This window comes from Streptomyces narbonensis, from assembly GCF_014649015.1.
In the GTDB taxonomy this organism is placed as follows: domain Bacteria; phylum Actinomycetota; class Actinomycetes; order Streptomycetales; family Streptomycetaceae; genus Streptomyces; species Streptomyces narbonensis.
The window spans coordinates 340852-456194 of record NZ_BMSF01000002.1; the positions used below are offsets into that span (position 1 = coordinate 340852).

101 protein-coding genes and 1 pseudogene (1 of these 102 running past the window's edge) are annotated in these 115343 nt (G+C 72.5%); 68 read left to right on the top strand and 34 right to left on the bottom strand.

The window, feature by feature from the left end:
* The first annotated feature begins 129 nt into the window (after positions 1–129).
* Positions 130–1479: a nucleobase:cation symporter-2 family protein gene (locus IE124_RS05120; protein ID WP_229832199.1), complete on the top strand. Its 1350-nt coding sequence runs from the start codon at positions 130–132 to the stop codon at positions 1477–1479.
* 62 nt (positions 1480–1541) lie between these two features.
* Entirely contained in the window at positions 1542–2264 is a 723-nt protein-coding gene (locus IE124_RS05125) for an aspartate/glutamate racemase family protein (RefSeq protein ID WP_229832154.1), read from the top strand.
* A 37-nt stretch (positions 2265–2301) separates the two neighbouring features.
* Here IE124_RS05125 and IE124_RS05130 read toward each other — a convergent pair whose 3' ends face one another.
* Entirely contained in the window at positions 2302–2880 is a 579-nt protein-coding gene (locus IE124_RS05130; RefSeq protein ID WP_189505214.1) for a hypothetical protein, read from the bottom strand.
* A 143-nt stretch (positions 2881–3023) separates the two neighbouring features.
* Between IE124_RS05130 and IE124_RS05135 the strand changes: the two genes are divergently transcribed.
* Complete coding sequence (locus IE124_RS05135) at positions 3024–3983, top strand: fibronectin type III domain-containing protein (protein WP_189505216.1); 960 nt, start codon at positions 3024–3026, stop codon at positions 3981–3983.
* Positions 3984–4035: 52 nt separating this feature from the next.
* On the top strand, positions 4036–5841 hold the full coding sequence (locus tag IE124_RS05140) for a hypothetical protein (RefSeq protein ID WP_189505218.1): 1806 nt from the start codon (positions 4036–4038) through the stop codon (positions 5839–5841).
* A 27-nt stretch (positions 5842–5868) separates the two neighbouring features.
* Here IE124_RS05140 and IE124_RS05145 read toward each other — a convergent pair whose 3' ends face one another.
* The 3 genes from IE124_RS05145 to IE124_RS05155 form a co-directional block, all read right to left on the bottom strand.
* Positions 5869–7014: a GDSL-type esterase/lipase family protein gene (locus tag IE124_RS05145; RefSeq protein ID WP_189505220.1), complete on the bottom strand. Its 1146-nt coding sequence runs from the start codon at positions 7012–7014 to the stop codon at positions 5869–5871.
* A gap of 301 nt (positions 7015–7315) precedes the next feature.
* Positions 7316–8938, bottom strand: a complete 1623-nt coding sequence (aceB, locus tag IE124_RS05150) for a malate synthase A (RefSeq protein WP_189505222.1) — start codon at positions 8936–8938, stop codon at positions 7316–7318.
* A 233-nt stretch (positions 8939–9171) separates the two neighbouring features.
* Positions 9172–9786, bottom strand: a complete 615-nt coding sequence (locus IE124_RS05155) for a nucleotidyltransferase family protein (RefSeq protein ID WP_189505224.1) — start codon at positions 9784–9786, stop codon at positions 9172–9174.
* A 205-nt stretch (positions 9787–9991) separates the two neighbouring features.
* On the opposite strand from IE124_RS05155, the gene IE124_RS05160 reads away from it, so the two are divergent.
* The 3 genes from IE124_RS05160 to IE124_RS05170 all read left to right on the top strand — a co-directional run bounded on the left by IE124_RS05160 (position 9992) and on the right by IE124_RS05170 (position 12641).
* Entirely contained in the window at positions 9992–10309 is a 318-nt protein-coding gene (locus tag IE124_RS05160; RefSeq protein ID WP_189505225.1) for a DUF5955 family protein, read from the top strand.
* Between the two features lie 198 nt (positions 10310–10507).
* Positions 10508–12328 (top strand): MFS transporter, encoded by a 1821-nt coding sequence (locus IE124_RS05165; protein ID WP_229832155.1) that lies wholly within the window; start codon positions 10508–10510, stop codon positions 12326–12328.
* 88 nt (positions 12329–12416) lie between these two features.
* A complete protein-coding gene (locus IE124_RS05170; protein WP_189505227.1) occupies positions 12417–12641 on the top strand; it encodes a hypothetical protein in 225 nt (74 codons plus the stop codon).
* On the opposite strand, the gene IE124_RS05175 is transcribed toward IE124_RS05170, so the two are convergent.
* Together IE124_RS05175 and IE124_RS05180 are read right to left on the bottom strand one after the other, a co-directional pair.
* Positions 12631–13260, bottom strand: coding sequence for a response regulator (locus IE124_RS05175; protein WP_189505229.1), 630 nt, complete (start codon positions 13258–13260; stop codon positions 12631–12633). The genes IE124_RS05170 and IE124_RS05175 overlap by 11 nt on opposite strands.
* The gene (locus tag IE124_RS05180; RefSeq protein WP_189505231.1) at positions 13257–14552 is read right to left on the bottom strand and encodes a sensor histidine kinase; all 1296 of its coding nucleotides are present in this window, start codon (positions 14550–14552) and stop codon (positions 13257–13259) included. The genes IE124_RS05175 and IE124_RS05180 overlap by 4 nt, the downstream gene beginning before the upstream one ends.
* A 124-nt stretch (positions 14553–14676) precedes the next feature.
* Between IE124_RS05180 and IE124_RS05185 the strand changes: the two genes are divergently transcribed.
* Positions 14677–15753, top strand: a complete 1077-nt coding sequence (locus IE124_RS05185; RefSeq protein WP_189505234.1) for an ABC transporter permease — start codon at positions 14677–14679, stop codon at positions 15751–15753.
* Positions 15750–16430: an ABC transporter ATP-binding protein gene (locus tag IE124_RS05190; protein WP_189505235.1), complete on the top strand. Its 681-nt coding sequence runs from the start codon at positions 15750–15752 to the stop codon at positions 16428–16430. The genes IE124_RS05185 and IE124_RS05190 overlap by 4 nt, the downstream gene beginning before the upstream one ends.
* Before the next feature lie 105 nt (positions 16431–16535).
* On the opposite strand, the gene IE124_RS05195 is transcribed toward IE124_RS05190, so the two are convergent.
* The gene (locus IE124_RS05195; RefSeq protein WP_189505237.1) at positions 16536–17345 is read right to left on the bottom strand and encodes an IclR family transcriptional regulator; all 810 of its coding nucleotides are present in this window, start codon (positions 17343–17345) and stop codon (positions 16536–16538) included.
* A 347-nt stretch (positions 17346–17692) separates the two neighbouring features.
* Here IE124_RS05195 and allB point away from each other — a divergent pair, with 347 nt between their 5' ends.
* Both allB and alc read left to right on the top strand, forming a co-directional pair.
* Positions 17693–19027 (top strand): allantoinase AllB, encoded by a 1335-nt coding sequence (allB, locus tag IE124_RS05200; RefSeq protein WP_189505568.1) that lies wholly within the window; start codon positions 17693–17695, stop codon positions 19025–19027.
* A 3-nt stretch (positions 19028–19030) separates the two neighbouring features.
* Positions 19031–20149: an allantoicase gene (gene alc / locus IE124_RS05205; protein ID WP_189505239.1), complete on the top strand. Its 1119-nt coding sequence runs from the start codon at positions 19031–19033 to the stop codon at positions 20147–20149.
* A gap of 382 nt (positions 20150–20531) precedes the next feature.
* Here the strand turns inward: alc and IE124_RS05210 are convergent, their stop codons facing one another.
* Complete coding sequence (locus IE124_RS05210; RefSeq protein ID WP_189505241.1) at positions 20532–21272, bottom strand: SDR family oxidoreductase; 741 nt, start codon at positions 21270–21272, stop codon at positions 20532–20534.
* A 119-nt stretch (positions 21273–21391) separates the two neighbouring features.
* Between IE124_RS05210 and IE124_RS05215 the strand changes: the two genes are divergently transcribed.
* Both IE124_RS05215 and IE124_RS05220 read left to right on the top strand, forming a co-directional pair.
* Complete coding sequence (locus IE124_RS05215) at positions 21392–21784, top strand: hypothetical protein (RefSeq protein WP_189505243.1); 393 nt, start codon at positions 21392–21394, stop codon at positions 21782–21784.
* Positions 21785–21935: 151 nt separating this feature from the next.
* On the top strand, positions 21936–22862 hold the full coding sequence (locus IE124_RS05220; protein ID WP_189505245.1) for a DMT family transporter: 927 nt from the start codon (positions 21936–21938) through the stop codon (positions 22860–22862).
* A 28-nt stretch (positions 22863–22890) separates the two neighbouring features.
* Here IE124_RS05220 and IE124_RS05225 read toward each other — a convergent pair whose 3' ends face one another.
* On the bottom strand, positions 22891–23112 hold the full coding sequence (locus IE124_RS05225; protein ID WP_056647430.1) for a hypothetical protein: 222 nt from the start codon (positions 23110–23112) through the stop codon (positions 22891–22893).
* A gap of 145 nt (positions 23113–23257) precedes the next feature.
* On the opposite strand from IE124_RS05225, the gene IE124_RS05230 reads away from it, so the two are divergent.
* Genes IE124_RS05230 through IE124_RS05240 form a run of 3 tightly spaced genes read left to right on the top strand, consistent with a single transcriptional unit; the run spans position 23258 to position 26362 of the window.
* Positions 23258–24478 carry a sensor histidine kinase gene (locus tag IE124_RS05230; protein WP_189505247.1) on the top strand — a complete coding sequence of 407 codons (1221 nt, stop codon included), beginning with the start codon at positions 23258–23260 and terminating at the stop codon, positions 24476–24478.
* Positions 24475–25158, top strand: a complete 684-nt coding sequence (locus tag IE124_RS05235) for a response regulator (protein ID WP_189505250.1) — start codon at positions 24475–24477, stop codon at positions 25156–25158. The genes IE124_RS05230 and IE124_RS05235 overlap by 4 nt, the downstream gene beginning before the upstream one ends.
* 25 nt (positions 25159–25183) lie before the next feature.
* A complete protein-coding gene (locus IE124_RS05240) occupies positions 25184–26362 on the top strand; it encodes a cytochrome P450 family protein (RefSeq protein ID WP_189505252.1) in 1179 nt (392 codons plus the stop codon).
* Positions 26363–26367: 5 nt separating this feature from the next.
* Here IE124_RS05240 and IE124_RS05245 read toward each other — a convergent pair whose 3' ends face one another.
* The gene (locus IE124_RS05245; protein WP_189505254.1) at positions 26368–27366 is read right to left on the bottom strand and encodes a Gfo/Idh/MocA family protein; all 999 of its coding nucleotides are present in this window, start codon (positions 27364–27366) and stop codon (positions 26368–26370) included.
* A gap of 165 nt (positions 27367–27531) precedes the next feature.
* Between IE124_RS05245 and IE124_RS05250 the strand changes: the two genes are divergently transcribed.
* The 7 genes from IE124_RS05250 (at position 27532) to IE124_RS05280 (ending at position 34546) form a co-directional block, all read left to right on the top strand.
* Positions 27532–28260: a GntR family transcriptional regulator gene (locus tag IE124_RS05250; protein ID WP_189505569.1), complete on the top strand. Its 729-nt coding sequence runs from the start codon at positions 27532–27534 to the stop codon at positions 28258–28260.
* A gap of 107 nt (positions 28261–28367) precedes the next feature.
* Positions 28368–29387, top strand: a complete 1020-nt coding sequence (locus IE124_RS05255) for a sugar ABC transporter substrate-binding protein (RefSeq protein ID WP_189505256.1) — start codon at positions 28368–28370, stop codon at positions 29385–29387.
* Positions 29384–30439 carry an ABC transporter permease gene (locus IE124_RS05260; RefSeq protein ID WP_189505257.1) on the top strand — a complete coding sequence of 352 codons (1056 nt, stop codon included), beginning with the start codon at positions 29384–29386 and terminating at the stop codon, positions 30437–30439. Before IE124_RS05255 ends, IE124_RS05260 begins: the two co-directional genes overlap by 4 nt.
* Entirely contained in the window at positions 30436–31242 is an 807-nt protein-coding gene (locus IE124_RS05265) for an ATP-binding cassette domain-containing protein (protein WP_189505258.1), read from the top strand. The genes IE124_RS05260 and IE124_RS05265 overlap by 4 nt, the downstream gene beginning before the upstream one ends.
* Before the next feature lie 37 nt (positions 31243–31279).
* Positions 31280–32455: an ROK family glucokinase gene (locus tag IE124_RS05270; RefSeq protein ID WP_189505259.1), complete on the top strand. Its 1176-nt coding sequence runs from the start codon at positions 31280–31282 to the stop codon at positions 32453–32455.
* Complete coding sequence (locus IE124_RS05275) at positions 32452–33021, top strand: hypothetical protein (protein ID WP_189505260.1); 570 nt, start codon at positions 32452–32454, stop codon at positions 33019–33021. The genes IE124_RS05270 and IE124_RS05275 overlap by 4 nt, the downstream gene beginning before the upstream one ends.
* A gap of 52 nt (positions 33022–33073) precedes the next feature.
* A complete protein-coding gene (locus tag IE124_RS05280) occupies positions 33074–34546 on the top strand; it encodes a PHP domain-containing protein (protein ID WP_189505261.1) in 1473 nt (490 codons plus the stop codon).
* A 27-nt stretch (positions 34547–34573) separates the two neighbouring features.
* Here IE124_RS05280 and IE124_RS05285 read toward each other — a convergent pair whose 3' ends face one another.
* The 6 genes from IE124_RS05285 to IE124_RS05310 form a co-directional block, all read right to left on the bottom strand.
* Positions 34574–35269, bottom strand: coding sequence for a formyltransferase family protein (locus tag IE124_RS05285; protein WP_189505262.1), 696 nt, complete (start codon positions 35267–35269; stop codon positions 34574–34576).
* A complete protein-coding gene (locus IE124_RS05290) occupies positions 35266–35454 on the bottom strand; it encodes an MbtH family NRPS accessory protein (protein ID WP_189505263.1) in 189 nt (62 codons plus the stop codon). The genes IE124_RS05285 and IE124_RS05290 overlap by 4 nt, the downstream gene beginning before the upstream one ends.
* Positions 35454–36692 (bottom strand): cytochrome P450, encoded by a 1239-nt coding sequence (locus IE124_RS05295; RefSeq protein WP_189505265.1) that lies wholly within the window; start codon positions 36690–36692, stop codon positions 35454–35456. Before IE124_RS05295 ends, IE124_RS05290 begins: the two co-directional genes overlap by 1 nt.
* Positions 36689–38482, bottom strand: a complete 1794-nt coding sequence (locus IE124_RS05300; RefSeq protein WP_189505266.1) for a beta-ketoacyl synthase N-terminal-like domain-containing protein — start codon at positions 38480–38482, stop codon at positions 36689–36691. The genes IE124_RS05295 and IE124_RS05300 overlap by 4 nt, the downstream gene beginning before the upstream one ends.
* 70 nt (positions 38483–38552) lie before the next feature.
* On the bottom strand, positions 38553–40394 hold the full coding sequence (locus tag IE124_RS05305; protein WP_189505268.1) for a non-ribosomal peptide synthetase: 1842 nt from the start codon (positions 40392–40394) through the stop codon (positions 38553–38555).
* Entirely contained in the window at positions 40391–46393 is a 6003-nt protein-coding gene (locus IE124_RS05310) for a type I polyketide synthase (RefSeq protein ID WP_229832158.1), read from the bottom strand. Before IE124_RS05310 ends, IE124_RS05305 begins: the two co-directional genes overlap by 4 nt.
* Before the next feature lie 621 nt (positions 46394–47014).
* Between IE124_RS05310 and IE124_RS05315 the strand changes: the two genes are divergently transcribed.
* The 10 genes from IE124_RS05315 to IE124_RS05360 all read left to right on the top strand — a co-directional run bounded on the left by IE124_RS05315 (position 47015) and on the right by IE124_RS05360 (position 57446).
* Positions 47015–48361 carry an MFS transporter gene (locus tag IE124_RS05315; protein WP_189505273.1) on the top strand — a complete coding sequence of 449 codons (1347 nt, stop codon included), beginning with the start codon at positions 47015–47017 and terminating at the stop codon, positions 48359–48361.
* Positions 48362–48988: 627 nt separating this feature from the next.
* Positions 48989–50248: a bifunctional 3-oxoadipate enol-lactonase/4-carboxymuconolactone decarboxylase PcaDC gene (gene pcaDC, locus IE124_RS05320; RefSeq protein ID WP_189505275.1), complete on the top strand. Its 1260-nt coding sequence runs from the start codon at positions 48989–48991 to the stop codon at positions 50246–50248.
* A 9-nt stretch (positions 50249–50257) separates the two neighbouring features.
* The gene (locus tag IE124_RS05325; RefSeq protein ID WP_189505277.1) at positions 50258–50893 is read left to right on the top strand and encodes an MBL fold metallo-hydrolase; all 636 of its coding nucleotides are present in this window, start codon (positions 50258–50260) and stop codon (positions 50891–50893) included.
* 95 nt (positions 50894–50988) lie between these two features.
* Positions 50989–51768, top strand: a complete 780-nt coding sequence (locus IE124_RS05330; RefSeq protein WP_189505280.1) for an exodeoxyribonuclease III — start codon at positions 50989–50991, stop codon at positions 51766–51768.
* Positions 51769–51900: 132 nt separating this feature from the next.
* Positions 51901–53364, top strand: coding sequence for a hypothetical protein (locus tag IE124_RS05335; protein ID WP_189505282.1), 1464 nt, complete (start codon positions 51901–51903; stop codon positions 53362–53364).
* Between the two features lie 267 nt (positions 53365–53631).
* The gene (locus IE124_RS05340) at positions 53632–54075 is read left to right on the top strand and encodes a DUF6278 family protein (protein WP_189505284.1); all 444 of its coding nucleotides are present in this window, start codon (positions 53632–53634) and stop codon (positions 54073–54075) included.
* Positions 54076–54237: 162 nt separating this feature from the next.
* On the top strand, positions 54238–54984 hold the full coding sequence (locus tag IE124_RS05345) for an amino acid ABC transporter ATP-binding protein (RefSeq protein WP_189505285.1): 747 nt from the start codon (positions 54238–54240) through the stop codon (positions 54982–54984).
* A gap of 14 nt (positions 54985–54998) precedes the next feature.
* Positions 54999–55916, top strand: a complete 918-nt coding sequence (locus IE124_RS05350) for a glutamate ABC transporter substrate-binding protein (RefSeq protein ID WP_189505287.1) — start codon at positions 54999–55001, stop codon at positions 55914–55916.
* Between the two features lie 31 nt (positions 55917–55947).
* A complete protein-coding gene (locus IE124_RS05355) occupies positions 55948–56592 on the top strand; it encodes an amino acid ABC transporter permease (RefSeq protein ID WP_189505289.1) in 645 nt (214 codons plus the stop codon).
* On the top strand, positions 56589–57446 hold the full coding sequence (locus IE124_RS05360; RefSeq protein WP_189505291.1) for an amino acid ABC transporter permease: 858 nt from the start codon (positions 56589–56591) through the stop codon (positions 57444–57446). Before IE124_RS05355 ends, IE124_RS05360 begins: the two co-directional genes overlap by 4 nt.
* Positions 57447–57484: 38 nt before the next feature.
* Here the strand turns inward: IE124_RS05360 and IE124_RS05365 are convergent, their stop codons facing one another.
* Positions 57485–59035 carry a CocE/NonD family hydrolase gene (locus IE124_RS05365; protein ID WP_189505293.1) on the bottom strand — a complete coding sequence of 517 codons (1551 nt, stop codon included), beginning with the start codon at positions 59033–59035 and terminating at the stop codon, positions 57485–57487.
* A gap of 114 nt (positions 59036–59149) precedes the next feature.
* Positions 59150–60424, bottom strand: a complete 1275-nt coding sequence (locus tag IE124_RS05370) for a hypothetical protein (RefSeq protein ID WP_189505295.1) — start codon at positions 60422–60424, stop codon at positions 59150–59152.
* A gap of 133 nt (positions 60425–60557) precedes the next feature.
* Here IE124_RS05370 and IE124_RS05375 point away from each other — a divergent pair, with 133 nt between their 5' ends.
* Positions 60558–61835, top strand: a complete 1278-nt coding sequence (locus IE124_RS05375) for a cytochrome P450 (protein ID WP_229832160.1) — start codon at positions 60558–60560, stop codon at positions 61833–61835.
* Here the strand turns inward: IE124_RS05375 and IE124_RS05380 are convergent.
* Positions 61777–62520, bottom strand: coding sequence for a hypothetical protein (locus tag IE124_RS05380; protein ID WP_189505299.1), 744 nt, complete (start codon positions 62518–62520; stop codon positions 61777–61779). The genes IE124_RS05375 and IE124_RS05380 overlap by 59 nt on opposite strands.
* A gap of 105 nt (positions 62521–62625) precedes the next feature.
* Here IE124_RS05380 and ggt point away from each other — a divergent pair, with 105 nt between their 5' ends.
* Entirely contained in the window at positions 62626–64440 is a 1815-nt protein-coding gene (ggt, locus tag IE124_RS05385; RefSeq protein WP_189505301.1) for a gamma-glutamyltransferase, read from the top strand.
* A gap of 131 nt (positions 64441–64571) precedes the next feature.
* On the opposite strand, the gene map is transcribed toward ggt, so the two are convergent.
* Complete coding sequence (gene map / locus IE124_RS05390; RefSeq protein ID WP_189505303.1) at positions 64572–65339, bottom strand: type I methionyl aminopeptidase; 768 nt, start codon at positions 65337–65339, stop codon at positions 64572–64574.
* Between the two features lie 32 nt (positions 65340–65371).
* Between map and IE124_RS05395 the strand changes: the two genes are divergently transcribed.
* Positions 65372–65683: a helix-turn-helix domain-containing protein gene (locus IE124_RS05395; RefSeq protein WP_189505305.1), complete on the top strand. Its 312-nt coding sequence runs from the start codon at positions 65372–65374 to the stop codon at positions 65681–65683.
* A gap of 42 nt (positions 65684–65725) precedes the next feature.
* Here the strand turns inward: IE124_RS05395 and IE124_RS05400 are convergent, their stop codons facing one another.
* Complete coding sequence (locus tag IE124_RS05400) at positions 65726–66418, bottom strand: NAD(P)-dependent oxidoreductase (RefSeq protein ID WP_189505307.1); 693 nt, start codon at positions 66416–66418, stop codon at positions 65726–65728.
* A 61-nt stretch (positions 66419–66479) separates the two neighbouring features.
* Between IE124_RS05400 and IE124_RS05405 the strand changes: the two genes are divergently transcribed.
* The 12 genes from IE124_RS05405 to IE124_RS05460 all read left to right on the top strand — a co-directional run bounded on the left by IE124_RS05405 (position 66480) and on the right by IE124_RS05460 (position 80729).
* Positions 66480–66884, top strand: a complete 405-nt coding sequence (locus IE124_RS05405; protein ID WP_189505310.1) for a winged helix-turn-helix transcriptional regulator — start codon at positions 66480–66482, stop codon at positions 66882–66884.
* 130 nt (positions 66885–67014) lie between these two features.
* Positions 67015–67416 (top strand): PPOX class F420-dependent oxidoreductase, encoded by a 402-nt coding sequence (locus IE124_RS05410; RefSeq protein WP_189505311.1) that lies wholly within the window; start codon positions 67015–67017, stop codon positions 67414–67416.
* A gap of 102 nt (positions 67417–67518) precedes the next feature.
* A complete protein-coding gene (locus IE124_RS05415; protein WP_189505313.1) occupies positions 67519–68991 on the top strand; it encodes a UL36 very large tegument protein in 1473 nt (490 codons plus the stop codon).
* Between the two features lie 215 nt (positions 68992–69206).
* Positions 69207–70049: a nitrilase-related carbon-nitrogen hydrolase gene (locus tag IE124_RS05420; protein WP_189505315.1), complete on the top strand. Its 843-nt coding sequence runs from the start codon at positions 69207–69209 to the stop codon at positions 70047–70049.
* Positions 70046–71326, top strand: a complete 1281-nt coding sequence (locus IE124_RS05425; RefSeq protein ID WP_189505317.1) for an aspartate aminotransferase family protein — start codon at positions 70046–70048, stop codon at positions 71324–71326. Before IE124_RS05420 ends, IE124_RS05425 begins: the two co-directional genes overlap by 4 nt.
* A gap of 27 nt (positions 71327–71353) precedes the next feature.
* The gene (hydA, locus tag IE124_RS05430) at positions 71354–72757 is read left to right on the top strand and encodes a dihydropyrimidinase (protein ID WP_189505319.1); all 1404 of its coding nucleotides are present in this window, start codon (positions 71354–71356) and stop codon (positions 72755–72757) included.
* A gap of 46 nt (positions 72758–72803) precedes the next feature.
* Complete coding sequence (locus IE124_RS05435) at positions 72804–73820, top strand: TIGR03842 family LLM class F420-dependent oxidoreductase (RefSeq protein WP_189505321.1); 1017 nt, start codon at positions 72804–72806, stop codon at positions 73818–73820.
* 460 nt (positions 73821–74280) lie between these two features.
* On the top strand, positions 74281–74883 hold the full coding sequence (locus tag IE124_RS05440) for a TetR/AcrR family transcriptional regulator (RefSeq protein ID WP_189505323.1): 603 nt from the start codon (positions 74281–74283) through the stop codon (positions 74881–74883).
* A 114-nt stretch (positions 74884–74997) separates the two neighbouring features.
* On the top strand, positions 74998–75921 hold the full coding sequence (locus IE124_RS05445; RefSeq protein ID WP_189505325.1) for a TauD/TfdA dioxygenase family protein: 924 nt from the start codon (positions 74998–75000) through the stop codon (positions 75919–75921).
* A gap of 51 nt (positions 75922–75972) precedes the next feature.
* The gene (locus tag IE124_RS05450; RefSeq protein ID WP_189505328.1) at positions 75973–77277 is read left to right on the top strand and encodes an MFS transporter; all 1305 of its coding nucleotides are present in this window, start codon (positions 75973–75975) and stop codon (positions 77275–77277) included.
* Between the two features lie 83 nt (positions 77278–77360).
* A complete protein-coding gene (locus tag IE124_RS05455) occupies positions 77361–79067 on the top strand; it encodes an aldehyde dehydrogenase family protein (protein WP_189505330.1) in 1707 nt (568 codons plus the stop codon).
* A gap of 72 nt (positions 79068–79139) precedes the next feature.
* Positions 79140–80729 carry a long-chain-fatty-acid--CoA ligase gene (locus IE124_RS05460; RefSeq protein WP_189505332.1) on the top strand — a complete coding sequence of 530 codons (1590 nt, stop codon included), beginning with the start codon at positions 79140–79142 and terminating at the stop codon, positions 80727–80729.
* 125 nt (positions 80730–80854) lie between these two features.
* Here the strand turns inward: IE124_RS05460 and IE124_RS05465 are convergent, their stop codons facing one another.
* From IE124_RS05465 to IE124_RS05475, 3 genes are all read right to left on the bottom strand, one after another.
* Complete coding sequence (locus IE124_RS05465) at positions 80855–82186, bottom strand: DUF1254 domain-containing protein (protein ID WP_189505334.1); 1332 nt, start codon at positions 82184–82186, stop codon at positions 80855–80857.
* A 242-nt stretch (positions 82187–82428) separates the two neighbouring features.
* Positions 82429–82656 (bottom strand): hypothetical protein, encoded by a 228-nt coding sequence (locus tag IE124_RS05470; RefSeq protein WP_189505336.1) that lies wholly within the window; start codon positions 82654–82656, stop codon positions 82429–82431.
* A 228-nt stretch (positions 82657–82884) separates the two neighbouring features.
* Positions 82885–83298: a DUF7144 family membrane protein gene (locus IE124_RS05475; RefSeq protein ID WP_189505338.1), complete on the bottom strand. Its 414-nt coding sequence runs from the start codon at positions 83296–83298 to the stop codon at positions 82885–82887.
* Between the two features lie 344 nt (positions 83299–83642).
* Here IE124_RS05475 and IE124_RS05480 point away from each other — a divergent pair, with 344 nt between their 5' ends.
* The 4 genes and pseudogenes from IE124_RS05480 to IE124_RS05495 form a co-directional block, all read left to right on the top strand.
* Positions 83643–87377 (top strand): S8 family serine peptidase, encoded by a 3735-nt coding sequence (locus IE124_RS05480; protein ID WP_189505340.1) that lies wholly within the window; start codon positions 83643–83645, stop codon positions 87375–87377.
* Between the two features lie 137 nt (positions 87378–87514).
* The gene (locus IE124_RS05485) at positions 87515–88513 is read left to right on the top strand and encodes a winged helix-turn-helix transcriptional regulator (RefSeq protein ID WP_189505342.1); all 999 of its coding nucleotides are present in this window, start codon (positions 87515–87517) and stop codon (positions 88511–88513) included.
* A gap of 208 nt (positions 88514–88721) precedes the next feature.
* Complete coding sequence (locus IE124_RS35995) at positions 88722–89090, top strand: hypothetical protein (protein ID WP_370468735.1); 369 nt, start codon at positions 88722–88724, stop codon at positions 89088–89090.
* Positions 88997–89383 (top strand): annotated as a pseudogene (locus IE124_RS05495) (dihydropyrimidinase); the annotation flags it as partial. The gene IE124_RS35995 and the pseudogene IE124_RS05495, both read left to right, overlap by 94 nt.
* A 65-nt stretch (positions 89384–89448) precedes the next feature.
* Here IE124_RS05495 and IE124_RS05500 read toward each other — a convergent pair.
* Positions 89449–90408, bottom strand: a complete 960-nt coding sequence (locus IE124_RS05500) for an SMP-30/gluconolactonase/LRE family protein (RefSeq protein WP_189505344.1) — start codon at positions 90406–90408, stop codon at positions 89449–89451.
* A 106-nt stretch (positions 90409–90514) separates the two neighbouring features.
* Between IE124_RS05500 and IE124_RS05505 the strand changes: the two genes are divergently transcribed.
* Both IE124_RS05505 and IE124_RS05510 read left to right on the top strand, forming a co-directional pair.
* Positions 90515–90967 (top strand): Lrp/AsnC family transcriptional regulator, encoded by a 453-nt coding sequence (locus tag IE124_RS05505; protein ID WP_189505346.1) that lies wholly within the window; start codon positions 90515–90517, stop codon positions 90965–90967.
* Positions 90968–91478: 511 nt separating this feature from the next.
* Positions 91479–93029: an NCS1 family nucleobase:cation symporter-1 gene (locus IE124_RS05510; RefSeq protein WP_189505348.1), complete on the top strand. Its 1551-nt coding sequence runs from the start codon at positions 91479–91481 to the stop codon at positions 93027–93029.
* On the opposite strand, the gene IE124_RS05515 is transcribed toward IE124_RS05510, so the two are convergent.
* The 3 genes from IE124_RS05515 to lplAB form a co-directional block, all read right to left on the bottom strand.
* Positions 92983–93771: a serine protease gene (locus IE124_RS05515; RefSeq protein ID WP_189505350.1), complete on the bottom strand. Its 789-nt coding sequence runs from the start codon at positions 93769–93771 to the stop codon at positions 92983–92985. The genes IE124_RS05510 and IE124_RS05515 overlap by 47 nt on opposite strands.
* A 146-nt stretch (positions 93772–93917) precedes the next feature.
* Positions 93918–94808 (bottom strand): hypothetical protein, encoded by an 891-nt coding sequence (locus IE124_RS05520; RefSeq protein WP_189505352.1) that lies wholly within the window; start codon positions 94806–94808, stop codon positions 93918–93920.
* A 33-nt stretch (positions 94809–94841) separates the two neighbouring features.
* Positions 94842–95909, bottom strand: coding sequence for a lipoate-protein ligase LplAB (gene lplAB / locus IE124_RS05525; RefSeq protein WP_229832163.1), 1068 nt, complete (start codon positions 95907–95909; stop codon positions 94842–94844).
* A 112-nt stretch (positions 95910–96021) separates the two neighbouring features.
* Here lplAB and IE124_RS05530 point away from each other — a divergent pair, with 112 nt between their 5' ends.
* The 6 genes from IE124_RS05530 to IE124_RS05555 all read left to right on the top strand — a co-directional run bounded on the left by IE124_RS05530 (position 96022) and on the right by IE124_RS05555 (position 101922).
* Positions 96022–96858, top strand: coding sequence for an inositol monophosphatase family protein (locus tag IE124_RS05530; protein WP_189505354.1), 837 nt, complete (start codon positions 96022–96024; stop codon positions 96856–96858).
* 81 nt (positions 96859–96939) lie between these two features.
* Positions 96940–98343, top strand: a complete 1404-nt coding sequence (locus IE124_RS05535) for a phytoene desaturase family protein (RefSeq protein ID WP_189505572.1) — start codon at positions 96940–96942, stop codon at positions 98341–98343.
* A gap of 9 nt (positions 98344–98352) precedes the next feature.
* The gene (locus IE124_RS05540) at positions 98353–98973 is read left to right on the top strand and encodes an L-threonylcarbamoyladenylate synthase (RefSeq protein WP_189505356.1); all 621 of its coding nucleotides are present in this window, start codon (positions 98353–98355) and stop codon (positions 98971–98973) included.
* A gap of 109 nt (positions 98974–99082) precedes the next feature.
* Positions 99083–99847 (top strand): metallophosphoesterase, encoded by a 765-nt coding sequence (locus IE124_RS05545; RefSeq protein WP_189505358.1) that lies wholly within the window; start codon positions 99083–99085, stop codon positions 99845–99847.
* An 84-nt stretch (positions 99848–99931) separates the two neighbouring features.
* Positions 99932–101410 carry an AlkA N-terminal domain-containing protein gene (locus IE124_RS05550; RefSeq protein ID WP_189505360.1) on the top strand — a complete coding sequence of 493 codons (1479 nt, stop codon included), beginning with the start codon at positions 99932–99934 and terminating at the stop codon, positions 101408–101410.
* A gap of 11 nt (positions 101411–101421) precedes the next feature.
* Complete coding sequence (locus IE124_RS05555) at positions 101422–101922, top strand: methylated-DNA--[protein]-cysteine S-methyltransferase (RefSeq protein ID WP_229832164.1); 501 nt, start codon at positions 101422–101424, stop codon at positions 101920–101922.
* Between the two features lie 9 nt (positions 101923–101931).
* On the opposite strand, the gene IE124_RS05560 is transcribed toward IE124_RS05555, so the two are convergent.
* Positions 101932–102651 carry an SIR2 family NAD-dependent protein deacylase gene (locus IE124_RS05560; RefSeq protein WP_189505362.1) on the bottom strand — a complete coding sequence of 240 codons (720 nt, stop codon included), beginning with the start codon at positions 102649–102651 and terminating at the stop codon, positions 101932–101934.
* A gap of 63 nt (positions 102652–102714) precedes the next feature.
* Here IE124_RS05560 and IE124_RS05565 point away from each other — a divergent pair, with 63 nt between their 5' ends.
* On the top strand, positions 102715–102918 hold the full coding sequence (locus IE124_RS05565) for a type II toxin-antitoxin system VapB family antitoxin (protein WP_189505364.1): 204 nt from the start codon (positions 102715–102717) through the stop codon (positions 102916–102918).
* 21 nt (positions 102919–102939) lie between these two features.
* Here IE124_RS05565 and IE124_RS05570 read toward each other — a convergent pair whose 3' ends face one another.
* Genes IE124_RS05570 through IE124_RS05580 form a run of 3 tightly spaced genes read right to left on the bottom strand, consistent with a single transcriptional unit; the run spans position 102940 to position 106191 of the window.
* A complete protein-coding gene (locus tag IE124_RS05570) occupies positions 102940–103434 on the bottom strand; it encodes an NUDIX domain-containing protein (protein ID WP_189505366.1) in 495 nt (164 codons plus the stop codon).
* Positions 103431–104498 carry an ADP-ribosylglycohydrolase family protein gene (locus IE124_RS05575; RefSeq protein WP_189505368.1) on the bottom strand — a complete coding sequence of 356 codons (1068 nt, stop codon included), beginning with the start codon at positions 104496–104498 and terminating at the stop codon, positions 103431–103433. The genes IE124_RS05570 and IE124_RS05575 overlap by 4 nt, the downstream gene beginning before the upstream one ends.
* 1 nt (position 104499) lies before the next feature.
* The gene (locus tag IE124_RS05580) at positions 104500–106191 is read right to left on the bottom strand and encodes a BCCT family transporter (RefSeq protein ID WP_189505370.1); all 1692 of its coding nucleotides are present in this window, start codon (positions 106189–106191) and stop codon (positions 104500–104502) included.
* 112 nt (positions 106192–106303) lie between these two features.
* Between IE124_RS05580 and IE124_RS05585 the strand changes: the two genes are divergently transcribed.
* On the top strand, positions 106304–107455 hold the full coding sequence (locus IE124_RS05585; RefSeq protein ID WP_189505372.1) for a glycerate kinase: 1152 nt from the start codon (positions 106304–106306) through the stop codon (positions 107453–107455).
* A gap of 79 nt (positions 107456–107534) precedes the next feature.
* On the opposite strand, the gene IE124_RS05590 is transcribed toward IE124_RS05585, so the two are convergent.
* The gene (locus tag IE124_RS05590) at positions 107535–108734 is read right to left on the bottom strand and encodes a PucR family transcriptional regulator (RefSeq protein ID WP_189505374.1); all 1200 of its coding nucleotides are present in this window, start codon (positions 108732–108734) and stop codon (positions 107535–107537) included.
* Between the two features lie 194 nt (positions 108735–108928).
* Here IE124_RS05590 and IE124_RS05595 point away from each other — a divergent pair, with 194 nt between their 5' ends.
* From IE124_RS05595 to IE124_RS05615, 5 genes are read left to right on the top strand one after another with little or no spacing between them, the layout of a single operon-like run.
* Positions 108929–109747 (top strand): ABC transporter ATP-binding protein, encoded by an 819-nt coding sequence (locus IE124_RS05595; protein ID WP_189505377.1) that lies wholly within the window; start codon positions 108929–108931, stop codon positions 109745–109747.
* Positions 109744–110652 (top strand): ABC transporter ATP-binding protein, encoded by a 909-nt coding sequence (locus IE124_RS05600; RefSeq protein ID WP_229832166.1) that lies wholly within the window; start codon positions 109744–109746, stop codon positions 110650–110652. Before IE124_RS05595 ends, IE124_RS05600 begins: the two co-directional genes overlap by 4 nt.
* The gene (locus IE124_RS05605) at positions 110649–111539 is read left to right on the top strand and encodes a branched-chain amino acid ABC transporter permease (protein ID WP_189505379.1); all 891 of its coding nucleotides are present in this window, start codon (positions 110649–110651) and stop codon (positions 111537–111539) included. Before IE124_RS05600 ends, IE124_RS05605 begins: the two co-directional genes overlap by 4 nt.
* Positions 111532–112650 carry a branched-chain amino acid ABC transporter permease gene (locus tag IE124_RS05610; protein ID WP_189505381.1) on the top strand — a complete coding sequence of 373 codons (1119 nt, stop codon included), beginning with the start codon at positions 111532–111534 and terminating at the stop codon, positions 112648–112650. The genes IE124_RS05605 and IE124_RS05610 overlap by 8 nt, the downstream gene beginning before the upstream one ends.
* A complete protein-coding gene (locus tag IE124_RS05615; RefSeq protein WP_189505383.1) occupies positions 112647–113912 on the top strand; it encodes an ABC transporter substrate-binding protein in 1266 nt (421 codons plus the stop codon). The genes IE124_RS05610 and IE124_RS05615 overlap by 4 nt, the downstream gene beginning before the upstream one ends.
* On the opposite strand, the gene IE124_RS05620 is transcribed toward IE124_RS05615, so the two are convergent.
* Positions 113900–114736: an NAD-dependent epimerase/dehydratase family protein gene (locus IE124_RS05620; RefSeq protein WP_189505385.1), complete on the bottom strand. Its 837-nt coding sequence runs from the start codon at positions 114734–114736 to the stop codon at positions 113900–113902. The genes IE124_RS05615 and IE124_RS05620 overlap by 13 nt on opposite strands.
* Positions 114737–114794: 58 nt before the next feature.
* Here IE124_RS05620 and IE124_RS35490 point away from each other — a divergent pair, with 58 nt between their 5' ends.
* Positions 114795–115343 carry the 5' portion of a GNAT family N-acetyltransferase gene (locus IE124_RS35490; protein WP_189505387.1) on the top strand. 471 nt of this gene lie beyond the right edge of the window, so the window shows 549 of its 1020 coding nt (coding positions 1–549); its start codon is at positions 114795–114797; its stop codon lies beyond the right edge, outside the window.

Sequence of the window (115343 nt, forward strand, 5' to 3'; positions counted from 1 at the left end):
GCCGACGTGTAACCGACCGGAGGAACCGCCGTGGCCGCCAAGCCCCAGGTTCGCAATGCACAAGACGCAGGCTCCGCCCCCGAAGACCGTGAGACGCATCCGGTCGACGAGACGCTGCCCCCACTGAAGATGCTCACCAGCGGCCTCCAGCACGTCGCCGCCATGTACGCGGGCGTCGTCGCCCCGCCCCTGATCGTCGGAGCGGCCGTCGGCCTCTCCGGTACCGAACTCACCTTCCTGACCGGCGCGAGCCTCTTCACCGCCGGTCTCGCGACCTTCCTCCAGACGCTCGGGGTCTGGAAGATCGGCGCCCGGCTCCCGTTCGTCAACGGTGTCACGTTCGCCGGTGTCGCCCCGATGCTCGCGATCGTCGACACCACCGACGACAAGTCCGACGCCCTGCCCGTCATCTTCGGCGCGATCATCGTCGCCGGACTGCTCGGCTTCCTCGCCGCCCCCTGGTTCTCCCGGCTCGTCCGGTTCTTCCCGCCGGTCGTCACCGGCACCGTCATCACCCTCATCGGTGTCTCCCTCCTCCCGGTCGCCTTCGGCTGGGCCCAGGGGCCCAACCCCAAGGCCGAGGACTACGGTTCGACGACCTTCCTCTCCCTCGCCGCCATCACGCTCGTCGTGGTGCTGCTGCTGCGCCGCTTCACCCGCGGCTTCCTCAAGCAGGTCGCCGTCCTGGTCGGCCTCGTCATCGGCACGCTCATCGCCATACCGTTCGGCGTCACCGACTTCTCCCCGGTGACCGAGGCGGACATCGTCGGCTTCCCGTCCCCCTTCCACTTCGGCGCACCGCAGTTCGCGCTCGCCGCGATCATCTCCATGTGCGTGGTCATGCTCGTCTCCATGACCGAGTCGACCGCCGACATGCTGGCGCTCGGCGAGATCGTGGACCGGCCCGCCGACGAGAAGACCATCGCGGCCGGCCTGCGCGCCGACACCCTCGGCTCCGCCATCAGCCCGCTCTTCAACGGCTTCATGTGCAGCGCCTTCGCCCAGAACATCGGCCTGGTCGCCATGACCAGGATCCGCAGCCGCTTCGTCGTGGCCTGCGGCGGTGGCTTCCTGGTCCTGATGGGCCTGTCCCCGGTGGCCGCCTCGCTGATCTCGGTCGTGCCCCGGCCGGTCCTCGGCGGCGCGGGCGTCGTCCTCTTCGGCTCGGTCGCCGCGAGCGGCATCCAGACCCTGGTCAAGGCCGGCCTGGAGAAGGACAACAACGTGCTGATCGTGGCGGTCTCGCTGGCCGTCGGCATCATCCCGATCACGGCGCCGGAGTTCTACCACGCCTTCCCGGAGACCGCGAAGATCATCCTGGACTCGGGCATCTCCACCGGCTGTGTCGCGGCCGTCCTGCTCAACGTGGTCTTCAACCACCTGGGCCGGGGCCAGGACGCCGACGAGGTCACCGCACCGATGGAGCCGGGCGAGGACATCTCCGGCAGCCACACGGCGAAGGCGGCGCACGTCCACTGAACCCGCTCGTCACCCCACCGTCAGCCCCGGTCCCCGCGCACGCCGCGGGGCCCGGGGCCGTCGTGCTGATCAACCCGAACACCTCCACGGCGACGACCGCGATGATGACCGTGATCGCCCGGAGGACCCTGGAGACGGACACCCGTGCGGTCCGTGGGGACGCCGGAGCCCCGGCGGTACGTGACGTCCGCCGGTCCCAGGGGCTCCGCGGGGTCCTGTCCGTCCGCGGAGTCACCGTCGCCCGGGGCCCGCTCATGCTGACCGACCCCGCCGCCCTGCGCGCCGCCGCACACCAGGTCCTCGCCGTCGGACTCCGGGCCGCCGCCGAGGGCGACTGCGCGGCACTCCTCGTCGGCGCCTTCGGCGACCCCGGCCTGGAGGCGCTGCGCGCGGCGACCGCCCTGCCCGTGGCGGGACTCGGCGAGGCGGCCATCCTGGAAGCCGCCGCCGACGGCGGGCCGTTCGGCGTCGCCACCACCACGCCGCTCCTGGCCGACGCCATCGCCGAACGGGTGGCGGCCCTCGGCCTCACCGCCCGGTACACGGGCGTCCGGCTCACCGCCGGCACCCCCGAACGGCTCTCCGCCGACCCCGCGCTGCTCCTCGACCGGCTGGAGCGTGCGGTCCGGGCCTGCGCCGAACGGGACGGGGCACGCGCCGTCGTCATCGGCGGCGGCCCGCTCGGCGAGGCCGCCGAGGCGCTGCGCGCCCGCTGCAAGGTCGAGGTCGTCGCCCCGATCCCGGCCGCCTGCCGCGCGCTCACCCGCCTCCTGGTGACGGACTGACCCCTGCTCAGCGCCGCGCTCCGCACGGCTCCCTCCCTCACCGCTCCATCGCGATCCGCCGCAGGCACTCCTGGGCCAGCGCCGGGTAGGCGGCGGCGATCGCCTCGTACAGCCGCCGCCGGAGCAATCGCTCGGCGTCCCCGCGGCCGGTCTCCCCGTACAACCCGTCGAGCAGCGACTCGTACCGCGCGAGGGCCTGCCGCAGATAGCTCACCTGCCATCGCACGAGCGCTCCCCGAGGGGCGCCGCCGGGGTCCCTCGCGCCCAGCAGGTGCCGGTGGCGGACGGCCCGCCGCTCCAGCTCGGGGCCGGGGAGCAGCGGCACCTCGATCGGCGCGGCCCGGATCGAGGTGAGCACGGCGGCGCGACGCCGCTCCGCGTACATCCCGCCGGCCGCGGAACGGGCCTTCGACAGCAGGGAGGCCGCGGCAAACTCGGCCGTCCGCTCCACCGTCTCCACCCGGACCAGGAGGTAGAGCCGCACGGGTGCCAGGGACCAGCGGCGCGGATCGCGGCCCTGTACGTCGGGCGAGCCGAGCAGGTCCCTGACCATCGAGTCGGTCCAGCCGCGGCGGCGCACACCGAAGAGCGTCACATAGGTCGTACGGTCCGTCATGATTCCCCCTGGTTCGACTACGGAGCGTGACAATTCCAGTGAAGCGGACGCCACTGACAAAGCCCTCCGATCCACCCCCTTGCCGGGGTCGGCCGGGCTGTGCGATATAGGTCTGGACCTTTTCGACGGACGGAGGGCTTCCCGTGCAACGCCCGCTCGCCGCAAGCCTGTTGGCCATCCTGGCGCTCACGCTCTCCGCCTGCTCGGCCGCCCCGGAACCCCCGCCGAAGGACACCGCCGCCCCCACCGCCCCGACCGGGGTCACCGCGACCGCGGGCAGCGCGAGCACCGTCCACGTCATGTGGAGCGCCGCCGGAGACGACCGGGCCGTCACCGGCTACGCCGTCTACCGCGAGGGCCGCAAGGTCAAGGACCTCCCCGCCACCACCCTGATGACCGACGTCGTCGGCCTCACGCCCGGCACCCGCCACACCTTCACCGTCCGCGCCCACGACGCCGCCGGCAACACCTCGCCCCCCAGCGCCATCGTCACCGCGACCACCCTCCCCGCGGACACCGAGGACCGCACGCCCCCCACCGCCCCGAAGGCGCTCCGCGCCACCGCCGACGGCAGCCGCGCCGCCACCCTCACCTGGACCCCGTCACGCGACGACACCCGCGTCACCGCGTACGACGTCTACCAGGCCGACACCCGCGTCCACACCGCCCCCGGCACCACCACCACCGCCCACGTCACGGGCCTGCGCCCCGGCACCGCCTACGCGTTCACGGTCCGCGCCCGCGACGCCGCCGAGAACTCCTCCCCGGACAGCCCCCGCGTCGAGCTCACCACCGCCTCCGCGCCCGGCGCACCTCCGAACACCGCACCCGAGCACCTCACCGCCACGGCCGCCGAGGGCGAGATCACCCTCACCTGGACCCCGCCGGACACCGGAGCCCCCGTCACCCACCACCAGCTCCACCTGGACGGTCGCTTCGCCACCACCATCGTCTGGGGCACCACCCCGCCCCCGTCCCGCGCCACCTACACCTTCCCCGTCCAGGACCCCCCGGGCACCCGCTACACCGTCACCCTCCGCGCGCAACTCCCCGACGGCGCGTGGGGCGACTTCTCCGCACCCCGCGTGGTGGTGGTGCGCTGACCCGGATGTCTCGCATGTCCGGAATCGGCTCCCCGGAATTACCCTGGGAAGCGTGGCCGAGACCGTTCTCACCAACACCGGGCTCGACAGCTTCCTCGACGGAACGCCCGAGCGCCGCGACCCCGTCTTCACACGTGCCGCCGAGGCGGTCCTGGGACTGCTCGCCCTGCGCGGGGCGGACCGGCGCAGCGGGGTGCCCGAGCCGACGCCCGGGCTCGTGCGGCACCTCCTCGTGGAGGACCTTCCGGCGTTCGTGTACGCGGCGCCCGGCGACCTCGGCGTCTTCCCCGCCGTGCTCGGGGCGCTCGCCGCGCGGTTCGACGGAGGGCGCGGCGAGCAGGTCGTCGCCGTCGTCGCGGAGGCCGGGCCCGACTTCGAGCGCGCCATGAACGACCCGGGGAACCTCACCTGGCACCGCTGGTACGCCTCCCTCCTGCGGGCCTGCGGCACCGATCTTGCCGACCCCGACGACGTACGCCGCCGGCTCGCCGCCCTCGACGGCGCGCCGCTCCCCGCCGGCGTACGACGGGCCCATCTCATGGGCCGCACGGCCCTCGCCGACGTCCTGCTCTCCGAGGCGCTCACCCGGGCGTACGTACGCGACGCGGAAACCGCCCCGACCGCGGGGCCGCTCCTCAGCGACCACGACGTCGCCACCGGCATCGGGCAGGTGGCCGCCGCGCTCCTCGACCGGTGGACCGCCGCCGGGCTCGCCGAACAGCTCTCCGGGCCGTACGCCCGCTACGCCCCCGGCCCCGACGCCTTCCCCCACCTCGTCCTCGCCGACGCCCTCCTCGGCGAGCACCTCGACTACTACGGCGAGACCACCGCCCCCGTGCCCCCGCCGCCCGCCGTCGACGAGCCGGCCGACCCGGGGGCCGTCGAGGCGGACGCCGACGCGCTCTCCGCCGCCGTCGAGGCCCTCGCCGAGGAGGGCGGCCCCTACAGCGGCGAGGCGCCGCACCTGCTGTACGTCGTCTACCAGCGCGGCTGCTCCGCCGAGTCCGTCGCCCGCAAGGCCGCCGAGTACGAGGACTGGACCGTCGACCCGGCCGTGGAGGACCTGCCGGTGCCGGTGCCGGACGAGGCGCCGTCCGCGTACACGACCCCATCGCCGGAGGAGCTCGTACGGCTCCTGGGAGCCCCCGAGCTGACCGGGGCGGACCGGGAGCGGCTCACCGGGCCCGCCGGCGACCTCGCCGGGGTCGTCGACCGGCTCGCCGCCACCGGCCTCCTCTTCCGCACCGGCGACGCCTTCGGCCTCACCCCGCGCGGCGCCGGAGTCCTGCGCTACCTCCTCGGCGTGCGCGGCATCGCCGCTCCCGCCGCGGCCGAGACGGCCGCCTGGCCCGCGTCGGCCCTGGTCGTCGCCGCCACCGGCTGGCCCGTGCCGTCCGCCGCCCGCGTCCTCGCCGACTGGCTCCACCTGCGCGCGAACACCGCCGAGGCCTGGTCCCAGCTGCTCGCCGCCCTCGGCACGGCCCACGCGGGCACCACCGACGCGGCCGCCGCCCGGGGCCTCCTCGCCGTCATCGACACGGCCTCCGCCCCGGCCGACGCCCTCCGCGGCGCCCTGCGCGACCCCGTGGTCGGCGAGTACGCCCACGAGGCCCTGCGCGCCAGGGGCGAGCGGGCGGACCACCTCCAGGTGCCCACCTCGGCGCGGGCACTCCACGTCCTCGACGGACTGCCCGGCAAGAAGGGGCCCCTGGAGTCCCGCCGCGCCGCCTTCGACGCGGCGGCGGCGGCCTGGCCCGGCGGCTCGGCCGCCCTGGTCCGGGCGATGACCGAGGCGGACCGCCACGAGACGGCCCGGGTCCTCGGCCCCCTCGGCATCGTCGGCGTCATTTCGCCGTGATCCGCGGGCCCGGCGGGAAGACCGGCGTCACCCCGCCGTGAGGTACATCCCCGAGGCTCCCGACCCCGCCGTGTTCCTGCAGCTGTGGTTCCCGGTGGGCCGGGCGTGGACGAGGGCGAGGCAGCGGCCCAGGGCCTGCTGGCCGTAGGCGTTCGGGTGCATCGACTCCTGGACCAGACCCTGCGTGCTCTGGCTGTCGATCCAGCGCGCCCACTCGCTCGTCGTCGCGGACGCCGGCACGGTCGACGTGACCTGCTTGCTCGCCTTCGCGCAGACCTCGCGACCCTGGAGGGCGTCCCGCAGGTCCAGGAACTGCACGCCCTTGGCCGCCGCGACGCCCTTCAGCCGGTTCGCGAGCTGCGGGACCAGGGAGTCCCGCGCCCAGTCGGCGTCCGCGTTCCAGAAGGGGCAGCCGCCGGTGTTCGTCCGGGTCCAGCCGCTCTCCGAGTAGCGGTTCTCGGAGGCGCGCGGGATGGGGGAGGGGTACGACTGGAGGACGATCCGGTAGTCCGACGCGGAGTAGCCCGCGCCCGTCATCACGGCCCGGATCTCGTCGACCGAGCGGCCGACGTCCGCCATCACGCCGTCGATCTTCGCGTCGACCTCGTCCTGCTGGTCGTCGTGGCAGTACGAGTACCAGACGATGTAGTCCTTCGCGCAGGTGGCGATGATGTCGGCGAAGCCCAGGTCGTTGCCGCCGATGGAGAGCGTGATGAGCTCGACGTCGTGCGAGGCGGCCACGGCCGCCAGCTGGTCGGCCTGCGGGGCCTCGCCCTTGTAGGCCTGGCCGCCCTGGGAGGCCCGGATGACGTTGTCCGTGGTCGCGCCGGAGCAGGCGAGGTTGACGAGGGAGGAGGCGATCGCGCCGGCGCTCTTCACCTCGGAGACGTCCGAGCGGTGGCAGCCGCCCGCGGTGGCGCCGTACACCCGGGACGGGTCGTAACCGCTGCCCGTCCAGGCCCGGTCGGTGCCGGTGCGGCTGCCGGAGTTGGTCAGGCTGTTGCCCAGCCAGCGGCCGGCCTCGCCGGAGATGTAGCTGTCGCCCATGGCGACGACGGCGGTGGGGCCGCTGCCGGGGGACGCGTGGGCGGACGGGACGGCGACGGAGGCGAGCCCGGCGGCGGTACACAGAGCCAGGAATCCGCGCAGCGCACGGTGGGGGGTCGAAGGCATGGCTGTGCTCCTGCGGTATGCGGTACGCAGTGACGTGGGGGACAGCCGCCGGCCGGTGGCATGGCGGAATCTCGCACGCCCTGGCTTGTTACCGCTAGGTAGCTGCATATCTCGGTTGCGTCACGTCACCTGTGAGGAGCCAGGTGACCGGCGACACACGACACGGGAAAGGGCCCGGCCCCGGTGTCCGTGTGGACACCGGGGCCGAGCCCTGTCTCGGTGCGTCGCGCGGGGAGCGCGGGAGCTGTTCGGCAGCTGTGCGGGCAGCCGGATCAGCAGGTTCTTCTACGGGGTCAGGAGGTCAGCCGACCAGCTGCTCGTAGGCGGGGAGCGTCAGGAAGTCCGCGTAGTCCGCGTCGAGGGAGACGTGCAGCAGCAGGTCGTGCGCCTGCTGCCACTTGCCGGCCGCGAAGGCCTCCTCGCCGATCTCCGCGCGGATCGCGGCGAGCACCTCGGTCGCGACCTCGCGGGCCAGCTCGGGCGTCGCCGTCTTCCCGTTCTCGAAGACGACGCCGGCGTTGATCCACTGCCAGATCTGCGAGCGCGAGATCTCGGCCGTGGCGGCGTCCTCCATCAGGTTGAAGATGGCGACGGCGCCGAGACCGCGCAGCCACGCCTCGATGTAGCGGATGCCGACCTGCACGGCGCTGACCAGGCCCTCGTACGTGGGCCGCGCGTCGAGCGAGTCGATCGCGATCAGCTCGCCGGGCGCCACGGAGACGTCCTCGCGGAGTCGGTCCTTCTGGTTCGGCTTGTCGCCGAGGACGGCGTCGAAGGAGGCCATCGCGATCGGGACCAGGTCGGGGTGGGCGACCCAGGAGCCGTCGAAGCCGTCGCCGGCCTCGCGGTCCTTGTCCGCCTTGACCTTCTCGAAGGCGACCTTGTTGACCTCGGCGTCCTTGCGGGACGGGATGAAGGCCGCCATGCCGCCGATCGCGTGCGCGCCGCGCTTGTGGCAGGTACGGACGAGGAGTTCGGTGTACGCGCGCATGAACGGGGCCGTCATCGTGACCGCGTTGCGGTCCGGCAGGACGAACTTGGCGCCGCCGTCACGGAAGTTCTTGACGATGGAGAAGAGGTAGTCCCAGCGGCCCGCGTTCAGGCCGGCGGCGTGGTCGCGGAGCTCGTAGAGGATCTCCTCCATCTCGTACGCGGCCGTGATGGTCTCGATGAGGACCGTGGCGCGGACGGTGCCCTGCGGGATGCCGACGTAGTCCTGGGCGAAGACGAAGATGTCGTTCCAGAGGCGGGCCTCCAGGTGCGACTCCGTCTTCGGGAGGTAGAAGTAGGGGCCCTTGCCGAGGTCGATCAGACGCTGGGCGTTGTGGAAGAAGTACAGGCCGAAGTCGACGAGCGCGCCGGGCACCGGGCGTCCGTCGAAGGTGAGGTGACGCTCCTCCAGGTGCCAGCCGCGCGGCCGCATGACGACCGTGGCCAGCTCGCCGGCGGGCTTGAGGGCGTACGACTTGCCCGACCGCGCGTCCGTGAAGTCGATGTTCCGGGTGTACGCGTCGATCAGGTTGACCTGACCGAGGACCACGTTCTCCCAGGTCGGCGCGGAGGCGTCCTCGAAGTCGGCGAGCCAGACGCGGGCGCCGGAGTTGAGCGCGTTGATCGTCATCTTGCGGTCGGTCGGGCCGGTGATCTCGACACGGCGGTCGTTCAGGGCCGCCGGGGCCGGTGCGACCTTCCAGGAGTCGTCGGCGCGGATCGCGGCGGTCTCCGGGAGGAAGTCCAGGGTGGACGTACGGGCGATCTCGGCGCGACGCTCCGCCCGGCGGGCGAGGAGCTCGTCCCGGCGCGGAGTGAACCGCCGGTGCAGTTCGGCGACGAAGGCCAGGGCGGCCTCGGTGAGCACTTCCTCCTGACGCGGCAGGGGCTCGGCATCGACGACGGCCAGGGGGGACGGCGCTGGTGCGGACATGAACTGTCACTTCCTTCAGCGAACTTCACGGGCGGTGCCAGGCGGCCGCCGGGCGTCGCGGGACGGCACGCAGTGCCGCAGGCGCCGAGATACGGCCGCGAGCGCCTCCGGAACTGGCAGGCGCTTCTGAACAGTGGATACTAGTTTCCTCATGGTGGAAGTTCAATGGTTTGTTGATGTCGAGATTCTCCGGATCGACACAACGTGGCGCTGCGTGCCACACCCCGTGCCGTTCACTCCAGGTGGGCCAGATCCGCCTCCGTGTCGATGTCATAGGGCTCGGCCACATCCGAACAGTCCACCGGGGTGATCGCATCCCGGTGCGCGGCCAGATAGTCCCGCGCGCCCCGGTCGCCCACCGCCGTCTCCTCGATACCCGCCCAGCGCCCGGCGCCGAACAGCACCGGATGGCCCCGCTGTCCGTCGTACGAGGCCGCCGCCAGCGAATCGCGCGAGCGGTACGCGGCCCGGACCCGGCTCACCGCCTCCACCCCGATCCCCGGTTGGTCGACCAGCAGGACGAGCGCCGCGTCCACCCCGCGCGCGTCGGCCGCCAGCGAGGCGAGCCCGGCCCGCAGTGAGGACCCCATGCCCTCCGCCCAGTCCGGGTTGTCCACCAGTACGCATCCGGGCAGCTCCGCCCGCTCCCGTACGGCATCGGCCGCCGCCCCGAGCACCACGTGCACCACCTCGCACCCGGCCCCGCGCAGCACGCCCACGGCATGCTCGACCAGCGGCCGCCCCCGGTGCGTGAGCAAGGCCTTGGGCCGCCCTCCGAGGCGCCTCCCGCCGCCGGCGGCGAGCAGCAGTCCGGCGACGACGGGGCTTCGATCTTCTGTAGCAGTCATGGGGACTGCATACCTCACGGGGCGGAATCACACGGTCGCCTGAATTCCGTCCACCAAGGGTGGCGCGCCGGGGTGGCGAAGGAGTTAACTGGCCCGCGACTCACGGCGCCCGGCTGCCGTACCGGGGGGTCGGCTCGGGGTGCTCGGAGAGTCCGGAGTGTTCCGAGCGGAGTTCTGCGCACAGTGTCGTGCGAGGGGGAGAACCATGTTGCGAAGCGTGGGGCAGAGGCGAGTGACCGGCGACGGTGTGGACCCCAGGGTGACCGAACTGCGGTTCGCCGTGTCCCGGCTCCGACGCGAACTGGCCGCACACCGGGTCGAGTTCGCCGACCGGGGCATCGCCGAGAACGAGCTCGCCGCGCTCGACGCCATGGCGCGGAGCGGCGACCCCGAGGTGCGGCGGCTGCGCCGCTCGCTGCTCATCGTCGCGGGCTCTGTCGGCTCCGTCAGCGCGCTGGCCGAGGGGCTCGCGGGCGTCCGCCGCGCCGTCGAGCTCTTCGGGCCTCCGTCGGCCGGGCAGTAGACCCGGGCGACCGGACGGTAGACCTCCGGGCAGGGGCCCGTCGGCGCGGCCGGCAGGCAGGCTCCGGCAGCCGGGGCCGACCGCAGTCCCGGCCCTTCCGGTGGCTCGGGCGCTTCCTTTCGGATGTGATGGCGGAGGGAGACTTCACCACTCCCGCCGCCGGTGGCCCCGGCGGCCAGGTCCGGCGAGGTGGCGACCATGGGACGTTGGCGTGCTCTGATCGTGCTGGGGGCGGCCCAGTTCCTGATGGTGCTGGACACCTCCGTCATGAACGTCTCCATCAGTCAGCTGGTGGAGGACTTCGACACCGAGGTGACCGCGATCCAGGCCGTCATCACCCTGTACGCCCTGGTCATGGCCGCCTTCATGATCATCGGAGGCAGGTTCGGGGACATCCTGGGCCGTCGCCGCGTCTTCCTGATCGGCATGGCGGTCTACGGCCTCGGGTCGGCGCTGACCGCCGTCGCGCCCACCCTGTGGGTCCTGACCCTGGGCTGGTCGATCATCGAGGGGCTCGGCGCCGCCCTCGTGCTCCCCTCCATGGCGGCCCTCGTCGCCGAGTCCTACCGGGGCCGCGACCGCTCCGTCGCGTACGGCGTCATCGGCGGCCTGGCCGGCGCCGGCATCGCGGTCGGCCCGCTGCTCGGCGGCTGGGTGACGACGTACCTCACCTGGCGCCTGGTCTTCGCGGGCGAGGTCGTGGTGGTGCTCGCCGTCCTGCTCATGCGGCGGGCGATCCCGGAACCGGCGCCGGTGACCCGGCGGCCCGGGCTCGACGTCGTCGGCGCCGTGCTGTCGGCGGCCGGCCTGGGCCTCGGCGTGCTCGGTGTGCTGCAGAGCAGCACGTGGGGCTGGGTGGAGCCGCGCAACCCGCCCTTCACCGTCCTCGGCTTCGCCCCCACGCTGTTCGTGATCGCGGCCGGAGCCGTGGTCCTCTTCCTCTTCCGTGCGTGGGAGGAACGGCGGGAGACGCGCGGGGCCGACCCCCTGGTCCACCTGGCCCTCTTCCGCAGGCCCACCCTGAGCGCGGGGCTGATGACCCTGCTGAGCCAGAACCTCATCCTGCTGGGGCTCTTCTTCACCATCCCGCTCTACCTGCAGGTGGTGCAGGGGCTCGACGCCTTCGAGACGGGCCTCCGGCTGGTGCCGGTCTCCGTCACCATGCTCGCGGCCTCCCTGGGCGCGGCGAAACTCGGACGCAAGCTGGGCCCGCGGCGGATCGTGCGGCTGGCCCTGGTGCTGCTCCTCGCCGCCATCGCCTGGCTCCTCGGCACCATCGACCCCGTCATCGACGACGCCCAGTTCTTCTGGGCCATGGCGCTCCTCGGACTGGGCATGGGGCTGCTCGCCTCGCAGCTCGGGAACGTCGTGCAGTCCAGCGTGGGGGAGGACGAGCGCAGCGAGGTCGGCGGCCTGCAGTTCACCGCGCAGAACCTGGGCTCCGCGCTCGGTACGGCCCTCATCGGATCCATGCTGATCGGAGCCCTGGCCCAAGCCTTCACCGCCCAGGTCGAGAACGACCCGAGACTCTCGGACGAGGCGCGCGCGCAGACCAGCGTCGCCCTGGAGGCCGGGATCAGCTTCGTCCCCACCGACCAGGTCCGCTCGGCGGCGGAGAGCGCGGGACTCCCGCCGAGCGAGGTGGACGCCGTCACCGACTCCTACGCCTCGGCCCAGCTGGACGGCCTCAAGGCGGCCGTCCTCGCGACCGGGGGCATCACCCTGGCGAGCTTCCTGGTGACCCGCGGACTGCCCGGGCCCGGCGGGAACGGCGGGGCGGGAGGCGCGGGAGGCGCGGGAGGCGCGAGCCGCGACCGGGGCGCCGCCGGCCCCAACCCGCCGGAGCCCGACCCCGACTCCCCGGAGCCGGGCCCCAACCCGCCGGAGCCCGACCCCGACTCCCCGGAGCCGGGCCCCGACCCCGACCCGCCGGAGCGTGGCCCCGGTCCGCCGGAGCGTGGCCCCAACCCGCCGGAGCCCGGTCCCGGCTCCCCGAAGCCCGGCCCCGCCGGCCCGTGACGCTTCACCCGATTGGCCGGGCCGCCGTGCCGGTGCCGCCTGGCACGAGTTGGCTGGGAAGCAGGACACCGGAAGAACGGAACCTGCCATGTACGAGATGCACATCGCTCCCGACGACTCCAGCGGCCTTCTGGTCTGGCACGTGATCGCCAAGGAGGCGGGCAACAGCCTCTGCGGTCAGAGCGTCGACCGCGACGCCGACGGGGTGCGTACCGACCGACACTGCCTGCCGTGCATGCAGTCCTTCCAGGACCTGATGGGCGCCCGGGCCGACTCGGCGGCCGCGGGCCGGACGGACGGCCTCACCGCCTGATCAGCCGCCGGGCCGTCGCCGCCGCCACGGCGGCCGTCCGTGAGTCCACGCCCAGCTTCGCGAAGACGTGGACCAGGTGCGACTTCACCGTCGCCTGGCTCAGGAACAGCGCCTTGCTGATCTGCTGGTTCGACAGGCCCTCGCCCACCAGCTGGAGCACCTCCAGCTCCCGCTTCGTCAGCGCCTCCGCCGGTGTGCGCATCCGGTCCATCAGCCGGTGGGCCACCGCCGGGGCGAGGGCCGACTGGCCGGCCGCCGCCGTCCGTACCGCCGCCGCCAGCTCCTCCGGCGGCGCGTCCTTCAGGAGGTAGCCGGAGGCGCCCGCCTCCACGGCCGCCAGGATGTCGGCGTCCGTGTCGTACGTCGTCAGGACCAGCACCTTCGGCCCGCCCGGCGCGGCCGTGATCGCCGCCGTCGCCTCCGAGCCGTGCATCCCGGCGCCGAACTGGAGGTCCATCAGGACCACGTCCACGCCCCCCGCGGCGGCCAGCTCCACGGCCCGCTCGGCCGTGGCGGCCTCGCCGACCACCGTGAAGTCCGGCTCCGTGTCCAGGACCGCACGCAGCCCCGCCCGTACCACCGGGTGGTCGTCGGCGAGGAGAAGCCTGATGGTCGTCATGCGGGGACTCCTGCGGGGAGGGGAAGGGAGACGGCAACCGCCGTGCCCTGGCCGGGTGCCGACTCGACGGTGAACGTCCCGCCCAGCGACTCGGCCCGCGAGCGCATCGCCGGAAGCCCGAAGCCGCCTTCCGAGGACTGCCGTACGGAGCCGGGGTCGAAGCCCTTGCCGTCGTCGACCACGTCCAGGGTCACCGAGGCGTCCATGAACGAGAGGGTGATCTCCGCCCGCGAGGCCGAGGCGTGCCGCACCGTGTTGGCGAGCGCCGACTGCGCGATGCGCAGCAACGCCACCTCGTACGGCGTCGGCAGCTCGGCCGGCGTCCCGCTCACCGAGAAACGCACCCGCGGCCCGGCCGCACCCGGCTCGTGGGAGCCGTACGCCTCGGTAGCCGCACCCGGCTCGTGGGAGCCGTACTCGGTGGGGCCGGGGTCCGCCTCGCGGGAGCCGTACGCCTCGGCTCCTGCCCCCGGCTCGCACAGCCGCTCCAGGGCCGCCGCCAGCGATCCGTGCTCCAGGTCCGGCGGCGACAGCGCGCGGACGAAGCGCCGTGCCTCCGCCAGGTTGTCCTGCGCCGCCTGCCGCGCCCGGTCGATGTGGCCGGCGGCCGGCGAGCCCGGCGGCAGTGCCCGCTCGGCGGCGCGCAGCAGCAACTGGATCGAGGACAGGCCCTGCGCGAGCGTGTCGTGGATCTCGCGCGCGAGCCGCTCGCGCTCGGCGAGCGTCCCCGCGTGCCGCTCCGCCGCCGCCAGCTCCGCTCGGGTCTCGATCAGTTCCTCGATGAGCCGGCGCCGCCGCTCGCTCTCCCGGTACAGGGCCTGGTAGCCGAGGACGGTCGCCACCGCGACCGCGCCGCCGAGCAGCGGTCCGATGAAGACCCCCGGGTTCAGCGTGGCGCCGTGGCCCACGTACGAGACGATCGCCGCGCCCGCCGTCAGGGCGACGGCCGGCAGTGACCAGCGCGTGGGCAGCAGGTGGAGCTGGAGGAAGTACAGCGGGAAGGCCACCCACAGCGCGTCGGGCGTCAGCCAGAGCAGCCCCAGCCAGGACGCGCCCAGGACGCCCAGCCAGACGGCGGCGGCCCGCTGGGAGCCGGCCACGGACGGCAGCAGCGAGCCGGCTGCGTAGACCGCGCCCACGACCACCGCCATCACCGTCCCGGCGGTGGAGTCGGACCGCATGGCCGCGAGGACGAGCAGGCCCGCCATCAGCAGGTGCAGACAGAGGCGGAGCGCGCGCAGGACGGGGGTGAGGGAACGCCGGGCGGGGTGGAGGGAAGCAGGGGAGTCCATGTCCTCTCCAGCCTAGACAGCGGTTCCGCGGGGAACGGACAATCCGGACTCAACCGAAAGTTTGATTGTGGAGCAATCCGTGGCGCGATGCCCGGGTGGCCCTCCGCGGACCACTCTGGTCAGCATGTTCGTGGCATGGAGAGACCTGAGATTCGCCAAGGGGCGGTTCGCCCTCATGGGCACCGTGATCGTCCTGATCACCCTGCTCGTGGGGCTGCTGTCCGGGCTGACCGCCGGGCTCGCGCGAGAGAACATCTCCGCGATCACCGGCCTGCCCGCCGACCGGCTGGCCTTCGCCGCGCCGCCGTCCGGACAGTCGGTCTCCTTCACCAACTCGACGGTGACGGAGGACCAGTGGGACGGCTGGGCCGAGCGGCCGGGCGTGACGCGGGCCGCGCCGCTCGGCATCCGCACCCTCAACGCAGCCGCGGGGGACCGGACGGCAGCCGTCTCCGCCTTCGGTACGGAGCCGGGGTCCGGGCTCGCCCCCGGAGGCGTCGGCGCCGGGAAGGCGGTCCTGTCGGAGTCCGCGGCGGAGGAGCTCGGCATCGGCGCCGGCGACGCGCTGCGCATCGGCCCTCTGGAGGCCACCGTCGCGGCCGTGTCCGGCGACGCCTCGTACAGCCACACCCCGGTGGTGTGGACCTCCCTCGGCGACTGGCAGAGGCTCGGGCACAGCGGCACCACCCCGCAGGAGCAGGCCACCGTCATCGCGCTCAGCGGCGACGGGGTCGACTGGGCGGCCGGTGACGAGGCCGCGAAGACCGAGGCGCGGACCGTCGAAGGGGCGCTCACCGCCATAGGGTCCTACCAGGCCGAGAACGGCTCGCTGCAGCTCATGCGGGGCTTCCTCTTCGCGATCTCCGCCCTCGTCATAGGGGCCTTCTTCACGGTCTGGACGATCCAGCGCAGCGGCGACGTCGCCGTCCTCAAGGCGCTCGGAGCCTCCACCCCGTACCTCCTCAAGGACGCACTGGGGCAGGCCGTCCTCATGCTCACCGCGGGCACCCTCCTCGGCACCGCCCTCGCGGTCGGCATCGGAGCCCTGGTCAGCGGCGGGAACGTGCCCTTCGTCCTGGAGCCGCTCACCGTGCTCGGGCCCGCCGCCGTGATCGTCGTGCTCGGGGTCCTCGGCGCCGCCCTGTCCATCCGGCGGATCACCGCCGTCGACCCCCTCACCGCCCTCGGGAGCGCCCGATGAGCCTCTTCCTCGACGCCGTCACCCTGACCTACCCCGACGGAGACGGCCGGCTCACCGCCCTCGACTCCGTCTCCCTGACCGTCCCCGCCGGCACCCTCACCGCCGTCGTCGGCCCTTCGGGCTCCGGCAAGTCCAGCCTGCTCGCCGTCGCCGCGACCCTGGTGACCCCGGACAGCGGACAGGTCGTCGTCGCCGGGACGGACACGGGGCGGCTCGGCCCGGCCGCCCGCGCCGAGCTGCGGCGCGAACACATCGGGATCGTCTTCCAGCAGCCCAACCTGCTGCCCTCGCTGAGTGCGGCGGAGCAGCTCCAGGTGATGGCGCATCTGTCGGGGCGCGCGCCGAAGTCGGTACGGGGCCGGGCGATGGACCTGCTCGACGCGGTGGGCCTCGCGGACCAGGCGCACCGCCGCCCGCACCAGCTGTCGGGCGGCCAGCGGCAGCGGGTGAACATCGCGCGGGCCCTGATGAACGAACCGTCGGTGCTGCTGGTCGACGAGCCGACGAGCGCCCTGGACCACGAGCGGGGTGCGGCGGTCATGGACCTGCTCGCGGGCCTGACGGTCGAGCGGGGTACGGCGACGGTGCTGGTGACCCACGACCGGACCCACCTGGCGCGCACGGACCGCACGGCGACGGTCCGGGACGGGCGGCTGACGGAGGCGGTGCGGGCCTGACGGCAGGGGGCGTGCCCCGGGACGCGGAAAGGGCGCCCGGAACCCTTCGGGGTTCCGGGCGCCCTTCCGTGTGCCTGGCGGTACGGGACGGGTGCGGGCCCGGGCTCAGCCCTGGCCGTTGCCCGTCGTGTTGGCGAGGGCCGCCGAGAGTTCGCGGGCGACCTGCTGGAGGATCGGGACGATCTTCTCCGTGGCCGCCTCGGTGACCCGGCCCGCCGGGCCCGAGATCGAGATCGCCGCGGCGGTGGGGGAGTCCGGGACCGGCACCGCGAGGCAGCGGACCCCTATCTCCTGCTCGTTGTCGTCGACCGCGTACCCGGTCGCGCGGACCGCTTCGAGGGCGTCGAGGAAGCCGTCGGGCGTGGTGATGGTCTTCTCGGTGGCGGCCGGCATGCCGGTACGGGCGAGCAGCGCGCGCACCTCCTCCGCCGGGGTGTGGGCGAGGAGCGCCTTGCCCACGCCGGTGGAGTGCGGCAGGACCCGCCGGCCGACCTCGGTGAACATGCGCATCGAGTGCTTGGACGGCACCTGTGCGACGTACACGATCTCGTCGCCGTCGAGCAGTGCCATGTTGGCGGTCTCGCCGGTCTCCTCGACGAGCCGCGCCAGGTAGGGGCGGGCCCAGGTGCCGAGAAGCCGGGCGGACGACTCGCCGAGCCGGATGAGGCGGGGGCCGAGCGCGTACCGCCGGTTGGGCTGCTGGCGCACGTAGCCGCAGGCGACGAGGGTGCGCATCAGCCGGTGGATGGTGGGGAGCGGCAGTCCGCTGCTGGCGGAGAGCTCGCTCAGCCCGACCTCGCCTCCGGCGTCGGCCATCCGCTCCAGGAGGTCGAAGGCACGCTCAAGGGACTGGACGCCTCCGCTCGCGGCGGCGGGCTTGGCGGCGTCGGTGGTGCTGGCGCTGGACGTCGGCACGTCAACGGTCCTTTCGAGGCAGGCGGGCAAGTCAGCAGCCTACCGGGCCACCGGCCGGGGCACCTGGCCCCGGTACCGGTGTACGCGCCGGTCAGGGGGTGTTTGTCCGGTGTCGGGGAGGGCTCGGCGGGGTCCGGGTCCGCCCCACCTGTGTGGAGCTACGTTCTACTGTACGGAATTTCCATTCCACTTTGTGGAAACATCCAAGTCGGGTTGGCCGGCGGTCCATGCTGGAAGTGTGCCCTTGACGACATGTCGTCTCTGAGTGAAGACTTCTTCAACAGTTCGTTGAATTTTTCGCAGTGCTTGAAGAAGAAGCAGTGCTTGAAGCAGAAGAAGGGGTACGGGTGGACGTCAACCTGGTCCTGCGCTCGACTCGCGTCATCACCCCCGAGGGGACGCGCCCGGCGTCGATCGCCGTCTCCGGAGGGACGATCGCGGCCGTACTGCCCTACGACGCCGAGGTACCGGCCGGCGCCCGCCTGGAGGACGTCGGCGACGACGTCGTCCTGCCCGGCCTCGTGGACACCCACGTGCACGTGAACGACCCCGGCCGGACCGAGTGGGAGGGCTTCTGGACCGCCACCCGCGCGGCCGCCGCCGGCGGCATCACCACGCTGCTCGACATGCCCCTGAACTCCATCCCGCCGACGACCACCGTCGAGAACCTGCGGGTGAAGCAGGACGTCGCCCGCACGAAGGCGCACATCGACGTCGGCTTCTGGGGCGGCGCCCTGCCCGACAACGTCAAGGACCTGCGCCCGCTGCACGACGCCGGGGTCTACGGCTTCAAGTGCTTCCTGTCGCCGTCCGGCGTGGACGAGTTCCCGTCGCTCGACCAGGAGCAGCTGGCGAACTCGCTCGCCGAGGTCGCGGGCTTCGACGGCCTGATGATCGTGCACGCCGAGGACCCCCACCACCTCGCCGCCGCGCCGCAGAAGTCCGGTCTCGCCTACGCCGACTTCCTGGCCTCCCGCCCCCGGGACGCCGAGAACACGGCGATCGAGAACCTGGTCAACCAGGCCCGCCGGCTGGGCGCCCGCGTCCACGTCCTGCACCTCTCCTCCTCCGACGCGCTGCCCCTGATCGCCGCCGCGAAGGCCGAGGGCGTCAAGATCACCGTCGAGTCGTGCCCCCACTTCCTCACGCTCACCGCGGAGGAGGTCCCGGACGGCGCGACCGAGTTCAAGTGCTGCCCGCCGATCCGCGAGGCCTCGAACCAGGACGCCCTCTGGCAGGGGCTCGCCGACGGCGTCATCGACTGCATCGTCTCGGACCACTCGCCGTCGACCGCGGACCTCAAGACCCCCGACTTCGCCTCCGCCTGGGGCGGCATCTCCTCCCTCCAGCTCGGCCTCCCCGCGATCTGGACCGAGGCCCGGCGCCGCGGCCACTCCCTGGAGGACGTCGTCCGCTGGATGTCCGAGGCCCCCGCCCGCCTCGCGGGCCTCACGCGGAAGGGCGCCATCGAGGCCGGCCGTGACGCCGACTTCGCCGTCATCGACCCCGACGCGACCTTCACCGTCGACCCGGACGAGCTCCAGCACCGCAACAGGATCACCGCCTACGCGGGCAAGACCCTCAGCGGCGTCGTCGCCTCCACCTGGCTGCGCGGAGAGCGCATCGTCGACCACGGCACCCTCGCCGAGCCCTCCGGCCGCCTCCTCGAAAGGAACAACTGACCCGTGAGCACCGGCATACCCTCCTTCACCGGCGACGCCAGCCCCTTCGGAGGCGGCGACCCGTACGCCGACTACCGCACCGCCGACTTCCCCTTCACCCAGTACGCGGACCTCGCCGACCGGCGACTCGGCGCGGGTGTCGTCGCGGCCAACGACGAGTTCTTCGCCGAGCGCGAGAACCTCCTCAAGCCCGAGCCCGCCGAGTTCGACCCCGAGCACTTCGGCCACAAGGGCAAGATCATGGACGGCTGGGAGACCCGCCGCCGCCGTGGCGTCTCGGCCCAGCAGCCGCACCCCACCCAGGACGACCACGACTGGGCGCTCGTCCGGCTCGGCGCCCCCGGCGTCGTCCGCGGCATCGTCGTCGACACCGCCCACTTCCGCGGCAACTACCCGCAGGCCGTCTCCGTCGAGGCCACCTCGGTCGCCGGCTCGCCCTCGCCCGAGGAGCTCCTCGCCGACGACGTGAAGTGGACGACGCTCGTCCCGCGCACGGCCGTCGGCGGTCACGCCGCCAACGGCTTCGCCGTCGACGTCGAACAGCGCTTCACGCACCTGCGCGTGAACCAGCACCCGGACGGTGGCATCGCCCGCCTCCGCGTGTACGGCGAGGTCGCCCCCGACCCGCGCTGGCTCGCCGTCCTCGGCACCTTCGACCTCGCGGCCCTGGAGAACGGCGGCCAGGTCGAGGACGCCTCCGACCGCTTCTACTCCCCGGCCACCAACACCATCCAGCCGGGCCGCTCCCGCAAGATGGACGACGGCTGGGAGACCCGGCGCCGCCGTGACAAGGGCAACGACTGGATCCGCTACCAGCTCGTCGCCGAGTCCGAGATCCGCGCCGTCGAGATCGACACCGCCTACCTCAAGGGCAACAGCGCGGGCTGGGCCGCCCTGTCGGTCGCGGCCGAGGGCTCCGAGGACTGGACCGAGATCCTGCCCCGGACCCGCCTCCAGCCCGACACCAACCACCGGTTCGTGCTCGACACCCCGGCGGTCGGCTCCCGGATCCGGATCGACATCTACCCGGACGGCGGCATCTCCCGCCTCCGCCTCTTCGGCTCCCTCACCGAGTCCGGCGCGGCCCGACTGACCGCCCGCCACCAGGAGCTGGGCGGCTGACGCCACCGGCTCCTCCATGAACTGGGCGGGCACGACACCCCGCCCGGTCCGCGAGGGCGCACCGACCCGACAGCACCGGTGCGCCCTCCTTCTTTTTTGGGCTCGGTTCGCCTCCGGGCGCCCAAAGCCGGGCTCACGGCCCCGACCGTGCTCGACCCCCTCGTTCCTCGGGGGCCTCCGCGCGCTCGGGGCCGTTCCCCCGGCGGCGCCCTTCGGCTCACTCGCCGGTCCTGGTGGGCACCGTGGCCAGGCGGCACGCCAGGCCACCCGCACCCCGGCTCGGGCCCGAGGACCCCGGGGGCAGGCGCGCCGCATGGGCGCGACCGCCCGGTCCACGGACCCCCGGCCCGCCCCCCGACCCCTGGCCCCGTGGGGCCCGAGGTCACGCCGCGTGCCCCCCGTCCACCGCGAACTCCGCCCCCGTCACCCACCGGCCCTCCGGGCCCGCCAGGAACGCGACCATCGACGCGACCTCCTCCGCCGTGCCGAAGCGGCCGAGCGCCGTCATCGCCGCCTGGCTCTCCGCGTACGGTCCGTCCGCCGGGTTCATGTCGGTGTCGACCGGGCCCGGGTGGACCAGGTTGGCCGTGATGCCGCGGCCCCCCAGCTCCCGGGCCAGCGCCTTCGTCAGGCCGATCAGCGCCGCCTTGCTCGTCGCGTACAGCGTGCCGCCCGGGCCCGGCACCCGCTGGGCCATGCAGCTGCCGACCGTGATGATCCGGCCGCCCTCCGCCATGCGCCCGGCCGCCGCCTGCGAGGCGAGGAAGGCCGCCCGGACGTTGACCGCGAGAACCCGGTCCACGTCCGCCAGGGTCAGCGACTCCAGCGGGCCGACGACCCCGACGCCCGCGTTGTTGACCAGGACGTCGAGCCGGCCGAGGACGTCCGCCGCCCGCTCCACCGCGCCCGCCGCGTCCCCGGCGTCGGCCGCGTCCGCGCGCAGCGCCAGCGCCTTGCCCCCGGCCGCCTCGATCCGCGCGACGACCTTCGCGGCCGCCGCCTCGCCTCGTACGTAGGTGAAGGCCACGTCGGCGCCCTCCCGGGCCAGGCGGACCGCCGTGGCCGCGCCGATCCCGCGGCTGCCGCCCGTCACCAGTACGGCCGTGCCGTTCATCGTGGACATCCCGAAACCTCCGTCAGAAGCCGTAAGTGGTTGCGGTTTCAAGGAAACTCGGACGCGCGTCGGGGTGCTGGCAGGAATCGGACGCCGACTCCGCCCCGATCGCCTGCTTGAATGCGAGTGTGATCGAACTACTGTTTCTCGCCGCGGTCGCCGCCCTCGTCGGGTGGCTGGTGAACCGGAAGCGGCGGCAGCGGTCGGCCGCCGTCGCCGCCGGGGAGGCGGCCGGGGTTCCCTGCATGCTCAAGTGGTCGGCGCACGGCTCCCGCTGGCGGGCCGGGCGCCTGCTGATCGGTGCGGGCCCTCCGGTCTGGAAGGCCTCCTGGGGCGGGCGGGAGCTCGCGCTGCCGACCGATCTGCGCCGGACGGGGACGCGCGCGCCCTCCACGCGCGAGGGGATGTCCATCAATCCGGGATCCCGGATCCTGGAGTACGCGTCGTCCGGCGGGATGGTCCTGATCGCGGTCATGCCCGACGAGCTGGACCTGGTGGGCAAGGCCCTGGAGAGCGCGTAGCCGTGCCTCGCCGGCCGCCCGGACGGCGGCCCCCGACCGGCGAGGCCCCTGAAAGGTGTAGCCACCACAGGCCTGTCCCGGTAGCGTGATCGCTCCGCGTGCGAGCCGTCGAAGTCTCCACCTCGTCCGAACAGTTGGAGAAACGGCCGTCATGTCCTCCCTCGCCGCCCCCGTGACCCTCGGCGCCCCGCGCCGCGCATGGCTCACCGACCTGCCCGTCCTGCTCGTCGCCGTCGTCTGGGGCGCCAGCTATCTCGCGGCAAAGGGCATCACCACCACCCACACCGTCATCGCGGTCCTGGTCCTGCGTTTCGCGGTGGTGCTGCCCGTCCTCGTCGTCGCCGGATGGCGCAAGCTGCGCGCGCTCACCGCGCCCCAGTGGCGCGGCGCCGGCACCCTCGGGCTGATCCTCAGCGGGATCTTCCTCCTGGAGACGTACGGAGTCGTCCACACCTCGGCCACCAACGCGGGTCTGATCATCAGCCTCACCATGATCTTCACCCCGCTCGCCGAGGCCGCCGTCACCAGGGTCAGGCCGCCCCGCGCCTTCCTCGCCGCCGCCGCGCTCTCCGTCACGGGCGTCGTCCTGCTCACCCAGGGCGGCGGCTTCACCGCGCCGTCCCTCGGCGACCTCCTCATGCTGCTCGCCGCCCTCGCCCGTACCGTCCACGTCCTGGCCATGTCCCGGATCAAGGCGGTCCGGTCGGCCGACTCGCTCTCCCTCACCACCGTCCAGCTCGGCTCCGCCGTCGCCGTCTTCGCCGTCATCGCGGCCTTCCCCGGGACGGGCGCCTCCCCCTGGGCCACGGCCCTCGACTTCGGTCCCCGCGAGTGGGCCGGGCTGATCTTCCTCTCCGTCTTCTGCACGCTCTTCGCCTTCTTCGTGCAGATGTGGGCGGTCCGCCGCAGCTCCCCTTCCCGGGTCAGCCTGCTCCTCGGCACGGAGCCGCTCTGGGCCGCCGCCGCGGGCATCGCCCTCGCCGGCGACCGGCCCGGGATCCTCGGCCTCGCGGGCGCGGTGCTGGTCCTCGCGGGGACCAGCTGGGGCCGGCGGGCGGCCGACGAGGACGCCCGCTAGCGGGCGTCCTGCCGAGGGAGCGCGGTCATCAGGACTTCCGCACCCGGTCCGACACGATCATGAGGACCAGGCCGAGCGCGGCGATCACGATGTTCACGAACACCTCCCGGCCCTCCATGAACCACACGTTCTCGGTCAGGAAGCGGGTCAGGCCCATGAGCTTGAACCAGCCGTCGGTCAGCTCGCGGATCACCCCGCAGACACCGAACACGACGAGCAGGAAGCCGGCCACCTCAAGGAATCTCTTCATGATCCGATCATGGTCGGGTGGCCGTTCCGGCCGCGTCCGCCTCCCGGCCACGACCGCCGCTACCGAAGTATCGACCCGTGCGACTTAAGTAGCGGTCGGCGCCGACCCTCATCCGCGCGGGGCCCCAGCTGCGTACATTGCCGATATGACCCGTACGGAACGACAGCGCTGGCTGCTCCCCTCCCACCTGGTCGAACCGGGCGAGAGCGGCGCGGCCAGGCCCCGCCGTACCGTCCGCGACTGGATCGTCGACACCGCGCTCTTCCTCCTCGCGGCCCTCGTCGGACTCATCGCCGCCGACGCCGCTTCCGGGTACAGCAGCGAGCCCGTCATCCTCTTCGACCAGCTCGCCGGCGCCGCCGCCTGCTGCGCCCTCTGGCTGCGCCGCCGCTGGCCCGTCGGACTGGCCGTCGGTCTCTCCCTGCTCAGCGTCGTCGCCCCGGTCGCCGGCGGCGCCGTCCTCGCGAGCCTCTTCAGCGTCGCCGTCCGCCGCCCCTTCCGCGAGGTCGCCTGGATCGGCGCGCTCGCCGTCGCCGCCTCCACCGTCCAGGTCTTCGTCCGCCCCGACCCCACCCTCAACGCCGGGATCGCGGTCGTCCTCGGCTTCGTCCTCATCCTCCTCGTCACCGCCTGGGGCATGCTCGTCCGCTCCCGGCGCCAGCTCGTCGAGGCCCTCCGCGAGCGCGCCCGCCGCGCCGAGGCCGAGGCCGAACTGCGCGCCGCCCAGGCCCAGCGGCTCGCCCGCGAGGCCATCGCCCGCGAGATGCACGACGTCCTCGCCCACCGGCTGACGCTGCTCAGCGTGCACGCGGGAGCCCTGGAGTTCCGGCCGGACGCCCCGCCCGAGCAGATCGCCCGCGCCGCCGGCGTCATCCGCGACAGCGCCCACGAGGCGCTCCAGGACCTGCGCGAGATCATCGGGGTCCTGCGGGCCCCCGGCGAGAACGGCGACGGCGACCGGCCCCAGCCGACCCTCGCCACCCTCGACGCGCTCGTCGCCGAGTCCCGCGAGGCCGGCGCGGACATCGTCCTGGAGCTCCACGTCGACACCACCGAGGGCGCGCCCGCCGTCCCCGCCTCCACCGGCCGCACCGCCTACCGCATCGCCCAGGAAGGCCTGACCAACTGCCGCAAGCACGCCCCCGGCACCAAGGTCACCGTCACCGTCAGCGGCCGGCCCGGCGAGGGCCTCGACGTCACCGTCCACAACCCCGCGCCCGCCGGACCCGTCCCGCACGTCCCCGGCTCCGGCCAGGGCCTCATCGGGCTCACCGAGCGCGCCGCCCTCGCCGGCGGCCGACTGGAGCACGGACCCGCCCCCGGCGGGGGGTTCGCCGTGCACGCCTGGCTACCGTGGCCCTCATGACCATCCGGCTGCTCATCGTCGACGACGACCCCCTGGTCCGCGCGGGCCTCACCTTCATGCTCGGCGGGGCCGAGGACCTGGAGATCGTCGGCGAGGGAGCCGACGGCCGCGAGGTCCCCGAGCTCGTCGACCGGCTCGCCCCGGACGTCGTCCTCATGGACATCCGGATGCCCCAGGTCGACGGACTCACCGCCACCGAACGGCTCCGCGCGCTCCCCGGCGCCCCCGAGGTCCTCGTCCTCACCACCTTCCACGCCGACGAGCAGGTGCTGCGCGCCCTGCGGGCCGGCGCCTCCGGCTTCGTCCTCAAGGACACTCCGCCCGTCGAGATCCTCGCCGCCGTCCGCCGGGTCGCCGCCGGGGACCCGGTGCTCTCGCCGGCCGTCACCCGCCAGCTGATGACCCATGTCGTGGGGGAGCAGGACCGGCCGGGCCGGCGCGAGGAGTCCCGGCGTGCCGCGATCACCGCACGCCTCGCCGAACTGGCCGTACGCGAGAGGGAGGTGGCCGTCGCCGTCGGCAAGGGCCGCTCCAACGCGGAGATCGCCGCCGAGCTGTACATGAGCGTCCCCACGGTCAAGACCCACGTCTCGCGCGTCCTCGCCAAGCTCGGCCTCAACAACCGTGTCCAGATCGCGCTCCTCGTCCATGAAGCAGGTCTCCTGGACGAGGAGGCGTAATCGGTCGGTCGGATAGTCTGCTGAGATGTCCGTCATCGAACTGGGGGAGTACGGCGCGGACTTCACCGCGGACCCGTACCCCTACTACGCCAAGCTCCGTACGTCCGGCCCGGTCCACGAGGTCCGCATGCCCGACGGCTACCAGTTCTGGCTGGTCGTCGGCCACGAGGAGGGGCGCGCCGCACTCGCCGACCCCCGGCTCGCCAAGTCCCCCTCCGTCGTCGGCGTACGGCCGCCGGAGGAGGACGTCATCGGCGTCCACCTCCTCGCCGCGGACGCCCCCGACCACACCCGGCTCCGCCGACTGGTCACGGGTGTCTTCACCGGTCGCCGGGTCGAGGCCCTGCGCCCCCGCATCGAGCGGCTCACCGGGGAACTCGCCGACGCCATGGAACCGGCCGGGCGCGCCGACCTCGTCGACGCCTACGCCTTCCCCCTGCCGATCACCGTCATCTGCGAACTCCTCGGGGTCCCCGCCGAGGACCGCGACACCTTCCGCGACTGGTCGAACGAGCTCGTCACCCCTGCGGGCGAGGACGGCTACCTGGGCGCCCTGCAGGGCTTCGGCGGCTACCTCGACGGGCTCATCGAGGACAAGCGCGCCGCGGGCCCCGCCGACGACCTGCTCTCCGGCCTCATCGCCGCCCGCGCCGAGGACGGCGACCGGCTCTCCGGGCCCGAACTCCGCGCCATGGCCTACCTGCTGCTCATCGCCGGCCACGAGACCACGGTCAACCTCATCTCCAACACCGTCCGCAACCTGCTCACCCACCCGGAGCAGCTCGCCGCCCTGCGCGCCGACCCCGACCTCCTCGACGGTGCGATCGAGGAGTCCCTGCGGTACGACGGCCCGGTGGAGACCAGCACCTTCCGCTTCACCCGCGAGCCCGTCACCCTCGGCGGCACCGAGATCCCGGCGGGCGCGAGCGTCCTCGTGGCGATCGGCGCGCTCGACCGCGACCCGGCCCGCTTCCCCGACCCCGACCGCTTCGACATCCGCCGCGACACCCGAGGCCACCTCGCCTTCGGCCACGGTATGCACTACTGCCTGGGCGCCCCGCTCGCCCGCCTGGAGGGCAGGATCGCGCTCCGCACGCTCCTGGACCGCTTCCCCCGGCTCGAACTGGACCCGGAGGGCGACCCCTGGGAGTGGGTGCCCGGCCTCCTCATCCGCGGGGTCCGTCACCTGCCGGTGCGGTGGTGAGCGGCTTACGGAACCTCTTCCACCCGGACCGGGCGCCGCTCCCGGCGGGACAGCTCGCACGCCTCGGCGATCCGGAGCGCGGCCAGGGCCTCGGGGCCGTCGCACGGATTGGGCACCTCTCCGCGCACCAGCCGGACGAAGGCGGCGAGCTCCGCCTCGTACGCGGGGGCGAACCGTTCCAGGAACCCCTGCCAGGGCTTCCCCGGCGCCGCCGGCCCCTGAGGCTCCACCGAGGTGAGCGGGGTCCGGTCGTCCAGGCCCACCGCGATCTGGTCCCGCTCGCCCGCCAGCTCCAGCCGCACGTCGTACCCGGCGCCGTTGCACCGGGTCCCCGTCACCGTCACCAGCGTGCCGTCGTCCAGGGTGAGGAGCGCGGCGGCCGTGTCCACGTCGCCCGCCTCCCGGAACATCGCGGGACCCGCGTCCGAGCCCGTCGCGTACACCTCCACGACCTCCCGCCCGGTCACCCACCGCACGATGTCGAAGTCGTGCACCAGACAGTCCCGGAAGAGCCCGCCGGAGAGCGGCAGATACGCTGCGGGCGGCGGCTCCGGGTCGGACGTCGCCGCCCGTACGGTGTGCAGCCGGCCGAGCCGCCCCGACTCCACCGCCTCCCGCGCCGCCCGGTACCCCGTGTCGAAACGGCGCATGAACCCGAGCTGGAGCTCGGTGCCCGCCTCCGCCACGGCCCGCAGCGCCGCCAGGGTGCCGGGCACGTCCAGGGCGATGGGCTTCTCGCAGAAGACCGGCAGACCCGCACCGGCGGCGCGGGCGATCAGCTCCGCGTGCGCGGCCGTCGCCGAGGCGATCACCACCGCGTCCAGGGCGTGGTCGAGCAGCGCCGTCACGTCGGGCGCGGCCTGAGCCCCGAGCGCCCCCGCGACCCCGGCCGCCCGTGTCGCGTCCGCGTCCGCCACGACCAGCGACTCGACCTCCGGGTGGCGGGCCAGTACCCCCGCGTGGAAGCTCCCGATCCGTCCCGTACCGATGAGTCCGATGCGCATGGCCCCACCGTGGAGGCGTACGTCCCCGGTGTCAAGGATTGTCAGGACAACCGGACGTCAGGACGTCATGTCCCCCCGTGCCGCCGTCGGCTTCCGGTCGTCTGCGTGCCCGGATACGCTCCCCCCGTGGCCAAGCAGTCCGGTTCCCCCCTGCCCCCGCTGTCCGTGGACCGCACCAGTCCGGTCCCGCTCTACTTCCAGCTGGCCCGGCAGCTGGAGGCCGCGGTGGAGAACGGGACGCTGCCCCCGGGTTCCCTCCTCGGCAACGAGATCGAGCTCGCCACCCGCCTCGGCCTCTCCCGCCCCACAGTCCGCCAGGCCATCCAGTCCCTCGTCGACAAGGGCCTCCTCGTCCGCCGCCGGGGCGTCGGCACCCAGGTCGTGCACAGCAGGGTCCGGCGCCCGCTGGAGCTCAGCAGCCTCTACGACGACCTGGAGGCCGCGGGCCGCCGCCCCGGCACCCGGGTCCTCGCCAACCGCCTCGAACCCGCCACCGCACCGGTCGCGGCCGCCCTCGGCGTACCCGAGGGCAGCGACGTCCACTACCTGGAGCGGCTCCGCACCGCCTACGGCGAGCCCATGGCGTACCTGCGCAACCACCTGCCCGCCGGGCTCCTCGGCCCGGACGAACCGGACACCGGGCGCCTTGAGACCACCGGCCTCTACCGGATGCTCCGCTCCGCCGCGCTCACCCTGCACAGCGCCCGCCAGTCCATCGGCGCCCGCGCCGCGACCGCGGAGGAGGCCGCGCTCCTCGACGAGCGTGCGGGTGCCCCGCTGCTCACGATGGAACGCACCACCTACGACGACACCGGCCGGGCCGTCGAGCACGGCTCCCATCTCTACCGGGCCGGCCGCTACTCCTTCGAGCTCCAGCTGATGGTCCGTCCGTGACAGCACACCCCGTCCGACAGGTCCCGAAGGCCCCCCTGACCAGTGCCATGAGCCGCATGACCGATACTGCAATGCACGCAGAAGGACACAAAGGAGGGCACGGCCTCGTGACCAGGCTTCGGACAGGAGGGGTGCGGGCCGTCATCGGCGCCGTGCTCGCGCTCGCGCTCACAGGAGCGCTCGCGGGGTGCAGCAGCACCGGCGGGAAGCGGGCGGAGGACGCACGCAAGGCCGCGGCGGCCCAGGGCAGGGCGGCCGTCGACACCCCCCGCTGGACCTTCGCCATGGTGACCCACTCCGGCGACGGAGACACCTTCTGGGACATCGTCCAGAACGGCGCCAAGCAGGCCGCCGTCAAGGACAACATCAACTTCCTGTACGCGCACAGCGACGAGGCCCAGCAGCAGGCCCAGCTCATCGACTCGTACGTCGCCAAGGGCGTCGACGGCCTGATCGTCACCCTCGCCAAGCCCGACGCGATGAAGGCCTCCGTCGAGAAGGCCGTCAAGGCCGGCATCCCGGTGATCACCGTGAACTCCGGCGCCGAGCAGTCCAAGGCCTTCGGCGCCCTCACCCACATCGGTCAGGACGAGACCGTCGCCGGCGAGGCCGTCGGCGACGAGCTCGACGAGCGCGGCAAGAAGAAGGCCCTCTGCGTCCTGCACGAGCAGGGCAACATCGGCCACGAGCAGCGCTGCGCCGGAGCGAAGAAGACCTTCGGCGGCGAGCTCGTGAACCTCTACGTCGACGGCACCAACATGCCCGACGTCAAGGCCTCCATCGAGGCCAAGCTCCAGTCGGACAAGGCCATCGACGCCGTCGTCACCCTCGGTGCCCCCTTCGCGGACACCGCGGTCCAGGCCGCGAAGAGCGCCGGGAGCGAGGCCGAGGTCGACACCTTCGACCTCAACGCCAAGGTCGCGACCGCCCTCCAGGCCGGCACGCTCGGCTTCGCCGTCGACCAGCAGCCCTACCTCCAGGGATACGAGGCCGTCGACCTGCTCTGGCTCTACCGCTACAACGCCGACGTGCTCGGCGGCGGCAAGCCGGTCCTCACCGGCCCCCAGATCATCACCAAGGACCAGGCGGGCGCGCTCAAGCAGTACGCGGAGCGGGGTACCCGATGAGCTCCACCGCCCCACCGTCCGACGGGATCGACCACGTCGACGAACGGCTCCTGCGCACCACGCCGCTGAAGAAGCTCCTCGCCCGGCCCGAGCTGGGCTCGGTCGTCGGCGCGCTCGCCGTCTTCGTCTTCTTCTCGATCGCGGCCGACAGCTTCCTGCGCCCCGCGAGCCTCGGCACCGTGCTCTACGCGGCCTCCACCATCGGCATCATGGCCGTCCCGGTCGCCCTGCTGATGATCGGCGGCGAGTTCGACCTCTCCGCCGGCGTGCTGGTCACCAGCTCGGCGCTGGTCTCCTCGATGTTCAGCTACCAGATGACGGCGAACGTCTGGGTCGGCGTCGGCGTCTCGCTGCTCGTCACCCTCGCGATCGGCGTCTTCAACGGCTTCATGCTGACCCGCACGAAACTGCCCAGCTTCATCATCACGCTCGGCACCTTCCTCATGCTGACCGGCCTGAACCTCGGCCTCACCAAGCTCATCAGCGGCACCGTCTCCACCAAGACCATCGCCGACATGGAGGGCTTCCCCTCCGCCCGGAAGCTCTTCGCCTCCCAGATCACCGTCGGCGGCGTCGAGCTCAAGGTCACCATCCTGTGGTGGCTCGGCCTCGTCGCCCTCGCCACCTGGATCCTGCTGCGCACCCGCTTCGGCAACTGGATCTTCGCCGTCGGCGGCGGCGCCGACGCCGCCCGCGCGGTCGGCGTCCCGGTCTACCGGACGAAGATCGGCCTCTACATGGGCGTGGCCTTCTGCGCCTGGATCTCCGGCCAGCACCTGCTCTTCTCCTTCGACGTCGTCCAGTCGGGCGAAGGCGTCGGCAACGAGCTGATCTACATCATCGCGGCCGTCATCGGCGGCTGCCTGATCACCGGCGGATACGGCTCCGCCATCGGCTCGGCGGTCGGCGCACTCATCTTCGGCATGACCAGCAAGGGCATCGTCTACGCCGAGTGGAACCCCGACTGGTTCAAGTTCTTCCTGGGAGCGATGCTCCTCCTGGCGACCCTGCTGAACGCCTGGATCCGCAAGCGCGTGGAGGCCACCAAGTGACGACGGCGACGAAGACCGGGTCCGCTCCGCTCGTCGAGCTCGACGACGTCAGCAAGTACTACGGCAACATCCGCGCCCTCGAAGGGGTCTCCCTGGAGGTCCGCTCCGGCGAGATCACCTGTGTCCTCGGGGACAACGGCGCCGGCAAGTCCACCCTCATCAAGATCGTCGCGGGGCTCCACCGGCACGACGCCGGCACCTTCCGCATCGAGGGCGAGGAGGTCACCCTCGCCAACCCGCGCGACGCCCTGGACCGGGGCATCGCCACCGTCTACCAGGACCTCGCCGTCGTCCCCCTCATGCCCGTCTGGCGGAACTTCTTCCTCGGCTCCGAGCCCACCAAGGGCTCCGGCCCCTTCAAGCGGCTCGACGTCGACCTCATGCGCACCACCACCCGCGATGCCCTGCTCCGCATGGGCATCGACCTCCGCGACGTCGACCAGCCCATCGGCACCCTCTCCGGCGGCGAGCGCCAGTGCGTGGCCATCGCCCGCGCCGTCCACTTCGGCGCCAAGGTCCTCGTCCTCGACGAGCCGACCGCCGCGCTCGGCGTCAAGCAGTCCGGGGTCGTCCTGAAGTACGTGGCCGCCGCGCGTGACGAGGGCCTCGGCGTGGTCCTCATCACCCACAACCCCCACCACGCCTACCTCGTCGGCGACCGGTTCGTCCTCCTCAAGCGGGGCGTGATGGCCGGCAGCCACACCAAGAGCTCCGTCACGCTCGACGAGTTGACCCGCCAGATGGCCGGCGGCACCGAGCTGGAGGACCTCCGCCACGAGCTGGAACGCCCGTCCTCGACGTAACGGCCGCCACACACCCCACCTGGCAGAATCGGAACCGATGAGTACCTACCGCGACCTCACACACCGGGGATCCGCCCGGGGCACCGTGCTGCGGACCGTCGGGACCCGGGAGCGGCGCTCCCACCTGACGGCGCCCCGCGTGCCGACCGTCGGCATCGACATCGGCGGTACGAAGGTGATGGCCGGGGTCGTCGACGCGGACGGCAACATCCTGGAGAAGCTCCGCACCGAGACCCCGGACAAGTCCAAGAGCCCCAAGGTCGTCGAGGACACCATCGTCGAGCTCGTCCTCGACCTCGCCGACCGGCACGACGTGCACGCCGTCGGCATCGGCGCGGCCGGCTGGGTCGACGCCGACCGGGCCAGGGTCCTCTTCGCCCCGCACCTCGCCTGGCGCAACGAACCCCTCCGGGACTCCCTCCAGTCGCGCCTCGCGGTCCCCGTCATGGTCGACAACGACGCCAACACCGCTGCCTGGGCCGAATGGCGCTTCGGCGCCGGACGCGGCGAGGACCACCTCGTCATGATCACCCTCGGTACGGGCATCGGCGGCGCGATCCTGGAGGACGGCCAGGTCAAGAGGGGCAAGTACGGGGTCGCCGGCGAGTTCGGGCACATGCAGGTCGTCCCCGGCGGCCACCGCTGCCCCTGCGGCAACCGCGGCTGCTGGGAGCAGTACAGCTCGGGGAACGCACTCGTCCGCGAGGCCCGCGAGCTGGCCGCCGCCGACTCCCCGGTGGCGTACGAGATCATCGAGCGGGTCAAGGGCAACATCCCCGACATCACGGGACCGCTCATCACCGAGCTCGCCCGCGAGGGCGACGCCATGAGCATCGAGCTGCTCCAGGACATCGGGCAGTGGCTCGGCGTCGGCATCGCCAACCTCGCCGCCGCCCTCGACCCCTCCTGCTTCGTCATCGGCGGCGGCGTCTCCGCGGCCGACGACCTTCTCATCGGCCCCGCCCGCGACGCCTTCCGCCGCCACCTCACCGGCCGCGGCTACCGCCCCGAGGCCCGCATCACCCGAGCCCAGCTCGGTCCCGAGGCCGGTATGGTCGGCGCCGCCGACCTCGCCCGGCTCGTCGCCCGCCGCTTCCGCCGCGCCAACCGGCGCCGCGTCGAGCGGTACGAACGCTACGAGCGTTACGCCCAGGCCCTGCGCAGCGGGCCCGCGGGCCGGACCGCCCGTACCCCTGAGGACCCCACTTCATGACCCTGCCCCACCAGCCCCACCAGCCCGAGGGAAAGCTGCCGGAGGACCGGCGCCACATGATCCGGCGCCGCTGGATAACGGCCGTCATCATCGTGCTGCTCGTCGGCATCCCCGCCGGCTACCTCGCCGTCTCCGCAGGCCAGAGCCGAGACAGCGGCCGCGACAAGGAGATCGAGTCCTCGGCCGCCGGCCTCCAGACGAATCCGCCCTCCTGGATGAAGCGCCGGGTATTCGAGGTCCCGGTCCCCTGGGGAGCCTGGGACGTCGCGTACTACGAGACCAGCAACTGGAAGACCAGCCGCCTCTACGTCCAGTTCACGACGGACGCCTACGGCCTCGACTTCTTCCTCTTCAACGCCGGCACCTCCCGCTCCGAGCTCACCCCGGGACGGATCACCATCGGCGACCGGGACGCCGAGATCGTCGGCTGGACGTTCCACGAGGGAACGACCTGGTCGGGCACCACGGTCACGCGCGAGGAACCGCGCCCGACCACCGACATCACCGTCGACCTCACGGACCCGGCCTTCCCCCGCGTCTACGCGGTCTCCACCACCAGTCCCTGACCCCCCACGGCGGATATGCTTCGGGACTCCATGCCTGGAGGGGGAAGTGGGAATGGGGCGCACAAGCGGATACCGGTGGCTGGCGGGTGACCACCACGTCCACACGCAGTACAGCGGCGACGGGAAGTACCGGGTCGTCGACCAGGTGCGCCAGGGCCGGGCACACGGCCTGCGTTGGCTCGTCATCACCGACCACGGCGGCACCACCCACGCCAAGCTCGGTGTGGACAAGGTGCATCCGGACATCGTCAGGGCCCGCGAGGAGTATCCGGACATGCTGGTCTTCCAGGGGCTGGAGTGGAACGTCCCGGCCGCGGAACACGCCACGGTCTTCGTCCATCCGGGGCGCGAAGAGGCCACCGTCCTCAAGGAGTTCGAGACGGCCTACGACGGCTGGGTGACCGGTACCACCGCCGTCGCCGACGCCCACAAGGAGCTCGCGCTCTCCGGACTCGGCTTCCTGGCCGACGCGTTGGAGGACGGGCGCGTAGACGACGTCCTCTTCCTCGTCAACCACCCTTCCCGCCGAGGCCTCGACGCGCCACGGGACATCCGGAACTGGCGCGACGCCCAGCCGCACATCGCCGTGGGGATGGAAGGGGCGCCCGGCCACCAGGCCGCCGGACTGCCGGCGTCACGCGGACCCGGGAGGCACCGCGGCCACTACGGCGCGAACCCCGGACCCGACTCCTACTCCCTCTATCCGCCGGAGAGTTACCGCACCTTCGGCGGCTTCGACTGGATGACCGCGACGGTGGGCGGCCTGTGGGACAGCATGCTCGCCGAGGGCAGGCCGTGGTGGATCACGGTGAACTCCGACTCGCACGACGTCATGGGCGACACCTCGGTACGGGGGCCCGGCAGCGACTTCGCCGGCGACGGCCGGCACGCCGACCCCGTCTACGGCGCCGAGCCGAACCGGGTGACCGGCGATCACTGGCCGGGCCAGTACAGCCGCACGCACGTCGGCGCGGCGGCCCTCTCGTACCAGGCGGTGATGGACGGCCTCAGGGCGGGCCGGGTGTGGGTCGACCACGGCGGTCTGCTGAGCGGACTCCACGCGCGGCTGCGGGCGGGCGACCGGACGGCCGGCCTCGGTGAGACGCTGACCGTGCGACGTGGCGAGCACGTCGACCTCGTCGTCGACGTCACCCCGGCGACCGCCCCCAACTGGACCGGCAAGGTGCCGGGCCTGGCCCGCGTGGACGTCGTCCAGGGGGACGTCACCGGGAACCCGGGCGATCCCGACGCCTTCCGCGCGCCCGACACGAGAGTGGTCCGGTCCTTCGAGGTCGACGGGGCCGCCGGCACGGTACGGCTGACCCACCCCCTCGGCAGGCTGGACCGGCCCGTGTACGTAAGGCTGCGCGGGACCGACGGCAACCGTGGCGCCACGGGGCTCCACGGCGCCGCCGTCGATCCCCACGGCCCGGCCCTCGACGTCCAGGGCGACGTCGACCCGTGGCAGGACCTGTGGTTCTACTCCAACCCGATGTGGGTCGTTCCCTCGGACGGTCCTCTCTGACCGTCCCCTCCGGGCCTTCCCCCGCTCCTAGTTCGAGTGGAGCGCCCACCTGCTGCCGTCGACCGGCGTCGTTCCCGGCAGGGCGATGAGCTCGGGCTTGAAGAGCGGAGGCGAGTCCATCGCGGGCTCCCAGGTCGCCAGCTTCTCGTCCTGGGGGACCTCGATCCGCCGGCCCTCGGCGAGGTCGGCGACCACCTTCAGGAGCAACCGAACGCCGAGCGGGGCGAGTTGCTCCCGCCACAGGCTCCGCGCGGTCGAGCCCGGGGGCACGAACACGTGCTCCTGGGCGGCGAGCGGCCCGCCGTCGGTGCGCTCGGTGAGGTGGTAGACGCTGCCGCCCGTCACCTTGTCGCCGTCCCGGACCGTCCACCGGATGGCGTCCCGGCCGCGGTGCAGCGGCAGCAGGCTGGGGTGGTAGCCGATGGTGGCGATCGTGGCCCGGGCCCGCGTCCTGCGGCCGAGGAAGGCGTGCGAGTGCGCGGCGACGATGACGTCCACCCCGTCCGGGACGTGCATCGCCCGCAGCTCGGCCGAGTCCGTCCACGGGATGCCCCGGGGGAACGCCCAGGCCCGCAGCCGGTCCCAGCACATCGCGTTGCCCTCGTCGGACTGGCCCTTGCGCAGCCGGGGCGCGGACACGCCGGCGATCTTGTGCCCCTCGTCGAGGAGGGCGTCCGCGACCTGGACCGCGAAGGCCCCCCGTCCCGAGATGAAGATGTTCACTCGTCCACCGCCATGACGAAGTGCCGCTCGACGTGGTCGAGGGCGCTCTCGCGGTCCGGGCCCGAGTGGACGACCCGCCAGCCCTTCGGCACGTCCAGGTGCGGCCGCCACAGCGCGTACTGCCCGGCGGCGTTCACCACGACCTGCCAGTCGCCCTCGGCGGCGTCGAAGGGGCTACCGTTCATCAGTCGACCTCTTTCAGTCCGGAGTGATCGGGCAGGAACCGCACCGGCAGTGTGGAGAACCCGGTCAGGAAGTTGGACCGGATCGGCAGGGACTCCGCCGTCTGCTCGAATCCGGTGGTGAAGTCCCGTAACGCCATGAGGAGTTCGGCGATCTCCACCTTGGCCAGGTACGAGCCGACGCAGAAGTGCGGGCCGTAGCCGAAGGCCAGGTGCTTGTTGGGGGTACGGCCGAGGTCGAAGGTCTCCGGCCGGTCGAAGACCCGCTCGTCGCGGTTCCCGGAGGCGTGCCAGAGCGTGACGATCTCGCCCGGCCGCAGCCGTACCCCGTGCAGCTCGGTCTCGCGGACGACGCTGCGCCCGAAGTGCATCGTGGGCGAGGCCCAGCGCAGCACCTCGTCCACGGCGGTGTCGATCGCGACCTCGCCGTGCTTGAGCCGCCGCCACTCCTCCGGCTGCGCCGCCAGCGTGCGTACGCAGTCGATCATCGTGAGCCGGCTGGTCTCGTCGCCGCCGATGATCAGGCTGTAGCAGTTGAGCACGACGTCCTCGTCGGACAGCGGCACACCGTCGAGGGAACTGGCGACCAGCATGCTGATCACGTCGTCGCTCGGGGACTCGCGCCGCTCCTCGACGATGTCCATGAAGTACATGAGGATCTCGTTGCGGGCCATCTCGGACTCGACCTCGCCGACGCCCTCGTCCTCGGTCGACAGCGCGGCCTTCGTGAGGGAGAGCAGGAACTCCCGGTCCTCCTCGGGCACGCCGAGCAGGCTGGAGATCGTCGTCATCGGGATCCGGCCGGCGATGTCCTCGGCGAAGTCGCAGCCGCCGCGCTCGACCGCCTCCCGGATCCACCGCCGGGTGTTGGCCCGGACGGTACGCGCCACCTCGTCGAGGACCCTCGGCGAGAGCACCCGCTGGAGGACCTTGCGCAGCTCGTGGTGCCGGGGCCCGTCGGTGACGGCCAGCATCCGGCCGGCGCCGGCGTCCCCGCCGCCCAGGAGCGTGACCAGGACGTTCCCGCGCTCGGACGTGAAGTGCACGTCGTCGCGGTAGGTGGCCATGATGTCCTCGTGGCGGGAGAGCACCCAGAAGCCCTTGCGGCCGCCTGCCGGCGGATTCCAGTGCACCGGCGCGGTGTCCCGCAGGGTGCGCCAGAACGCGCCGAGGTCGTGCTCCGCGAAGGTCGCCGGGTCGCCCAGGTCCACGGCGTCCAGCGCCGTCGTCCTCACGGTCACCAGTCCGTACGCCAGAAGCGGCGCGGCCGGAAGGGATACGTGGGCAGGGGCACCCGGCGGCTGGCCTCCCCGAGGTGCAGGGAGTCGAAGTCCACCCGACGGCCCGTCACCCAGGCGGCGGCGAGCGCGGTCAGCTCGGGCAGCGCCTCCGCGTCCCGCCCGGACAGCACGATCCCGTCGTCGTTGCTGCGGAAGGACTCCGCGTCCACCCGCGGCGCCGAAGCGGTCGTGACGGCCGGGCCCCCGGAGGAACCGGCGGCCAGCGCGTCGATCAGCTCCTCACGGCTGCGGACGACGGCCGCCCACCGGCGGTCCATCACCTTGCGGCCCAGGTTGAGGCTGAAGCAGACGTCGTCGAGACGCAGCGCGGGGTCGGCGATCAGCCACTCCCTCAGTCGTGCGCGCTGACGGTCCAGCGCCTCGTCGTCCAGGGCGGACAGCGTGGCGAGGCGCGGCCTGCCGGCGGCCTCGGGGGCGCGCCCGGCGACCGTCGGCGGCTCTTCCAGGACGAGGTGCGCGTTGTATCCGCCGCCGCCGATCGAGGTGATGCCCGCACGGCGGACACCGGACTCCGACTCCCAGTCGGCGGTCTCCAGCTGCGGCACGAACGGGGTGCTCGGCAGGTCGAGGTCCTGATTGACCTCGGTCAGGTTGATCGTCGCCGGCAGCTTCCTGTGGAAGAGGGCGAGCGCGGCCTTCATCGCGCCGAAGCCGCCCGAGACCACCCCGCCGTGGCCCACGTTGCCCTTGACCCCGCCGATCGAGGTCGTGCCGGTCTGCTTGCCGAAGGCCATGCTCGCCGCGTGCACTTCGAGCTCGTCGGTCATCGGCAGACCCAGGCCGTTGGCCTCGTACATGGACACGGTCTCCGGGCTGACGCCGCCGACCTCCATGGCGCTCGCGATGCAGGCGCTGAGCCGCTCGGGCTGCGCCAGGCCGTAGGCCATCGCGCTGACACCGTTGTTGTTGACCGCCGAGCCCTTGACCACGGCGTAGATGTGGTCGCGGTCGGCGACCGCCTGCCCCAGCGGCTTGAGCAGGACGGTGACGACACCGCTCGACAGGGCCGTGCCGGTGCCGTTGGCGTCGAACGGGCGGCAGTGGCCGTCCTTGGAGAGGATGCGGTTCTCCTCCCACAGGTGGCCGCGGGGGTGCGGCAGACGGACCATCGCGCCGCCGGCGATCGCCATGTCGGTCTGGCCGAGCAGCAGCGACTGGCAGGCCAGGTGCACCGCGTAGTGGAAGCCGGCGCAGACGGCGGCGACGGTCACGGCCTCGCCGGTCAGCCCCATGTAGTAAAGGGCGTTGGACGTCATGGTGTCCGGCGACCAGGCCAGGCTCGCCTCGATCGCCTCGGGGCCGACCGACACCCGGTCCGGCGGGGAGCTGTAGAGCGCGGCGGTCTGGGGGTTGTTGGCGCCGTACATGCCGATCTCGGCCCTGACCCGGTCCGGGTCGTAGCCGCCGTCCTCGAGCGTCTCCCACGCGCTCTCCAGGAACAGCCGGTTCTCCGGGGTCATCGCGGCCGCCATCCGGTCGCTGATGCCGAAGACCGAGGGGTCGAACTTGTCGTACGTGTCGAGCACTCCGCAGGCGCGGACGTAGAAAGGGCTGTGGATCAGGGTCTCGTCGACGTGGATGTCGTCCTTCTCCAGGAAGGACACGGACTCCCTGCCGTGGACGAGGTTGTCCCAGAACTGCTCCTTGGTGCGGGCTCCGGGGGACCGGAGGGACATGCCGATGACGGCCACGTCACCCGGGTCGTAGTCCTGCTCGGGGCTGTCGGTCATGGGGAGGCTCCTGCTTCGAGGCGGATGCCGAGCGGCAAGTGATGGTCGGCAGACGACAGATGACGCGAGGTCAGCTGTCGGTGGTGGCGGCGCGGCCGCGCAGTGCGGCGCGGCGCGCGCCGGCGCGGCGGCGCGCCGACTCGACGATCTCGGGGGTGGCGCCGCTCTCGGCGTCGAGCCAGCGGGCCAGCGAGGCGATGTCGCGGAAGCTGAAGAGGTCCGGCACGCGGACGCGGCGGTCGAACCGCCGGGTCATCAGCCTGGCGAGCCGGACGAGCAGCAGTGAGTCGCCGCCGAGGTCGTAGAAGGCGGCCTGGACGTCGATGCCCGCCGGTTCGAGGTCCAGCAGCTGGCCCCAGATCTCCGCCAGCGCCACCTCGGTCGGTGTGCTCGCGGCCCTCAGGGGCGCGCCGGTACCGGCGGCCGGCGGGTCGGGCAGCGCGGCGCGGTCGAGCTTCCCGCCCGGCGCGAGCGGGAGCGCGGTCAGGAACACGATCGTCCCCGGCACCATGTAGTCGGGCAGCTCGGCGGCGAGCCCGCCGGTGAGGGCCGTCTGGCGCTCGGCGTCCAGCCACACGGCGTCGCCGTCCCGGGAGCCCAGGTCCTGGGCATCGCCGTCCGGCACCACGTAGCCGATCAGCCTGTTTCCCCGGACGACGGCGGCGGCCTCGCGGACCCCGGGCCGGCCGGTCAGCCGCGCCTCGACCTCCTCCAGCTCGATGCGGAAGCCCCGCAGCTTCACCTGGTGGTCCGAACGGCCGCCGAACCGGAGCTCGCCGTCCTCGGTGAGCGCGACGACGTCCCCGGTTCGGTACATGCGCTCGCCGTCCAGGAACGGGGCCGGCACGAACCGCTCGGCCGTGGTGCGCGGCCGGTTGACGTAGCCGTGGGCGAGCCCGACCCCGCCGACGTACAGCTCGCCGGGCACGCCGGCCGGCAGCGGCTTCAGGTCCTCGTCGAGGACGTAGGCGCGGGCACTGGACGAGGGCGTGCCGATCGAGGGCTCGTCGGTCTCGTCCTCCGGCACCCACTTGTGCGAGCTGAAGACGGTCGCCTCGGTCGGACCGTAGGCGTTGTAGACCCGATCGGCGCCGGTCTCCCGGTACGCCCGGTCCACCAGCTTGCGCCGCAGGGGCTCGCCGCCGAAGACGACCGTGCGCACGTTCGGCGGCAGGCCGCCGGCGTCGAGCAGGCCGTTCATCACCGACGGCACGACATTGAGGTGGGTGATCCGGTCGGCGTACGGGGTGTCCGGCAGGTGCACGGCGCTCTCCACGAGCACGACGGCGCCGCCGCGGCACAGCGCGGGGAAGATCTCCATCACCGACATGTCGAAGCAGATGGAGCTCGCCGCCGAGATGCCGCTCATGTCGCGGCCCTCGAAGATCCGGTCCATCTCGGACAGCATGGCGACGCAGCCGCCGTGATGGATGGCCACGCCCTTCGGGAGGCCGGTGGAGCCCGAGGTGTAGATGACGTACGCGGTGTCCTCGGGCACGACCCGCACGGGCCGGTCGCCGGGCTCGGTCGTCACGGTGTCGCCCAGCACGACCACGGTCGGCCCGGCCGGGCAGTTGGCGCGGGACGCGGGTGTGGTCAGCAGCAGCCGGGTCCCGCTGTCCCGGACCATGAAGGCCAGCCGCTCGGCGGGGTAGTTCGGGTCCAGGGGTACGTAGCAGGAGCCGGCGCGCAGCACGGCCAGGACGGCGACGAGCAGGTCGGGCGTGCGCTCGACGCAGACGCCGACCGGCACACCGGGTCCGGCGCCGTCCGCCGCCAGCCGCTCGGCCAGCAGGCGGGAGCGCTCGTTCAGCTCGCCGTAGGTCAGGACGCCGGCGTCGGAGTAGATCGCGGGCGCGCCCGGGTTCTTGACCGCCTGCTCGACGAACTCGGAGTGGAGGGTCTCGGTCACCGGTCCGACTCCTCGGTCTCGGGGAGACCGCTCGGCGCGATGTCCCGCAGCGCCAGGTCGGGTCGGGCGATCGAGTCGAAGAGCACGGTGCGGTAGAGCGCGAGCAGTGCCGTCACGGTTTCCTTCTCCAGATAGCTGGGTTTGTACTGGATGTGGCCGACGACTTCGCCGTCGATGTCGGCCATCGAGATCTCCAGGTCGAACTTGGCGAGGTGCCTGCGCACCTGGAGCGGTTCCAGGGGGAGGGCGCCGTCGGGCGCGATGGTGCCGCCGATGCCGTGGAAGAGCTTCACGGACCGCGGGAAGGCCTCGGACGAGAGCCAGTTCACGACCACGTCGAACCACGGGGAGCGGCCCTCGGCCCGCGGCGGCTTCAACTGGGAGGCCAGCAGGTCGAGCGGGTAGTTCATGTGCTCGACCAGGCCGAGCGAGAAGGCGTGGACCTCGCCCAGCAGGTCGCGGAAGGTCCGGTCCGCGGACGGCTCCGCCCGTACCAGCACCATGTTGAGGTAGTAGCCGATGGCGGATTCCCAGCCGGGTTCGGCGCGTTGGGCGATCGCGGTGGCCAGTACGGAGTCCTCGACCCCGGCCGCGCGGTTGAGCGTGGCGAAGAAGCCTGCCAGCACGACGGTGCTGATCGACACGCCCTCGCGGACAGCGAACTCCCGCAGCAGGAGCGTCTCTTCCGCGCTCCATCGAAGCGTGAGGTCACGGCCCTCGTAGGTCACGCCCGGCGGCCGCTCCCGGTCGGACAGGTCGAGGCGGGCAGGCGGGTCGGCCAGCTTCCGCGACCACCAGTCCAGCGCCGCGCCGGCCGCCGGACCGTCCAGCCACTGCCGCTCCCACTCCACGAACTCCGTGTAGGGGGCGACCGGTTCGCGGGCGGCGGGGTCGGCGCCCTCGTAGAACTCCTGGAGTTCGCGGATCATCACGTCGGCCGAGGCCGCGTCCGAGGCGATGTGGTGGACGAGCACCAGCAGGTAGTGGTCCGCCGGGCCCCGCGTCATCAGCACCACCCGCACGAGAGGACCGTTGTCCAGGTCCAGCGGCTCGTGCCCGTACTCGGCCAGCTCCTCGCGGGCCTTCTCGTCGTCCAGTTCGGAGCTGTCCACGACGAGGAACTCGTACACCGGTTCGTCCAGGACGACCTGGTGCGGTCGGCCGCCCGCCTCGACGAAGAGCGTGCGGAGCGCGGGATGCCGCTCCATCACGGCTCGCACGGCGCCGTCCAGCGCCTTCTCGTCGACCTCGGTACGGATCCGGGCCGCGACCATGAAGTTGTACGGCACGGCGTCCGGCGAGACCTGCTGCATGAACCACAGAGAGGCCTGGCCGTGCGAGGCCGCCGCCACCTCGAAGCCGAGGCCGTCGGCGCGCAGCTGCTCCGCCGCCGGAGCGCCGGTGGGCTCAAGCAGCCCGCGAGCGGCCAGTTCCTCGACCAGCTCCTCGGCGTCCAGCGCGGAGAGGTCGTCCAGGAACGACCGGGCCGGCCCGGCCTCGGGGGCCGTCGGCTCCGGCGTCGCCTCGACCGCCGGTGCGGGAGCGGTCCCCGCGGTGACGCCCGGCGGGCCGACGGTCTCGACGACGTGGGCGACGACCTCGGAGACGGAACGACCGTCCAGGAAGACCACCGGGGACACCCGGTGTCCGAACAGCGACTGGAGCCTGTTGACGAGGCGGATCGCGAGCATCGAGTCGAGGCCGAAGTCCCGCAGGCCGGCGCCCTGGTCGAGCCTGCTCGTCGGCACGCCCAGCGCATCGGCGATCTCGCCGAGGACGACCTCCGCGAGCGGCCTCTCCGGCACGGAGACGGACTCGGCGACGGACGAGGCGGACGGCGCCGCGGTGACCGCTGCCGCGCTCGCGGCCACGGGCTCCGTCACGGCGGCGGTCCCGGCGGCCGCCGGGGACCCGACCTGGGGGAGCGGTGCGGCGTCCAGCCAGTAGCGGTCCTTCTGCCACTGCACGAGCGGGGTCTCCACGACCTCGGCGTCGTCGGCGAACAGCGAGTCGAAGGTCAGCGGCAGGCCCCTGACGTACAGCGAGGCGGCGGCCCCCAGCAGACAGCGCACGTCGCTCTCCTCGCGCCGCAGGGAGTTGATCGCGTGCACCGGGGCGCCCCGCGTCAGCGCGATCTCCTCGACCGCGCCGCGCAGCGTCTCGTGCGGGCCGATCTCGATGAACGTGCCGACGCCCTCGTCGACCAGCGCGCCGATCGTCTCGGCGAACCGCACCTGGTTGCGCAGGTTGTGCACCCAGTAGTCGACGTCCGCGACCGGGTCCACCGTGTCGGCGAGCGCGGTGGACCGGAACTCGATCGTGTTCCGCAACGGGCTTATCCCGTCGATGAGTTCGCGCAGCGGCTCGATCAGCGGATCCATGCCGGGGCTGTGCACCGGCCGCTCGACGCGGATCCTACGGGTCGAGATCCCGGCCTCCCGGAGATCGGCCTCCAGGGCGTCGATCGCCTCGGGCGAGCCGGACACCGCCGCGCTGGTGGGGCTGTTCACCACGGCGACGGCCGCGTGCTCCGCGTACGGGGCGAGCCTCGGCAGCAGCTCCTGCTCCGGCAGGTCGACCGAGATCATCGCGCCGGCCGCCGCCTTCCGTTCGAGCAGGTGCGAGCGGGCGACCACGACACGGGCGGCGTCCTCCAGGGACAGCGACCCGGCGACACAGGCGGCCGCGACCTCGCCCAGGCTGTGCCCGACGACCGCCGCCGGCTCGATGCCGAGGCCGAGCCAGACCTTCGCCAGCGAGACCTGCAGGGCGAACAGCACGGGCTGCTGGAAGTCCATCTCCTCGTACCGGGCCTCGTCGGCCGGGGCGGCGAGCTGATCGAGCACCGAGCAGCCGCCGGCCGCCCGCACGGCGGCGTCACAGGCGGTCATCCACGTACGGAACCCGGTGTGCGTGCGCAGGAGCTCCCGGCCCATGCCGACCCACTGCGTCCCCCCGCCGGAGAAGACCAGCGCCACCCGCCGGTCGCCGTGCCCGGAGGCCGTGCCCGTGACGACGTCGGGGTGCGACTGCCCGGCGGCGACCCGGGCGAGTCCGTCGAGGACGTCCTGCCGGTTGCGGGCGAACAGCGCGATCCGCCGGCTGTGGTGCGTACGCCTCGTCGCGAGGGTGTACGCGAGGTCGGAGACCCGCAGGCCGGGGTCGCGCTCGACGTGGTTGGACAGCTCGCGGCAGGTGTCGGCCAGCGCGTCCTCGGTGCGCGCCGTGACGGGCACGAGGTGCACCCGCTCGTCCGGCGCGGGGTCGCTCGGGCCCGGAGTGACGTGCCGCCCCCGGTCACCCGCGAGGAACGGCGTGGCCGTGACGGGGTGCCCCGCGGCGTACAGCGCGCCGAGCGAGTCGAGCAGGGTCCAGGCCTCGTCGGTGCCGCGCCGCAGCGAGGGCAGGGTGGCCGCTGCCGGCAGGATCTCGGCCACGGACTTGAGCAGCACGGGATGCGGGCTGATCTCGACGACCGCGTCGATGTCATGCTCGCGCAGGGCCGTCAGGGCGTCGACCACCCGGATCTCCCGGCGCAGGTTGTCCGCCCAGTACTCCGGCCCGAGTTCCGCGCCGTCGACGAGCTCGCCGGTGACCGTCGAGACCATCGGGACGCGGGTGGGCCGCGGCCTGATGCCGTCGAGCTCGACCTTCAGCGGGGCGAGGACGTGGTCGACCAGCGGCGAGTGCGGGGCGTGGCCCATCCGTACGCGATGGCTCGTGACGCCCTCGTCGGTCAGCCGCTGGACGAGTGCGTCGATCTCCTGCGGCGTGCCGGTGACCAGCGTCGAGTTCAGTCCGTTGTGGCCCGCGACGGTGAGCTGCCCGGTCAGATACGGCCGGACGGCGTCGGCGCCGGTCGTGACGACGATGCCGTCGCCGCGCCCCACGGCCAGCTGCTGAAGGAGCCGGCCGTGGTGGGCGGCGAGCCGGGACGCGTCCTCGAAGTCGAGCGCGCCGGCGATGTGGGAGGCGGCGAACTCGCCGACGCTCTGGCCCACGACGACGTCCGGCTCCACGCCCAGGGACCGCCAGGTGTCGGCCAGGGCGACCTGGAGGGAGAACAGCAGCGGCTGGAAGACGTCCATGTCGTCGATGCGGCCGTCGGCCGACGTCAGGTGCTCGACGAGCGAGAAGCCGAGCAGCTCCCGCATCCGTTTGTCGGAGCGCGTCATGGACCGGCGGAACACCGCATTGCCGGCGAGCAGCTGCCGGCCCATGCCCACCCACTGGGAGCCGTTGCCCGAGAAGAGGAAGGCCACCCGCGGCCTGCGCGCGGTCGTCTCACCGGCGCTCAGCCCGGCGACCGGGGTGCCGGCCCTGAAGGAGTCGAGCTGCGTCCTGAGCTCGGTCAGGTCGCGGGCGGCGGCGGCGAGCCGGAACCTCCCTTCGCCCGGGGCGCGCCGGCAGACCGCCCGCAGGTCGCTCCCGTCCCGCAGCAGCGCCGAGGCATGCTCGGCCAGCTCCTCCCGGGAGTCGGCGGCCAGCAGGACGAGGCCGCCCTCCGACCGAGGCAGCTCCTCGACGACGACATGACAGATCGCGCCGCCGAAGCCGAACGAGCTGACGCCGCCGCGGCGCGCGTCGGAGCGCCGGGGCCAGGGCGTGAGCCGGTCCTGGACCGTGAGGTTGTACTCGTCGAACAGGATCTGCGGGTTCGGCGAGGAGTAGTGCAGGCTCGGCGGCAGCACGCCGTTCCGGATGGACAGCGCCAGCTTGACCAGGCCGACGATGCCGGCCGCCGCCTCCAGGTGCCCGACGTTGGACTTGACGGAGCCGAGCCGCAGCGGCTCCGCGCGGTCACCGCCCAGGACCGCGCCGATGGCATTGGCCTCGATCGGGTCACCCAGGGGCGTCGCGGAGCCGTGGGCCTCGATGTAGTCGACGAGTGAGGGCGCGATGCCCGCCCGCCGGTACGCGTTGCGGAGCATCAGCTCCTGCGCCTGCGGGTTCGGCGCGGTCATGCCGTTGCTCAGCCCGTCGTTCTGGGAGGAGCTGTCCTTGATCACGCAGTACACGGGCAGGTCGCGTTCGAGGGCCACGCTCAGCGGCGCGAGGACCACCACTCCGGCGCCCTCACCCCGTACGTATCCGTTCGCGCGGGCGTCGAAGGACTTGCACCGGCCGTCCGGGGCGAGCGCGCCCATCGCGTCCATGGCGGTGTAGTAGTCGGAGACGAAGCTCAGGTTCACGCCGCCGGCGAGCACCAGCTCGCTCTCGCCCAGCCAGATCGACTGGCAGCCCGCGTGCACCGAGACCAGCGACCCGGCACAGGCGGCGTCGATGGCCATGCTCGGGCCCTGAAGGCCGAGGACGTAGGAGACGCGGTTGGCGATGATGCCGTCGTGCATGCCGGTCGCGGTGTGCGGGGTGATCTGGGTATCGGGCCCGCGATAGTGGGCCAGCGCCGCGTAGTCGCCCCAGCAGGAGGCCATGAACACACCGGTCTCGGTGCCGACGAGGCTGTCGGGCGCGACCCCCGCGTCCTCCAGCGCCTCCCAGGCCAGTTCCAGAATCAGCCGCTGCTGCGGGTCCATCTGGACGGCTTCGCGGGGGGAGATGCCGAAGAAGAGCGGATCGAACTGGTCGATGCCGTCGATGAACCCGCCCCAACGGGCCGAGCCGCGCAGCAGCTCACGGCGTGCGGCCGGCACCGGGCCGACGGCGTCGCGGCCCTCGGACAGCAGCTTCCAGAAGGCGGAGGGGTCCGGTCCGCCGGGGAACCGGCAGCCGATGCCCACGATCGCGACGGGCTCGTGCGAGCCGGCGCGGCGCTGCTCGCCCGGGGCGGGGCCGGGGCCGGTCCCCGCGGTACGGGGCCCCTCGACGATCGCACGGCACAGCTCGTCGACGGAGGGGTACTGCCACATCCAGGTGACCGGGACCTTCCAGCCGACGAATTCGGATAACGAGGTGGCGAGACGGGTGAATTTGAGTGAGTCGAGACCGTACCGGTGCATCGGTGTCCAGCGGTCCACTGCGTCCTTGGGCAGATTCATCAGCTCGACGACGTGAGAAAGAAGGAACTCCGTTATGGCACGCGGATCCGATTCTGCGCGCTCTTGGGGCATGACGGCTCCTCAGCAGGGCGGGTGGGGGTGACCGCGGCGCACCTGCGGCCGTGCCGGTGGGCACGGTCGGGGGCCGGCGGTCTCGAAATGACTCCCGTGGAGTCACCGTGGCCGATTCGGATCGGGATATGATTCAAGACTGCTTCCCAGCAGACAGGCCGCCGGGGATGTATCGCGCGTCTCCTGGTCACGTCGCTCCGCGACTGCGATTCCAGGTCTGGAACGAGCGGGCCCGTATGGCCCGTATGACGAAGTAGTTGCCCCGACCGACCAACATCACGATGCCACTCTGGGAATGGCGAGACAAGAGCGCTTGGCGGGTTGGATGGTGCGCTGGCGTGATCTGGACCCGGACTGACCGGATCGACTCGTTCAATGGCTTTGAAGCGATGCGGAGATGACAAGAAACGAGGCGGACTGGACAGCGGGCGAACGACCTTGCAAGCTGCTCGCCATGAAATACATGAACCACACACCGGTGTCGGCCGACACCGACATCGCTTTATCCGGGCGTCCCCCGTACACGCCTGTCACGGTTGCGGGTGACGCATGACCGGTACCGACGTGATGCCCCGGCACAGGCCCGGCCTGGCCCTCGGCGTGCTGGCCGGAGCGCTCGCGCTCGACGTGAGCGGACTCGGCGTCCTGAACGCCGCCCTCCCGTCCGTCGGAGCGCGTTTCGGCCTCGACGACACCACGCTCCAGTGGGTCATGATCGCCTACGCCGTGACCTTCGCCGGCTTCCTGCTGGTGGGCGGCCGCCTGGCCGACGTGCTCGGCCGCCGGCGCGTCTTCGAGTTCGGGGTCGCCCTCTTCACACTGGCCGCCCTGGTCGGCGCCGTGGCACCGGACACCGCCGTGCTGCTCGGTGCGCGGGCGGTCCAGGGCATCGGCGCGGCCCTGTCGGGCCCGGCCGCATTAGCCCTGCTCACCGAGGTGTTTCCCGCCGGGCCGGAGCGCAACCGGGCGCTCAGCGTGTACGCCGCGGTGGGCGCCGCGAGCTTCAGCGGCGGGGTGCTCCTGGGCGGCGTGCTGACCCAGTTCCTCGGCTGGCGGTCGGTGCTGTGGTTCTCGGTGCTCCTGGGCCTCGTCGTGCTGGCCGCGACGCGCGCCGGACTGCCCGGCGGCGCCGGGCGCGGCGGCGGCCTGGACCTGCCCGGCGCGATCTCGGGCACGCTCGGCCTCACTCTGCTGGTCGTCGGCGTGAGCGCGAGCGGCGCGGCGGCCTGGATCGCGCTCCTCGCGGCTGCGGCCTTCCTGGTGTTCTTCGTGGTGCGCGAGCACCGCACGCCCGACCCGGTGCTGCCCCTCGGCCTCTTCCGGATCGCGTCCGTCCGGGCCGCGAGCCTGGCGGCGTTCCTGCAGTACATGGGCTCGGTCGGGATGCTGTTCTTCGCGCCGCTGTACCTCCAGGGCATGCTGGACTACACGCCGCTCGAATCCGGTCTCGCGCTGGTCCCGATGTCGGCGGCCGTCTTCCTCACCGCCAACTTCGCCACCGGACGCCTGCTCGCCCGGCACACCCCGCGCACGCTGATGGCCGTGGGACTCGTCCTCATCGGTGTCGGTACGGCGCTGTGGCTGAGCACGCCGGCCGACGGCGACTACCTGCTGCACGTCCTCCCCGGCCTGGTCGTCAGCGGCATCGGCCAGGGACTGAACTTCCCCTCGATGACCTCCGCCGCACTCACCGGCGTCGCACCGGAGCGGCACGCGGTCGCCGGCGCGGTGAACGTCGTGGCGCAGCAGATCGGCGCCAGCGTCGGCGTGGCGGTCATGGTCCTGATCGCGGCGACCGGCGGCGACCAGCTCACGGGATACCACCTGGCTTACCTCACGGCGGCCATTGCCTGCGTACTCGGAGCGGCTTTCATCGCCGCGGTGAGACGGCCCTGACATCCGACCCGCCCGAATGCGCGAGAACGCCTCTCCGGAACTGCGGAAATCCGGCGGGGTATTCGGATTCGGTCGTGAGTGACGCGCAGGTGACGCGCTCTCGACGTTCGACCGAAGCGTCGGCCGTGGTGTCGGCTGCACGGTCGGTACGAGCGGGCCGGACCGGGCTCGTCCGGCATCTCGTCGAAAAACCGTAATCGGCCGGGCGATGAACGATTTCGGCGTACGCGTACGGTAACCGGTGAGCCATTCACGTACCGTACGCGTCCCGGCCGCTCATTCGGCCCGTCACGCCGAATATGTCCACTTCCTAATTTCCCGCGCCGATACGCACCGGGCCGAACTCGAAGAACGAGATGACGATTTCGGACGCGTCATCTACCGGCCGTCGGACCGAAGACCGTCCTTCGCTCCGGAAAGAAGTCGCACACCGGTTCCGGGAAAGCCCTCGTGAAGTTCTGCTCACCAACTCGTGACCAGGAGGTGTTCAGCAGGAGTAAATCCCTTTCGCGACGCCCGATTCCCCCGGCTCCGCCGCCCGTCGGGGTCGCCCACGCGCACCCGCTCGCGGCGCCGGCACCGCCCCCGCTCCCCTGGAGGCCGGTGCCATATGAGAGGGTCTGGCGAATGAGCGAGACACCACCGAACACCCTGCAGTACCGCTCTGACGGGCGCGAGGACGCTCCGGTCCTGGTGCTGGGGCCCTCGCTGGGGACCACCTGGCACATGTGGGACCGGCAGATACCCGAGCTCACGCGCGAGTGGCGGGTCGTGCGTTTCGACCTTCCCGGTCACGGCGGCGCCCCGGCCGAGCCCTTCACCTCCGTCGCCGAGCTCGGCGACCGGCTCCTCGCCACCCTCGACGCGATCGGCGTCCAGCGCTTCGGCTACGCGGGCTGCTCCCTCGGCGGCGCCGTCGGCCTCGACCTCGCGCTGCGCGCACCCCAGCGGGTCGCCTCGCTCGCGCTGGTCGCCACCTCGCCGCGGTTCGGCACCGCCGACGAGTTCCGGCAGCGCGGGGTCATCGTCCGGACCAACGGCCTGGAGCCGATGGCCCGCACCGCCCCCGAGCAGTGGTTCACCCCGCTCTTCGCGGGCGCGCAGCCGGCCATCGTCGACTGGGCCGTCCAGATGGTCCGGACGACCGATCCCGCCTGCTACGTCGCCGCCTGCGAGGCCCTCGCGGTCTTCGACGTCCGCGAGGCGCTCGGCAGCATCGGCATCCCCGCCCTCGTCCTCGTCGGCTCCGAGGACCAGGTGACCGGCCCCGCCGAGGCCCGCACCCTGGTCGCCGGCATCGCCGACGCCCGGCTCGCCGTCGTCCCCGGCGCCTCCCACCTCGCCCCGGTCGAGCAGCCCGCCGCCGTCACGGACCTGCTCACCGAGCACTTCGCGGGCACCGCCCAGGAGTCCAGCGGCACCCTGACCGTGCCGCCGCTGCCCGCGATCCCGGTCCCCGCCGCCGAGCCCGCCCCCGCGGCCCCGCCCGCCGAGGCCGGGACCGACAGTCGGCCCGACCCGTACGAGACGGGCCTCGGCCTGCGCCGCGAGGTCCTCGGCGACGCCCACGTGGACCAGGCACTCGCCGAGGACCCCGACAGCGACCTCCAGGCACTCCTCACCCGCTACGCCTGGGGCGAGGTCTGGAGCCGCGAGGGACTCGACCGGCGCACCCGCAGCGCCGTCACCCTCACGGCCCTCATCGCCGGCGGCCACCACGAGGCGCTCGCCGACCACACCCGCGCCGCCCTCCGCAACGGCCTCTCGCCCGAGGAACTCCGCGAGATCGTCCTCCACACCTCCGTGTACTGCGGCTTCCCGGCGGCCGAGTCCGCGCTGCGGGTGGTCACCCGCGTCATCCGGGAGGAGACGACGCCGCCCGCGTAACCTGGCCGCGTGAAGCTGACGAAGAAGTCCCACGCCTGCGTCCGGCTGGAGAAGGACGGGCGGACGCTCGTCCTCGACCCGGGGATGTTCACCGAGGAGGACGCGGTCCTGGGGGCCGACGTCCTGCTCGTCACCCATGAGCACCCGGACCACTTCGACGAGGGCCGGCTGCGCGCCGCCCTGGAGGGCAATCCGGCCGCCGAGATCTGGACGCTGCGGAGCGTCGCCGAACAGCTCTCGGCGGCCTTCCCCGGCCGGGTGCACACCGTCGGCCACGGCGACACCTTCACGGCCGCCGGCTTCGACGTCCAGGTCCACGGCGAGCTGCACGCGGTGATCCACCCCGACATCCCGCGCATCACGAACGTGGGCTTCCTCGTCGACGACGGCACCGTCTTCCACCCCGGCGACGCGCTGACCGTCCCGGACCGGCCGGTGGACACGCTGCTCCTGCCCGTCATGGCCCCCTGGAACAAGATCTCCGAGGTCATCGACTACGTCCGCGAGGTCCGGCCCCGCCGGGCGTACGACATCCACGACGCCTACCTCACCGACGTCGCCCGGCCGATCTACGACCGGCAGATCGGCGCCCTCGGCGGCACCGACCACTCCCGCCTCGCCCCCGGCGCCTCCGCCGAGCTCTGAAGCCGAGCCCGAGCCCGAGCCCGGAACCGAGGCCGAGCGCCGGGGTCGAGTGCTGAATCCGCCGACTGTCACACCCCGCCAGTAGGCTTACGTCCATGCGCATCGCCACCTGGAACGTCAACTCGATCACCGCCCGGCTGCCCCGCCTCCTGGCCTGGCTGGAGAGCACCGGCACCGACGTGCTGTGCATCCAGGAGACCAAGTGCACCGCCGAGCAGTTCCCCACAGAGGAGCTGCGCGCGCTGGGGTACGAGTCGGCGGTCAACGCCACCGGCCGGTGGAACGGCGTGGCCCTGGTCTCCCGCGTCGGCCTCACGGACGTGGTCACGGGCCTGCCCGGCGGCCCCGCGTACGAGGACGTGGAGGAGCCGCGGGCCATCTCCGCGACCTGCGGCCCGGTCCGCGTCTGGTCGGTCTACGTGCCGAACGGCCGCGAGGTGGCCCACGACCACTACGCGTACAAGCTGCGCTGGCTGGACGCGCTCAAGCTGGCCGTCGCGGACGACGCGGCGGGGGAGCGCCCCTTCGCGGTCCTCGGCGACTACAACATCGCCCCGGCCGACGAGGACGTCTGGGACATCGCCGTCTTCGAGGGCCTCACCCACGTCACCGAGCCGGAGCGGGCCGCGCTCGCGGGCCTGCGCGAGGCCGGTCTGACCGACGTGGTCCCGCGCCCACTCAAGTACGACCACCCGTACACGTACTGGGACTACCGCCAGCTGCGCTTCCCGAAGAACAAGGGCATGCGCATCGACCTGGTCTACGGCAACAAGCCCTTCGCCGAAGCGGTCTCGGACAGCTACGTGGACCGCGAGGAGCGCAAGGGCAAGGGCGCCTCGGACCACGCTCCCGTCGTGGTCGACCTCGACGTCTAGGGGGTGTCACCCCCAGGGGGTTCCCCCGCCCTCGCTCCGGGGGCGGGGCGGCTTCCGTCACCCCGCAGCGAGCCTCTACCGTGACCTTCGGCTGCCACCACAAGTAGCCGCAAGACCAAGGGGGTTGGGCTCATGGTGACAGATCCTGCGGATACGGTGTCCGTCAGCGGTTTCGGGGACTACTACCGGGCGCACGCGGGGCCGCTCGTCGCCCTGTCGCTGCTGCGGGGCGCGGACCTGGTGGGGGCGGCGCGACTCGCCCAGGACGCGATGACGGTGGCCCGGCGGTGGATGGACCTGCTGGTCGCGAACGTGGCCGGGGCCGCGAAGGACACCCCTGTGGTCACCGCGCAGGCGCTGCGGTCCTGGACGTGCCGGATGACCGTCGGCGGCGGCTGTGGGGTGCTCCGTCCAGCCCCCGGGACGGTGCCCGCCCTTCTGGGGAAGGGCAGCACCGACGCCCTGGTGCAGGTCCGGACGGTGGTGGCGCTCGCCCCGCTGAGGGAGTTGAACGAACGCCGGCTCCAGGTCATTGCCTTTCGGCTGGCCGGCTGCGCGCCGGGCGCGATCGGATACGAGCTGGGCCTGTCGATGCCGAAGGTGCACCGCACCCTGCGCCACGTCGGCAAGCTGCTCGCAGCGGAGACGGGGGCATGGCAGGGGAGAGGAGCCGAGGCGCCGGGGGATGTCGAGGGGTCCGTGGAGGCGGACGTCAGGTTCGCAGAGCTGCTGGCCGAGTTGACCGCCGCGCTGGACCCTGTACTCGACCTGCGGGCCGGGCTGGACGAGGTGCGCGGCTCCCTCGGTCCGGACGGGACCACCGCTCGCCGCACCCCCGTACCACCACTGTGGAACCTCGGCCCCTCTCTCCCCGTGCCGCCTTTCGGCGCACCGGTGCCGCACTCGTTCGCCGAGCCCGCGCCATCCGGGGTACGAGCGTACGCGTCCGGCCTCGTTCGGTTCGACGCGCGGGGCCGCAAGGCCGCGCTCGGCGGGTTTGCCGCGGTCGAGCTGGCGGCCGTACGGCTCGGAGCCGTGCTCGCCCTTCAGGTGGAGCGATTCCGGCGGGAGGCCGAGAGGTCCGGGACACGGGCCACCAGGGACGAGTTCCGACAGGAGGACGCCCGGGCGTTCGCGGTCGCACTGGCCCAGGACGCCGCGCTCGCCGCGCCGATGTTCGACGCGGTGAAGGACCTCGATGTCCCGCGCCGCATCGGCTTCCTGGCCGCGGGCCTCACCCATGACGACCCCTGGACGAACGAGGTCTCCTACGACGGGATCGAAGCCTCCCTCGCCCTGGTCCAGTTCCGGCGCGCGGCGGTACGGGCGGCGCTGCGCGCGTCGCACCGGCCCGGTGCGGACACCTCCCCTCGGTCCGGCGGCTCGCTCGCCGAGGCCCTCACGCAGTCCCTGAGCGACACCCACCGGATGATCCGCCAGCTCGACGAACTGAACAGCGACCTCTCGCGTGCCGAGTCGACCCTGCCGGACGGCTACTACGTCGACATGACCCGGGACTTCGACCTCCACCAGAGCTTCCACGCGGACCTGGCCCTCGGCATCGACGACGTCCGGGAGGCCCTGTCGCAGCCGTAGGCACTGATTCCTCGATCCGTCCGCGATCCCGGCCGCATGCCGTGGACTCCGGGGCTCAGGGGCCGAGCGTCGGTGACGGCCCGGCTCGGAGTACCCGTTTCCCGGCATGCGTCGGTGATCGGCCCACCGCCGACCGCGGACAGGACGGCAGCAGCAGCTCGATCCGGCCCTCCGGGAGGCTTCGCCGCAGGTGGGGCCCGGGGCGCTCCGGGATGATCTCCGCGCGCCGGGTGGTCGACCCGCAGGTGACGGTGCGAGGCTGTTCGGATGAACATTCCGTTTCTGGACCACTGGCGCAAGCGTCATGAGACCGAGGACTCCGACGGGCCGCTGGCCGCGGCCTTCGACCGTGACCCCGAGGGAGTCGGGGAGCTGCTCTCCGAGTGCGAGCTGCTCCGCGCCCGCGTCGAGGAGTCCGGGGTGGTGCTCGACGACAGCCCCCGCTCCCTCCAGGAGCTGGACCAGCTGCCGCCCCGCTGGCGGGACGACCCGGAGGAGCTCCCCTGGATCGGCAACGACGCCGGTCTCTACCTCGGCACCGTGATCGTCCGTAACGTCCCCGGGGCCCGCTGGCAGGTGTGGCCCGGTGGCGGCCCCGTCGTGCGCCTCGCCTCGGGCCGGGAGATCCAGGTCGTCGACGCCGGTCTCGACTGGGCGATGACCGGTGCGCCGGAGCTGTACCAGGTCTACGCGGAGGCCGCCGAGTACTGACCCGGCGCACCCGTACGAGCCCTCCGCACCCGTGCCGACCGCCACCCTCCTGCAGTAAATACGGCTTATTACGGTTTCATGCGTGTCGGCCGTGAAGTCCCTTTTTGTGGTGGATAGTTTGCGCTGACCGCGACACCGCTGAGAAATGGGGCAGGGCAGCGTATGGCCGTCGTCGATCCGTTGATCGAACTGCGTGGCGTGAACAAGCACTACGGCGCGCTGCACGTCCTCCAGGACGTGGACCTCACGGTCGGCCGCGGCGAGGTGGTCGTCGTCATCGGCCCCTCCGGATCGGGGAAGTCCACCCTGTGCCGGGCGATGAACCGGCTGGAGCGCGTCGAGTCGGGCGAGATCGTCGTCGACGGCCGGCCCCTCCCCGACGAGGGCAAGGCGCTCGCCCGGCTGCGGGCCGAGGTCGGCATGGTCTTCCAGTCCTTCAACCTCTTCGCGCACAAGACCGTCCTCGCCAATGTCTCGCTCGCTCAGATCAAGGTCCGCAAGCGCAAGAAGGAGGAGGCCGACCGGCGTTCGCGCGAACTCCTCGACCGGGTCGGCCTCGCCGCACACGCCGAGAAGTACCCGGCGCAGCTCTCCGGCGGCCAGCAGCAGCGCGTGGCGATCGCCCGCGCCCTCGCCATGGACCCCAAGGCCCTCCTCTTCGACGAGCCGACCTCCGCGCTCGACCCCGAGATGATCAACGAGGTCCTGGAGGTCATGCGGCAACTCGCCCGTGAGGGCATGACGATGGTGGTCGTCACGCACGAGATGGGCTTCGCGCGCTCCGCCGCCAACCGGGTCGTCTTCATGGCCGACGGCAGGATCGTCGAGGACCGCTCGCCCGAGGAGTTCTTCACGAGTCCGCGCAGCGAGCGCGCCAAGGACTTCCTCTCCAAGATCCTCAAGCACTGAGCCGGGCGGAGACCATGCAGCCTACGCACCGGACCCTGCCCGCGCTCGCCCTGCTCCTCGCCGCCACGGCGGCGCTCGGCGGCTGCGGCCGGCCGGGCAGCCCGCCCGTCAAGGGCCCGCAGCCCGACCAACTCCCCGTCTACCAGGTCCAGTCGGACTACACCCTGCCCGACTCGAGCACCTGGAACCGGGCGAAGAAGCGCGGCCGGCTCGTCGTCGGAGTCAAGGAGGACCAGCCGTACATGGGCGAGAAGGACCCCGCCACCGGCCGCTACTCCGGCTTCGACATCGAGATCGCCAAGATGATGGCTGCCTCCCTCGGCTTCGACCCGGCCGGCATCGACTTCCGCACGGTCGCCTCGGCCAACCGCGAGACCGCCCTGCAGAACGGCCAGATCGACTACTACGTCGGCACCTACACCATCAACGACAACCGCAAGAAGCTCGTCGGCTTCGCCGGCCCCTACTACGAGGCGGGTCAGTCCCTCCTCGTCCGCGCCGACGAGCACGACATCGAGGGTCCCCAGGACCTCGACGGCAAGACGGTCTGCTCGGCCGCCGGATCCACCCCGTACCAGCGCATCGAGGAGGACTACCCGAAGGCCGAACTCGTCGCCTACGACACCTACTCCGTCTGCGTGGACAACCTCCTGACCTACCAGGTCGACGCCGTCACCACCGACGACACCATCCTCATGGGGTACGCCGCCAAGGTCCCCGACGAACTCAAGGTCGTCGGCAAGCCGTTCTCGAAGGAGCCGTACGGCATCGGCGTCCCGCGCGACGACAACGCCCTGCGCTTCGCCCTCGACGACGCCATCGCCGCCCACGAGAAGAACGGCGACTGGAAGAAGGCCTACGACGCCACCCTCGGCCTCTCCGGGGTCCCCGCCCCGACGCCGCCCGCCATCGACCGCTACCCGGCGAGCTGATCCGGAGGGACCCCCACATGGAGTCACTGACATGGACGTCCTGACCGACAACTTCTCGCTCTACGGCGAGGGCTTCCTCGGCACCGTCGAACTGACCGTCTACGCCTCGGCGCTGGCCCTCGTCCTGGGCTTCGTCATGGCCTCCTTCCGGGTCGCGCCCGTGGGATCCTTCCGGGTCTTCGGCACGGTCTGGGTCACCGTCCTGCGCAACACCCCGCTGACCCTGCTCTTCTTCGCGGTGATGCTGGGCCTGCCCCGCTTCGGACTCGTCCTGCCCTTCGAGGTGTTCGCGGTCCTCGCGCTCGGCTGCTACACCTCCGCCTTCGTCTGCGAGGTCCTGCGCTCCGGTATCAACACCGTGCCGCGCGGCCAGGGAGAGGCGGCCCGCAGCCTGGGCATGACCTTCACGCAGACCCTCGGGGCGGTGGTCCTGCCGCAGGCCTTCCGCACGGTCATCCCGCCCATCGGCTCCACCCTGATCGCCCTCGCCAAGAACTCGGCGATCGCCGGCGCCTTCAGCGTCACCGAACTCCTCGGCACCTACAAGACGTTGAGCGAGCTCGGCTACAACATCGTCTGGACCTTCGTCTGGATCGCCGTCGGATACCTGATCATCACCCTCACCATCAGCGCCCTCTTCCACGTCCTGGAGAAGCGCTGGGGAGTCGCCCGATGACCGAGTCCACCGCCCTCTACGACATCCCCGGGCCGCACGCCCGGCGACGTCACCTCCTCTACGGCCTCGTGTCCACCGTCGTGATCCTCGCGCTGGCCGGCTGGTTCCTCTATCTCCTCTTCGACACCGAGCAGTTCACCTCGACCAAGTGGTCGCCCTTCCTCTACGAGGGCATCCAGGAACTGCTGCTCGAAGGACTCGGGAACACCCTCAAGGCCTTCGCGTACGCCTCGGTGCTGTCGCTCGCGCTCGGCGCGGTCCTCGGCGCCGGCCGGCTCTCCGAGCACCGGGTGCTGCGCTGGACCTCGACGCTCCTCGTCGAGTTCTTCCGCGCGATGCCCGTCCTCGTGATGATCTTCTTCATCTTCGTGGCGCTGAAGGTGCAGCCGCTGCCCGCGCTCGTCGCGGGACTCACCCTCTACAACGGCTCGGTGCTCGCGGAGGTCTTCCGCACCGGCATCCACGCCGTGGCCCGCGGCCAGGGCGAGGCCGCGTACGCGCTCGGCATGCGCAAGACGCAGGTCATGACGTACGTCCTCGTGCCGCAGGCCGTCCGGGCGATGCTGCCGGCCATCATCAGCCAGCTCGTGGTGGCCCTCAAGGACACCTCGCTCGGCTTCCTCATCACCTACGAGGAGTTCCTGCACGCGGGCAAGCTGATCGCGTCCAACCTCGACTACGACCTGCCGTTCATCCCCGTCGTGCTGGTCATCTCACCGATCTACATCGGGATGTGCATGCTGCTCTCCTGGTTCGCCACCTGGGTGGCCCGCCGAGAGCGCCGCAGCCCGAAGACGAAGGCCGTGGACGTCGCGCCGGCCGAACCGGGAACGCTGCTGCCGGGAGCGCAGTAGCTGTTGTGGAGCCCTGCCCGCCCGGCAGCAGCCGGTGATCACTTCTCCCGCAGCGGTACCGACACGTACGACGGGTCGGCCGACGGGGAGGAGAAGGTCAGCTGCGCGCCGGTCGGGTTGTGCTCGATGTAGAGCGCGTCGACGGTGTCGACGACCAGGGCGAGGCGGTGGCCGGCCGGTACGTCGTACGCCGTCGAGAACAGCTCCAGATCCACCGTGAAGGGCTGCCCCGGCGTCCTGTCGTGGAAGGTGTACGGGGCGTTGCTGATCAGCTTGCCCACGCCGAGCGGGCCCACGTCGTAGAGGTACGCGACGAAGGTGCCGCTCCCCTTCGTGGAGGTGACCGTGGTGTGCACCTTCGCCGTGCCGCGCACCCGCTGCGGGGTGGTGTACCGCTCGGACTGCCAGACGCCGGCGAAGGCGCGGGGGAGGAGGGGGACGGAGACGGTGGGCGGGGTGCGGAGGAACTGGTCCAGGAGGTTGGTCAGGAGGGTGATGCCGCCGTTGGCGCCCGAGTCGACGTTCGCCCAGAGGTGCTCCGGGTCGGAGAGGGCGAACTTCCGCTGGTTCGCGTGGACGGACTTCCAGTCGGGGTAGCCCTCGTAGCCGTCCGCGGAGCGGGACTTGAGCCGGACGGGCTGCTCGCGGTCGATGCCGTTGTCGACACCCTTGAGGTGGTGGTCGAACCAGCGATGGGCGCTGGTCCAGGTGTCGTTGGGGAGTCCGAGGAGGCCGGTGGCCTCGGCGGTGGCGTGGTCGCCGGGGCGGAACTCCAGCCGCTTGGGGCCGGTGAGCTTCTCGTAGAAGCTCGCGTACTGGTTGGGCGGGAAGATGGTGTCGCCCCAGGCGTTGCCGAGCATGATCGCGGCGCCGTTGGCGTTGATCCGGTCCAGGTAGGCGGCCGGGGACCGCTTGCGGCCCCAGGCGATCATCTCGTCCTCCTTGTCGAGGTTCGACGAGAGGAAGTCGCCCAGGACCTCCTTGAGTTCGGGTCCCGGCCGCCCGGTGAGGTAGCCGGCGCCGCCGAGGAGGGCGGCGGCCTGGAGGTGCTGGGTGCGGCCGCTGTAGATGGAGTCGATGAGGTCGGCCCAGCCGCTGAGCGCGGCGACGGCCTTGATCCGGGGGTCGTGCGCGGCGGCGAGCAGACTGATCCCGGCGCCGTACGAGACGCCCGCCATGCCCACGTGGTCGGCGTCGGCCGGGGTGTTCGCAAGGGCCCAGTCGATGACCTTCGAGGCGTCGGCGACGTCCTTCGGCCCGGCGGTCTCGATCTCGCCGCCGGACTGCCAGAAGCCCCGGGAGTTGTAACTCACCACGACGTAACCGGAGTCGGCGAGCTTCTGGGCCTGGGCGAGGTACTCGATCTGGGGCATGGCCCAGCTCGTGGGCAGCACGATCAGGGGAAGGCGGGCCGAGGGGCCGGCGCCGGCGGGGGTGACGACGTTCGCCTTGAGGACGGTGCCGCCCTCCCCGGCGATGTCGACGAAGCGGATGCCGGTGTCCGCGGCCTGGGCGGCGGGGGCCAGGCAGAGGGCCGTCCCGGCCACGAGTGCGGCCGAGACGGCGAGGGCCAGGGGTGTGCGTCGCACGGGTCACTCCTCACTGGCGTACTGCTGGGGAGGCAGTACGGGTACTGATGGGGGGGCAGTGAAAGTGACCCGACGGTAACCGCGAGGCCGTACCCGGGGTAACCGGTGAGTAAGTTACGTGCGGGTAACGATTGCGGGCGCGGTGCCGGCTCCTTCGGCCTGGAGGGCGCCGGCTTCCAGGAAGTCGGCGTGGGCCTCCTCGTACCGCTTCACGGCCACCAGGAACATCGCGCGGTCGGTCAGCGCGCGGACGCACGCGCCCGGATCCGTCGGCCGTCGGCGGGCGAGCGCGACGCCCTCGTCGAAGAGCGGGCGCAGCGCCTCCTCGAACCGCCCGGGGTCCCGCACCTGGAAGAGCGCCGAGCGGAGCGTCAGCCGGTAGTGGGCGATCGCCGTGCCGGGATGGCTCCCCGTCCAGGGAGGACCGGCGGCCTCCGACGCGTGCGCGGGGAAGCCTTCGAAGTACGCGTGGAACGTCTCGTGCGACCAGTGGCAGAGCTCATGGCCCAGCGGCGGCCCCGGCGCCTCCGGGGACCCGGCCGGCTCCACGGCCCGGCCCGACAGTGCGAACAGGGTCGCCCACCGCGCCAGGAGGTCGCCCGTGTCCCCGGAGTCGCCGGACCGCGCGAGCCGGTCCAGCAGCGCGAGGACCTCCCGCCGGTCCGCGGCCGCCTCGCCGTCGCACCCCGCGGCGTCGAGCATCCCGGAGCGGTGGACCAGCGCCCACACGAGCAGGGCCCGCGGAGCGGAACCCTCCTCGGTCCCGCGCCGGGTGTCGTCCACAAGCCGCGCGAACACCTCCAGGGCCTGCTGGTGTCGCCCCGCCGCATCCAGCGCGGCGGACCACGCCACCAGGTCGGCGAAGGAGGACTCGGACCGCAGGGCGCGCGCGGCCCGATCGTCCGAGGCGTGGACGTCCGCGGCCTCGCTGTGCCGCCCCTCCTCGGCCAGGCGCGCCGCCAGCCGGCCGCCGTGCCCGTTCCGCTTCGCTCCCCGCAGTGCCATGCTGCTCCTCGCCGCCTCGGCCAACTCCTCGCACACCGCCAGTCCTTCGGTGCGCCGGCCGAGGAGGAACAGCGTGTGCTGGTGCGCGTGCAACGCGGTGCACAGGAGCCTCGCCCCCTGCTCCTCGGAGGCGTCGAGGCCCCGCGCGGCCTCCACCGCCTCGGCGTGCACCACGGTCCGCAGGTCCGGACGGTCCCGGAACCCAGGCTCGTAGACGTACTGGTCCAACGCCTGCACCAGCTTCGGGAGATAGGCGGCGGGGCTCACCTTCGCCAGCACGCGGTACGCCTCGACCTCCTGGGACCGGCGCAGCCGGCCCGACCCGAGCAGCATCGTCCGTGCTCGCAGCACCGCATCGTGATCGACGTTCTCGGAGTGATTCATGACGGCGATTCTGGAAGCCGGGGACGGGCCCGGACAAGGCTCGGCGAGTGTGCGATCAGTCCTACGAAAACCGCCCCTGACCTGTCATGATGGGTACGTCATCACCCTTGGACCACTCCTGACGGGAGGCGCGGTGGGGGACGCGAGCGAGGTGCCGGACGTCTTCGACCCGCGGATCTACGCCGCCGGGATCCCGCACGACCGTTTCCGCATGCTGCGCGACCACGCGCCCGTCGCCCGCCAGGCGGAGCCGGAGATCCTGGGATGGCCCGCCGGACCCGGATTCTGGGCCGTCACGCGGCACGCCGACGTCGTCCGGTTGCTCAAGGACTCCCGTACGTACTCCTCGTCCCTCGGCGCCACGCAGATCCGCGACCCCGACCCCGCCGACCTGCCGTTCATCCGCCGCATGATGCTCAATCAGGATCCGCCCGGGCACGGTAGATTGCGCCGGCTCGTCAGCCGGGCCTTCACCCCGGGGCGGATCGAGCGGTTCGCCGTCACCGCGCGGGAGCGGGCGCGGACGCTCCTCGCGGAAGCCGTCGAGGTCGCCCGCGGTGCCGGTGGCGAGGTCGACCTCGTCCGGACCGTCACCGACGACTACGCCCTGCTGAACCTCACCGACCTGCTCGGCGTCCCCGCGAGCGACCGGGGACTGCTCCACGCCTGGACCGAACGCGTCATCGCCTACCAGGACCCCGACGAGCCCCCCGTCCTCGACGCCGAGGGCCGGCCGGTCAACCCCCGGTCGCCGGCGATGCTCGCCGAGATGTTCGGTTACGCGCAGGAACTCGCCGCGTACAAGCGCGCGCACCCGGCCGACGACGTGATGACCTCTCTCGCCACCTCCGAACTCGCCGACGCCGAGCTGGAGATGTTCTTCTTCCTGCTGACCGTCGCCGGCAACGACACCGTCCGCAGCGCCGCCCCCGGCGGACTCCTCGCCCTCGCCGGGCACCCCGGGGAGCAGGCCCGCCTGTGGGGCGGAAAGGTCTCCGTGGAGACGGCCGTCGACGAACTCCTGCGCGTGCACCCGCCCGTGCTGTCCTTCCGCCGCACGGCGGCCCGGGACACCGAGCTGGCGGGGCAGGCGATCCGGGCGGGCGACAAGGTCGTCGTCTTCCACGCGTCCGCCAACCACGACGAGCGCGCCTTCGCCGCACCCCACCGCCTCGACCTCGGCCGGAGCCCGAACCCGCACGTCTCCTTCGGCGACGGCCCGCACGTCTGCCTCGGCGCCCACTTCGCCCGGCTTCAGCTCCGGGTGCTGTACGAGGAGGTGCGCGAGGCGTGCGGAGGCGTGGAGCTCGCCGGGCCGCCCCGCAGGCTGGTGTCCAACTTCATCAACGGGATCAAGTCGCTGCCGGTGCTGCCGGTGCTGCCGAAGGCGCCGACAACGCGGCCCGCGTGACGTCGGCGACGAGCTCCACGACGTCAGGGCCGTAGGCCTGCGAGTTGACCACCTTCAGGAGCAGCGCGAAGGAGCCGTCCGTCCCGTACTTGCCGGCCAGTTCCCTGTGGTGGCGGGCCAGGTGTCTCGCCGCGGCCTGATTGGTGACCGCGGCCTGGCCGCAGAGCAGGAACACGGGACGGACGCCCTTGCCGCGGGTGAGGCGGGCCAGGACGACGTACTCGGTCACTCCCCACTCCGGGCGGTAGCTCTCGCCCGCTACGGTGAGCATCCCCCGGTCCTCGCTCGGTTCCTGCTCGACGTTCATCGTGAGTCCCGGCAGCAGGTTCGGCAGATGCGCCGCCATGCGCCGGTTGGAGTACGGGCCTCCGATGCAGAACTCCGCTATCTCCCCGAGGCCCTGACGAGCCGTGTCGTGCTGCACGATGCGGGGACGCGCCCCGCAGTCCATGACCAGCGCCGACAGTTCCAGCAGCGCCGAGACATCGGTGGCGTGCACGCTGCGCTCGCTGCCGGCCATGCGGTTCACCACGAGCAGGCACTCCGAGCCGGAGGGCAGGCCGAAGAAGGCCTGTTTGCGGCGGAGCCCCCGCCGCCAGAGGTAGGTGCGGGCCAGCCATCCCAAGGAGGCGCTGACCCCGGTCGCCAGGACCCCGAGCACGATGTTCCGCACGTCTTCGTTCATGGGCGCGCATGCTATCGGCGGACCGGCCCCGTGTTCGAGGCGGTCCTGACGGGAGGGGCGGAAGGAAGTTACGCTGCGCGGACGGTCGTTGACTGGAGGTTGCGCATGCGTCGATCCGCCGCCCGGAAGGTCTCCGTTCTCGCTGTCGCGGCGACGGTCCTCTCGATGGGCGCCGCCGCGCCGGCCCCGGCGCCGCCGGGCGCCCCGCCGGGGCCGGTCAAGGAGCCCGTCGCCGTCGGCCACGGCGGAGCGGTCGCCAGCGTCGACGCCGACGCCTCGGCCGCCGGCATCGAGGTCCTGCGCAAGGGCGGCAACGCCGTGGACGCGGCCGTCGCCGTCGCGGCGGCCCTCGGCGTCACCGAGCCGTACTCAGCGGGGATCGGGGGCGGCGGCTACTTCGTGTACTACGACGCCAAGAGCCGTACGGTCCACACCGTCGACGGCCGGGAGACCGCACCCCGCTCCGCCGACGAGGGCCTCTTCACGGAGAACGGCAAGCCGATCCCCTTCGAGGAGGGCATGACCAGCGGCCTCGGTGTCGGCACCCCCGGCACCCCCGCGACCTGGAAGACCGCCCTCGACGCCTGGGGCAGCAAACGCCTCTCCACCCTCCTCGCCCCCGCCCAGCGGCTCGCCCGCGAGGGATTCACCGTCGATCCCACCTTCCGTGCCCAGACCGCCGCCAACGAGGCCCGCTTCCGCGACTTCCCGGCCACCTCCGAGCTCTTCCTGCCCGGCGGGCAACTGCCCGTCGTCGGCTCGGTCTTCAAGAATCCCGACCTCGCCCGGACATACGAGACGCTCGGCCGCGAAGGCGTCGGCGCGCTCTACCGGGGTCCGCTCGCCCGGGACATCGTCGACACCGTCCGCACGCCCCCCGTCCGCGCGGGCGCCACCAGGACCGTCCGCCCGGGCGACCTGACGGTCCGTGACCTCGCGGCGTACCGCACCGAGTTCCGCAAGCCGACGAAGGTCTCGTACCGCGGACTCGACGTCTACGGCATGGCCCCGTCCTCCTCCGGAGGCACGAGCGTCGGCGAGGCGCTGAACATCCTGGAGGGCACCGACCTGGCGGCCGCCACCCAGGCCGGCTATCTCCACCGGCACATCGAGGCCAGCCGGATCGCCTTCGCCGACCGGGGCCGCTGGGTCGGCGACCCGGCCTTCGAGTCCGTGCCGACCCGCGAACTGCTCTCCCAGCGGTACGCGGACTCCCGCGCCTGCCTGATCCGCGACGACGCCGTCCTGACCAGCCCGCTCGCGCCGGGCGACCCCCGCGACCCCGCGCCCTGCGCGAGCGGCGGGACCGCCGCCCCGACCACGTACGAGGGCGAGAACACCACCCATCTGACAGCCGCCGACAAGTGGGGCAACGTCGTCGCCTACACCCTGACCATCGAGTCCACCGGCGGCAGCGGGATCACCGTGCCCGGCCGGGGCTTCCTGCTCAACAACGAGCTGACCGACTTCTCCTTCGCCGCCGCCAACCCGGCCGTGCACGATCCGAACCTGCCCGGCCCCGGCAAGCGCCCGCGCTCCTCGATCTCCCCGACGATCGTCCTCGACCCGCACGACCGGCCCGTCCTCGCCCTCGGCTCACCGGGTGGCGCGACCATCATCACGACGGTCCTCCAGACCCTCACCGGAGTCGTCGACCGGGGCCTGCCGCTCGTCGACGCGATCGCCGCCCCCCGCGCCAGCCAGCGGAACCAGGCCACCACCGAACTCGAACCCGGCCTGTGGAACAGCCCGCTGAGGGTCGAGCTGGAGGGCATCGGGCACGGCTTCCGGCAGAACCCGGAGATCGGCGCGGCCACGGGCGTGCAGCGACTGCCGGACGGCCGCTGGGTGGCCGCCGCGGAGACGGTCCGCAGGGGCGGCGGCTCGGCGATGGTCGTACGGCCCGCGGGCGGCCGGTAGGGCCTCCGCAGGCGGTACAGGGCCGTGGCCGGCGGTCGGCCGGGGCGCGTGTCCCACAGGGCCGTGGCCGGCGGTCGGCCGGGGCGCGTGTCCCACAGGGCCGTGGCCGGCCGCCGGCCCGGGCGCGCGTCCTACAGGGCCGTGAGCACGCGCGGGCCGTCGTCCGTGATCGCGACCGTGTGCTCGGCGTGGGACGCGCGGGAGCCGTCGAGCGTACGGATAGTCCAGCCGTCCCGCGCCGTGTAGTGGTCGTCCGTGCCGCCGCCGATGAGCATCGGCTCGATCGCGAGCACCATGCCGTGCCGCAGCTTCATGCCGCGACCCGGGCGCCCCTCGTTGGGGACGCCCGGGTCCTCGTGCATGGTCCGGCCGATGCCGTGGCCTCCGAAGCCGTCCGGGATGCCGTACCCCGCACCGCGGCAGACCCGGCCGATCGCGTGCGCGATGTCGCCGATCCTGTTGCCGACGACGGCCGCCTCGATGCCCGCCGCCAGCGCCTCCTCCGCCGCGGCGATCAGCCGCGTGTCCTCCGGGCGGGCCCGGCCGACCGTGAAGCTGACGGCGGAGTCGCCCGCCCAGCCGTCCAGGAGCGCCCCGCAGTCGACGGAGACGAGGTCGCCGTCGGCCAGGCGGGTCCCGTCCGGGATACCGTGCACGATCGCGTCGTTCACGGAGAGGCACACGACCGCGGGGAACGGCACCGGAGCCCAGTCAGGGTGGTAGTCGAGGAAGGGCGATCCGGCGCCCGCCTCCGTCAGGACCTCCCGCGCCGCCCGGTCCAGCTCGGTGAGCGCGACACCGGGCGCCGCCTTCTCCCGCACGGCCGCCAGGGCCCGGGCCACCACCCGGCCCGACTCGCGCATCGCCGCCAGGGACTCGTTCGTCTTGATCTCCACCATGCCAATTACTATACCGGTATTAGAATGGCGTCATGGTGCGCACACCCCTGACCCCCGAAGAGCGCGAGCGCGGCGAGCGCCTGGGCCTCCTCCTGCGCTCGGCGCGCGGCGAGCGGTCCATGGTCGAGATCGCGGCCGCGGCCGGCCTGTCCGCCGAGACCCTCCGCAAGATCGAGACCGGGCGGGCCCCGACACCCGCCTTCTTCACCGTCGCGGCCCTCGCCGGGGTCCTCGACCTCTCCATGGACGAACTCGTGGTGCTCTGCACCCCGGCTCCGGCTCCGAATCCGGCCCCGGTCCCGGCCGCGCACCCGGCTCCGGCCCAGGCACCGGCCCCGGTCTGACGGGGCCGGGCCCGCCCTGTCCGGCAGGGGCGGGCCGACGTCTCAGAGGGAGACGGCCAGCTGCACCCGGCTGTGGCGCGGGCGCTCGATCTCGTCCAGGAGCGCGAGCGCCAGATCGGCGTGCCCGATGCGGCCCGGTCCCTCCACGACGGTGCCCACGGCCGTCCGGTAGGCGCCGGTCCGCTCCGCCTCCGCGTTCAGGTCCAGCGGTGGTACCACCATCAGCCAGTCGAGCTCAGGCCCCGCCTCGGCCGCGAGCAGCTCGAACTCGGCCACATGCCCCTGGGCGAAGGCGCGCCACGCCTCGGGGAACTCGGGCGCGTCCATGAGCCGCACCCCGGGCGCGGTCTCCAGCGTCGTCGCGATCCCGAGCGTGAGGAGCCGCCGCACCTTCGCCTCGGTCAGGCCCGCGACCAAGGCCTTCGCCGCAGCAGTGAAGTACTCCTCCGAGGGCACGTCCAGGCGGGCGGCCGCGTGCACCACCGCGTCGTGGCCGGCCGCGAGCGCCGCCACCGAGGCGGCGTCCGTCGCGTCACCCCGGACGAGTGCGACCCCCTCACCCTCCAGATCACCGTGAACGGCCGGGTCGCGGACCACGGCCGTCACCCGGTGACCCCGGGCCACCGCCTCCGCGACGGCCGCCCGGCCGACCCGCCCGCCGGCGCCGAAGACCGCGATGCGCACGCTGGTGCTCTTGTCGTCACGGCTGTTGCTGTTGCTGCTCTCGATGTCCATGCCCGGACCGTAGAACGGAGGTCCCTGGTTACTTCAACGGTACTGGGCTAGCGTCGGCCCCATGCCTGATCAGCCCACTTCCGCCGCGCCGTTGGACGCCTCCCGCTTCGGCGACCCCGACTGCGCCGCGAGCCCGGCTCAGCCCTTCCGCGTCGGCGACAAGTGGACCGGCATGGTCCTGCGCTGCCTGGAGGACGGCACGCCCCGCCGCTTCTCCGAACTGCGCGTGCCCCTGCACTGGATCACCCCCAAGGTCCTCACCGAGACCCTCCGCTCCATGGAGCGGAACGGCTTCGTCACCCGGACCGTCCACGACGAGAACCCGCCCCGCGTCGAGTACGCCCTCACACCCCTCGGGAGCTCGCTCATCGGACCGCTCGACACGGCCTGCGACTGGGCCCGCGCCCACGCCCCCGCCATCACCGAGGCCCGCGCCTCGTACGAGCAGGACAGCCCGGTGGCGTAGCACCGGATGCGGGTCCGGACGGCAGAGGCGAGCGTGGAGCCGTGCACCTTCGTTCGTCGCCCGGGGGACCCCCGCCCGCGCCTCCCACCCGGCCCCGGCCCGACCGCGTCCCTCGCCTAGGCTCCCGCCCATGATGCCCGAGGAACTGCGGCGCGGCCGCTACGTGAGCCTGACGACCTTCCGCAAGAACGGCACGGGGGTCGCGACGCCCGTCTGGTACGCGGTGGAGGGCTCCGAGCTGTACGCGTGGACCCGCACCGACTCCTGGAAGGTCAAGCGACTGCGGAACGACCCGCGGGTCGAGGTCGCCGTCTGCGACGTGCGCGGCAACATCGCCGAGGGCGCCACGCGCTTCCCCGGCGAGGGCCGGCTGGTCGAGGGGGAGGAGCTGAGCCGGATCCGGGGCCTGCTCTCGCGCAAGTACACCTGGCAGTACTGGCTGACCGACGTACCGGCCATGATCGTCCGGCTCGGCAAGCGCCCGCACACCGGGATCGTCGTGCGCCTCGACTCCGGCGAATCCACCGACTGAGGCACCCGCCCGAAAACGGACCGTAGTCGTCCCGTAACACGACTGCGGTCCAATACCCGCGGACCGGAAGGTTCCAGTCGACGGCGGGGCAGGTGCGGAAACGTGACGGTACATCAACTCCCGGTGGAAGTGGCGACGTTCGCGCACTGGCTGACGGAGCTCGCCTCCCGTCTCCGGCCGGACGCCGGCTGGTACGGGGTCTTCGCCGAACGCGACCCGGAAGGGCTGCGGGCCTGCTTCGACGGCACGGAGATCCTGCCCTGGGACGTCGTCGAGTCGCTGCTCCAGGACGCCGGGGAGCCGGGCGACGGGCCGCTCGCCGCCCGGGGCCGGGCGCTGTACGCGGCGGCGGCCACCGCTCACGACCGGCGCCCCGGCGGGGCCGCCGCGCTCGCCGAACGCCGCGACCTGATGGAACAGGAGCGCCGGTACGCCGAGTCCCGCGCCCGCGAGCTGGGGGAACGGCTCAGCGCCGCCGCCGGGGCGGCCGAGTCGGCCGGCCTGGAGAACGACCTCGCCTGGATCCGCGACGACCACGCCCGCGCCGCCGCCCGCGTCACCGAACTGACGACGCGACTGTCCCGCCTCGGGGGAACCGCGGGGGGCCCAGCCCTGGCGCCGGTCGCCGCCCGGACCTCGGCTCCGTCCTGGGCCTCCGACGCGGCCCGCGCTTCCGCCTCCGCCCAGGCGTCGGCACCGGGGGCTTCCGGTGCGGCCCGCGCTTCCGCCTCCGCCTCCGAGTCCGCCTCCACCCGGGCGTCGGCACCGGACTCCGCCGCGGCGCACGTCATGCGCCGCCCCCGGGGCGCCCGGTACGCCTGGCTGGAGGAGAGTGGCGAGGGGCCGGCACCCGCCGTCGCCGTTCCCGTACTACCGGCCGGGGGAGCGGCTCCCCGGGGCGCGCGGTTCAGGGGCGGCGGTGAGTCCGGCGCGGCCGCCGCTCCGGCCCCTGCCCCTTCCTCCGCCTCCGCCCCCGCCTCGGCCTCCACCTCCACCTCCACCTCCACCCCCGCCTCCGGCGAGGCGGCCCCCGGCGAGACCGGCCGTGTCGCCGCCAATGCCGTCTACGCGCTCCAGCGGCTCCGCGCCCAGGGCCGTAGCGGCGAGGCGCACGCGCTGCTCTGCGAGGCACTCGCCGGTCCGCCGGACCGGCTGCCCGCCCTCGCGGCGGAGCTGCACCGGGCCGGCCTCGGTGCCGACTGGTCCACCCTGCTCTGGGAGGCCGCCTCGCTGCCGCCCGGCCGGCTCGCCGCCGTCGCCGGGGTCCTCGCCGACGCGGGCCGGGCCGCCGACTGCGACCAGCTCCTCCGGCAGGGCGTGGCCCGCCCGGTGGAGGAACTCGCCGGGGCGTGCGCCGCCCTGCGCGCCGACGGCCATCACCGCGAGGCGCACGCGCTGCTCACCTCCTTCGTCCGGCTCCGGACCCCCGAAGACGCGGCCCGCCTCGCGGGCGCCGACCCGCGCGGGCTCGTCCCCCGGCTCCTCGACGCGGCCCGCGCGGTGTCCGCCGCGCGGGAGCGCGACCTGCTGCACGCCCTCCGCGTGGCCGGCCTGGCGGGTGTGAAGGGCGCCTGATCTGAGCGGGGACGGCCGCCTGCAGGCGCTTGTCATTACTTGCGGGTACGTGTCGGTACGTGTCCGACGTGGACCACTCGGGTATGAAACATGATCGACGCCGCCGCTTCGCGACGGTGGTCTTGCTCCGGGGTGTGACGGGGCTTACGTTCTCCTCCTACGCCCCGCGTCTACGGGCGTAGAGGCTCTCTGACGCCGTGCCGAAGGAGCAGCTCATGACCGACGTCGTACGCGCCGCACTCGTCCAGGCGACCTGGACCGGCGACACCGAATCCATGATCGCCAAACACGAGGAGCACGCCCGGGAGGCCGCCCGGCAGGGCGCCAAGGTGATCGGCTTCCAGGAGGTGTTCAACGCCCCCTACTTCTGCCAGGTCCAGGAGCCGGAGCACTACCGCTGGGCCGAGCCCGTCCCCGACGGCCCCACCGTCCGGCGGATGTGCGAGCTCGCCCGGGAGACCCGGATGGTGATCGTCGTCCCGGTCTTCGAGGTCGAGGGCGAGGGCTTCTACTACAACACCGCGGCCGTCATCGACGCCGACGGCACTTACCTGGGCAAGTACCGCAAGCACCACATCCCGCAGGTCAAGGGCTTCTGGGAGAAGTACTACTTCCGCCCGGGCAACGCCGGCTGGCCCGTCTTCGACACCGCCGTCGGCAAGGTCGGCGTCTACATCTGCTACGACCGCCACTTCCCCGAGGGCTGGCGCCAACTCGGGCTCAACGGAGCCCAGCTGGTCTACAACCCCTCGGCCACCCACCGCGGCCTCTCCTCTCACCTCTGGCAGCTGGAGCAGCCCGCCGCCGCCGTCGCCAACGAGTACTTCGTCGCCGCGATCAACCGCGTCGGCCAGGAGGAGTACGGCGACAACGACTTCTACGGCACCAGCTACTTCGTCGACCCGCGCGGCCGGTTCGTCGGCGAGGTCGCGTCCGACAAGGCCGAGGAACTCGTCGTCCGCGACCTCGACTTCGGCCTCATCGAGCAGGTGCGGCAGCAATGGGCCTTCTACCGGGACCGCCGGCCCGACGCGTACGACGGGCTGGTGCAGCCGTGAGCAGTCTCTTCGACCGGCACAAGGCCGTCATCCCGGACTGGGTCGCCCTCTACTACCGCGACCCCATCGAGATCACCCACGGCGAGGGCCGCCACGTCTGGGACGCCGAGGGGCGCAGGTACCTCGACTTCTTCGGCGGCATCCTCACCACCATGACCGCCCACGCCCTCCCCGAGGTCACCAAGGCCGTCGCCGAGCAGGCCGGGCGGATCATCCACTCGTCCACGCTCTACCTCAACCGGCCCATGGTGGAGCTCGCCGAGCGGATCGCCGGCCTCTCCGGCATCCCCGACGCCCGCGTCTTCTTCACCACCTCGGGCACCGAGGCCAACGACACGGCACTTCTCCTGGCCACCGCGTACCGCCGCTCGAACCAGATCCTCGCGATGCGCAACAGCTACCACGGCCGGTCCTTCTCCACCGTCGGCATCACCGGCAACCGCGCCTGGTCGCCGACGAGCCTCTCCCCGCTCCAGACGCTGTACGTGCACGGCGGCGTCCGCAACCGCGGCCCGTACGCCCAGTACGACGACCAGCGGTTCGTCGAGGCCTGCGTCGCCGACCTCGAAGACCTCCTCGGCCACACCCGGGACGTCGCCGCCCTCATCGCCGAACCCGTCCAGGGCGTCGGCGGCTTCACCTCCCCGCCCGACGGCCTGTACGCCGCGTTCCGGCGCGTCCTCGACCGGCACGGCATCCTCTGGATCGCCGACGAGGTGCAGACCGGCTGGGGCAGGACCGGCGACCACTTCTGGGGCTGGCAGGCCCACGGCCAGGCCGGACCGCCCGACATCCTCACCTTCGCCAAGGGCATCGGGAACGGCATGTCCGTCGGCGGGGTCGTCGCCCGCGCCGAGATCATGAACTGCATCGACGCCAACTCCATCTCCACCTTCGGCGGTTCGCCGATCACCATGGCCGCGGGCCTGGCCAACCTCTCCTACCTCCTGGAGCACGACCTCCAGGGGAACGCCCGCCGCGTCGGCGGCCTCCTCCTCGAGCGGGTGCGGGCCGCGGCCGCCGGCGTGGACGCCGTACGGGAGGTGAGGGGCCGCGGCCTCATGATCGGCCTCGAACTCACCGAGCCGGGCACCGACCGCGCCGACCCTGAGGCGGCCTCCGCCGTCCTGGAGGCGGCCCGGGAGCGCGGCCTGCTCATCGGCAAGGGCGGCGGTCACAACACCAGCACCCTGCGCGTCGCCCCACCGCTCTCGCTCACCGTCGCCGAGGCGGAGGAAGGCGCGGCGATCCTCGAAGAGGCGCTCGGAGTCCTGTAGTTCACCCTTCTCAGGCAGGAGAGTCCCGTGAGCACCCGTACCCTCATCCGGGGCGGTCTCGTCGTCACCGCCGCCGACGAACTCCACGCCGACGTGCTGATCGAGGACGGCCGGATCGTCGCCCTCGCCGCCCACGGCTCGGACGTGGCGGCCGGCTGGACCGCCGACCGGACCATCGACGCCACCGACCGCTACGTGCTGCCCGGCGGCGTCGACGCCCACACCCACATGGAGCTGCCCTTCGGCGGCACCGCCGCCTCCGACACCTTCGAGACCGGCACCCGCGCCGCCGCCTGGGGCGGCACCACCACCATCGTCGACTTCGCGGTCCAGACCGTCGGCCAGAGCCTGCGCGAGGGACTCGACACCTGGTACGCCAAGGCCGACGGCAACTGCGCGATCGACTACGGCTTCCACATGATCCTCTCCGACGTGAACGAGCACACGCTCAAGGAGATGGACCGGCTCGTCCAGGAGGGCGTGAGCTCGTTCAAGCTCTTCATGGCGTATCCGGGGGTCTTCTACTCGGACGACGGCCGGATCCTGCGCGCCATGCAGCGCTCCGCCGACAACGGCGGGCTGATCATGATGCACGCGGAGAACGGCATCGCCATCGACGTCCTCGTCGAGCAGGCACTCGCCCGCGGCGAGACCGACCCCCGCTACCACGGGGAGGTCCGCAAGGTCCTGCTGGAGGCCGAGGCCACCCACCGCGCGATCCAGCTCGCCCGGGTCGCCGGCGCACCCCTCTACGTCGTCCACGTCTCCGCGGAGGAGGCGGTCGCCGAGATCGCCGCCGCCCGCGACAAGGGGCTGCCCGTCTTCGGCGAGACCTGCCCGCAGTACCTGTTCCTGTCCACGGACAACCTCGCGGAGCCGGACTTCGAGGGCGCCAAGTACGTGTGCAGCACCCCGCTGCGGCCGAAGGAGCACCAGGCGGCGCTCTGGCGAGGCCTGCGGACGAACGACCTCCAGGTGGTCTCCACCGACCACTGCCCCTTCTGCTTCGTCGGTCAGAAGGAGCTGGGCCGGGGTGACTTCTCGAAGATCCCCAACGGGCTGCCCGGGGTGGAGAACCGCATGGACCTCCTCCACCAGGCCGTCGTCGACGGGCACATCTCACGGCGCCGCTGGATCGAGATCGCGTGCGCGACCCCGGCCCGGATGTTCGGCCTCTACCCGCAGAAGGGCACCATCGCGCCCGGCGCGGACGCGGACGTCGTCATCTACGACCCGCACGCCACCCAGGTGCTGTCGGCCGAGACCCACCACATGAACGTCGACTACTCGGCGTACGAGGGGAGGACGGTCACCGGTCAGGTGGAGACGGTCCTCTCGCGCGGCGAGGTCGTCATCGACCACCGCAAGTACCTCGGCCGCGCCGGCCACGGCACGTTCGTGCCCCGCTCCACCTGCCAGTACCTGGGCTGAACCGCCCCGGAACCTCACCGCACCGACTTGAACTTGGAGGTCCCGCGTGGACTTCGGACTCGTCCTGCAGACCGACCCGCCCGCCTCGCAGGTCGTCGGGCTGATGCGCCGGGCGGAGCGCAACGGTTTCCGTTACGGCTGGACCTTCGACTCCGCCGTGCTGTGGCAGGAACCGTTCGTCATCTACAGCCAGATCCTCGCCAACACCACGAAGCTCCACGTGGGCACGATGGTGACCAACCCCGGGACGCGCACGTGGGAGGTCACCGCCTCCACCTTCGCCACGCTCAACGACATGTACGGCAACCGCACGGTGTGCGGCATCGGCCGCGGCGATTCCGCGATGCGCGTCGCCGGCCGCAGGCCGAACACCCTGGCCCGCCTCGGCGAGGCCATCGACGTCATCCGCGACCTCGCGGAGGGCCGCGAAGCGACGGTGGACGGCAACGCCATCCGCATCCCGTGGATCAAGAACGGCAAACTGCCCGTCTGGATGGCCGCCTACGGCCCCAAGGCCCTCGCCCTGGCGGGCGAGAAGGCGGACGGCTTCATCCTTCAGCTCGCCGACCCCTTCCTCACCGAGTGGATGGTCAAGGCGGTCCGCCAGGCCGCCACGGACGCCGGCCGCGACCCCGACGCCCTCACGATCTGCGTCGCCGCCCCCGCCTATGTCACCGCCGACGACTCGCCCGAGGCCCTGGCGCACGCCCGGGACCAGTGCCGCTGGTTCGGCGGGATGGTCGGCAACCACGTCGCCGACCTCGTCGCCAAGTACGGCGAGCACTCCTCGATGGTCCCCGAGGAGCTCACCGCGTACATCAAGGACCGGCACGGCTACGACTACTCCCACCACGGCCGCGCCGACAACCCCGACACCACGTTCGTCCCCGACGAGATCGTCGACCGCTTCTGCCTCCTCGGCCCCGCCGAGACCCACATCGAGAAGCTCCGCCACCTCAAGGACCTCGGCGTCGACCAGTTCGCCGTCTACGACATGCACGACAACCGCGAGGGCACCATCGACGCCTACGGCACCGACATCATCCCCGCGATCAACGCCTGACGCGGGGCCGCCGAACCTCCGTACGGCCGGTACGACGTGGTGCCGGCCCACCGAAGAATGTGGGCAGCGGCCCACCACCTTCCCCTACCGCAGGCTCGTTCTGCGCAGCTGTGAGTGGCAAGTGCCATGTTGTGTGGGAGGGGTCCGTGGCGAGACCGACCAGCAGGCCTGCGACGGCGAGCAGTGGCAGGGGCCACCAGGGAGGGGTTGCCTGGAAGCCCAGCGCCTTGGGCAGGTCGGTGTAGGTCCACGGCTGGAGCTCACTACGTGGCGGGCGCCGCGCGGGGGCGGGCTCACCGCCTTTGTGCGGCGGTGGCGTGATGGTCATTCAGGCGGGCCGAAGTCCTCGTCGGGCGGCTCACACGCATGACATCCACACCGGCTGTGCCTGCCGACGGGGGCCGTCCCCGGGGTGCGCACCGCTTTCCGGTCGGTCCGGCGGAGACCGTAGGCTCTGCGCATGGCGGATATGCAACCGGACGGGGCAGTACGAGGGCCGGGGCGCCCGCGCGAGGAGCGGGTCACCGGATCCGTCCTGAAGGCGGTCGTGGACCTGGTCACGGAGCAGGGGATCGGGGCGGTCACGATGGATGCCGTGGCCTCACGCGCCGGAGTGAGCAAGCCCGCCATCTATCGACGGTGGCCCACCAAGCAGGATTTGATCATCGCCGCCGCGGAGACCCGGATCGGCATCCTGTCGGTGCCCGACCTGGGCGACTTCCGCGCCGAGCTCCGCTTCGTCCTCACCGCTCGTCTGGAGGCCTACCGGCTGCCGGGTTCGGACCGGCTGATCGCGGGGCTCATCGGGGCGGCGGCCGAGGCGGGCGCGGTGCGGGGACGGTACGCGGAGTACACCGAGCGGATCACGAGCGAGACGAGGCGCATCCTCGAACGGGGGATCGCCCGCGGTGACGTGGGTCCGGACACCGATGTCCGGGCCGCGGCCACGTTGGTGGCCGCACCACTGATCTTCCGGCTGATCGGTGAGCAGGAGATGCCTGACGCCCGTTTCGTGGACAACCTGGTCGATCTCGTCGCCCGCGCCGTCGGCCCGGTCGGCTGACGGCTTCCGGCGGCGACTCCAGACTCTCCTTTTTCCCACCTCAGGCCTCTTGCCTCACCGCACCCTAATAACGATACTCCCAGTAACGATTTTCGGTCTCGTCAGGGAGGAACCATGGACACCGCCGTCACCACCCCCGCCCCCGCGCTCGACAAGCCGCTGATGCACTACGGGAAGCGCACCCTCGACCGCATCGCGCCGGACGCGGTCCAGCCCGACTACCGGCTCCTGGACATCTGCCCGCTCACCCCGCACATCGGTGCCGAGGTCGACGGCGTCGACCTCTCGCTCCCGATCGGCGAGGAGCTCGCGGAGGAGATCAGGAAGGCCCTGCTGGAGTGGAAGGTGCTCTTCTTCCGCGACCAGCACGCGTTCGAGCCGCAGTCCCAGCTCGCGTTCTCCGGGCTGTGGGGCCAGCCGGAACCGAACCCCTTCTTCCCCAAGGGCAACTCCACCGGCGTCTCCCGCCTGGCCAAGGACGCCATGGCCATCGGCACCGAGAACATCTGGCACAGCGACCACTCGTTCATGGCCGCCCCGGCACTCGGCTCCGTGCTGCGCGCCGTCGAGGTCCCGTCCGCCGGCGGCGACACCATGTGGGCGGACATGGCGGCCGCCTACGACAACCTCACCGAGTCCGTGAAGGCCCGGATCGAGGGGCTGACCGCCGTACACGACTGGGAGCCGAGCTGGGGCTCCGTGATGACCGCGAGCCAGATCGCCGCGCTCCGTGAGAACCTGCCGGCCGTCGAGCACCCGGTGGTCGTCCGCCATCCGCGCACCGGCCGCAAGCTCCTCTACGTCAACGAGCCCTTCACCACCCGGATCGTCGGACTGTCGGACCCGGAGAGCCGCGAACTCCTCGACGAGCTCGTGCTCCAGGCCCGCATCCCCGAGTACCAGGTGCGCTTCCGCTGGCAGCCGGGCTCGGTCGCGGTGTGGGACAACATCGCCACCCAGCACTACGCGATCAGCGACTACTTCCCGCAGCGCCGTGTCATGGAGCGCATCGCCATCGCCGGCGTCCCGCTCTCCTGACCGACCTCCCGCCCCCTCCACCCTTCCCCATCCAGTCTCCGCGGAGTCCTTGTGACCGACACCGACGTCGCACCCGCTGTGCCCGCCGGCCCCCCGAAGGTGCCGAGCAGAACGAGACGCCGCGCCTGGACCGTCACCGCGCTGCTCGTCGTCTTCATGATGATCAACTTCGCCGACAAGTCCGTGCTCGGTCTGGCCGCCGAGGAGATCCGGCAGGACCTCGGCCTGTCCGCGTCGACCTTCGGGCTGGCCAGCAGCGCCTTCTTCCTGCTGTTCTCGCTCTCCGGGGCCGCGGTGGGGCTGCTCGCGGACCGCATACGGCCCAAGTGGCTGATTCTGGCCATGGCCGTCCTGTGGTCCGTCTCCCAGGCACCGCTGGCGGTGGGCGGAGGGCTCGCGGTGCTCATCACCTCACGCGTTCTCCTGGGTGCCGCCGAGGGACCCGCCTTCCCCGTCGCCCAGCAGGCCACCCTGTCCTGGTTTCCCAACCACCGGCGCAACCTGCCCGGAGCCGTGATCGTCCTGGGAATCACCCTCGGGGTCCTGGTCGCCGCTCCCGTACTGACATGGGTGATCCAGCACCACGGCTGGCGCTCGGCCGTCGCCGCGGTGGCGCTCGTCGGTGTCGTGTGGGCGCTGCTGTGGATCCCCCTCGGCGGCGAGGGGCCGTACGCGGCCGCGTCGGACACGGAGCACAGACCGGCCGGTCCGACGGGCGGGCTCGGGAGGCCGTACCGGCGCATCCTCGCGACCCGTACCTGGATCGGTGCCACGGCCGCCTACTTCGGCACGTACTGGGTCATCGCCTTCGCCCTCGTCTGGCTGCCCTCGTACCTCCAGGACGCGCTGGGCTACACCTCGGCCGGGTCCACGCGGGTGCTGATGCTGGTCTGGGGTCTTGGTGGCGTCGTGGTGCTCGGGCAGGCCGGCCTCACCGGATGGCTGCTGCGCCGCGGGACCCCGAGCCGTTGGGCCCGTGGCGGAGTCGGCGGCGTACTGCTACTCGCCGGCGCGGCGGCATGCCTCGCCCTGCCGGTGGCCCCGGCCGGTGCCGTGACCGCCGTGCTCGTGGTCGCGGGATTCGGGCTCGCCGGGGCGATGAGCAGCGTCGCCGTCACCACCGTCACGGAACTGGCTCCGGCCGATCGTCGCGGCGGCGCCCTCGGCATCATGAACGCCGTGGTGACCACCGCGGGCCTGATCGCCCCGACGCTGATCGGTCAACTCGTGGACGCTCACGGTACGGAGGGCTACCAGCACGCGGTGCTCATCACCGGCGCCGTGCTCCTGCTGAGCGGAACCGCCGCCCTGACGTTGATCGACCCGGACCGCGACGCCCGCAGGCTGTCCGCGTGACCCCACGCGTGCCGTCCGCTCCGCACGCAGCGCGCGGAGCGGGCCCCGCCCTCCCCACTCCCGACCTTCCACAAGGAACGACGTTGAACACCAGCGCCCTCGACACCGACTTCCTCGATCGCACCGTGGCCCACGTGCGCGGCAACGCCGCGTCCTGGTCCGCCACCCCGCTCACCGAACGCATCGCCCTCCTGGAGCGGTTGCAGCCGCGCGTCGTCGCACGGGCGGCCGAGATGGCCGGCGCGGGCGCCCTGGCGAAGGGGTACGGACCGGACTCGCCGTGGGCGGCGGAGGACTGGATCGGCGGCCCCTGGGCCCTGGTCCAGAACGCCGCGGCGCTGCTGCACGTGCTTCGACGAATTGCCGCGGGCAAGGATCCGCTGGACGCCAGGAGGGTCCGCGAGGAGAACGGCCGCACCCGCGTGGACGTCTTCCCCGCTACCGCCTGGGACTCCCTGCTGCTCAACGGGTTCACGGCCCACGTGTGGATGCGCCCCGGCGTCACGGCGGAGCAAGCGGGGACGTGCGCCGCGGGCGAGTACCGCGGCAGGCAGGGAGACCCGGCCCTGGCCCTGGTGCTCGGCGCCGGCAACGTCGCCGCCATCACCGCGCTGGACATCCTGCACAAGCTCTACGCCGAGGGCCAGGTCGTCATCGCCAAGATGAACCCGGTCAACGCCTACCTGCGCCCCCACTTCGATTACGTCTTCGCCGAGTTCGTCGAACGGGGCTGGCTGCGCTTCGTCGACGGCGGCGCGGCCGAGGGCGGCTACCTCGCCCGCCACGCAGGCGTCGACGCCATTCACGTCACCGGCAGCGACCGCACCCACGACGCCATCGTCTGGGGCACCGACGAGGACGCCGAGCGACGCCACCGTGACGACCTCCCGCTGATCGCCAAGCCCTTCAGCAGCGAACTCGGCGGCGTCAGTCCCTGCATCGTGGTGCCGGGCCCGTGGAGCGATGCCGACGTCCGCTTCCAGGCCGAGCACATCGTCACCAGCAAGATGAACAACTCCGGCCACAACTGCATCGCCAGCCAGATCCTGGTCCTGCCGCGCGACTGGGACGGCACCGAGCGGCTGCTCGACGAGATCCGGCGACTGTTGCGCGACCTGCCCTCACGCACCGACTACTACCCGGGCGCGGCCGACCGGCTCGCCGCCGTACGCGCGGCGCATCCGGCGGCGGAGACCCACGGCGACGGCTGCCGACTGCTCGTGCCCGACATCACCGACCACGAAGACCTCCTCGTCCTCGACGAGGTCTTCGGCAGCGCCCTCGGCGTCGTACGCCTGCCGGGCACGGATCCGGCCGAATTCCTGCGCCACGCCGTCGACTTCGCCAACGACACCCTGCCCGGCACCCTCGGCGCGACCCTGATCGTCCACCCGAGGACCGAGAAGGCACACCGGGAGGCCGTGGCCACCGCCATCGCCGATCTGCGCTACGGCACACTGGGCGTCAACTGCTGGTCGGCCGTGGGCTTCCTGCTCGGCTACACCCCCTGGGGTGCCTTCCCCGGCCACACCCGCCAGGACATCGGCAGCGGCATCGGCTTCGTGCACAACGCGTTCATGCTGGAAGACGTCGAGAAGACCGTGCTGCGCGCCCCGTTCACGCCGGCCCCGCGTGGACTGGTCACGGGCGACCCGTCGCTGTCGCCGCGCCCCCCGTACTTCCTGACCCACCGCACGGCGCTGACCACGGTGAAGCGCCTCACCCGCTTCACGGCGGCGCCGCGCCTGTCGAAACTGCCCGCGCTCTTCGCCGCCGCGCTGCGGGGCTGACCCCCGGCCCTCGGCGTCCCACGGATCCGCCACGCCCATGGCGCCCGCCGAAGCATCCCCTACGGAGACCTCATGCTCAATCTCGCTGCCCTGCTGGAGAACAGCGCCCGCGCCGTGCCCGACCGTTCGGCGGTTGTCCTCGGCACCCAGCGCCTGACCTACGCGGAGCTGGACGCGGCCGCATGCCGCGTGGCCAACCTGCTGCACGCGCGCGGCATCGGCCCGGGCGACAAGGTCGCGCTGTCCTGCCCGAACCTCCCGTGGTTCCCGATCGTCTACTACGGCATCCTCAAGGCCGGCGCCGTGGTCGTCCCGCTCAACGTGCTGCTCAAGGGCCGTGAGATCGCCTACCATCTGGCCGATTCCGAGGCCAAGGCCTACTTCTGCTTCGAGGGCGGCCCCGATCTTCCGACAGGCCAGGAGGGCTGGGCCGGCTTCGGCGGGACGCCCGGCTGCGACGACTTCTTCCTGATGACCGCCGCACCCACCGAGAACTCCCCGATCGCAGGCGCCGAGACCCTGACCGCGGCGCTGGCCCACCAGAGCGCGGACTTCGAGACGGTGGCCACGGAGCCCGGTGACACGGCGGTCATCCTGTACACCTCCGGTACCACGGGCCGCCCCAAGGGCGCTGAGCTCACCCACTCCAACGTGATGCTCAACGTGCTGACCTGCCACAAGCTCTTCGGCGAGGTCGAGCACGACGTGCACCTGATCAGCCTGCCGCTCTTCCACTCCTTCGGCCAGGTCGTGCAGATGAACGCCGGCCTCGCCGCGCGGGCGACGCTGGTACTGCTGCCCCGGTTCGACGCCCGGTCCGCCCTGGCCCTGATGCAGCGGCACGCGGTCACCTTCTTCGCGGGTGTTCCCACGATGTACTGGGCCCTCCTCGAAGCGGAGGCACCCGAGGCGGACCTGTCGCAGATCGCCGGGAACCTGCGGATGGCCGGGTCGGGAGGCTCCGCGCTGCCGGTCGAGATCCACCGCCGGTTCAGCGAGCGCTTCGGGGTCACCATCATGGAGGGGTACGGCCTCTCGGAGACCAGCCCGGCGGCCACCTTCGCCCCGCGCGGCGAAGAGGTACGGCCCGGCTCCATCGGCCGCCCTGTCTGGGGCGTGGAGGTGGACCTGGTCGAAAAGGACTGGACCCCGGTCAAGGGCGCCGACGCGATCGGCGAGATCGTCGTCCGCGGCCACAACGTCATGAAGGGGTACTACAACCGGCCCGAGGCGACCGCCGAGGTGATGCGCAACGGCTGGTTCCGCACCGGTGACCTTGCACGCCGCGACGCCGACGGCTGGTTCTACATCGTGGACCGGGCCAAGGACATGATCATCCGCGGTGGCTTCAACGTGTACCCGCGGGAGATCGAGGAGGTCCTGCTCACTCACCCCGCCGTGAGCATGGCGGCCGTCATCGGCGTGCCGCACGACCGCCACGGCGAGGAGATCAAGGCCTGCGTGGTCCGTGCCCCGGGAGCGACGCTCACCGAGGACGAGCTGATCGCCTGGTGCAAGGAGGAGATGGCGGGCTACAAGTACCCCCGCCTCGTGGATTTCCGCGACGTCCTGCCCACCAACGCCACCGGCAAGATCCTCAAGCGCGAGCTCAGGGACGAGGACGACCCCGCGGACGACCACGGGACCGACGGGGCTCGATGAGCGACGTCCGCCCTCGGGCCTGAGAGGACCGAGGGCGGACGTGTGGCGTCATGGAACCATCTCGTACGTGCCCGACAGGTCCAGACGTGCCGTGGGGGAGTGACGAGGAGGCGAGCAGCTGCGGTTCAGCCGGTGCGTTGGAACGCCGGCGGGGTCCAGTCGCCGGTGAGGGCGGGCTGCTGGGGCCAGTACAGGCGCAGGAAGACGTTGAAGCTTCCGGCGGGGGCGGGGAGCCAGTTGCTCTCGCGCTCGGGTCCGGGGCTGTCGTGCTGGACGTGGATGTCCAGGGATCCGTCGGGGTTGGTCCGCATGCCGCTGCGGTCGCCGATCGCGTACCGGTTCAGCGGGTTGTCGGCGAAGAGCTGGCGCTCGTTCATCATCGTGAGGGACCAGAAGCCGTCGACGGGCGGGGTCTTCCCGGCCTCGAAGTGCAGTACGTAGGCGTGGGCACCGTCGAGGGGCCGGCCTTCGGCGTCGGTGGTCGCGTGCGGGTACAGCGCGTCGGCGTCGAGGTTGGCTCCGTAGCCGAACCGGGTGATGACCGCGCGCTTGGCGTAGTCGGTTCCGTAGTCCCCCAGTCCCCGGTGCACGGCCCATCCGCTGGTCTTCGCGGCCTCGGCCCGGGCGAGCAGTTCGTCCAGGGCCTCCGGGCCGCGCCGTGCGGCCGCGTCCAGGACGGCGAGCTCCTCGGCGGACAGGTCGTCGAGGCTCGCGCCGGGCGCGATGCCGAGTTTGGCGAGGCCGCCCAGGAACGGGGCGTCGCCGGGGTCGGGCGGGTTGTCGACCATCATCCGGTTGAGAAGGGCGAAGTAGTCGCGGCCGCTGAGCGCGTGGACCCGGTCGACGGGCGCCGTCGTGGTGTCGGCGCCGGCGGGCACCGGGACGTCGGTGGGAGGGGAGTAGTCGTCGGGGTCGCCGGTCCACTGCGACAGCGGGATCAGCCGCGTGGCGTCCTGGAGCCGGTTGACGGCCGGGAAGTCCGACGGGCCGCTGGTCGCGTACCGGGCGATGATCCAGTTCACAGCGGTGGGGGACTTCAGCAGGGTCAGGCCGTCGGGAACCGTTCCGGACCAGGCCGGGCCGGCGATCAGGAACGGGCCCGCCGAGGGGCCGTTCCTGCGCCGGCCGACGACGGCGCAGACGTTCGACCAGGCGTCCAGGATCGGAACCATCCAGAACCGGTCGTCGAACTCGGGCAGGGTCAGCACCAGGGGCTGGTCGGACAGGTCGAGCCAGGCGCTGGAGTACAGGGTGTCGGCGTTCGGCGAGACGACCTCGGTGAAGGAGGAGTCCGGGGTGGTGCGCATATAGCAGAACTGGTTGACCGGGGCCTTCCGACGCGCGTCGTCCCGCGCCGGGACCGCCGTCATGTTGCCCTTCGTCACGGCCGCCGTGACCAGCGGATACCCGTAAAGCCATGCCTCCGTGGCCAGCTTCTCCATCGACTCATCCGTCATCGGCTACTCCAGGTGTGTGGACGACCCCCGTTCGGGCCCGACGCTATGAGCCCGGCCCCTCCGCCGCCCGGCGAGTCCGCCGGACGGGTGACGCGGACGAGGCGTCGGATCTGACCGGCAACGAGCGGCGCCGACCGCTCCGCCCAGGCCCAGGAGGCCGCTGACGACCTCCACCTCGCGCGACAGGGCGGCTGATGCCCTTGCTTGCGCGGGTCCGGCACGGACGGACGTGTGAGGGCCCACTACGACGGGTAATTCCCACCGATGCCCTGGTGGTCGGGCTGTTGCGCGATGGCCCGGAGGGCCGGGTCGGTGAACTCTCGATCGATCGGCTCCTGGAGCAGGCCGATCTCCCATCGCACGGAGGCGTGCTGGGACGGCGGCAGGGTGTCGAGCAGGCCGTCGAGCATGGCGTGGAGCCGTCGGCAGACCTGTACGCATGACCTTCCGTACTCGCGGATCTCGCACACGGCGAGCTGAAGGAAGTTCTCCCAGTCACGCCCCGGGAGTACGAGCCGGTTTCGACGCTGCGCAGCAAGGAGAACGCGAAGGCGAACGTCCCGGTGAAGGTCGCCGGCACCGCTTTCGGCAGCCGGTCCCGGTAACCACAGACGCATATAGCGAGGGGGCCTTGGCGTATTGCCGCAGCCTGAATCCCCTGTCGCTGTTTCGTGTGCCATGGGAGCCGGTCCCGGCCGTCAGTCCTTCATCGACCGTGGCGCGACGCACAACCCCCAGATGACGAGGGCGTCGATGGCGATGAACACCAGCGCCCACCACGGCGTGTAGGGGAGCCACATGAAGTTGGCGATCATGCTGAGTCCGGCCAGCCCCACGCCGACGACCCTGGCCCATGTGGCGCCCGTGAACAGGGCGGCGCCGGTGAGCGCGATCAGAATGCCCAGGATGAGGTGGATCCAGCCCCAGCCGGTGAGGTTGAGCTCGTAGACGTAGTTGCGAGTGGCCAGGAACACGTCGTCCTTGGCGATGGCCGAAATGCCTCCGAGCAGCATCATGATGCCGTTGAAGATCATGATGACGGCGGCAAACACCAGCCAACCGCTGCTGTGTGTGTCCGCTCGCCGACCGGGTGAGCTCGTGGGGGTCGTCATGCCAGGCTCCTCCATGTCGTCCGGCCCGGTCCGTCGAGACGTCTCCGCTCGGTCGACCGAATACATCCCATCTGACCCCCGTCGTCCTCCGGACGCACGTCGGCAAGGCGAGAAGACCGGTGGCGCCGCGCCCCCTCGGCGAGGCTGGAAGCCCGCCTTCGCATGTCAGCAGCACGTCAGCGACGTGTCAGCGGGACGTGGGGTGACACCTCAGGACGCCCGCCCGAGGCTCGTCATGTTCCGTCCGGAATCCCACGATTCACGACAGGCAAGCCTTTGCCATGGCGAGGACTTGCCGTCATGAGGCCTTCACGACGGCGTTCACCGGTCGATAGACCCATGCCATGGACTCCCCTTCTCATCCTTCCGCCTTCCGGCGCGGGCGCTGGCAGCTGATTGCGGCGGCCACCGTGGTGCCCCTGCTGGCCTCGGGGCTCGTCGCCCTGCAGGCACCCGCGCAGGCCGCTCCGGCCAAGCCCACCGTCCCCGCCAAGCCTTCGGCGACCCACAAGGTCACCCTGGTCACCGGCGACGTCGTCACGGTCACCACCATGGCCGACGGCAAGCATGCCGCCGAAGTCGACCGGCCGGACAGCGCCGTCGGCGGCGTCAAGATCCAGCAGATCAAGGGCGACCTGTTCGTCATACCGGACGAGGCCGCGCCGCTTCTGGGCGCGGACAAGCTGGACCGGCGGTTGTTCAACGTCACCGACCTGATCGAGATGGGGTACGACGACGCGAAGTCGGCCGCCGTACCGCTGATCGCGACGTACATCCAGCCGAAGTCCCGCGCGGCCGTCGAGCCCACGGCTCCCCGGGGCAGCAAGCTGACCCGAAAGCTCAAGGGCATCCGAGGTGCCGCGCTCAGCACCGAGAAGCGGCAGACCCGCACCTTCTGGACCTCCGTCGCGCCGCAGGGCAGCGACACGCTGGGTGCGGGAGTCGCGAAGCTGTGGCTCGACGGTCGCGTGGAGGCCAGTCTCAAGGAGAGCGTGCCGCTGATCGGCGCGCCCGAAGCCTGGGCCGCCGGGTACGACGGCAAGGGCGTCAAGGTGGCGGTGCTCGACACCGGCATCGACGCCGACCACCCCGATTTCGCCGGCCTGATCGACGGCACGGCCAGCTTCGTGCCGGGGGAGGGCATCACCGACGTCAACGGGCACGGCACGCACGTGGCCGGCACGATCGTCGGTTCGGGCGCAGCCTCCGGAGGCGACAACCAGGGCGTTGCCCCGGGCGCCGACCTGTTCGTCGGCAAGGTGCTCGGCGGTGCGGAGGGCTCCGGCCAGGACTCCTGGGTCATGGCCGGCATGCAGTGGGCCGCCGAGTCCGGTGCCGACGTCGTCAACATGAGCCTCGGCGACTCCTACCCGACCGACGGCAGCGACCCGATGTCGCAGACGGTCGACGCGCTGTCCGCGCAGTACGGCACGCTGTTCGTCATAGCCGCAGGCAACTCCGGCCCGGAGAGCATCTCCGCCCCGGGTGCGGCCGCCTCGGCGCTGACCGTGGCCGCCACGGACAAGCAGGACCGGCTCGCGTCCTTCTCCAGCACCGGTCCGCTGGCCCGGTCCGGCGGCATGAAGCCGGACATCGCGGCTCCCGGCGTGGACATCACCGCGGCCCGCTCGCAGGAGATGACCGGCGGTGGTGAGGGCCTCTACCGCACCATCAGCGGCACCTCGATGGCCACCCCGCACGTGGCGGGCGCAGCGGCCATCCTGGCCCAGCAGCACTCGGACTGGACCGGCACGCAGCTCAAGGAACACCTGATGAGCACCGCGAAGGGTCTGGACGGCGGGTACTCGCCGTACGAGGTCGGCACCGGCCGTCTCGACGTGGCCTCCGCCGTGCGCACGACGGTCCGCGGCACCGGATCGCTCTTCTTCGGCAACCACACCTGGCCGCACCAGCCGAGCGACGTCGCCGTCACGAAGGACCTGACCTACACCAACACCGGTTCCGCCGACGTCACGCTGAACCTGGCGCTGAGCAACGACGGCGGACCGTTCACGCTCGGAGCCACCACGGTGACCGTCCCGGCGGGCGGCACCGCCGCCGTCCCCGTCACCGGTGATCCGCGGACCGCCTCGGCAGGCCGCCACGCCGGCTACGTGACGGCCACCGACGCGGCCACCGGCCAGCCGGTGACCCGCACCGCCGTGGCACTGCTCAAGGAGGAGGAGCGGTACGACCTGAACATCAAGCTGGTCGGACGGGACGGCAAGCCCGGTGTCGGCTGGGTCACGGTCAACCTGGCCGGCGACTTCTGGCCGTGGCAGGTCTACGTCGACGGCTCGACCACCATGCGCATGGCACCCGGCCTCTACACCGTCGCGGGGTACGTCGACGTGGCCGGCGAGAAGGCGGACCGCTCCGGTCTGGCCGTCCTCGTCGACCCGGAGACCGTGCTCGAGGACGGCTCCGCGGACGTGGTCCTGGACGCGAGCAAGGCGAACCTGCTGCAGACCGAGGCGCCGCAGCGCACCGAGGACCGCCAGCGCAAGGTCGACTTCAACGTCCACTACGAGGGCCTCGACCCGTACATGGACTACCGCAGCGCGTACGTGCTGCCGCCGACGTACGACGACGTCTACGTCGCGCCGACCGAGGCGATGAAGCAGGGCGAGTTCATGCTCGTCACCCGCTGGCGCAAGGGCGAGCCGCAGCTCGGCCTGAGCACGCAGGACGGCCGGGTCCGCTTCGACGCCCGGGTGCAGGCGGGCAGCGGGCTGAGCACCGGCACGGAGCGGCTGAGCACCGTCTACGCGGGCAACGGCGCGGTGGCGGCGTACGCGAAGGTCGGCGCCAAGGGCAAGGTCGTCGTCGTCGAGCGCAGCGACGAGGTCTCGCCGCAGGAGCGCACCGAGGCCGCGGTCGCGGCCGGCGCGAAGGCACTGATCGTGGTCAACGACGGTGTCGGCGGTCTGATGGAGTACGTCGGCGAGTCCGCCATCCCGGTCGCCACCGTCCACCGTGACGCGGGCAAGGGCCTCATCGCCATGGCCAAGGCCGGCGTCTTCAGGCTGACCGTGAAGCAGACCGAGTACACGCCCTACGTCTACGACCTGACCCGGGACTACCCCGGCCAGGTGCCGGACCAGCCCCTGGTCTACAAGCCGGCCCAGCGGGACCTCGCCCGGATCGACGCCCACTACTACTCGGCCACGGACGGCAAGCTGTCGGAGGGCTACCGGTCCGACTTCACCCTCAGCCCGTCGTTCAACTTCCCCGAGATGGAATGGCACCCCGGCACCCGCACCGAATGGGTGACCCCCGGCCAGGTCTGGCGCGAGTTCCACGCGCAGGGCGTCGACACCGCCCTGCCCTGGGTGATGGTGTCGGGCGACAACACGTACGCCAAGGGCAGCACCACCCGCCTCAACTGGTTCGCGCCCCTGTCCCGTCCCGGCCAGGGCGAGTCCTTCGGCGTGTACAACTCCCGCTGGCAGAACTACATGACCTGGAACGTCCAGGCATGGGCCTCGGCCAGCGACAACATGCGGCTGGGCGGCTACCTTCCGTGGGGTGAGACCCCGTCCCACCTGCAGGTATTCCAGGGCGACACGCTGATCCACGACAACCCGGTCAGCGGCGACATGCAGTGGGTGGAGGTACCGGCGGGCAACCTGCCCTACCGCGCCGTCCTCGATGTGGAACGGCCCGCTGACGCCTTCCGGCTGTCGACCCGCACCCACACCGAGTGGACCTACATGTCCGACACCGTCGACTCGGACTTCTTCGAGCGGTTCTCGGTGCTGAACCTGGACTACTCGCTGGCGACGGACCTGCACGGGGACGTCGAGGCCGACGAGACCCAGCGGATCGCCCTCAACCCGGTGTCGATGGGCAGCGGCACGGTACCGGGCACCGTCACGACGGTGAAGCTGGACGTCTCGTACGACGACGGCGCCACCTGGCAGAAGGTGACCGTGGCCAAGGGCGCCGGCGGCTACTGGACGGGTTCGTTCAAGACGGCCAAGAAGCCCGGCGGCTTCGTCTCGGTCCGCGCGAGCGCTGGGACGGACGGCGGCTTCAGCGTCAAGAACGAGATCATCCGGGCGTACGGTCTGCGATGAACCGCACTGTCGGGCCCCGGGGAGGCGACTCCCCGGGGCCCTTCCCCTCGCACCCGCTCCCAGCAGGGACTATTCAGGGGCTGCCACCGTGGCGCATACTCTCTCCGCTGCGGCAAGCGGAAGAGAGTCGGTCGCCGATGCTGGACGTTCTGGGCCTCGACCCCGATGACGAGTGTGTCTACCGGGCGCTGCTCGGACGGCCGAACTCCACCGCGTTCCTTCTCGCCGACCTTGCCGTCGTGTCGCAGGCCCAAGTGGACAAGGCGTTGTCCCGCCTCGTCGAGTGGGGACTGGCGACCAGGTCGGCGGACGAACGGTTCACCGCGGCGCCGCCGGCCATGGCCCTCGGCGCCCTCATCAGCCAGCGCCGGGACGGGCTGCGCTTGGCCGAGCACGCCCTGGCGACCTTCGCCGAGGAACACCGTGCGGCGATGACCGGGAGCAGCATCAGCGATCTCATCGAGGTCGTCACGGGCGTCGACGCCATCCGGCATCGCTTCCTCCAGGTACAGCAGGCAGCCCGTACGCAGGTCCGCTCCTTCATCACCGCACCGTTCGTCGCCCTGCCGCCCGACGAGAACACGGCCGAACCCATGGCCATCGGCCGAGGCGTGCAGTTCCGGGCGGTACTGGACCGCGCCGTGCTGGCAGAGCCGGGCATCCTCGACGACGCGATCGATTCCCTGCGCAAGGGTGTGCAACTGCGTGTCGCCGACCAGCTGCCGATGAAGCTCGTGCTGGCCGACGCCGACCTCGGCCTCGTCCCGCTCGCGGTCACATCGGACGGTGAGCCCGGCGCCGCGCTGCTGCACCGCAGCGGACTGCTGGACGCGCTGGACGCTCTGTTCGAGACGGTATGGCGCACTGCCGACCCGCTCGCGCTGTCGGCCACGGAAGGAGCATCCGAACCCACCGTCGAGGTCGGTCCGCAAGGCCCGACCGAGCTCGACCGCAGGATCCTCGCGCTGCTCCTGGCCGGCCTGACGGACCTGGCGGCCGCGACACAACTCGGTCTGTCACCACGCACGCTGCACCGGCGCCTGCGTCATCTCATGGACATGGCCGGTGTCCGGACCCGGATGCAGCTCGGCGCCTGCGCGGTGCGAAACGGCTGGGCGGAGCCCCTTCCCATGTGACCGGCAAGCGTCGGCGAGGTAGAGGTAGTCGATGAAGTGCGGCCGCCAGTCGGCGCCGCCCAGCCGGGGCTCGGGCTGTTGGGGGAAGGCGAGTGCGGGCGTGGCGGGCATGCGGTGAGCGCGGGCGGCGGCCCCACCGCTGTCGACAGCGAAGGACAGCAGGGAGAACGCGAGGACGGTACGAGCCGGGTGCGTCATCCGCGCCGGCATCCTCGACCGCGTCCGCGCAGCCGACACCGCCGACCCGAAGCTCGCCGGCCTGCTGGCCGAGGAGACCTTCGCGAGCGAGATCGCCAACGCCCGGGTGCCGTGGCGGGAGGTCAGCGCCTCCGCCGTCCGCCGCGGCATCCCCACCCCGGCGTTCTCCGCCGCCCTCATCCAAAGCACGGGCAGGTCGTTCTGGGCGAGCCGCGGCGAGATCGCCGGCGTGCTTCAGCGGGTGCGCAGGACGCCCACACGACTCCCAGGGGGTATTTCAACTGATTCAAGCTCTTCATGGCGTATCCGGGGGTCTTCTACTCGGACGACGGCCGGATCCTGCGCGCCATGCAGCGCTCCGCCGACAACGGCGGGCTGATCATGATGCACGCGGAGAACGGCATCGCCATCGACGTCCTCGTCGAGCAGGCACTCGCCCGCGGCGAGACCGACCCCCGCTACCACGGGGAGGTCCGCAAGGTCCTGCTGGAGGCCGAGGCCACCCACCGCGCGATCCAGCTCGCCCGGGTCGCCGGCGCACCCCTCTACGTCGTCCACGTCTCCGCGGAGGAGGCGGTCGCCGAGATCGCCGCCGCCCGCGACAAGGGGCTGCCCGTCTTCGGCGAGACCTGCCCGCAGTACCTGTTCCTGTCCACCGACAACCTCGGTCAGCACGATCCTGCCGGTGGTGCGGCCCGTCCCGCCCGGGGTGTGGGCGGTGACGGGCGGCCCGGGGTTCACCGGGGCGCGGGCTGCAGCCAGGGCCGGCGTCCCGGTCCGGTCGGGTGCGTGCCGGTGACGGCCATGACCACCGAGTACAGGCTCGTCTCGGCGGCGATGAAGAGGCGGTTGCGCTTGGCGCCGCCCCAGGAGATGTTGGCGACGGCCTCGGGGACGTTGAGGCGACCGATCAGGGTGCCGTCGGGGTCGTAGCAGTGCACGCCGTCGTCCATCGCGGCGGCCCAGAGCCGGCCGCCGTCGTCGAAGCGGAGGTTGTCGAAGCGGGCCTTGTCGCGGGCCCAGGCCTCGGCGAACACCTTGCCGTCGGACAGGGTGCCGTCCTCGCGTACGTCGAAGACCCGGATGAAGCCCGCGCGGGTGTCTGAGACGAACAGCTGACGCTCGTCGGGCGAGAAGACCAGGCCGTTCGGCGCGCCGAAGCAGTCCGCGACCAGCCGCACCTCGCCCGTCGCCGGGTCGATCCGGTAGACGTTGTTGGAGCCGATCTCGCTCTCCGCGCGGTACCCCTCGTAGTCGCTGGTGATGCCGAAGTCCGGGTCGGAGAACCAGATCGAACCGTCGGACTTCACCGTCGCGTCGTTCGGGCTGTTCAGACGCCTGCCCTGCCAGCGGTCGGCCAGCACGGTGAGGGTGCCGTCGTGTTCGGTCCGGGTCACCCGGCGGTTCCCCTGCTCACAGGTGATCAATCGGCCCTCGCGGTCGAGGGTGTTGCCGTTGGTGTGTCCGGCGGAGCGGCGGAAGACGCCGACCGCGCCGGTCTCCTCGTCCCACCGCAGCATCCGGTCGTTGGGGATGTCGCTCCAGACCACCTGGCGCCAGGCCGGCACGTAGACCGGTCCCTCGGCCCATCGGCAGCCGGTGAACAGGACCTCCAGCGCCTCGTCACCGTTCATACACCTCCCGGTACGGAACCGGTCGTCCAGCATCTCGTACAGCCCCGGGCGCTCGCCGCTCATGGAGTCCACTCCTTACGAACCTGCCATGTACCGAATCTGAATCGGCTTCAGGTGGATGTTGCAAGATGAGATACTGTTCTGACTAGTCAATTCCGAATGGAGAGTTGTGGATCACATCGACCGGGCGCTGCTGACGCAGCTCCAGCGGGACGCCACCCAGCCCTACGCCGCGCTCGGCCAGGCCGTCGGTCTGTCGGCCGGCGCCGCCCACGAGCGGGTACGGAAGCTGCGCGAGCGCGGCGTCATCCGGCGCACCACGGTCGAGGTGGACCCCGCAGCCGTGGGCAGCGCCGTACTTGCCTACGTCATGGTCGACTCGACTTCCTGGATGGGAGATTCGGCGCAGGACTTCGCCGCGCTCCCCGAGATCCTGGAGGCGCACGTCATCGCCGGCAGCGCCTCGGTCCTGGTGAAGGTCAGGACCGCGACCACCGAGCAACTGCAGGACGTACTGCGCCGGATCTACGCCATCGACGGGGTCAGCGGAACACAGGCCACGGTGGTCCTGGAGACCTTCTTCGAGCGCCCGCTCTCCCTGCCGGCCACCGACCCGTCGTGATCGCCTCGCGCCCGGACGCCTGTCCCACGGGACGGGACGGGCCGGGCGGACGCGGCGGAACCGCGCCGCCACAGGCCCGTTCGGCCTCGATCGGGCCGAGCAGCCCAAAGTCCATGAGCCCCCCTCTCCCGGCACACGCGCTCCCGGCACACGCGCTCCTGGCCCACGCGCTCCTGGCCCACGCGCTCCTGGCGCAGGCGTCCTCGGACTCCGGAAGCTGGTCGGGGGTCTTATCGAGCCGATATCGCCCGGCGCCCCGCCTCCAGACCCGTGCGATATCCGGAGCCTCGCCGCCCCCTGTCGCCGCTGGCGTCCCTGCCGTGGAGTTCGGTGGTGACCGGGGGCTACCCCGGGCGTCACGTCGAGTGGGAGAATCGGTCACCCACTCCCTCTCCTTGGCCACAATCGGTTCTTGACAGTGCGCCATGGGGCCCTACCGGTATGGCACCCCCTCGCCCTCCCCGGGCGACACCTCGTTCCGTCCTCCCCACCGAACGAAGGGTTCCTCCGTATGACCGCAACCGTCCCCCCGGGAAGACCCGGAAGTCCTTCCGGAACCGCCGCCGTCGACGGCCGGATCGAGCTCGCACCCGGCACCGCTCCCGCGGACCCCCGCTTCGTCAACGACGACCTGCTCCCCGTCCCCGTCGCGGAGCGCCGCTGGACCACGTACAACTTCGCCGCCCTCTGGGTCGGCATGGCCCACAACATCCCCTCCTGGATGCTCGCCTCCGGTCTCGTCGCCCTCGGCATGGACTGGAAGCAGGCCGTCCTCACCATCGCCCTCGCCAATGTCATCGTCCTGCTGCCGATGCTCCTCACCGGGCACGCCGGACCCAAGTACGGCATCCCCTTCCCCGTCCTGGCCCGCGCCTCCTTCGGCCTGCGCGGCGCCAACCTGCCCGCCCTCATCCGCGCCGGCGTCGCCTGCGCGTGGTTCGGCATCCAGACCTGGATCGGCGGCCAGGGCGTCTTCATCCTCCTGGACAAGGTCTTCGGCGGGAGCTGGGCCGAGGCGTCGAGGATCGGCGGCCAGCCGTGGACCCTCTGGCTCTGCTTCGTCCTCTTCTGGGCGCTCGAACTGGCCATCATCTACCGGGGGATGGAGGCCCTCCGCCGCTTCGAGAACTGGGCCGCGCCCTTCGTCATCGTCGGCGCGCTCGCTCTCCTCGTCTGGATCACGGTCAAGGCGGGCGGCCTCGGTCCGCTCCTGGACCAGCCCTCCCGGCTCGGCTGGGGCGCGGACTTCTGGCCGGTCTTCTTCCCCGCCCTCATGGGCATGATCGCCTTCTGGGCGACGCTCAGCCTCAACATCCCCGACTTCACGCGCTTCGGCGCGGGACAGCGGGCCCAGGTCCGGGGCCAGACCCTGGGACTGCCCACCACCATGACCCTGTTCGCCCTGCTCTCGGTGCTCGTCACCTCCGGCTCGCAGGCCGTGTACGGGGCACCCGTATGGGACCCGGTGGCGCTCGCAGCCAAGGCCGACAACGTCTTCGGCCTGCTCTTCGCCCTGGTGACCGTCCTCGTCGCCACCCTGTCGGTCAACATCGCGGCGAACGTCGTCTCCCCGGCGTACGACCTCGCCAACCTGGCGCCGAAGTTCGTCGACTTCCGCACGGGCGCGCTGATCACCGGGGTCGTCGGCGTCCTCATCATGCCGTGGAAGCTCACCGCCACCCCCGAGCTCTACATCTTCACCTGGCTCGGCCTGGTCGGCGGCCTCCTCGGCACCGTGGCGGGCATCCTCATCGCCGACTACTGGCTCGTCCGCCGCACCGCCCTCGACCTCGACGGGCTGTACCGCGCCGACGGGCCGTACTGGTACCGGGGCGGCTGGAACCCGGCGGCCGTCCTCGCGTTCGCGGTCGGCGGCATCCTCGCCGTCGGCGGCTCCCACTCGGCCCCGGGCACCGGCCCCTTCCCCGAGGACGGCCTCATCCCCTTCCTCAAGCCCCTCGCCGACTACGGCTGGGCCGTGGGCCTCGCCGCCTCCCTGCTCCTCTACACCGCCCTCATGAGGCGGCGGGGCGCTGTCCCGTCGTCCGCCCGATCCAGCTGAGGTAGGACCAGACCCGGGTGTTCACGGCAGGGGTGTCGGTCGCGCACCCCTTGCCGTAGGAGACCAGACCGACCAGGTACGGCTTCCGGCCGACCTTGTGGACCAGGGGGCCGCCGGAGTCGTACAGACAGGTGTCCCGGCCGGGGGCGTAGGTGCAGATCTGCGGGGAGGCGACGTGCGGCATGCCCCGGTCCACGCAGGTCGGGTTGCTCATCGTGCCGAGGACCACGGTGCGCAGGACGTCGGAGGTCCGGCCGCCGAAGGAGGTGGCGCCCCAGCCGGGGACCTCGACCTGCGTGTGGTCGAAGGTGCCGTGGGAGTACGGGGAGGGCAGCCCGACCGGGCTGACGCCGCGGTTGTACGCCACCGGTTCGGCCAGTCGGACGAGCGCGATGTCGTTCGCCTGGGTCGCCGGGTCGTAGTCGGGGTGCACGACGAACCGTTCCGGCGTCGCCATGACGGTGTACGGACTGTCGTCCCCGGTCGTCAGGTCGTGGTCGCCGAGGAGGACGCCCACCCGTGCGGTACTGCTGTAGGAGCCGGTCAGGCAGTGGGCGGCGGTGAGCACGTACCGGTCGCCGACGAGCGCCCCGCCGCACATCACCCGCTGCTCGGCGAGGTCCACGAGCCCCGCCATGAACGGGTACTGGTGCGGTGTCGCCTCCTGCCCGCCGACGATGGCGTGAGCCGGGGCGGGACCGAGCGGGCTCAAGGCCAGCACCGCCCCCGCGACCGTGGCCATGAGCCTTCTCATCCGTCCCATGAGATCTCCGAACTGTCCGGCGGCGGTTTCCCGGGGCCGGCGGCGGCATGCGGAGACGTTTCCTCTGCCCGTCACCACGGCCTGTTCCGGCCCGTCCGGACTTCAACGATCAAGGCGGGACGCGGTCACCGGTCCGCGTCGGGGGCCCAGCCCGGGACGTGCGCGGCCACCGCCGCGTCCCAGGCCGCGGGCCCGCCGGGGAAGGGCCAGGCACGAGTGAGGTCGGGGGTGCGGTCGAACCTCTGGAGCCACACGGCCAGACTGCGGTTCTGGTGTGCGGTCCGGGCCTTGGCGAGCGGGCCCTCCAGAGCGGCGACCCGCTTCTCGTGCTCCAGCATGCGTCCCTCCGTCCAGCGCGCGAGCCAAGCGGCGTCCATGGCCCGGGAGAGGAGCAGGACCCGAGGGCGGCCGCCCTCCGCGAGCGTCGCCGTCAGCCGGTCGTGACCGTCGAGGACCACGGGGGAGTTGAGCCCGCTGATCCACCACGCGAACACCGGTGGCAGGATCCCCTCCCGGTACTGACGGCGGTACGCCTTCACCCGGGGCGCCTCCGGGTGCGAGAGGGCCCGCAGCGGCAGCAGGTCTCGGGCGTCCTCCTCCGGGTCGCCGTACCCGAACCAGGTGAGGTGGCCCCGGTTCGGGTCGTGGGCGAGCAGTTTCGGCCAATTGCAGTCCGCGAACCAGTGTCTCGCGTCCGGGGCGAGGTGCCACTCGCCCTCGTGGAGCGGCCCGTCGTCCGCCGCGCGCAGCGCGGCTCCGCCGTACGCGGCCCAGCGCTCCGTCCACTCATCCGAGCCGGGCTCCGCGAACTCGGCGACAGTGCGGGCCAGTTCCGCCCGCAAGGGCTCCAGCGGCGAGACGTAACGGCCCGTCCGCGCGTAGTGCAGCCCGTACCAGGTCACTCTCTGCCGGGCGAACAGAACCGGAACCCCGCCCTGGACCAGCACCAGCCGCCGCCCGTCGGCGCTCTCCATCCGCAGACCGGGCTTCGCCGGTCCCTCGACACGCATCCGCATGCCGACAGCCTAGGCAGCCGGCACCAAGGGCCCCTACGGCACCCGGGCCGTCCACTCCGCCGTGCCGAACTTCGTCTCCGCCAGCTCCTTCGCCCGCGTCAGCTCGTCCTCGGTGAGGCCGCCCTCCGACAGGCCGTACCGGCCGCGGAAGGAGGCGATCATCCGCTCGATCACCGCCTCGCGCGGCAGGCCCGTCTGCCGCCGCAGCGGGTCCACCCGCTTCTTCGCGCTCTTGGTGCCCTTGTCGGAGAGCTTCTCGCGGCCGATCCGCAGCACCTCCGTCATCCGGTCCGCGTCGATGTCGTACGCCATCGTCACGTGGTGCAGGACCGCGCCCCCGCCCCCGACCATCCGCTTCTGCGCGGCGCCCGCGATCTTCCCCGCGTCCGTCGCGATGTCGTTCAGCGGCTGGTACCAGGCCTTGATCCCCATGTCGCCGAGCGCGCCGAGCACCCAGTCGTCGAGGTAGGCGTAACTGTCGGCGAAGGAGAGCCCCTGCACGAGCGCGTCGGGGACGGACAGGGAGTACGTGATCGTGTTGCCCGGCTCGATGAACATCGCGCCGCCGCCGCTGATCCGCCGCACCACCTGGATGCCGTGCCGCTCCGCGGCCACGGGGTCGACCTCGTTGCGCAGGGACTGGAAGCTGCCGATCACCACCGCGGGCGCGCCCCACTCCCAGATGCGCAGCGTGGGCGGACGGCGCCCGGCCGCCACCTCGGCCGTCAGGACCTCGTCGAGGGCCATGTGCAGGGCGGGCGGGCGCGGCGGCTCGTGGATCAGCTGCCAGTCGTAGTCGGTCCAGTCCGTGGCGTGCGCCAGGGCCCGGCGGACGGCCACCCCGACGCCCTCGGCGGTCAGCCCGAACATCTGCGTGTCCGGCGGGAGGGCCGCGTCGATCCGGGCCGCGAGCCCGGCGGCGTCCGTGTCGGCCGGCGCGCCCTCCAGGGCCCGGTCGATCGCCAGGATCGCCTCGTCGGGCTCCAGGAAGAAGTCACCCGCGACCCGGACGTTGCGCAGGACGCCGTCCTCGGTGTCGAGGTCGACGACCACCAGCTTGCCGCCGGGGACCTTGTACTCGCCGTGGAACGCGCCGTGCACGGAACCCTCCCTGTGGGTAAGGGGTGAACTCGGCCAAAGGGTACTCCTCAGGAGAACAGCGGGTGACAAGCGCGGCATTCCGGTTGTCAGCGCCCCGTGCTTAGCTGGGGGCATGATCGAAGACTTCCTTGAGCACGTCCTCGGCGGCCGTACGACCGAGGTGGAGGAGGCGGTCCGCAAGGCGGCCGCCGCCGAGATCATGCCGCGCTTCCGGCAGCTCGCCGCCCACGAGGTCCTGCAGAAGAGCGGGCCGCACGACCTGGTCACCGTCGCCGACCGGGCCGCCGAGGCCCACCTCACGGCCGCGCTGACCGCGCTGCTGCCCGGCTCGGTCGTCGTCGGCGAGGAGGCCGTCGCCGAGGACCCCGAGGTGTACGAGGCGCTGCGCGGCGACGCCCCCGTCTGGATCGTCGACCCGGTCGACGGGACCCGCCAGTTCGTGAACGGCGACCCCGCCTTCTGCACGCTCGTCGCCCTCGCCCTCCGCGGCGAGATCCTCGCCTCCTGGACCTTCGCCCCGGCGCTGGACGCGATGGCGGTCGCCGTGCGAGGCCGCGGCGCCACGCTCAACGGACAGCCGATACGGTCGGGTTCACCGGAGCCCGGCGAGGTCCTGGAGATCGCCGCCTCCCACCCCGACTACACCACCCCGGAGCAGAAGCGGGCCCTGCTCGGCCTCCGGGTCGAGGGCGTCGCCCCGCGTCCGTGCGGCTCGGCCGGTCTCGAGTACCTCGCCGTGGCCCGCGGCGAGGTCTCCGGGACCGCCTTCAGCTGGGAGTACGCCTGGGACCACGCGGCCGGACTGCTCCTCGTCGCCGAGGCGGGCGGCGCGCAGACGACGATCGCGGGGGAGCCGTTCCGCATCACCGGAGGGAACGCCCTGCCGTTCACGGCGGCCCGGGACGCGGAGACCGCCGAGCGGATCCGCCGCCTCCTCGGGGGCGTGTGAGGCGGCGGCGACCACCGGCCTATCCTGGGTTCCCTGGCCGTCGGCTGACGAAGGAGTCCGAAGGTGACGAACGAGACGTCGATGCTCGATGCCGTCGTCGTGGGAGCGGGGCCCAACGGACTCACCGCGGCAGTGGAGTTGGCCCGGCGCGGCTTCTCCGTGGCCGTCTTCGAGGCGAAGTCCACCGTGGGCGGCGGCGCCAGGACCGAGGAGCTCACCCTCCCCGGCTTCCGTCACGACCCCTGCTCCGCCGTGCACCCCCTGGGCGCCGGCTCACCCGTCTTCAAGACGATGCCGCTGGCGCGGTACGGCCTGGAGTGGCTCCACCCCGAACTGCCCATGGCCCACCCCTGGGACGACGGCACCGCCGCCGTCCTCGCCCGCTCGGTCGCCGAGACCGCCGCCTCCTTCGGACCGCGCGACGCCGGTACGTATCGCCGGCTGGTCGCCCCCTACCTCGGCAAGTGGGACACCCTCGCGCGGGACTTCATGCAGCTGCCGCTCACCGCACTGCCCAGCGACCCGCTCACCCTCGCCCGCTTCGGGCTCGACGGGGTGCCGCCCGCCACCTGGCTCATGCGCCGCTTCCGGGACGAGAAGGCCCGCGGGCTCTTCGCCGGCCTCGTCGGCCATGTCATCGCCCCGCTCGGCGGCTTCGCCACCGGAGCCGTCGGCCTGGTCTTCGCGCTCGCCGCGCACGCGGGCGGCTGGCCGATGCCCCGGGGCGGCTCCCAGTCGATCTCCGACGCCCTCGCCGCGTACCTCAAGGACCTCGGCGGCGCCGTCCACACCGACTTCGAGGTGAAGCGGCTCGACGACCTGCCGCCCGCCCGCGCCTACGTGTTCGACACCTCGCCGACCGCCCTCGCCCGGATCGCCGGCTTCGGCGGGCACTACGACCACTACAAGTACGGCGCCAGCGCCTTCAAGATCGACTACGCGCTCGACGGCCCCGTGCCCTGGACCGCCGAGGAAGCCCGGCGCGCGGGCACCGTCCAGGTCGGCCCCACCGCCGGCGAGATCGACACCGCCCTGCACCAGGCCTCCTCCGGAACCGCCCCCGACACCCCCTTCCTCATCACCTCCCAGCCCAGCCTCGTCGACCCCTCCCGCGCCCCCGAGGGGAAGCACGTCTTCTGGGCCTACGGACACGTGCCGAACGGCTGGCGCGGCGACCTCACCGAAGCCATCGAGCGGCAGATCGAGCGCTTCGCCCCTGGCTTCCGCGACCGCGTCCTGGCCCGCGCGACCGCCGGACCCGCCGAACTCGCCGAGCGCAACGCCAACTACATCGGCGGCGACATCGCCTGCGGCGCCGCCCGGGGCCTCCAGCTCGTGCTGCGCCCCACGCTCTCGCTCCGCCCCTACGCGACCCCGCACCCGGCCGTCTTCCTCTGCTCCTCCGCCACCCCGCCCGGCCCCGGAGTCCACGGCATGTCAGGGCACAACGCGGCGAAGGCTGTCTGGCGCCGGCTGCGAAAATAGACTGCCCCCATGGCCAAGTACTTCGACGTGCACCCCGACAACCCCCAGCCGCGCACCATCGGCTCGGTGGCCGACAGCATCCGGAACGGGGCGCTCGTCGCGTACCCGACCGACTCCTGTTACGCCCTCGGCAGCCGACTGGGCAGCCGCGACGGCATCAGCCGCATCCGGACGATCCGCGACCTCGACGGCCGGCACCACTTCACGCTCATGTGCGAGAACTTCGCCCAGCTGGGCCAGCTCGTCCAGATCGACAACGACGTCTTCCGCGCGATCAAGGCCGCGACCCCCGGGCCGTACACCTTCATCCTGCCCGCCACCAGGGAGGTGCCGCGCCAGCTGCTGCACCCCAAGAAGAAGACGGTCGGCGTCCGCATCCCCGACCACACCGTCACCCAGGCCCTCCTCGCGGAGCTCGGCGAACCCCTGCTCTCCAGCACCCTGCTCCTGCCCGACGAGGCCGAACCCCTCACCCAGGGCTGGGAGATCAAGGAGCGCCTCGACCACCAGGTGGACGTGGTCGTCGACTCCGGCGACTGCGGCACCGAACCGACCACCGTCGTCGACTTCTCCAGCGGCGAGCCCGAGATCGTCCGGCGCGGTGCGGGGGACACCACGCGGTTCGAGTAGGGGGCGCGGGAATCAGTCCACCGCTCACGGACCGGCCCTTACGGTCAGGACCGTGAGCGCCTACGGTCATGCAGGCACCGCAAGCCGAACCGCCGGAGGACCGATTCCCGTGATCGTCATCGCCCAAGTCAGCGACATCCACGTCGACGGGGGGCAGCGCAGCGCCGACCGCACCCGTGCGGTCATGCGGTACCTGGAAGAACTGCCGTACGACCTGGCGGCCGTCCTCGTCACCGGGGACATCGCCGACAACGGGACGGCGGACGAATACGCGGCCGTTCCTGCACTGCTGACCTCCCGTCACCCCCTGCTCGTCTGCCCCGGCAACCACGACGACCGCGCCGCCTTCCGGAAGGTCCTCCTCCCCGACGACACCGAGGCCCGCCCCTACGCGCCCGTCAACCAGGTGCTCCGGGGCGAGGGCTTCGTGGTGGCACTCTGCGACTCCTCGGTGCCGGGCAAGGACGAGGGGTACCTGGAGGACGAGACGCTGGAGTGGCTGGACGGCGTCCTCGCCGGCACCCCGCACGAGGTGCCCGTCCTCGTCGCCTTCCACCACCCGCCGGTCCCGCTCCACACCCCGTACGTGGACGAGATCCGGCAGTTCGGCGCGGAGCGGCTCGCCGCCCTCGCCGACCGCCACCCCCACCTCAGGGCCTTCCTCGCGGGCCACGCCCACACGGCGGCCGCCACCACCTTCGCCGGGCGCCCGCTGCTCGTGGCACCCGGAGTCGACTCCGCCATCCGCCTCCCCTGGGAGAACCCGGGCCCGGACTCCCCGCACGTCCACCGCGACCTGCCGCCCGCGCTCGCCTTCCACGTCCTCGACGAGGACGGCGGGCTCACCACCCACTACCGGACCGTCACCGTCTGATCCGGCGGGGACGGGCCGGAGGGCCGCGACGTCCATGTCGTTTTTTCGCCAGCCCGCGAGCCGCCCGTCCCCGATCCTGGAACCATGCACACCGAAACCGAGCGCTGCGTGCGGGCCGTCCAGTCGAAGGACGCCCGCTTCGACGGCGTGTTCTTCACCGCCGTCCGCACCACCCGGATCTATTGCCGGCCCAGCTGCCCGGTCGTCCCGCCCAAGCCCGAGAACATGGAGTTCCACCCCAGCGCCGCGTCCTGCCAGCGCGCCGGGTTCCGGGCCTGCAAGCGGTGCCGGCCCGACACCAGCCCCGGCTCGCCCGAGTGGCACGTCCGGGCCGACGCCGTCGCCCGCGCCATGCGCCTCATCCAGGACGGCGTGGTCGACCGGGAGGGCGTCCCCGGACTCGCCCGGCGGCTCGGCTGGTCCACCCGCCAGATCGAGCGCCAGCTCCTCGCCGAGCTCGGCGCCGGACCCCTCGCCCTGGCCCGCGCCCAGCGCGCCCAGACCGCCCGGGTCCTCATCGAGACCACCCCGCTGCCGATGGGCGAGATCGCCTTCGCGGCCGGCTTCTCCTCCATCCGGACCTTCAACGACACCGTCCGCGAGGTCTTCGGCCTCACCCCCGGCGAGCTCCGCGCCCGCGCGGCCCGCGCCCGCCCCGAGAAGACCGCCGCCGCCCCCGGGGCCATAAGCCTCCGGCTGCCGTTCCGCGCCCCCCTCGAACCGTCCAACCTCTTCGGCCACCTCGCCGCGACCGCCGTCCCCGGCGTCGAGGAGTGGCGCGACGGCGCCTACCGGCGGACGCTGAGCCTCCCGTACGGACACGGCATCGTCGCCCTCACCCCCCGCGCCGACCACATCGCCTGCCGGCTCTTCCTCACCGACCCGCGCGACCTCGCCCACGCCATCAGCCGCTGCCGCAGGCTCCTCGACCTCGACGCCGACCCCGTCGCCGTCGACGACCGGCTGCGCACGGACCCGATGCTCGCCCCGCTCGTCGACGCGGCACCCGGCCGCCGCGTGCCCGGGACCGTCGACCCCGCCGAGTTCGCCGTACGGGCCGTCCTCGGCCAGCAGGTCTCCACCGCCGCCGCCCGCACCCACGCGGCCCGCCTGGTCACCGCGTACGGCACCCCCGTCGAGGACCCCGAGGGCGGCCTCACCCACCTCTTCCCCGGCTCGGAGGCGCTCGCCGCGCTCGACCCGGAGGGCCTCGCCCTGCCCCGCAGCCGCCGCACCACCCTCCTCACCCTCGTCGAGGCGCTCGCGGACGGCTCGCTCACCCTCGGCCCCGCCGACGACCGCGAGGAGGCCCGCGCCCGGCTCCTCGCCCTGCCCGGCTTCGGCCCCTGGACCACCGAGATCATCGCGATGCGCGCCCTCGGCGACCCCGACGCCTTCCTCCCCGGCGACCTCGGCATCCGCCGCGCCGCCGAAGGCCTCGGCCTGCCCGGCACCCCCGGCGCGCTCACCGCCCGGGCCGCCGACTGGCGACCCTGGCGCGCCTACGCCGTCCAGTACCTCTGGGCCACCGACGACCACCCGATCAACCACCTGCCCGCCTGAGGAGGCCCCTCGTGCCCACCGTCCAGCACACCGTCGTGGACAGCCCCTACGAGCCGCTGACCCTCGTCGCCGTCGACGGCATCCTCAGCCGCATCCACATGACGGGCCAGCGTCACCGCCCGCCCGAGGAGACCTTCGGCGAACCCGACCCACGCCCCTTCGGCGAGGCGGTCCGCCAGCTCGACGCCTACTTCGCGGGGGAGCTCACCGAGTTCGACCTCCCGCTCCACCTGGTCGGCACCCCCTTCCAGCTGCGGGTCTGGGAGGAGCTGTGCCGCATCCCGTACGGGGAGACCCGGACGTACGGCGAACTGGCCGAGGCCCTCGGCAACCCCAACGCCTCCCGTGCCGTCGGCCTCGCCAACGGCAAGAACCCGGTGGGCATCGTCGTCCCCTGCCACCGCGTCGTCGGCGCGGGCGGCAGCCTCACGGGCTACGGCGGCGGCCTCGACCGCAAGCAGCGCCTGCTGGCCTTCGAAGCGGGTACGGGGGAGTCGGACGCGCTCTTCTGACCCCCGGGCTCACCGGAGCCGGTCGAGCAGCGCGGGCAGCGCCGTACCGATCGGCTCCCGTACGACCTCGTCGGCGACGGGGTCGTACGGGGTGGGCTCGGCGTTCACGATGATCAGCCGGGCGCCGTGCTCGGCCGCGATCCCCGCGAGGGAGGCCGCCGGCTGGACCTGGAGGCTGCTGCCCACCGCGACGAACACCTCGGTGGCCTTGGCGATCGACATCGCCTGGCCGAGCAGCACGGGATCGAGCCGCTGCCCGAACATGACCGTCGCCGACTTCAGGATCCCGCCGCACACAAGGCACTCCGGGTCGTCCTCACCGGCCCGCACCCGGCCCAGCGCCTCCGCCATCGACGAACGGGCGTGGCAGGCCGTGCACACCACCGACCGCGCCGAGCCGTGGAGTTCGAGGACCTTCCGCTCCGACACCCCGGCGGCCTGGTGCAGCCCGTCCACGTTCTGCGTGATCACCCGCAGCGCGTTGCCGCTCGTCCGCTCGTACTCCGCGATCGCGCGATGAGCCACGTTCGGCTCGGCCTTCAGGACCGGACCGTCGAGCCGCATCCGCCACGAGCGGCGGCGGATCTCCGGGTCGGCCATGTACGGCCCGTAGGTGACGAGCCGCTCGGCCTCGGGGTCCTGCCGCCACACGCCGTTCGGCCCCCGGTAGTCGGGGATGCCCGAGTCCGTCGAGATACCGGCTCCACTGAGAATCGCGACCATCGTCATACGACCAAACTAGGCACCGCCGAACCGCTCCGCGAACGGGTTTCCCGGTGCTACTTTCCCGGCATGGCCAAGGTGAACATCGCGCTCGACGCCGAACTCGTCGTGGAAGTCATGGTCCTGGCAGGGATAGGCAACCCGCAGGACGCGGTGGAGGCCGTCGTCCGCGACTACATCGCGCGGGGACACCGCACCGAGGCCCGGGTCGCCGGCCGCGACGAACCGCACCGCACCGGCGAACTCCTCCCGCCCGAGCCCCCGCAGGGCTGACGGGCGGGCCCCGGTCCCGGCTCAGCCCCGCGCGGGGTGACCGTTCTCCAGCTCCGCCGGCCCCCGGCCGCCCGCCAGGACGTCCAGCGCGGCGAGGACGCGCCGGCCCAGGCTGCCCGGGAGATGCGCGGTGACCTCCTCGCGGCCGATCAGCTTCCAGGAGAGCAGCTCCTCCTCCTGGAGCCGGATCTCGGCGAACCGCTCCTCGGTCAGTACACCGCCGTCGTACACGTACGCCACGACAGGCGGTCGCGCCGTGCCGTGCGACCAGTCGAGGGCGAGCAGCGGGCCGAGCTCCACGTCCAGGCCGATCTCCTCCGCCGTCTCCCGGCGGGCGGCCTGCCGCGGCGTCTCGCCGCCGTCGGACTCGATCGTGCCGCCGGGCAGGGTCCAGCCCTCGCGGTAGTTGGGCTCCACGACCAGGACCCGGCCCTCCGGGTCCCGGAAGAGCGCGGCGGCGCCGGCCAGGACGCGAGGGAGGCCGGCGATGTACGTGGCGTAGTCGGTGACGGTCATTCCGTCAGCGTAGCCAGCCGCAGCGTCCGCTCGGCCAGTTCACCGATCCGCGCGCCGTCGTAGCCGAAGACCGCGCTGCTCACCCGGTCCCGCAGCGGCTCCGACCACTGCGGCGGGATCGCCGCCGCCCCGCACATCACGCCCGCCACCGAACCCGCCGTCGCGCCGTTGGAGTCCGTGTCGAGCCCGCCGCGCACGGTGAGCGCGATCGTGCGGGTGAAGTCCCCCTCGCCGTACAGGAGTCCGGCGGTCAGGACGGCGGCGTTCGGGACGGTGTGGATCCAGCCGAGCCCCGCCGTCCGCTCCGCCAGCTCGTCGAGCGCCTCGGACCAGCCGAGCCCCGACTCGTGCAGGGCGATCGTGCCCCGTACGGTCCGGGCGAGCCGGCTGCTCGCCGGGACCCGCTCCAGACCCGCCTCCAGGACGGACCGGACGTCGGGCGCGGTGAAGGCGGCGGCGATCATCGCCGCCGCCCACATCGCCCCGTACACGCCGTTCCCCGTGTGCGACAGGACCGCGTCCCGACGGGCCAGCGACGCCGCCCGGCGCGGATCCCCCGGGCACGTCCAGCCGTAGACGTCGGCCCTGATCAGCGCGCCGATCCACTCCTGGTACGGATTGTCGTACGTCGCCGTCAGCGGCGGCCGCAGCCCGTTCGCGAGGTTGCGGTAGGCGACCCGCTCGGCCGTGAAGGTCTGGAGGTACGGCAGCCGCAGCAGCCATTCCTCCCCGACCTGCTCGGTCGTGAACGCGAAGCCGCGGGTCTCCAGGAGGTGCAGCCCGAGGACCGACCAGTCGACGTCGTCGTCCCGGCAGCTCCCGTCGATCCCGCCGCGCACGCACCGGGGCCACTCGGGGCGCAGCTCGAAACCGGCCGCCCCGGGCGGTGGGGGCGGCAGGTAGTCGGTGAGCGGGAGCGCGTCGGTGAGCCGCAGGTACGCGTCGATGTGTTCACGCGTCCAGTGGTCGCCGCGCTCCACGGGCTTGCCCAGCATGTTCCCGGCGATGCGGCCGGTCCAGCCGCCCAGGATCCGGTCGGCCAGTTCCCCGTGCGGGAGCGTCATGTCAGGCCTCGCCCTCGGGAGGCTCCCCGTCGGTACGGGCCCTCGCGGCCCGGCCCTGCGGGTGGTGCCGGTCCCCGGCCTGCTCCGTCATCGCCTCGCCGACCAGCGTCCGCACCGCGTCCCGCAGTCCGTGCAGCGCGTGGTGCCGGACCGGGCCGGCGCCCGGGTCCTCCCGCAGCTCCTTCAGGAGCGCGAAGCACAGCGCGAGCATGACCACCACGAACGGCAGCGCCACCAGGATCGTCGCCGTCTGGAGCGAGTTCAGCCCGCCCACCACGAGCAGCACCGCCGCCACCGCCGCCATCAGCACGCCCCAGGTCACCACGAGCCAGGTCGGCGGATGGAGCGAGCCGCCGCTCGTCAGCGAGCCCATGACCAGCGAGGCCGAGTCCGCGCTCGTGACGAAGTACGTCATGACCAGGATCATCGCGATCACCGAGGTGACCGTGCCGATGGGCAGCGCCTCCAGCATCGCGAACAGCGAGGCCTCCGGCCCGTCCTTCATCGTCGTCGCCAGGTCCGCCGCGCCCGTCGACTCCAGCCGGATCGCCGTACCGCCCATGACGCAGAACCACACCACGGTCGCGCCGGAGGGCACGAGCAGCACCCCCGTCAGGAACTCGCGGATCGTCCGGCCGTGCGAGATGCGGGCGATGAAGGTACCGACGAACGGCGCCCAGGACAGCCACCACGCCCAGTAGAAGATCGTCCACACCCCCAGCCAGTCGGGGTCGGTGAAGGCGCCGGTCCGGCTCGCCATCGGCAGAAGCTGGTGCAGATAGCCGCCGACCGAGGCCGGGATGGTGTCCAGGACGTAGACGGTCGGCCCGAGCAGGAAGACGAAGAGCATCAGACAGGCGGCGAGGACGATGTTGATCGTGGAGAGCCACTTGACGCCCTTGTTGAGCCCCGAGAACGCCGACAGCACGAAGGCCGCCGACAGCGAGACGATCACGATCAGCTGGGTGGAGGTGGAGTTCTCCACGCCCATCGTCAGGTTCAGCCCCTCCGCCACCTGGAGCGCCCCGAGCCCGAGGCTCGTCGCCGTACCGAAGACGGTCGCGAAGACCGCCAGCAGGTCGATCGCCCTCCCCGGCCAGGAGCCCGCCCGCCGCTCGCCCATCAGCGGCACGAAGGCGGAGCTGAGCCGGTTGCCGCGGCCCTTGCGGAAGCCCGCGTACGCCAGGGCGAGGCCCGCGATCCCGTAGATCGCCCACGGCGTGAGCGTCCAGTGGAAGAACGAGTACTCCATCGCGGTACGGGCCGCCGCGCCGGTCCCGGCCGGGATCCCGCTCGCCGGGGGAGGGCTCAGGAAATGCGTGAGCGGCTCCCCGACCCCGTAGAACATCAGCCCGATGCCCATGCCGGCGCTGAACATCATCGCGATCCACGCCAGGTTCGTGAACTCGGGCTCCGAGTCGTCCGCGCCGAGCCGGATCCGGCCGAAGCGGCTCGCCGCGATCACGACGCACAGCACGAGGAAGGTGTCCGCCGCGATCACGAAGAGCCAGGCGAAGTTGGACAGCACCCACCGCAGCGCCGTCGACGACGCGCTGTCGAAGGAGCTCTCACCCAGAGCCGCCCAGGCGACGACGGCCACGACGGCCGCGGCCCCGATCCCGATGACCTTGCCGTCGGGCGCGTACCGATCACGCGGGGTACGTTCGATCGGTTGCGTGGGTTCCGTGCTCATGTGAACCCACTATGGTGCGGAATATCGCTTTATCAGGGGGTGGCACGCCGTCTGGCGGTACGGATAGGGTCTGCCCTGGCGCGACTGCACGTTCGAAAGCAAGGGATGCAAGGTGACGGACGGAGCAGCAACTCAGGTCGCTCACGTGCTCGTGGCGGCTGACAAGTTCAAGGGTTCGCTCACGGCCGTACAGGTCGCGGAGCGGGTCACAGCAGGACTGCGACGGGTCGTCCCCGAGCTGACGGTGGAGACCCTGCCCGTCGCCGACGGCGGCGACGGCACGGTCGCGGCCGCGGTCGCGGCCGGGTTCGAGCGCCGCGAGGTGCGGGTGACGGGACCGCTCGGCGAGCAGGTCACCGCGGCGTACGCGCTGCGCGGCACCACGGCGGTCGTCGAGATGGCGGAGGCCTCCGGCCTCCAGCTCCTGCCCACCGGGGTCTTCGCCCCGCTCACCGCGACCACGTACGGCTCCGGTGAACTCCTCCGCGCGGCCCTCGACGCCGGCGCGACCACCATCGTCTTCGGTGTCGGCGGCAGCGCCACCACCGACGGCGGCGCCGGCATGCTCGCGGCGCTCGGCGCCCGCTTCCTCGACGCGGCCGGCGAGCCCGTCGGCCCCGGCGGCGCGCCGCTCGCCGACCTCGCCACGGCCGACCTCAGCGGCCTCGACCCGCGCTTCGCGGACGTCGACCTGATCCTCGCGAGCGACGTCGACAACCCGCTCACCGGCCCCAAGGGCGCCCCCGCGGTCTACGGCCCCCAGAAGGGCGCCACCCCGGACGACGTCCGCACCCTCGACGCGGCCCTCGCCCACTTCGCCACCGTCCTGGAGAAGGCCATCGGCCCCAAGGCGGCCGAAGCGGCCGTGGCCCCCGGCGCCGGCGGCGCGGGCGGCATCGGCTACGGCGCGCTCATCCTCGGCGCGAGCTTCCGCCCCGGCATCGAGCTGATGCTGGAGGTCCTCGGCTTCGCCCCCGCCCTGGAGCGGGCCACCCTCGTCATCACCGGCGAGGGCTCCCTCGACGAGCAGACCCTGCACGGCAAGGCCCCGGCGGGCGTCGCCGCCGCGGCGCGCGCGGCCGGCAAGGAGGTCGTCGCGGTCTGCGGCCGCCTGGCCCTGCCCCCCGAGGCCCTCGGCAAGGCGGGCATCCGCCGCGCGTACCCGCTGACGGCACTGGAGCCGGACCCGGCGAAGTCCATGCCGAACGCGGGCCCGCTCCTGGAGGAAGTGTCCGCCGCCATCGCCCGGGACTTCCTGGCGTAGCCGTCCGTACGGGCCCGGGGCGCTGTCGACCCCGTGCCCGTACGCGTATCCCTCACCCCTGGGCCCGTACGCGTACCCCTCACCCCTGGGCCGTCAGCCGGAACGCGTCCAGGGCCAGCGTCATCTCCGTGAGGTCCCGCGGCCGGGACAGGGATCGTGACGTCAGCTGCTCCAGGCGGCGCAGCCGGTTGAAGACCGTGTTCCGGTGGCAGTACAGGCGGCTCGCCGCCCGGCCCGCCGAGCCCTCGCAGTCGAGCCACACGTCCAGCGTCTCCAGGAGGACCGCCCGGTCCGCCGGGTCCAGTTCCAGGAGGCCGCCCAGGACGTCCGAGACCAGCAGGCTCGCCATCTCCGGCTGGCCCACCACCAGCGCCCCCGCCATCCGGCGGTCCAGCCGCACGATCTGCCGGCTCCCCGGCGGGCACGTGCGCAGGGCCAGCTCCGCGAGGCGGCGCGCCCGCCCCAGCTCCGTCAGGCCGACCACGACGGGACTGATCCCGCCCGGCCCCGGGCAGCGCCCGTCGAGGAGCTCCGACAGCGCGTCCAGACCGGTCTCACCGGCCAGCGCCACCACGCCGATCTCGCAGTCAGCGCCCATCCGCCACAGGAACCGCACCCCCTCGCCCTGCACCTGCCGGTGGAACGGCTCCCGCTCCTCCCGCCGGTCGTAGCGCAGCACCACCACCGCGTACCGCCCCTGCTCCGGCAGGTCCAGACCCGCCGCCGCCCGCGCCACCAGCTCGGGCGCCCGCTGCCCCTGGAGCAGCGCGTCCAGGAGCGCCTGGAGCTGCTCGTCGGTCCGGCGGCGCAGCTCCGCCTCCCTCGACCGGTACGCCTCCGACGCCGTGTCCGCCTGCGCGTCCACCGCCGACCACACCGTCGTCGCCGACTGCATCAGCGCCGCCAGCTGCGCCGCGTCCGCCGCCGCGCCCTCGATCAGCGCGTCCCACACCAGGTGCCCGGCATGCCGGTACGCGTGCACGACCAGCTCCAGCGGCATGCCCTGCGCGGCCCGCCGCCTGCCCATCTCCTCCGCGTGTTCGAGGTCCCGCCGGGGCGAGTTCCGGGGTGCCGAGATCATCTCGATCCCGATCCGCATCGCCTCGTGGGCCTCCTGCCAGTGCTGGTCGTACGGCAGGATCCGCCCGTAGGCGGGCTCGTACGCGTGCAGCTCCCTCAGATGCTCGTCCACCAGCTCCGGTACGCGCTCCAGAAGCGTCGTGCACGCCCCCGCGAGCACCTTCCAGTCGTCACCGGTCCGCCGTCTGCGCCGTCCCATGCCCGGAGGATCCACCGCCACGGGCCCCTGGCACACCCCTGACGCGCAGCGTTGTGCGCATGCACAGCCCATCGCCGTCCCCGCTGGTCACCGGCAGCGATTCGGCCGCCGGGCGTGGACGGGCGGTCCGGCGCGGTGCTGGGGTGAGCGCCACTGAACGGCCGAGTAACAAAGGCGGCCGGGGAAGGGGATCCATGGGAGGAACCGCACCCGCCCTGGAGGTCAAAGACCTCACGGCGGGATACGGACCGGTGCGCGCGCTGCGCCAGGTGTCGCTGACCGTACCGGCGGGCGCCGTCGTCACCGTCCTGGGCGGCAACGGCGCCGGCAAGTCGACCCTGCTGCGGGCCGTCTCGCGCACCCTGCGGTTCCACGGCGGGTCCGTGGTCTCCGGCACGGTGAGCCGCGACGGCCGGCCGCTCGACGGGCTGCCGCCCGACCGGGTCGTCGCCGCCGGGGTCTCCCAGGTGCCGGAGGGCCGCCAGGTCTTCGCCCGGATGACCGTCGAGGACAACCTGCGCGCGGGCGCCCTCGGCCGGCGCGGCGACCGCGCCGCGAAGGCCGCCGCGCTGCGCCGGGTCCACGAGCTCTTCCCGGTCCTCGCCGACCGCGCCCGCCAGCAGGCCGGGCTGCTCTCCGGCGGCGAGCAGCAGATGCTCGCCGTCGGCCGCGCCCTGATGGCCGCGCCGGGACTGCTCCTCCTCGACGAGCCCTCGCTCGGCCTCGCCCCGCTGATGGCCGCGCGGATCGCGGACGCCGTCCGCGAGATCAACGCCCAGGGCACGGCGGTGCTCCTCGTCGAGCAGAACGCGGCGCTCGCCCTGCGCCTCGCCTCCCGCGCGTACGTCCTGGAGGTCGGCGAGGTCACCCTCGCCGGTCCCGCCGCCGAGCTCGCCGCCTCCGACGAGGTCCGCCGCCGCTATCTGGGCGTGGTCGACGAGGACGCCGCCGCCGACGCGGCCGACGCCCGCGCCGCGCACCCGGTCCTGTCCCGCTGGGAGGAGACCCGATGACCGACGACGCACCCCTGCCGGGACCGCCGGACCCGGCCGACCCGAGCGGGACATCCGGACCGGCCGACCCGAACGGGGCATCCCCACAGGCCGACCCCACCGACTCCGTCATCGGCCCCGTCACCGGCCCCGACGTCCCCGCGCTCGTCGTCGAGGACCTGACCGTACGGTTCGCCGGGCTCACCGCCCTCGACGGCATCGGCTTCACCGTCCGGCCCGGCACCGTCCACGCCCTCATCGGCCCCAACGGCGCCGGCAAGTCCACCTGCTTCAACGTGCTTTCCGGCGTCTACCGGGCCACCGCCGGCTCCGTCCGCCTCGGCGCGCACGAACTGACCGCCCTGCCCCCGCACCGGATCGCGGACCTCGGCGTCGGCCGGATCTTCCAGAACCTGGCCCTGCCGCCCCGCGCCACCGTCGAGGACAGCCTGATGCTCGGCCGCCACCGGCTCACCCGCACCGGCTTCCTCGCCGCGGGCCTCCGGCTCCCCTCCGCCGCCCGCGAGGAGGCCCGCCACCGGGCCAGGGTCCGGGAGATCGCCGCCTTCGTCGGCCTGGAGAAGCAGCTCGCGCAGCCCGCGGGCTCCCTCCCGTACGGGCAGCAGAAGCTCGCCGAACTGGCCCGCGCCCTCTGCATGGAGCCGAAGCTGCTGCTCCTCGACGAGCCCGTCGCCGGCATGACCGCCGACGAGCGGCGCCGTACCGCCTCCGTCATCGCGGGCGTCCGCGACGGCCTCGGCATCTCGGTCCTGCTCGTCGAGCACGACATGGGCCTGGTGATGCGGCTCGCCGACTCCGTCACCGTCCTCGACTTCGGCCGCCGCATCGCCGACGGAACCCCCGGCGACGTCCAGAACGACCCGGCGGTCGTCCGCGCCTACCTCGGAGAGGAGACCGCCGCGTGAGCACCTTCGCCGAGTTCCTGATCAACGGCGTCTCACTGGGCTCGATCTACGCCCTCATCGCCCTCGGTTTCGTGGTCATCTTCCGCGCCACCGAGGTCGTCAACTTCGCCCACGCCTCCCTCCTCCTGGCCGGCGGCTACGTCACCGCCGTGCTCCACGACGAGATCGGCTTCTGGCCCGCGCTGCTCGCAGGCATCGCGGGCGCTGCGGTGGTCGGCGCGGCCGTGGAGTTCTTCGTGATGCGCCGCCACCGGGGCGCCGACCACAGCGTCCTCGCGATCGTCACCATCGGCGTCGACATCCTGCTCGCCACCGAGCTGACCCGCCGGATCGGCACCGACATCCTCGCCCTCGGCGACCCGTGGGGCGACGCCGTCCTCACGGTCGGCCCCGTCACCATCGCCCAGACCCGGATCGCCGCGCTCCTCGTGGCGGGCCTCCTCATCACCGCCTTCCTGCTCGCCTTCCGCTACACCTCCTGGGGCGTCGCCATGCGCGCCGCCGCCGAGAACCAGGAGACCGCCGCCCTCATGGGCATCAGGCTCGGCCGGGTCTCGCTCGGGGCCTGGGCGGTCGCCGGCGCGCTCGCCGCCGTCGCCGCGCTCTTCCTCACCGTCTTCCCGACCCCCGGACTGGAGCGGGCCACCTCGCTCGCCGCCCTGAAGGCCTTCCCCGCCGCGATCCTCGGCGGTCTCGACTCCACCACGGGCGCCCTCGTCGGCGGACTCCTCGTCGGCATCACCGAGTCCCTCGCCACCGGCTACCAGAGCGACCTGGCCTTCCTCGGCCGGGGCATCGGCGACCTCGCCCCCTACCTCGTCATGGTCGCGGTGCTGCTGATCCGCCCGGCCGGACTCTTCGGTACGAAGGAGCTCGCCCGTGTCTGAGACCCTCGCCCGGAGCGGCCTGCGGGTCCGTACCCCCGCGGTGTACGGCTGGGCCGCGGCCGCCCTCGTCCTCGTCGCGCTCCCGTTCTACCTGGACCGGTTCTGGCTCCAGGCAGGGCTGTTCGCCATGGCCGCGGCCCTCGGCGCCCTGGGCATCAACCTGTTGACCGGTGCCACCGGCCAACTCTCCATGGGACACGCCTTCTTCCTTGCCGTCGGCGCCTACGGCTACTGCCTCTTCGCCGGTGACGGCACGGACGGCCTCGCCGGTCTCGGACTGCCCGGCTGGCTCGCCGCCGTCCTCGCGGTGGCTCTCGCGGGCCTGGCCGGCGGGGTGTTCAGCCCCATCGCGGGCCGGCTGCGCGGCGCGTACCTCGGCATCGCCACCCTCGCGCTGATCTTCATCGGGCAGCACGTCCTCTTCAACGCCCATGACCTCACCGGCGGTTACAACGGCCGCGCCGTCCCGCCGCTCTCCCTCTTCGGTCTCACCTTCGACGACACCGAACTCCTCGTCGCCCAGGTCCCGTTCGGCGCCGTCGAGAAGCTCTGGTATCTGGGCCTCGCCCTCCTCCTCGGCGGGTTCCTCTTCGCCCGAGGAGTCCTCAGGGGCCGCCCGGGACGCGCCATGAACGCGATCCGGGACCACCGGATCGCCGCCGGGGTCATGGGCATCCCCGTGGCCCGCTACCGCGCCGCCGTCTTCGTCCTCTCCTCCATGTACGCGGGCCTGGCGGGCGTCCTGCTCGCCCTGGTCTTCCAGCGCACCGTGCCGGAGTACTTCGGGATGGCGCTCTCGCTCGAATACCTGGCCATGATCGTCATCGGCGGTCTCGGCTCGGTCGCCGGCGCGGTCGCCGGAGGCGTCTTCGTCTCCCTCCTGCCGCAGCTCCTCACCCGGTACAGCGACGCGCTGCCCCTGGTCTCCGCCCCGGGGACGGGCGGGATCGCACCGGGGGAGGCCTCGCGCTACCTCTACGGCGCCGCCGTCGTCGCGGTGGTGCTCTTCCTGCCCGGCGGCCTGGCCCGCCTCGCGGTCCGGAAACCCAAGAGCCCCACAACCCAAAGCCCCACACCCACCATCACCGAACCCTCTGGGGAGACACGATGACCCACCGCAGACAGGCCGTGCGGGGCCTGGCCGCCGCGCTCGCCGCACTGGTCGCCCTCACCGCCGCCGGATGCAGCTCCAAGGCCAAGACCGGCGACGGCAAGCAGACCGGCGCGGGCGGGGTGCAGACCGGCGAGGGCGTCACCGACAAGACGATCACGCTCGGCGCCCTCACCGACATGACCGGCGTGTACGCGACCCTCGGCAAGAGCGTCACCCAGGCCCAGCAGCTGTACGTGAAGCAGGTCAACGCCGCCGGCGGGATCTGCGGCCGACAGCTCGCGCTCACGGTCCGCGACCACGGCTACGACCCGCAGAAGGCGCTCGCCGCCTACACCGAGCTGGAGCCGAAGGTCGTCGGCTACACCCAGTTCATCGGCTCCCCGTTCGTCGCCGCGGTCAAGCCCCAGGTCGACACCAAGGACAAGGGGCTCGTCCTGCCCCAGGCCTGGTCCGCCTCGCTGCTCGGCTCCCCGTACATCCGCGTCCTCGGCGCCACCTACGACGTCGAGACGATCAACGCCGTCGACTTCCTGCTCAAGGAGAAGGGCCTGAAGTCCGGCGACAAGCTCGGCCACGTCTACTTCGAGGGCGACTACGGCGAGAACGCGCTGAAGGGCTCGAAGTACGCGGCCGAGAAGGCCGGCGTGACCGTCGTCGAGCAGAAGATCAAGCCCACCGACAACGACATGTCGGCGCAGGTCTCCGCGCTCAAGCAGGCCGGGGTCAAGGCGGTCGTCATCAGCGCCGGCCCCCGCCAGGCCGCCTCGCTCGTCGGCGTCGCCGCGGCCACCGGCCTCAAGGTCCCGGTCGTCGGCAACAACTCGGCGTTCGCGCCGCAGCTCCTCGGCACCCAGGCGGGCCCCGCCCTGGAGAAGATGTACTGGTTCGCCTCGCCGAGCCTGCCCATCGGCGCGGACACCCCGACGGCGAAGAAGCTCGTCGCCGACTACCAGGCCGCCTACCCGGGCGACAGCCTCGACAACGGCATCGTCGCCGGCTGGACCGCGGCCGGCGTCTTCGGCGAGGCCCTGAAGAAGGCCTGCGCGGACAAGGACCTCACCCGTGAGGGCGTCGACAAGGCGCTCCTGAGCCTGAAGGCCCACGACGCGGGCTTCGGCATGACCCACGACCTGGGCGACCCGAAGGCACCGTCCTCCCGCGAGTCCGTCATCATCCAGCCCGACAAGTCCGTCCCCGGCGGCATGCGCACGGTCCGGCAGCCCTTCGTCGCGGAGGCGGCGAAGTCCTACACGCCCTGATCCGTGAACCCGGTCCGCCAGGACGGGCGGGCCGGGTCCCAGCCGAGGGCCCGGGCCCGGGCGTTCACCGCGCCCCGGGCCCAGGGCGTCCGCCCCTCGGCCCGCGCCGGGGCCGGCACCCCGAGCGCCTCCGCCAGGACCGGCAGCCAGTCGTGACCGGCGGCCGGCTCGTCGTCCACCACGTTGTACGCCCCAGAGGGCCACGCCAGGGCCCGTACGGCCGCGTCGGCGGCATCGGCGACGTGCACGAACGAGCTCACCGAGGCGTCCGCCGCCGTGCTGCCCAGGAACCGGGCCTCCGGGTCCCCGGCCAGCGCGGCGGCCACCGCGCCGCCCGGCGCGTACCAGGTGCCGGGCCCGTAGAGAATCCCGTACCGCAGGACCACGGCCTCGGGGAGCTCGGACACCACGGCCTCCAGGGCCCGCACCCCGGCGACGATCCGCGCCCGGGGCAGCTCCTCCGTCCCGTCGAGCGGTACGGACTCGTCGGCGGGCGCGTCCCCGGGGGCGTACGCCCAGCTGATCGACTGCGCGACGATCCGTCCGACGCCCGCCGCCCGCGCCGCGTCCACGAGATTCCGGGTGCCCTCGACCCGCACCCGGTTGTTCGCGGCGCCGTCCGCGCCGCCCAGGTCCGTCAGCTGGTGGACCACGGCGTCCGGCGCGGCCTCGGCCACCGCCCGGCGCACCGCCCCGGCATCCAGCACGTCCACCGGGCGCGGACCGCGCCGGGAGATCCCGATGACCTCGTGCCCCGCCGCTTCGAGGCGGGGGAGGAGCTGACGACCCACGGCGCCCGTGGCGCCCGCGACCAGTACACGCATGCACCCCAGGGTAAAAGATCTTCACCTCCCGGAAACATCCCGGTGTGAAGCTCGGGCCATGACTGCTCGTACGACCGCGCACATCGCCATCGAGGAGAACCGCTCCCACCCGGATCTGGCAGGCCTGCTCGGCGCCTACCACCTCGTCAACCAGGCCGAGAAGGGGACGACCGTGGCCACGGTCGCGGAGCTCCCGGCCGCATACCGCGTCGAGGCCGAGGACCCCGCCGCCGCCTTCGCCGCCGACACGGTCCTGCTGGCCACTCCCGCGGGCGCGGACGCCCCGGCCGGCTGTGTCGTCCTCAAGGCGCCCCGCGAGGGCCGGCCGCCCGAGATCAAGCGGCTCTGGGTCGCCCCCGAGGCGCGGCGGAAGGGTCTCGCGAAGGCGCTCATGACCGAGGCCCTCCGCCGGGCCGCCGCCTCCGGGGCGCCCGCCGTCCGCCTCACGGTCTGGTCCTGGCGCGAGGAGCCGCTCGCCCTCTACCGGAGCCTCGGCTTCGCCACCGTCGCCCCCTGGGACGAGCGGCCGGACCTCCTGTGCCTGGAGAAGCCGATCGACGCCGTCGCGCGCCTGTCTCCCGACGCCGTACGGGCCCACGCCGCCGGC

Coding starts and splice junctions, on each gene's coding strand:
- IE124_RS05575 (WP_189505368.1), bottom strand. CDS start 104,498: ATGACGCTCCCGCACGGGGAACTGGCCGACCGGATCCTGGGCGGCTGG.
- IE124_RS05160 (WP_189505225.1), top strand. CDS start 9,992: ATGTTGCGAAGCGTGGGGCAGAGGCGAGTGACCGGCGACGGTGTGGAC.
- map (WP_189505303.1), bottom strand. CDS start 65,339: ATGGTGGAGATCAAGACGAACGAGTCCCTGGCGGCGATGCGCGAGTCG.
- IE124_RS05570 (WP_189505366.1), bottom strand. CDS start 103,434: ATGACCGTCACCGACTACGCCACGTACATCGCCGGCCTCCCTCGCGTC.
- IE124_RS05360 (WP_189505291.1), top strand. CDS start 56,589: ATGACCGAGTCCACCGCCCTCTACGACATCCCCGGGCCGCACGCCCGG.
- IE124_RS05120 (WP_229832199.1), top strand. CDS start 130: ATGCTCACCAGCGGCCTCCAGCACGTCGCCGCCATGTACGCGGGCGTC.
- IE124_RS05485 (WP_189505342.1), top strand. CDS start 87,515: ATGCTGGACGTTCTGGGCCTCGACCCCGATGACGAGTGTGTCTACCGG.
- IE124_RS05290 (WP_189505263.1), bottom strand. CDS start 35,454: ATGAACGGTAGCCCCTTCGACGCCGCCGAGGGCGACTGGCAGGTCGTG.
- IE124_RS05560 (WP_189505362.1), bottom strand. CDS start 102,651: ATGACGATGGTCGCGATTCTCAGTGGAGCCGGTATCTCGACGGACTCG.
- IE124_RS05540 (WP_189505356.1), top strand. CDS start 98,353: ATGGCCAAGTACTTCGACGTGCACCCCGACAACCCCCAGCCGCGCACC.
- IE124_RS05620 (WP_189505385.1), bottom strand. CDS start 114,736: ATGCGTGTACTGGTCGCGGGCGCCACGGGCGCCGTGGGTCGTCAGCTC.
- IE124_RS05280 (WP_189505261.1), top strand. CDS start 33,074: ATGGGGCGCACAAGCGGATACCGGTGGCTGGCGGGTGACCACCACGTC.
- aceB (WP_189505222.1), bottom strand. CDS start 8,938: ATGTCCGCACCAGCGCCGTCCCCCCTGGCCGTCGTCGATGCCGAGCCC.
- IE124_RS05515 (WP_189505350.1), bottom strand. CDS start 93,771: ATGGCCACGGTCGCGGGGGCGGTGCTGGCCTTGAGCCCGCTCGGTCCC.
- IE124_RS05580 (WP_189505370.1), bottom strand. CDS start 106,191: ATGAGCACGGAACCCACGCAACCGATCGAACGTACCCCGCGTGATCGG.
- IE124_RS05230 (WP_189505247.1), top strand. CDS start 23,258: ATGACCCGTACGGAACGACAGCGCTGGCTGCTCCCCTCCCACCTGGTC.
- IE124_RS05130 (WP_189505214.1), bottom strand. CDS start 2,880: ATGACGGACCGTACGACCTATGTGACGCTCTTCGGTGTGCGCCGCCGC.
- IE124_RS05395 (WP_189505305.1), top strand. CDS start 65,372: ATGGTGCGCACACCCCTGACCCCCGAAGAGCGCGAGCGCGGCGAGCGC.
- IE124_RS05420 (WP_189505315.1), top strand. CDS start 69,207: ATGACCGACGTCGTACGCGCCGCACTCGTCCAGGCGACCTGGACCGGC.
- IE124_RS05520 (WP_189505352.1), bottom strand. CDS start 94,808: ATGCGGATGCGTGTCGAGGGACCGGCGAAGCCCGGTCTGCGGATGGAG.
- ggt (WP_189505301.1), top strand. CDS start 62,626: ATGCGTCGATCCGCCGCCCGGAAGGTCTCCGTTCTCGCTGTCGCGGCG.
- IE124_RS05510 (WP_189505348.1), top strand. CDS start 91,479: ATGACCGCAACCGTCCCCCCGGGAAGACCCGGAAGTCCTTCCGGAACC.
- IE124_RS05410 (WP_189505311.1), top strand. CDS start 67,015: ATGATGCCCGAGGAACTGCGGCGCGGCCGCTACGTGAGCCTGACGACC.
- IE124_RS05155 (WP_189505224.1), bottom strand. CDS start 9,786: ATGACTGCTACAGAAGATCGAAGCCCCGTCGTCGCCGGACTGCTGCTC.
- IE124_RS05315 (WP_189505273.1), top strand. CDS start 47,015: ATGACCGGTACCGACGTGATGCCCCGGCACAGGCCCGGCCTGGCCCTC.
- IE124_RS05500 (WP_189505344.1), bottom strand. CDS start 90,408: ATGAGCGGCGAGCGCCCGGGGCTGTACGAGATGCTGGACGACCGGTTC.
- IE124_RS05240 (WP_189505252.1), top strand. CDS start 25,184: ATGTCCGTCATCGAACTGGGGGAGTACGGCGCGGACTTCACCGCGGAC.
- IE124_RS05235 (WP_189505250.1), top strand. CDS start 24,475: ATGACCATCCGGCTGCTCATCGTCGACGACGACCCCCTGGTCCGCGCG.
- IE124_RS05475 (WP_189505338.1), bottom strand. CDS start 83,298: ATGACGACCCCCACGAGCTCACCCGGTCGGCGAGCGGACACACACAGC.
- IE124_RS05210 (WP_189505241.1), bottom strand. CDS start 21,272: ATGTCCACGATGAACGGCACGGCCGTACTGGTGACGGGCGGCAGCCGC.
- IE124_RS05340 (WP_189505284.1), top strand. CDS start 53,632: ATGAACATTCCGTTTCTGGACCACTGGCGCAAGCGTCATGAGACCGAG.
- IE124_RS05370 (WP_189505295.1), bottom strand. CDS start 60,424: ATGAATCACTCCGAGAACGTCGATCACGATGCGGTGCTGCGAGCACGG.
- IE124_RS05245 (WP_189505254.1), bottom strand. CDS start 27,366: ATGCGCATCGGACTCATCGGTACGGGACGGATCGGGAGCTTCCACGCG.
- IE124_RS05465 (WP_189505334.1), bottom strand. CDS start 82,186: ATGACGGATGAGTCGATGGAGAAGCTGGCCACGGAGGCATGGCTTTAC.
- IE124_RS05335 (WP_189505282.1), top strand. CDS start 51,901: ATGGTGACAGATCCTGCGGATACGGTGTCCGTCAGCGGTTTCGGGGAC.
- IE124_RS05440 (WP_189505323.1), top strand. CDS start 74,281: ATGGCGGATATGCAACCGGACGGGGCAGTACGAGGGCCGGGGCGCCCG.
- IE124_RS05600 (WP_229832166.1), top strand. CDS start 109,744: ATGACCGACGACGCACCCCTGCCGGGACCGCCGGACCCGGCCGACCCG.
- IE124_RS05550 (WP_189505360.1), top strand. CDS start 99,932: ATGCACACCGAAACCGAGCGCTGCGTGCGGGCCGTCCAGTCGAAGGAC.
- IE124_RS05445 (WP_189505325.1), top strand. CDS start 74,998: ATGGACACCGCCGTCACCACCCCCGCCCCCGCGCTCGACAAGCCGCTG.
- IE124_RS05165 (WP_229832155.1), top strand. CDS start 10,508: ATGGGACGTTGGCGTGCTCTGATCGTGCTGGGGGCGGCCCAGTTCCTG.
- IE124_RS05480 (WP_189505340.1), top strand. CDS start 83,643: ATGGACTCCCCTTCTCATCCTTCCGCCTTCCGGCGCGGGCGCTGGCAG.
- IE124_RS05270 (WP_189505259.1), top strand. CDS start 31,280: ATGAGTACCTACCGCGACCTCACACACCGGGGATCCGCCCGGGGCACC.
- IE124_RS05220 (WP_189505245.1), top strand. CDS start 21,936: ATGTCCTCCCTCGCCGCCCCCGTGACCCTCGGCGCCCCGCGCCGCGCA.
- IE124_RS05345 (WP_189505285.1), top strand. CDS start 54,238: ATGGCCGTCGTCGATCCGTTGATCGAACTGCGTGGCGTGAACAAGCAC.
- IE124_RS05185 (WP_189505234.1), top strand. CDS start 14,677: ATGTTCGTGGCATGGAGAGACCTGAGATTCGCCAAGGGGCGGTTCGCC.
- IE124_RS05400 (WP_189505307.1), bottom strand. CDS start 66,418: ATGGACATCGAGAGCAGCAACAGCAACAGCCGTGACGACAAGAGCACC.
- IE124_RS05380 (WP_189505299.1), bottom strand. CDS start 62,520: ATGAACGAAGACGTGCGGAACATCGTGCTCGGGGTCCTGGCGACCGGG.
- IE124_RS05300 (WP_189505266.1), bottom strand. CDS start 38,482: ATGACCGACAGCCCCGAGCAGGACTACGACCCGGGTGACGTGGCCGTC.
- IE124_RS05190 (WP_189505235.1), top strand. CDS start 15,750: ATGAGCCTCTTCCTCGACGCCGTCACCCTGACCTACCCCGACGGAGAC.
- IE124_RS05595 (WP_189505377.1), top strand. CDS start 108,929: ATGGGAGGAACCGCACCCGCCCTGGAGGTCAAAGACCTCACGGCGGGA.
- IE124_RS05180 (WP_189505231.1), bottom strand. CDS start 14,552: ATGGACTCCCCTGCTTCCCTCCACCCCGCCCGGCGTTCCCTCACCCCC.
- IE124_RS05260 (WP_189505257.1), top strand. CDS start 29,384: ATGAGCTCCACCGCCCCACCGTCCGACGGGATCGACCACGTCGACGAA.
- IE124_RS05615 (WP_189505383.1), top strand. CDS start 112,647: ATGACCCACCGCAGACAGGCCGTGCGGGGCCTGGCCGCCGCGCTCGCC.
- IE124_RS05590 (WP_189505374.1), bottom strand. CDS start 108,734: ATGGGACGGCGCAGACGGCGGACCGGTGACGACTGGAAGGTGCTCGCG.
- IE124_RS05355 (WP_189505289.1), top strand. CDS start 55,948: ATGGACGTCCTGACCGACAACTTCTCGCTCTACGGCGAGGGCTTCCTC.
- pcaDC (WP_189505275.1), top strand. CDS start 48,989: ATGAGCGAGACACCACCGAACACCCTGCAGTACCGCTCTGACGGGCGC.
- IE124_RS05460 (WP_189505332.1), top strand. CDS start 79,140: ATGCTCAATCTCGCTGCCCTGCTGGAGAACAGCGCCCGCGCCGTGCCC.
- IE124_RS05535 (WP_189505572.1), top strand. CDS start 96,940: ATGCTCGATGCCGTCGTCGTGGGAGCGGGGCCCAACGGACTCACCGCG.
- IE124_RS05330 (WP_189505280.1), top strand. CDS start 50,989: ATGCGCATCGCCACCTGGAACGTCAACTCGATCACCGCCCGGCTGCCC.
- IE124_RS05175 (WP_189505229.1), bottom strand. CDS start 13,260: ATGACGACCATCAGGCTTCTCCTCGCCGACGACCACCCGGTGGTACGG.
- IE124_RS05565 (WP_189505364.1), top strand. CDS start 102,715: ATGGCCAAGGTGAACATCGCGCTCGACGCCGAACTCGTCGTGGAAGTC.
- IE124_RS05350 (WP_189505287.1), top strand. CDS start 54,999: ATGCAGCCTACGCACCGGACCCTGCCCGCGCTCGCCCTGCTCCTCGCC.
- IE124_RS05170 (WP_189505227.1), top strand. CDS start 12,417: ATGTACGAGATGCACATCGCTCCCGACGACTCCAGCGGCCTTCTGGTC.
- IE124_RS05405 (WP_189505310.1), top strand. CDS start 66,480: ATGCCTGATCAGCCCACTTCCGCCGCGCCGTTGGACGCCTCCCGCTTC.
- IE124_RS05530 (WP_189505354.1), top strand. CDS start 96,022: ATGATCGAAGACTTCCTTGAGCACGTCCTCGGCGGCCGTACGACCGAG.
- IE124_RS05225 (WP_056647430.1), bottom strand. CDS start 23,112: ATGAAGAGATTCCTTGAGGTGGCCGGCTTCCTGCTCGTCGTGTTCGGT.
- IE124_RS05310 (WP_229832158.1), bottom strand. CDS start 46,393: ATGAATCTGCCCAAGGACGCAGTGGACCGCTGGACACCGATGCACCGG.
- IE124_RS05275 (WP_189505260.1), top strand. CDS start 32,452: ATGACCCTGCCCCACCAGCCCCACCAGCCCGAGGGAAAGCTGCCGGAG.
- IE124_RS05145 (WP_189505220.1), bottom strand. CDS start 7,014: ATGCCTTCGACCCCCCACCGTGCGCTGCGCGGATTCCTGGCTCTGTGT.